At 66.0% G+C, this 114,519-nt stretch carries 103 protein-coding genes and 2 pseudogenes (2 of these 105 only partly in view); 62 read left to right on the top strand and 43 right to left on the bottom strand.

Translation table 11 applies throughout. The annotated features are described in order from the left end of the window. Positions 1-298, top strand: partial view of a nicotinate phosphoribosyltransferase gene (locus WK25_RS26715; protein ID WP_059544382.1) — the final stretch only. Its footprint begins 1,136 nt before the window's first position; the window shows 298 of its 1,434 coding nt (coding positions 1,137-1,434); its start codon lies off the left edge, out of view; the stop codon is at positions 296-298. A 43-nt stretch (positions 299-341) separates the two neighbouring features. On the opposite strand, the gene WK25_RS26710 is transcribed toward WK25_RS26715, so the two are convergent. Beyond that, on the bottom strand, positions 342-1,799 hold the full coding sequence (locus WK25_RS26710) for a PLP-dependent aminotransferase family protein (RefSeq protein WP_069243199.1): 1,458 nt from the start codon (positions 1,797-1,799) through the stop codon (positions 342-344). A 125-nt stretch (positions 1,800-1,924) separates the two neighbouring features. On the opposite strand from WK25_RS26710, the gene WK25_RS26705 reads away from it, so the two are divergent. Further along, on the top strand, positions 1,925-2,812 hold the full coding sequence (locus WK25_RS26705; protein ID WP_069243198.1) for a DMT family transporter: 888 nt from the start codon (positions 1,925-1,927) through the stop codon (positions 2,810-2,812). Positions 2,813-2,898: 86 nt separating this feature from the next. Here WK25_RS26705 and WK25_RS26700 read toward each other — a convergent pair whose 3' ends face one another. The 6 genes and pseudogenes from WK25_RS26700 to lysA form a co-directional block, all read right to left on the bottom strand. After that, positions 2,899-3,243: a DUF3088 domain-containing protein gene (locus WK25_RS26700; RefSeq protein WP_069243197.1), complete on the bottom strand. Its 345-nt coding sequence runs from the start codon at positions 3,241-3,243 to the stop codon at positions 2,899-2,901. A 77-nt stretch (positions 3,244-3,320) separates the two neighbouring features. Continuing rightward, positions 3,321-4,508 (bottom strand): annotated as a pseudogene (gene metC / locus WK25_RS26695) (cystathionine beta-lyase). 47 nt (positions 4,509-4,555) lie between these two features. Further along, positions 4,556-5,281, bottom strand: a complete 726-nt coding sequence (locus tag WK25_RS26690; protein ID WP_040141246.1) for an amino acid ABC transporter ATP-binding protein — start codon at positions 5,279-5,281, stop codon at positions 4,556-4,558. Between the two features lie 44 nt (positions 5,282-5,325). Beyond that, positions 5,326-5,985 carry an amino acid ABC transporter permease gene (locus tag WK25_RS26685; RefSeq protein WP_040140488.1) on the bottom strand — a complete coding sequence of 220 codons (660 nt, stop codon included), beginning with the start codon at positions 5,983-5,985 and terminating at the stop codon, positions 5,326-5,328. 82 nt (positions 5,986-6,067) lie between these two features. Continuing rightward, positions 6,068-6,868, bottom strand: coding sequence for a transporter substrate-binding domain-containing protein (locus WK25_RS26680; protein ID WP_040140486.1), 801 nt, complete (start codon positions 6,866-6,868; stop codon positions 6,068-6,070). A gap of 572 nt (positions 6,869-7,440) precedes the next feature. Further along, positions 7,441-8,679 carry a diaminopimelate decarboxylase gene (lysA, locus tag WK25_RS26675; protein ID WP_040140484.1) on the bottom strand — a complete coding sequence of 413 codons (1,239 nt, stop codon included), beginning with the start codon at positions 8,677-8,679 and terminating at the stop codon, positions 7,441-7,443. A 113-nt stretch (positions 8,680-8,792) separates the two neighbouring features. Here lysA and WK25_RS26670 point away from each other — a divergent pair, with 113 nt between their 5' ends. Together WK25_RS26670 and WK25_RS26665 are read left to right on the top strand one after the other, a co-directional pair. Next, positions 8,793-9,707 carry a LysR family transcriptional regulator gene (locus tag WK25_RS26670; protein WP_040140482.1) on the top strand — a complete coding sequence of 305 codons (915 nt, stop codon included), beginning with the start codon at positions 8,793-8,795 and terminating at the stop codon, positions 9,705-9,707. A 57-nt stretch (positions 9,708-9,764) separates the two neighbouring features. After that, complete coding sequence (locus tag WK25_RS26665; RefSeq protein ID WP_069243558.1) at positions 9,765-10,364, top strand: GNAT family N-acetyltransferase; 600 nt, start codon at positions 9,765-9,767, stop codon at positions 10,362-10,364. A 97-nt stretch (positions 10,365-10,461) separates the two neighbouring features. Here WK25_RS26665 and WK25_RS26660 read toward each other — a convergent pair whose 3' ends face one another. The 4 genes and pseudogenes from WK25_RS26660 to WK25_RS26650 all read right to left on the bottom strand — a co-directional run bounded on the left by WK25_RS26660 (position 10,462) and on the right by WK25_RS26650 (position 12,603). After that, entirely contained in the window at positions 10,462-11,034 is a 573-nt protein-coding gene (locus tag WK25_RS26660; protein WP_040140480.1) for a DUF4142 domain-containing protein, read from the bottom strand. 395 nt (positions 11,035-11,429) lie between these two features. After that, positions 11,430-12,053 (bottom strand): HAD hydrolase-like protein, encoded by a 624-nt coding sequence (locus WK25_RS26655; protein WP_040141242.1) that lies wholly within the window; start codon positions 12,051-12,053, stop codon positions 11,430-11,432. Positions 12,054-12,081: 28 nt separating this feature from the next. After that, positions 12,082-12,346: pseudogene (locus tag WK25_RS31880) on the bottom strand (Txe/YoeB family addiction module toxin). Continuing rightward, entirely contained in the window at positions 12,343-12,603 is a 261-nt protein-coding gene (locus WK25_RS26650; protein WP_069243557.1) for a type II toxin-antitoxin system Phd/YefM family antitoxin, read from the bottom strand. The pseudogene WK25_RS31880 and the gene WK25_RS26650 overlap by 4 nt, the downstream one beginning before the upstream one ends. 155 nt (positions 12,604-12,758) lie before the next feature. Between WK25_RS26650 and WK25_RS32225 the strand changes: the two genes are divergently transcribed. Beyond that, positions 12,759-13,202: a GNAT family N-acetyltransferase gene (locus WK25_RS32225; protein WP_040140477.1), complete on the top strand. Its 444-nt coding sequence runs from the start codon at positions 12,759-12,761 to the stop codon at positions 13,200-13,202. Between the two features lie 66 nt (positions 13,203-13,268). Next, complete coding sequence (locus tag WK25_RS32220) at positions 13,269-13,487, top strand: DUF1653 domain-containing protein (protein ID WP_006751720.1); 219 nt, start codon at positions 13,269-13,271, stop codon at positions 13,485-13,487. Between the two features lie 107 nt (positions 13,488-13,594). Here WK25_RS32220 and WK25_RS26635 read toward each other — a convergent pair whose 3' ends face one another. Then, a complete protein-coding gene (locus WK25_RS26635; RefSeq protein ID WP_069243196.1) occupies positions 13,595-14,806 on the bottom strand; it encodes a winged helix-turn-helix domain-containing protein in 1,212 nt (403 codons plus the stop codon). Between the two features lie 347 nt (positions 14,807-15,153). After that, on the bottom strand, positions 15,154-16,542 hold the full coding sequence (locus WK25_RS26630; RefSeq protein WP_052110986.1) for an MFS transporter: 1,389 nt from the start codon (positions 16,540-16,542) through the stop codon (positions 15,154-15,156). A 297-nt stretch (positions 16,543-16,839) separates the two neighbouring features. On the opposite strand from WK25_RS26630, the gene treA reads away from it, so the two are divergent. Then, positions 16,840-18,567, top strand: a complete 1,728-nt coding sequence (gene treA / locus WK25_RS26625; protein WP_069243195.1) for an alpha,alpha-trehalase TreA — start codon at positions 16,840-16,842, stop codon at positions 18,565-18,567. 135 nt (positions 18,568-18,702) lie between these two features. On the opposite strand, the gene WK25_RS26620 is transcribed toward treA, so the two are convergent. After that, the gene (locus WK25_RS26620) at positions 18,703-20,178 is read right to left on the bottom strand and encodes a carbohydrate porin (RefSeq protein WP_059544368.1); all 1,476 of its coding nucleotides are present in this window, start codon (positions 20,176-20,178) and stop codon (positions 18,703-18,705) included. A 74-nt stretch (positions 20,179-20,252) separates the two neighbouring features. After that, entirely contained in the window at positions 20,253-20,519 is a 267-nt protein-coding gene (locus tag WK25_RS26615; protein ID WP_040140465.1) for a hypothetical protein, read from the bottom strand. Between the two features lie 1,066 nt (positions 20,520-21,585). On the opposite strand from WK25_RS26615, the gene WK25_RS31875 reads away from it, so the two are divergent. Both WK25_RS31875 and WK25_RS26610 read left to right on the top strand, forming a co-directional pair. Next, a complete protein-coding gene (locus tag WK25_RS31875; protein WP_167432679.1) occupies positions 21,586-21,726 on the top strand; it encodes a hypothetical protein in 141 nt (46 codons plus the stop codon). Between the two features lie 105 nt (positions 21,727-21,831). Further along, positions 21,832-23,478, top strand: coding sequence for an NRAMP family divalent metal transporter (locus WK25_RS26610; protein WP_040140463.1), 1,647 nt, complete (start codon positions 21,832-21,834; stop codon positions 23,476-23,478). A gap of 126 nt (positions 23,479-23,604) precedes the next feature. Here WK25_RS26610 and WK25_RS26605 read toward each other — a convergent pair whose 3' ends face one another. Next, positions 23,605-24,510, bottom strand: a complete 906-nt coding sequence (locus tag WK25_RS26605) for a helix-turn-helix transcriptional regulator (protein WP_040141238.1) — start codon at positions 24,508-24,510, stop codon at positions 23,605-23,607. A 278-nt stretch (positions 24,511-24,788) separates the two neighbouring features. On the opposite strand from WK25_RS26605, the gene WK25_RS26600 reads away from it, so the two are divergent. The 15 genes from WK25_RS26600 (at position 24,789) to asnB (ending at position 41,197) form a co-directional block, all read left to right on the top strand. Continuing rightward, complete coding sequence (locus WK25_RS26600) at positions 24,789-25,622, top strand: helix-turn-helix transcriptional regulator (RefSeq protein WP_069243194.1); 834 nt, start codon at positions 24,789-24,791, stop codon at positions 25,620-25,622. Positions 25,623-25,860: 238 nt separating this feature from the next. Continuing rightward, positions 25,861-28,074 (top strand): type III secretion system export apparatus subunit SctV, encoded by a 2,214-nt coding sequence (gene sctV / locus WK25_RS26595; protein ID WP_059544565.1) that lies wholly within the window; start codon positions 25,861-25,863, stop codon positions 28,072-28,074. Then, positions 28,071-28,349, top strand: a complete 279-nt coding sequence (gene sctS, locus WK25_RS26590; RefSeq protein WP_040140459.1) for a type III secretion system export apparatus subunit SctS — start codon at positions 28,071-28,073, stop codon at positions 28,347-28,349. Before sctV ends, sctS begins: the two co-directional genes overlap by 4 nt. Next, on the top strand, positions 28,349-30,388 hold the full coding sequence (gene sctC, locus WK25_RS26585) for a type III secretion system outer membrane ring subunit SctC (RefSeq protein ID WP_069243193.1): 2,040 nt from the start codon (positions 28,349-28,351) through the stop codon (positions 30,386-30,388). Before sctS ends, sctC begins: the two co-directional genes overlap by 1 nt. Beyond that, on the top strand, positions 30,369-31,727 hold the full coding sequence (sctD, locus tag WK25_RS26580) for a type III secretion system inner membrane ring subunit SctD (RefSeq protein WP_069243192.1): 1,359 nt from the start codon (positions 30,369-30,371) through the stop codon (positions 31,725-31,727). The genes sctC and sctD overlap by 20 nt, the downstream gene beginning before the upstream one ends. A 145-nt stretch (positions 31,728-31,872) precedes the next feature. Next, positions 31,873-32,094 carry a hypothetical protein gene (locus WK25_RS26575; RefSeq protein WP_040141234.1) on the top strand — a complete coding sequence of 74 codons (222 nt, stop codon included), beginning with the start codon at positions 31,873-31,875 and terminating at the stop codon, positions 32,092-32,094. Between the two features lie 124 nt (positions 32,095-32,218). Then, positions 32,219-32,698: a hypothetical protein gene (locus WK25_RS26570; protein ID WP_040141231.1), complete on the top strand. Its 480-nt coding sequence runs from the start codon at positions 32,219-32,221 to the stop codon at positions 32,696-32,698. 53 nt (positions 32,699-32,751) lie between these two features. Beyond that, positions 32,752-33,642: a type III secretion system inner membrane ring lipoprotein SctJ gene (sctJ, locus tag WK25_RS26565; protein WP_069243191.1), complete on the top strand. Its 891-nt coding sequence runs from the start codon at positions 32,752-32,754 to the stop codon at positions 33,640-33,642. Further along, a complete protein-coding gene (locus WK25_RS26560; protein ID WP_059544362.1) occupies positions 33,639-34,379 on the top strand; it encodes a SctK family type III secretion system sorting platform protein in 741 nt (246 codons plus the stop codon). The genes sctJ and WK25_RS26560 overlap by 4 nt, the downstream gene beginning before the upstream one ends. Continuing rightward, positions 34,361-34,990, top strand: a complete 630-nt coding sequence (gene sctL / locus WK25_RS26555) for a type III secretion system stator protein SctL (protein WP_040140449.1) — start codon at positions 34,361-34,363, stop codon at positions 34,988-34,990. The genes WK25_RS26560 and sctL overlap by 19 nt, the downstream gene beginning before the upstream one ends. Next, entirely contained in the window at positions 34,987-36,372 is a 1,386-nt protein-coding gene (gene sctN, locus WK25_RS26550) for a type III secretion system ATPase SctN (protein WP_040140447.1), read from the top strand. Before sctL ends, sctN begins: the two co-directional genes overlap by 4 nt. Further along, positions 36,365-37,093: a hypothetical protein gene (locus tag WK25_RS26545; RefSeq protein WP_069243190.1), complete on the top strand. Its 729-nt coding sequence runs from the start codon at positions 36,365-36,367 to the stop codon at positions 37,091-37,093. The genes sctN and WK25_RS26545 overlap by 8 nt, the downstream gene beginning before the upstream one ends. Continuing rightward, complete coding sequence (gene sctT / locus WK25_RS26540) at positions 37,087-37,896, top strand: type III secretion system export apparatus subunit SctT (protein WP_040140443.1); 810 nt, start codon at positions 37,087-37,089, stop codon at positions 37,894-37,896. Before WK25_RS26545 ends, sctT begins: the two co-directional genes overlap by 7 nt. Before the next feature lie 27 nt (positions 37,897-37,923). Beyond that, the gene (locus WK25_RS26535; protein WP_069243189.1) at positions 37,924-38,955 is read left to right on the top strand and encodes an EscU/YscU/HrcU family type III secretion system export apparatus switch protein; all 1,032 of its coding nucleotides are present in this window, start codon (positions 37,924-37,926) and stop codon (positions 38,953-38,955) included. Positions 38,956-39,229: 274 nt separating this feature from the next. Continuing rightward, on the top strand, positions 39,230-41,197 hold the full coding sequence (gene asnB / locus WK25_RS26530) for an asparagine synthase (glutamine-hydrolyzing) (protein ID WP_069243188.1): 1,968 nt from the start codon (positions 39,230-39,232) through the stop codon (positions 41,195-41,197). A 41-nt stretch (positions 41,198-41,238) separates the two neighbouring features. On the opposite strand, the gene WK25_RS26525 is transcribed toward asnB, so the two are convergent. The 7 genes from WK25_RS26525 to WK25_RS26495 all read right to left on the bottom strand — a co-directional run bounded on the left by WK25_RS26525 (position 41,239) and on the right by WK25_RS26495 (position 47,802). Continuing rightward, complete coding sequence (locus WK25_RS26525) at positions 41,239-42,033, bottom strand: lytic transglycosylase domain-containing protein (protein WP_413464108.1); 795 nt, start codon at positions 42,031-42,033, stop codon at positions 41,239-41,241. Beyond that, the gene (gene sctR / locus WK25_RS26520) at positions 42,030-42,704 is read right to left on the bottom strand and encodes a type III secretion system export apparatus subunit SctR (protein ID WP_040140436.1); all 675 of its coding nucleotides are present in this window, start codon (positions 42,702-42,704) and stop codon (positions 42,030-42,032) included. Before sctR ends, WK25_RS26525 begins: the two co-directional genes overlap by 4 nt. Before the next feature lie 3 nt (positions 42,705-42,707). After that, on the bottom strand, positions 42,708-43,886 hold the full coding sequence (gene sctQ / locus WK25_RS26515) for a type III secretion system cytoplasmic ring protein SctQ (protein ID WP_069243187.1): 1,179 nt from the start codon (positions 43,884-43,886) through the stop codon (positions 42,708-42,710). 160 nt (positions 43,887-44,046) lie between these two features. Next, positions 44,047-44,247 (bottom strand): hypothetical protein, encoded by a 201-nt coding sequence (locus WK25_RS26510; protein WP_069243186.1) that lies wholly within the window; start codon positions 44,245-44,247, stop codon positions 44,047-44,049. Between the two features lie 52 nt (positions 44,248-44,299). Next, positions 44,300-44,698 carry a winged helix-turn-helix domain-containing protein gene (locus WK25_RS26505; RefSeq protein WP_040140431.1) on the bottom strand — a complete coding sequence of 133 codons (399 nt, stop codon included), beginning with the start codon at positions 44,696-44,698 and terminating at the stop codon, positions 44,300-44,302. Between the two features lie 429 nt (positions 44,699-45,127). Further along, on the bottom strand, positions 45,128-47,338 hold the full coding sequence (locus tag WK25_RS26500) for a xanthine dehydrogenase family protein molybdopterin-binding subunit (RefSeq protein WP_040140429.1): 2,211 nt from the start codon (positions 47,336-47,338) through the stop codon (positions 45,128-45,130). A 2-nt stretch (positions 47,339-47,340) separates the two neighbouring features. Further along, on the bottom strand, positions 47,341-47,802 hold the full coding sequence (locus tag WK25_RS26495; protein WP_009692967.1) for a (2Fe-2S)-binding protein: 462 nt from the start codon (positions 47,800-47,802) through the stop codon (positions 47,341-47,343). Positions 47,803-47,981: 179 nt separating this feature from the next. On the opposite strand from WK25_RS26495, the gene WK25_RS26490 reads away from it, so the two are divergent. The 8 genes from WK25_RS26490 to WK25_RS26465 all read left to right on the top strand — a co-directional run bounded on the left by WK25_RS26490 (position 47,982) and on the right by WK25_RS26465 (position 56,126). Further along, positions 47,982-48,908, top strand: a complete 927-nt coding sequence (locus WK25_RS26490; protein WP_069243185.1) for an AraC family transcriptional regulator — start codon at positions 47,982-47,984, stop codon at positions 48,906-48,908. Between the two features lie 828 nt (positions 48,909-49,736). Continuing rightward, positions 49,737-50,033 (top strand): hypothetical protein, encoded by a 297-nt coding sequence (locus WK25_RS31490; protein ID WP_156789113.1) that lies wholly within the window; start codon positions 49,737-49,739, stop codon positions 50,031-50,033. 831 nt (positions 50,034-50,864) lie between these two features. Continuing rightward, positions 50,865-51,197, top strand: coding sequence for a hypothetical protein (locus tag WK25_RS26485; RefSeq protein WP_040141227.1), 333 nt, complete (start codon positions 50,865-50,867; stop codon positions 51,195-51,197). A 111-nt stretch (positions 51,198-51,308) separates the two neighbouring features. After that, the gene (locus WK25_RS26480; RefSeq protein ID WP_040140424.1) at positions 51,309-51,899 is read left to right on the top strand and encodes a hypothetical protein; all 591 of its coding nucleotides are present in this window, start codon (positions 51,309-51,311) and stop codon (positions 51,897-51,899) included. Between the two features lie 76 nt (positions 51,900-51,975). After that, entirely contained in the window at positions 51,976-52,248 is a 273-nt protein-coding gene (locus WK25_RS30920) for a hypothetical protein (RefSeq protein WP_080294510.1), read from the top strand. Between the two features lie 44 nt (positions 52,249-52,292). Continuing rightward, entirely contained in the window at positions 52,293-53,855 is a 1,563-nt protein-coding gene (locus WK25_RS26475; protein ID WP_069243184.1) for a chemotaxis protein CheA, read from the top strand. Between the two features lie 152 nt (positions 53,856-54,007). Next, on the top strand, positions 54,008-54,592 hold the full coding sequence (locus tag WK25_RS26470) for a hypothetical protein (protein ID WP_040140420.1): 585 nt from the start codon (positions 54,008-54,010) through the stop codon (positions 54,590-54,592). A 112-nt stretch (positions 54,593-54,704) separates the two neighbouring features. Continuing rightward, complete coding sequence (locus WK25_RS26465) at positions 54,705-56,126, top strand: sigma-54 dependent transcriptional regulator (protein WP_069243183.1); 1,422 nt, start codon at positions 54,705-54,707, stop codon at positions 56,124-56,126. Between the two features lie 50 nt (positions 56,127-56,176). Here the strand turns inward: WK25_RS26465 and WK25_RS26460 are convergent, their stop codons facing one another. Further along, positions 56,177-56,668, bottom strand: a complete 492-nt coding sequence (locus tag WK25_RS26460) for a hypothetical protein (protein WP_040140417.1) — start codon at positions 56,666-56,668, stop codon at positions 56,177-56,179. A 391-nt stretch (positions 56,669-57,059) separates the two neighbouring features. Between WK25_RS26460 and WK25_RS26455 the strand changes: the two genes are divergently transcribed. The 3 genes from WK25_RS26455 (at position 57,060) to WK25_RS26445 (ending at position 61,536) form a co-directional block, all read left to right on the top strand. Continuing rightward, positions 57,060-57,773: a response regulator transcription factor gene (locus WK25_RS26455; RefSeq protein ID WP_052111004.1), complete on the top strand. Its 714-nt coding sequence runs from the start codon at positions 57,060-57,062 to the stop codon at positions 57,771-57,773. Between the two features lie 113 nt (positions 57,774-57,886). Next, entirely contained in the window at positions 57,887-60,058 is a 2,172-nt protein-coding gene (locus WK25_RS26450; RefSeq protein ID WP_069243555.1) for a hypothetical protein, read from the top strand. After that, a complete protein-coding gene (locus WK25_RS26445) occupies positions 60,055-61,536 on the top strand; it encodes a virulence factor (protein WP_226209469.1) in 1,482 nt (493 codons plus the stop codon). Before WK25_RS26450 ends, WK25_RS26445 begins: the two co-directional genes overlap by 4 nt. A gap of 162 nt (positions 61,537-61,698) precedes the next feature. On the opposite strand, the gene WK25_RS26440 is transcribed toward WK25_RS26445, so the two are convergent. Continuing rightward, entirely contained in the window at positions 61,699-63,252 is a 1,554-nt protein-coding gene (locus WK25_RS26440) for a methyl-accepting chemotaxis protein (RefSeq protein WP_040140413.1), read from the bottom strand. A gap of 256 nt (positions 63,253-63,508) precedes the next feature. Between WK25_RS26440 and panE the strand changes: the two genes are divergently transcribed. From panE to WK25_RS26400, 8 genes are all read left to right on the top strand, one after another. Continuing rightward, the gene (gene panE, locus WK25_RS26435; RefSeq protein ID WP_040140411.1) at positions 63,509-64,447 is read left to right on the top strand and encodes a 2-dehydropantoate 2-reductase; all 939 of its coding nucleotides are present in this window, start codon (positions 63,509-63,511) and stop codon (positions 64,445-64,447) included. A gap of 318 nt (positions 64,448-64,765) precedes the next feature. Further along, the gene (locus WK25_RS26430) at positions 64,766-65,725 is read left to right on the top strand and encodes an AraC family transcriptional regulator (protein WP_040140409.1); all 960 of its coding nucleotides are present in this window, start codon (positions 64,766-64,768) and stop codon (positions 65,723-65,725) included. Between the two features lie 120 nt (positions 65,726-65,845). After that, a complete protein-coding gene (locus tag WK25_RS26425) occupies positions 65,846-66,799 on the top strand; it encodes a substrate-binding domain-containing protein (protein WP_069243182.1) in 954 nt (317 codons plus the stop codon). 62 nt (positions 66,800-66,861) lie between these two features. Further along, positions 66,862-68,382 (top strand): sugar ABC transporter ATP-binding protein, encoded by a 1,521-nt coding sequence (locus WK25_RS26420; RefSeq protein ID WP_069243553.1) that lies wholly within the window; start codon positions 66,862-66,864, stop codon positions 68,380-68,382. Continuing rightward, the gene (locus WK25_RS26415) at positions 68,369-69,376 is read left to right on the top strand and encodes an ABC transporter permease (protein ID WP_059544340.1); all 1,008 of its coding nucleotides are present in this window, start codon (positions 68,369-68,371) and stop codon (positions 69,374-69,376) included. The genes WK25_RS26420 and WK25_RS26415 overlap by 14 nt, the downstream gene beginning before the upstream one ends. Positions 69,377-69,422: 46 nt before the next feature. Then, a complete protein-coding gene (locus WK25_RS26410) occupies positions 69,423-70,511 on the top strand; it encodes an alcohol dehydrogenase catalytic domain-containing protein (RefSeq protein ID WP_069243181.1) in 1,089 nt (362 codons plus the stop codon). A gap of 29 nt (positions 70,512-70,540) precedes the next feature. Continuing rightward, positions 70,541-72,082 (top strand): FGGY-family carbohydrate kinase, encoded by a 1,542-nt coding sequence (locus tag WK25_RS26405; protein WP_069243180.1) that lies wholly within the window; start codon positions 70,541-70,543, stop codon positions 72,080-72,082. Between the two features lie 2 nt (positions 72,083-72,084). Beyond that, the gene (locus tag WK25_RS26400) at positions 72,085-72,843 is read left to right on the top strand and encodes an SDR family oxidoreductase (protein ID WP_040141222.1); all 759 of its coding nucleotides are present in this window, start codon (positions 72,085-72,087) and stop codon (positions 72,841-72,843) included. Positions 72,844-72,950: 107 nt separating this feature from the next. Here the strand turns inward: WK25_RS26400 and WK25_RS31870 are convergent, their stop codons facing one another. The 12 genes from WK25_RS31870 to tssK all read right to left on the bottom strand — a co-directional run bounded on the left by WK25_RS31870 (position 72,951) and on the right by tssK (position 86,150). Continuing rightward, a complete protein-coding gene (locus WK25_RS31870; RefSeq protein WP_167432678.1) occupies positions 72,951-73,094 on the bottom strand; it encodes a hypothetical protein in 144 nt (47 codons plus the stop codon). 200 nt (positions 73,095-73,294) lie between these two features. Then, entirely contained in the window at positions 73,295-73,879 is a 585-nt protein-coding gene (locus WK25_RS26395; protein WP_059544336.1) for a nucleotidyltransferase family protein, read from the bottom strand. A gap of 393 nt (positions 73,880-74,272) precedes the next feature. Then, positions 74,273-74,956, bottom strand: coding sequence for a Fe2+-dependent dioxygenase (locus WK25_RS26390; RefSeq protein WP_069243179.1), 684 nt, complete (start codon positions 74,954-74,956; stop codon positions 74,273-74,275). Next, positions 74,953-75,708 (bottom strand): tetratricopeptide repeat protein, encoded by a 756-nt coding sequence (locus WK25_RS26385; protein ID WP_069243178.1) that lies wholly within the window; start codon positions 75,706-75,708, stop codon positions 74,953-74,955. Before WK25_RS26385 ends, WK25_RS26390 begins: the two co-directional genes overlap by 4 nt. 3 nt (positions 75,709-75,711) lie before the next feature. Beyond that, positions 75,712-77,955, bottom strand: a complete 2,244-nt coding sequence (locus tag WK25_RS26380) for a TonB-dependent receptor (RefSeq protein WP_069243552.1) — start codon at positions 77,953-77,955, stop codon at positions 75,712-75,714. An 86-nt stretch (positions 77,956-78,041) separates the two neighbouring features. Further along, complete coding sequence (locus WK25_RS31865; protein WP_167432677.1) at positions 78,042-78,200, bottom strand: hypothetical protein; 159 nt, start codon at positions 78,198-78,200, stop codon at positions 78,042-78,044. A 163-nt stretch (positions 78,201-78,363) separates the two neighbouring features. Beyond that, entirely contained in the window at positions 78,364-78,795 is a 432-nt protein-coding gene (tssE, locus tag WK25_RS26375; RefSeq protein WP_069243177.1) for a type VI secretion system baseplate subunit TssE, read from the bottom strand. 13 nt (positions 78,796-78,808) lie between these two features. Next, positions 78,809-81,517: a type VI secretion system ATPase TssH gene (tssH, locus tag WK25_RS26370; RefSeq protein ID WP_069243176.1), complete on the bottom strand. Its 2,709-nt coding sequence runs from the start codon at positions 81,515-81,517 to the stop codon at positions 78,809-78,811. A gap of 137 nt (positions 81,518-81,654) precedes the next feature. Beyond that, positions 81,655-82,140 carry an Hcp family type VI secretion system effector gene (locus WK25_RS26365; RefSeq protein ID WP_069243175.1) on the bottom strand — a complete coding sequence of 162 codons (486 nt, stop codon included), beginning with the start codon at positions 82,138-82,140 and terminating at the stop codon, positions 81,655-81,657. 103 nt (positions 82,141-82,243) lie between these two features. Next, the gene (locus tag WK25_RS26360) at positions 82,244-84,073 is read right to left on the bottom strand and encodes an OmpA family protein (RefSeq protein WP_069243174.1); all 1,830 of its coding nucleotides are present in this window, start codon (positions 84,071-84,073) and stop codon (positions 82,244-82,246) included. Beyond that, positions 84,070-84,801, bottom strand: a complete 732-nt coding sequence (locus tag WK25_RS26355) for a DotU/TssL family secretion system protein (RefSeq protein ID WP_069243173.1) — start codon at positions 84,799-84,801, stop codon at positions 84,070-84,072. The genes WK25_RS26360 and WK25_RS26355 overlap by 4 nt, the downstream gene beginning before the upstream one ends. Continuing rightward, positions 84,798-86,150, bottom strand: a complete 1,353-nt coding sequence (gene tssK / locus WK25_RS26350) for a type VI secretion system baseplate subunit TssK (protein WP_069243172.1) — start codon at positions 86,148-86,150, stop codon at positions 84,798-84,800. The genes WK25_RS26355 and tssK overlap by 4 nt, the downstream gene beginning before the upstream one ends. A 554-nt stretch (positions 86,151-86,704) precedes the next feature. On the opposite strand from tssK, the gene tssB reads away from it, so the two are divergent. The 14 genes from tssB to tssJ all read left to right on the top strand — a co-directional run bounded on the left by tssB (position 86,705) and on the right by tssJ (position 105,018). Next, complete coding sequence (tssB, locus tag WK25_RS26345; protein ID WP_040140381.1) at positions 86,705-87,217, top strand: type VI secretion system contractile sheath small subunit; 513 nt, start codon at positions 86,705-86,707, stop codon at positions 87,215-87,217. 73 nt (positions 87,218-87,290) lie between these two features. Beyond that, a complete protein-coding gene (locus WK25_RS26340; protein ID WP_174554701.1) occupies positions 87,291-89,309 on the top strand; it encodes a glycoside hydrolase family 19 protein in 2,019 nt (672 codons plus the stop codon). A gap of 1 nt (position 89,310) precedes the next feature. Then, a complete protein-coding gene (locus WK25_RS31485) occupies positions 89,311-89,853 on the top strand; it encodes a hypothetical protein (RefSeq protein ID WP_156789112.1) in 543 nt (180 codons plus the stop codon). Between the two features lie 84 nt (positions 89,854-89,937). Further along, positions 89,938-90,192 (top strand): PAAR domain-containing protein, encoded by a 255-nt coding sequence (locus WK25_RS26335; RefSeq protein ID WP_059547975.1) that lies wholly within the window; start codon positions 89,938-89,940, stop codon positions 90,190-90,192. A 40-nt stretch (positions 90,193-90,232) separates the two neighbouring features. Further along, complete coding sequence (locus WK25_RS31945) at positions 90,233-90,991, top strand: hypothetical protein (protein ID WP_174554700.1); 759 nt, start codon at positions 90,233-90,235, stop codon at positions 90,989-90,991. A gap of 268 nt (positions 90,992-91,259) precedes the next feature. Next, complete coding sequence (locus WK25_RS26330) at positions 91,260-93,845, top strand: hypothetical protein (protein ID WP_069243171.1); 2,586 nt, start codon at positions 91,260-91,262, stop codon at positions 93,843-93,845. After that, positions 93,839-94,867 carry a hypothetical protein gene (locus WK25_RS31475; RefSeq protein WP_156789110.1) on the top strand — a complete coding sequence of 343 codons (1,029 nt, stop codon included), beginning with the start codon at positions 93,839-93,841 and terminating at the stop codon, positions 94,865-94,867. The genes WK25_RS26330 and WK25_RS31475 overlap by 7 nt, the downstream gene beginning before the upstream one ends. Positions 94,868-94,901: 34 nt before the next feature. Continuing rightward, on the top strand, positions 94,902-95,159 hold the full coding sequence (locus WK25_RS26325; protein WP_069243170.1) for a PAAR domain-containing protein: 258 nt from the start codon (positions 94,902-94,904) through the stop codon (positions 95,157-95,159). Positions 95,160-95,162: 3 nt separating this feature from the next. Next, positions 95,163-96,401 (top strand): hypothetical protein, encoded by a 1,239-nt coding sequence (locus WK25_RS26320; protein ID WP_069243169.1) that lies wholly within the window; start codon positions 95,163-95,165, stop codon positions 96,399-96,401. Then, a complete protein-coding gene (locus tag WK25_RS26315; RefSeq protein ID WP_069243168.1) occupies positions 96,398-99,919 on the top strand; it encodes an ImcF-related family protein in 3,522 nt (1,173 codons plus the stop codon). The genes WK25_RS26320 and WK25_RS26315 overlap by 4 nt, the downstream gene beginning before the upstream one ends. Then, positions 99,916-101,505 (top strand): type VI secretion system protein TssA, encoded by a 1,590-nt coding sequence (gene tssA / locus WK25_RS26310; RefSeq protein WP_069243167.1) that lies wholly within the window; start codon positions 99,916-99,918, stop codon positions 101,503-101,505. Before WK25_RS26315 ends, tssA begins: the two co-directional genes overlap by 4 nt. A gap of 12 nt (positions 101,506-101,517) precedes the next feature. Next, the gene (gene tssF, locus WK25_RS26305; protein ID WP_069243166.1) at positions 101,518-103,332 is read left to right on the top strand and encodes a type VI secretion system baseplate subunit TssF; all 1,815 of its coding nucleotides are present in this window, start codon (positions 101,518-101,520) and stop codon (positions 103,330-103,332) included. Beyond that, positions 103,329-104,477, top strand: a complete 1,149-nt coding sequence (gene tssG, locus WK25_RS26300) for a type VI secretion system baseplate subunit TssG (RefSeq protein WP_069243165.1) — start codon at positions 103,329-103,331, stop codon at positions 104,475-104,477. The genes tssF and tssG overlap by 4 nt, the downstream gene beginning before the upstream one ends. Positions 104,478-104,490: 13 nt before the next feature. Continuing rightward, positions 104,491-105,018 (top strand): type VI secretion system lipoprotein TssJ, encoded by a 528-nt coding sequence (tssJ, locus tag WK25_RS26295; RefSeq protein ID WP_226209412.1) that lies wholly within the window; start codon positions 104,491-104,493, stop codon positions 105,016-105,018. 322 nt (positions 105,019-105,340) lie between these two features. On the opposite strand, the gene WK25_RS26290 is transcribed toward tssJ, so the two are convergent. Next, entirely contained in the window at positions 105,341-106,633 is a 1,293-nt protein-coding gene (locus WK25_RS26290) for an aspartate carbamoyltransferase (RefSeq protein ID WP_040140358.1), read from the bottom strand. Between the two features lie 238 nt (positions 106,634-106,871). On the opposite strand from WK25_RS26290, the gene WK25_RS26285 reads away from it, so the two are divergent. Further along, positions 106,872-107,006 (top strand): entericidin A/B family lipoprotein, encoded by a 135-nt coding sequence (locus WK25_RS26285; protein ID WP_006752948.1) that lies wholly within the window; start codon positions 106,872-106,874, stop codon positions 107,004-107,006. A gap of 100 nt (positions 107,007-107,106) precedes the next feature. On the opposite strand, the gene WK25_RS26280 is transcribed toward WK25_RS26285, so the two are convergent. The 3 genes from WK25_RS26280 to WK25_RS26270 all read right to left on the bottom strand — a co-directional run bounded on the left by WK25_RS26280 (position 107,107) and on the right by WK25_RS26270 (position 109,718). Then, entirely contained in the window at positions 107,107-107,655 is a 549-nt protein-coding gene (locus tag WK25_RS26280; RefSeq protein WP_069243164.1) for a permease, read from the bottom strand. Positions 107,656-107,777: 122 nt separating this feature from the next. Beyond that, positions 107,778-108,734 (bottom strand): DMT family transporter, encoded by a 957-nt coding sequence (locus tag WK25_RS26275; protein WP_069243551.1) that lies wholly within the window; start codon positions 108,732-108,734, stop codon positions 107,778-107,780. A gap of 189 nt (positions 108,735-108,923) precedes the next feature. Continuing rightward, complete coding sequence (locus WK25_RS26270; RefSeq protein WP_069243163.1) at positions 108,924-109,718, bottom strand: AraC family transcriptional regulator; 795 nt, start codon at positions 109,716-109,718, stop codon at positions 108,924-108,926. Between the two features lie 170 nt (positions 109,719-109,888). Between WK25_RS26270 and WK25_RS26265 the strand changes: the two genes are divergently transcribed. Together WK25_RS26265 and WK25_RS26260 are read left to right on the top strand one after the other, a co-directional pair. Beyond that, a complete protein-coding gene (locus WK25_RS26265) occupies positions 109,889-110,722 on the top strand; it encodes a molybdenum cofactor biosynthesis F family protein (RefSeq protein WP_069243550.1) in 834 nt (277 codons plus the stop codon). Continuing rightward, the gene (locus WK25_RS26260; RefSeq protein WP_040140351.1) at positions 110,719-111,528 is read left to right on the top strand and encodes an SDR family oxidoreductase; all 810 of its coding nucleotides are present in this window, start codon (positions 110,719-110,721) and stop codon (positions 111,526-111,528) included. Before WK25_RS26265 ends, WK25_RS26260 begins: the two co-directional genes overlap by 4 nt. Before the next feature lie 86 nt (positions 111,529-111,614). Here WK25_RS26260 and WK25_RS26255 read toward each other — a convergent pair whose 3' ends face one another. Then, positions 111,615-112,322, bottom strand: coding sequence for a dihydrodipicolinate reductase C-terminal domain-containing protein (locus tag WK25_RS26255; RefSeq protein ID WP_040140349.1), 708 nt, complete (start codon positions 112,320-112,322; stop codon positions 111,615-111,617). A gap of 335 nt (positions 112,323-112,657) precedes the next feature. On the opposite strand from WK25_RS26255, the gene WK25_RS26250 reads away from it, so the two are divergent. Together WK25_RS26250 and WK25_RS26240 are read left to right on the top strand one after the other, a co-directional pair. Continuing rightward, complete coding sequence (locus tag WK25_RS26250; protein WP_059548740.1) at positions 112,658-113,371, top strand: SDR family NAD(P)-dependent oxidoreductase; 714 nt, start codon at positions 112,658-112,660, stop codon at positions 113,369-113,371. Between the two features lie 361 nt (positions 113,372-113,732). Then, positions 113,733-113,948, top strand: coding sequence for an oxidoreductase-like domain-containing protein (locus tag WK25_RS26240; RefSeq protein WP_226209414.1), 216 nt, complete (start codon positions 113,733-113,735; stop codon positions 113,946-113,948). Positions 113,949-114,027: 79 nt separating this feature from the next. Here the strand turns inward: WK25_RS26240 and WK25_RS26235 are convergent, their stop codons facing one another. Beyond that, positions 114,028-114,519, bottom strand: partial view of an MFS transporter gene (locus tag WK25_RS26235; protein ID WP_069243161.1) — the final stretch only. It continues 969 nt past the right edge of the window; 492 of the gene's 1,461 nt are visible here — the last part of the coding sequence; its start codon lies beyond the right edge, outside the window; the stop codon is at positions 114,028-114,030.

The raw sequence follows: 114,519 nt of genomic DNA, 5'->3' as shown, positions 1-114,519 counted from the left end.
CGATACGCAACGCTTCGCGATGAAGTGTTCGGCGATCCGGCGCGGCGACGCATGGCACGACGTCAGCAAGGATCCGGTCACCGATCGGGGCAAGCGTTCGAAGAAGGGGCGGTTGACGTTGCTGCGCAATCGGCGCACCGGCGAGTATCGGACGGTGGCGCTGCCGGTCGCATGGGACGATAGGGCGCTCGAGAGCGAGTGGGACGATGCGCTCGAGACGGTATTCGACACCGGGCGCTTGCTCGTCGATGCGACGCTCGCCGACGTGCGCGCGAGAGCGCACGCGGGCGAGAAATGAGTGCCGGCGTCGGGGCGTACATGCGCCCCGACGCCTTCGGGCGTCATCGTGCGCCGGCGAGCGGGGATCCGCTGCGTTCTGCGGCCCGCGCCGCGTCCATCGCCCGCGCCAGCGCATCGAACACCGCCGGCCCCTTGCAGCGCGATACGTTGAAGCGCATGAACGACGTCGCGCTGCGCGACGCACTGAACACATCGCCGGGCGCGAGCACCACGTCGTCGGCGAGTGCATGGCGCGCGACCCGCGCCGCATCGAGCCCGTCCGGCAACGTCGCCCACACGAACAAGCCGCCGCGCGGTTCCGTCCAGATGCCGAGGCCCGCCCGCACGAGCCGGCGGATCGTTTCGCCCATCGCATCGGCCAGTTGCGCACGCAAACCGTCGAGATGACGCCGGTACGTGCCGTCGACCAGCAGCCGGTGTACGACATTCGCGCCGATCTGCGCATTGCCGAACGACGTCGCGAGCTTCAGGTCGACGAGCGCGTCGATCCACTCGGGCCGCGCGGCGACATAGCCGCAGCGAATTGCGGCCGACAGCGTCTTCGAGAAGCTGCCGATCGACACCACGCGCGACAACCCGTCGAACGCCGCCAACCGCGGCGCGGGTGTGCTCTCGAAATCCGCGAAGATGTCGTCCTCGACGATCAGCAACCCGTGCTGCGCTGCGAGCGTCAGCAGCCGATGCGCAACGGGCGGCGCGAGCGTCGCGCCGGTCGGGTTGTGCAGCGCCGCGTTGGTGATGTACAGGCGTGGCCGGTGTTCGGCGAGCACCTGTTCGAAGCGTGCGAGATCCGGGCCGGTCGGCGTGTACGGCACGCTGACGATCCGCGCGCGATGCGCGCGCAGCAGCGCCTGGAAGTTGAAGTAACACGGATCGTCGAGCACGACGGTGTCACCCGGTTCGAGCAGCAGCCGGCACACGAGATCGAGCGCATGCGTGCCGCCGTCGGTCAGCATGATTTGCGCGGGTTCCGCGTGGATGCCGTGTTGTGCGAGGCGCCATGCGAGCTGTTGGCGCAGCGCGGGCAGCCCGAGCGGCGTCGCGTAGTCGGTCAGCGCATCCGGCTCGTCGCGCGATACCGCGCGCAGCGCGCGGCGCAGGCTCTCGTCCGGCAACCACGACGGCGGCAGCCACCCGCAGCCGGGCTTGACCGAGCTGGGCGCCGCTTCGAGCGACTGGCGCGACAGCCACAGCGGATCGAGTTCGCGGTCAAGGCGCGGGCCCAGCTCCGCGAGCGCGAGCGGCGGCGCATGGCCCGACACATAGAAGCCCGAGCCGCGCCGTGCTACGAGCGCGCCTTCGCTCGCGAGTCGCTCGTACGCGTCGACGACGGTCGACTTCGACACGCGCAGCGCGTCGGCCATCATCCGGATCGACGGCACGCGCGCACCGGGCATCAGCGCGCGGCTCGCGATGCGCGCACGCAGCGTATCCATCACGGTTTCCACGCGCGTGCGCGACGCCGTGGGCGGAGCGGGGGTTTGCACGGAACGGCTCATCGCTGAAAGGAACTGTACGGCCGGTTGTCCAGTACAGTTTGTCCGGATTGTATTGGGGTGTAGCTTACGCGCTTTTCGCGCCGGGCGGATCATCGGTCATCCACTTTTTCCGACCAGGATTTCCCGTGCAAAAGACGACCGACGGATGGCTCAGCGGCTTGCTGGGCGTGATCATCTTCAGTGGCTCGTTGCCCGCGACGCGCGTCGCGGTGCAAGGGCTCGACCCGCTGTTCCTCACGTTCGCGCGTGCGACGATCGCCGGCGTGCTCGGGCTGATGCTGCTCGTCGCGTTGAAGCAGAAGCGGCCGACGCGTGCCGAGACGTCGTCGCTCGTCGTCGTCGCGCTCGGCGTCGTGGTCGGATTTCCGCTGCTGACGGCGCTTGCGCTGAAGCACGTGACGTCCGCGCATGCGATCGTGTTCGTCGGGTTGCTGCCGCTCGCGACCGCATTGTTCGGCGTGTGGCGCGGCGGCGAGCGGCCGCGCTTGCCGTTCTGGATCTTCTCGCTGGCCGGCAGCGGCGCGGTGGCCGCATTTGCACTGCGCAACGGCGGCGGCGCGTCGGGGCTCGGCGATGCGCTGATGCTCGCCGCGATCGTCGCATGCGGGCTCGGCTATGCGGAAGGCGCCCGCCTGTCGCGCAAGCTCGGCGGCTGGCAGGTCATCTCGTGGGCGCTCGTGCTGTCGCTGCCGCTGATGCTGCCGCTCACATGGTTCACGTGGCCGGCTACGTTCGACGGCATCGACGCGGCGCCGCTGTGGGGGCTCGCGTACGTGTCGCTGTTCAGCATGCTGATCGGTTTCGTGTTCTGGTATCGCGGCCTCGCGCTCGGCGGGATCGCGGGCGTCGGCCAGTTGCAACTGCTGCAACCGTTCTTCGGCTTCCTGCTCGCGGCCGGGCTGCTGCACGAGGCGGTGCCGTCGTCGATGCTCGTCGTCACGTTGATCGTGGTCGGCTGCGTGGCCGGTGCGAAGTACTTTTCGAGGATGGCGCCCGCGACGCGCACGAGCTGATGCGCGTGCGCACGCGTGCGCGGCGGACGGTGCGCGGGCCGCACGCCTCGTCCGCCGGCACAGATCGACAGCCGGCGCGCGCGGCTTTACGCGACGTGCGCGACACCGTACTGCGACGACAAATAGCGGCGGATATCGTAGGGCGAGTCGATGAAGCGGCGGCCGTTGTGTTCGCGGATCGCGATCGTGTCATCGTTCGGCGCGCGGCCGTCGCCGAGGACGAGCACCGGCGCCGACTGGTTGTCCTCGCCGATCAGCGCGACGATAGGCCGCCGCGGCCGCGGTGCGTCGACGTACTCTACCGCGACCGCGTCGCGCAACTGCGGATAAAAGCTCAGCAGCCCTTCGACGGCAACCGAGTCGCCGCAATAGTACGGACCTTCGGCGTCCTTGAAAAAGCCGGGGCGCAGAATAAACAGCGTGTCTTTCATGCTTGTCTCGCTATCAGGAGTGGTCGAACGTTGAGGAAAATCGTGGTGCGCAGCCGCGTGCGCCGCGTTGCCCGGTTTCAGGCTTCGGCGAGCGCGGCTGCGGCAGCGCGCATTCTCGCGAAGCCCGCGGCGAGATCGGCGATCATGTCGTCCGGATGCTCGAGCCCGGCATGAATGCGCAGCAGCGGGCCGGGCGCGGTCCATTGCGTCGCGCTTCGATGGCGCGACGGATTCGACGGGATGATGAGGCTTTCGAAACCGCCCTAGCTGTAGCCCATCCCGAAGCACGTCATGCCGTCGAGCAGCGCGCGCACCGCATCGTCCGGCTGTGGATGCAGCACGAGGCCGAACAGGCCGCACGCGCCAGTGAAGTCGCGCTGCCACAGCAGGTAGCCGGCATCGCCGGGCCGCGCCGGATACAGGATCTGCGCGACTTCCGGTTGCTGCGCAAGCCAGTCGGTCAGCACGTGCGCATTGCGCTGATGCCGCTCCAGCCGCACCGACAGCGTGCGCAGCCCGCGCAGCGCGAGATACGCATCGTCTGCGCTGACGGTCATGCCGAGCTGCCGATAGCAGCGCGTGACCTTCTGCGCGAGCGCTTCGGTCGTCAGGATCGCCCCCATCAGCACGTCGGAGTGGCCGGCGATGTATTTGGTCGCCGCGTGAATCGATACGTCGACGCCGTGCGAGAACGAGCGGAAATTCAGCGGCGTGCCCCACGTGTTGTCGAGCAGCACGGCCGCGTCGTGCTCGTGCGCGACGCGGCAGATCGCGGGAATGTCCTGCACTTCGAAGGTCAGCGAGCCCGGCGATTCGGTAAAGACCGCGCGCGTGTCGGGCCGCATCAGCGGCGCGATGCCGGCGCCGAGCGACGGATCGTAGTAGGTCGTCTCGATGCCGAGGCGCGCGAGCGTCTCGTCGCAGAACGAGCGGGTCGGGTCGTACACCGAGTCTGCCATCAGCAGATGGTCGCCCGGATTCAGCACCGCGAGCAGCGCGGTCGTGATCGCACTGAGGCCGCTCGGCGTCAGCAGCGCGGCGTGCGCGCCTTCGAGGCGGGCTAGCGCCTTTTCGAGCGCGCGCGTGGTCGGGCTGCCGTGGCGCCCGTATGCGAGCGGCGTGCCGCGCACCGCGTCGAGCGCGTCGGCGCCGTGAAAGAGCAGCGTCGACTGGCGATAGACGGGCGGATTCACCGGGGAGCCGGGCTGGCCGTGCGAGCGGCCTTCGTGAGCGAGCAGGGTGTCGGTCGAATGCAGGTGGTTCAAGATGGCGTCCTTTGAAAGTCGGTCGAAGCGGAGCGAAGCCGTTGCGGTCAGTGCAGGATCTTGTCGAGGAAGTCGCGAGCGCGTTCGGAGCGCGGCGCGGCGAAGAATGCGTCGCTCGCCGCATCCTCGACCACTGCGCCCTGGTCCATGAAGATCACGCGGTGCGCGACCTTCCTCGCGAAACCCATTTCGTGCGTGACGCATATCATCGTCATCCCGTCGCGCGCGAGCTCGACCATCACGTCCAGCACTTCGTTGATCATCTCGGGGTCGAGCGCGGACGTCGGCTCGTCGAACAGCATCGCGACCGGGTTCATCGACAGCGCGCGTGCAATCGCGACGCGTTGCTGCTGGCCGCCGGACAGCTGCCCCGGATACTTGTGCGCATGGGCCTTCAGGCCGACGCGATCGAGCAGCGCGATCGCATTGTCGGTTGCTTCGTCCTTGCGGCGGCCGAGCACCTTCACCTGCGCGAGCGTCAGGTTGTCGGTGATCGACAGGTGCGGGAACAGCTCGAAATGCTGGAACACCATGCCCACGCGTGCGCGCAGCTGCGCGAGTTTCGCGGCCGGATCGCCGAGCCGCATCCCGTCGACGACGATGCTGCCTTTCTGGAACGGCTCGAGGCCGTTGATCGTCTTGATCAGCGTCGACTTGCCGGAGCCCGACGGCCCGCAGACGACGACCACTTCGCCTTTCGAGACCGCCGCGCTGCATTCGGAAAGGACCTGATGCTTGCCATACCACTTGGAAACGTTGTCGAGCGTAATCATGGTGTGTCCGTGATGAAGGTTCGGGTTGACTGGCGCGAGCATGCTCAATGCGCGGACGGCAACGCGAGGCGCGTCTCGACACGGCCCTGCAGTCGCGTGAGCAGCGTGCTCAGTACCCAGTAGATCGCGGCGGCTGCGAGGTACAGCGGCAGCGGCTGGAACGTCGCGGCGATCACTTCCTGCGTCGAGCGCAGCAGCTCGGTGACCGTGATCACCGACACGAGCGACGTGTCCTTGATCAGGCTGACGAGCGTGTTGCCGAGGCTCGGCACCGCAAGGCGCAACGCCTGAGGACAGACGATGTAGCGCAGCGTCTGCACGTGCGTGAGGCCGAGGCTGTGCGCGGCCGCCCATTGCCCGCGGCCGATGCCCAGGATCGCGCCGCGCATGCTTTCGGACAGATACGCGCCGGCGTTGAGCGTCAGCGTGAAGATGCCGGCCGTTGTCGGATCGAGCGTAATGCCGAGATCGGGCAGCCCGTAGTAGACGACGAACATCTGCACGAGCAGCGGCGTGCCGCGCATCAGGCTCACGTAGCCCTGCGCGAGGCCGGATGCGAACCGGTTGCTGCCGATCCGCATGATCGCGACCACGAGCCCGACGACGAGGCCGAGCGCCATCGACGCCACCGCGAACTTCAGCGTGAACAGCGCGCCCTTCACCATGACGGGCAGCGTATGAATGACGAGATCGAATGCTTCCATCGCGTGTCTCCTGGGTATGTGTCGTGTGCCGCTCGGTGTCGGCTGGTTGCACGCCGGCCCGCGCGCGGGCGCGGCGGCTGCGTTATTGCGCGACGGGCCGCGTCGTGTCCGATCCGAACCACTGCATCGAGATCTTCTTCAGCGTGCCGTCCTGCTGCAACGACGCGACTGCGTCGTCGATGGCCTTCGCGAACTTCGGATTGCCCTTGCGGAACGGAATGCCCATCTTGTCTTCGCCGCCGGCGAGCACGGAGCCGGGGCGCAGCGGCAGATGCGAGTTTTTGATCAGGTAGGCGAGCATCAGGCGATCGTTGACCGCCGCGTCGATCCGGCCCGCCGCGAGATCGCGCAGGTTCTCCGGCGTGCCCGGATAGACCTGCAGATCGATTGCAGGCACCGTCTTCACGAGATCGACGTAGTTGCTGCCCATCGTCACGCCGACCTTCTTGCCCTTCAGCTCGTCGAGCGACTTGAACGCACGCGTGTCGTTCTGGCGTTGCAGCAGCTGCGCGGACGAATACACGTACGGCGTGCTGAAGTCGAGCGCCTGCTGGCGCGACGGTGTGATCGCGACCTGGTTGACGATCACGTCGAACTTGCCGGCCTGCAGCCCGGCAAGGATCCCGCTCCATTCGGTCGTCACGAACTGCGGCTTCACGCCGAGCTTCGCGGCAACCGCCTTCGCGACGTCGACGTCGAACCCTTCGAGCTGCCCGTCGGCATTGCGATAGTCGAACGGCGGGTATGTGCCTTCGAGCGCGATCTTGAGGACGCCGGCCTGCTTGACCGTGTCGAGCAGGTCGGCCGCGTGCGATGCGGTCGCTGCCACGCAAAGAAGGACGGCGGCGAGGCCTTGCTTGAGCGTCGGCGTGAACGGCTTCATGGTTGTCTCCTGGTTTGTTGTCGAAACGTCGTTGTCGAAAAATCGGGGTGCACGCGTCCGCGGCGACGGGCGGTCGCCGTGGGCGGGAAGCGGGCCGCGGCAGATGCGGCGCGGGATAGTGCGGCGAGAGACGGCGCGAGCCGTGTGCCGCGATGCGTTACGGCATGCGTTCGCGCGCGGTGGCGTAACGGTGCGCGGCGAAGAGTTCAAGCATCGTGTTCATGAGTGCCCGTGCGGCTTGCGAGTCAAATAGACCGGCTGCATCGTCGATGCATATCCGGTGTGCAAATGCTCAACGACTGAGGGCAATCTTAGTTTTGTCAAAAAGGAAAGTGCTTCCAAAAACACGCGGACTTTCCACGTGGCGTGGAAAGTTTTTCTCCGCGCGTCGAGCGCGATGCAAGCGATCTGCTGTGGTTGCACGGGGTGCGCAGCATCGGGTGCTACGGCGAGGTCGAGCGGTTGCCCGGAGGACAACCGCCGAAAAACGAAACGGCCACGCATGCCGGTCGAGGCAAGCGTGGCCGTCGGCGTTCGACTCGTCGAACGCTACGCGCAAGCGCGGGTGCGCGTTACTCGAACGTCTCGAGCGCGAGCAGCTCGCCGATCGTCTGCCGGCGGCGGATCAGGCGCGGCGTGCCGCGATCGACGAGCACCTCCGGCGCGAGCGGCCGGCTGTTGTAGTTCGAGGACATCGATGCACCGTACGCGCCCGCATCGTGCAGGAACAGCAGATCGCCGATCTGTGGCTGCGCGAGCTTGCGGTGCGTGACCACCCCACCGGCATCCTGCGTGAACACGTCGCCGGATTCGCACAGCGGCCCTGCGATCGCGATGTCCACGAGCGGCCGGCCGGCAGGCAGCGCGCCATCGTGCGTGTGCACGGACACTGCATGGTAGCTGCCATACATCGACGGTCGCATCAGGTCGTTGAAGCCAGCGTCGATCAGCACGAAGTCGTGCTTCGGCCGATGGTTCACGGCCTGCACTTCGGTAACGAGCGTGCCGGCTTCGGCGACGAGGAAGCGGCCCGGTTCGATCTCGATGCGCACCGCGTGCCCGAGATGCCGCTCGATTCGCTTGCGCGCGGCATCCCACTGGCTGAAGTAATGGCCGACGTCGACGCGCGGTTCGCCGTCGCGATACGGAATCGACAGGCCGCCGCCAGCGGAGATCGCTTCGATGTCGTGGCCGAGCGACGTGACGAGGCTGACCATCGCATCGCACACCTGCGACAGGTGGCCGTAGTCGACACCCGAGCCGATATGCATGTGGATGCCGACCAGCTTCAGCCCGTGCTGGCGCACGATCTCGATCGCGCGCGGCACGTCGTCGATCCAGATGCCGTGCTTGCTCTGCGGGCCGCCGGTGTTGGTCTTGTTGCTGTGGCCGTGGCCGAAGCCGGGATTCACGCGCAGCCATACGCGGTGGCCGGGCGCATGCTCGCCGACGCGCGCGAGCATGTCGAGCGAGCCTGCATTCACGGTCACGCCGTGCTTCAGCACGGCCGCCAGCGTTGGGCGATCGATCAGGTCGGCGGTGAACACGACGCCTTCCGGCTCGCCTGCGGGGCTGAACCCGGCCGCGAGGCTGCGCTCGATCTCGCCGAGCGACACGGCGTCGACGCACGCGCCTTCCTCACGCATCAGCTTCAGGATGTGCAGATTCGAATTCGCCTTCTGCGCATAGCGGATCACGTCGAACTGGCGCAGTTGGGCAATGCGGTCGCGAATGACGTCGGCGTCGTACACCCACAGCGGGGTGCCGTATTGCTGCGCGAGCGCGGCGAGCTGGCGGGAATCGAGGGACATGGCGGATGAGTCGGTCGAATGAACGGATAGCGGGAATCATGCGCCTGATTGTCTATACAGTAAAATGCCTGTTTATCGCTATTCGATTCATTTTTGATATAGACGAGGCGGCCATGCTGACACACCGGCACATCGAGGTCTTCCGCGCGCTGATGGTGACCGGCAGCACGACGCGCGCGGCCGAGATGCTCTATACGTCGCAGCCGACGATCAGCCGCGAGCTCGCGCGGATGGAGCAGGTCGTCGGCTTCGCGCTGTTCGAGCGCTCGCACGGACGGCTGCGGCCGACGATGGCCGCGCTCACGCTGTTCGACGACGTGCGGCTTGCGTATGTGGGGCTCGAGCGTGTCGCGGCCACCGCCGCGCGGCTGCGCGAGTTTCGCGACGGACAGCTGTCGGTGATCGCGCTGCCGGCGTTTTCGCATGCGATCCTGCCCGGCGCATGCCGGCGCTTTCACGACGCGCATGCGGGCGTCAGCGTGTCGGTGGCGACGCAGGAGTCGCCGGTGCTGGAAGAGTGGCTGACCGCGCAGCGCTACGACGTCGGGCTGACCGAGCACGACGTCGCGCCGGCCGGCACCGTGCTTGCGCCACTGCTGGAAGTCGACGAAGTATGCGTGCTGCCCGACGGGCATCCGCTCGTCGGCAAGCATGCGATCGATCTTGCCGATCTCGCCGATCGCCCGTTCGTAAGCCTGTCGCTGAACGACCCGTACCGGATCCTGATCGACGAGGCGTTCGCGCAGCTCGGCGTCGCGCCGCGTTCGGTGATCGAGACGCCGTCGGCCGTGTCGGTGTGCGCGTTCGTGCGGCAGGGGCTCGGCGCCGCGATCGTCAATCCGCTGACCGCGCTCGATTTCGTCGGGCGCGACCTGCACGTGCGGCCGCTCACGCGCTCGTTTCCGTATCGCGTCAGCGTGATCGTCCCCGAGCATCGGCCGAAAAACCTGCTGGTCGATGCATTCACCGATGCGTTGCGTGGCGAGGCGGACGCGATCCGCCGCAGGCTTGCCGCGTTGCCGCACTGACGCCGGCCGTATGATGGACATTTTGCTGCGTGCACTCTCTGTCCGATGGAACCCGTGATGACCGACACTTCGTCGTTGCCCGAACAACCGACACTCGCCGGCGAGCGCATCGCACTGCGGCCGCTTGCAGCCTCCGACCGGCAGGCGCTGCTCGATGCTGCGGCGGACGGCGAGTTGTGGAATCTGAAGGTCACGGTCGTGCCGGACGAGCGGACGATCGACGCGTATATCGACTCCGCGCTGCAGGGCCGCGCGGCGGGCACCGTGATGCCGTTCGTGATCGTCGACCGTGCGTCGGGGCGCGCGATCGGCAGCACGCGTTTCTGGAAGATCGACCGCAAGAATCGCAAGCTCGAGATCGGTCATACGCGGCTGAGCGAATCGGTTCAGCGCACGCGCGCGAACACCGAGGCGAAATGGCTGCTGCTCACGTACGCGTTCGACACGCTGAAGTGCGTGCGCGTGCAGTTTACGACCGACGAGCTGAACGAGAAGTCACGCGCCGCGATCCTTCGGCTCGGTGCAAAGGAGGAAGGAATCGTGCGTCACGAGCGGATCATGCCCGACGGGCGCAAGCGCAACTCGGTGCGCTTCAGCATCATCGACGACGAGTGGCCGGAAATCCGCGACCGGTTGCGCGCGAAGCTGGCGACGTGACGCCTGCCGCGTGGCCGCAGGCGATGCGACGACACGGCGAAGCGGGGAGGCGGGTATGCCGCCGCGCGCGAATCGCGACGCGCGGCGGGGCGGCGCGTTACTGCGCCGATGCGAGGTGATGACGCTGCGCGAGCTTCTGCGCGTCCGCGTAGTGCGCTTGCAGGATCGGCAGCGCCTGGCGTGCGACTTCCTTCAGCTTCGTGTCGCGGCCGGACGCGATTTCGGCCTGGAATGCCGAGATCGTCTTCTGCTGGCCGGCCAGCGCGACCTGCTCGATGTATGCCTTGTCGAATTCCGCGCCGCGCAGGTTCCTGATGCCGTCCAGCACGGCCTTGTCGGGATCGTTGGCCGGCACGTCGATGCCGCGCGGGCTCGCTGCGCGCATCGCCTGGATGATCTTTTCATCGTCGGTCGAGACGCGTTGCGCGAACGCCTTCACCTGGCTGTCCGACGTGCGCGAATCTGCGATGCGCGCGGCGTCGTGCTGGGTCGACACGGTTTTCGTGCCATCCGTGATGAAGGCCTGGTCGGCTTCGTGGATGCGCGTTTGCGTGGCGGCAGCCGGCGCGGATGCGGCCGGTTGTGCGGTTTGTGCGTGCGCCGTCACGGCGACGAGAAGCAGGCCGGCGGCAGATACTGCGACGCGCGAAAAGCGGGGAAAGCGGTTCATGGGACCTCCTTTCGATCGGGGCTCTGATTAACGGGCGGATCGCGTGATCCGCGGCTGTGCGAGAGACCGGGCATGCCCGGACCGGATTCGATCGCCGCTCTGCCGAGGCGGCGTTCGGTGTATGCCGGCCCGACTGATTCTAGGAGCGCGCCGACGTAGCAGGTGCAACCGCGCTGTGGTTTGTGTAACGGTTGGTAAGACGAATCGGGGTGTGCACGCGCAAGCAGGTAGGGCGTACCTGTCGTGCATCTCGCGGCGGCAATTTTTGCGCGCGTGACGTGCGCGCGATGAATGTGACGTGTGCGAATTTCATCGGCATTTCATCATCGGCCGGGGCGCGCGCACTTCGTCCAATGACCGCGCGTCGCATCTGACGCGCGATGCGTGCGCCGCTTTCATACGCGATCGAGCAGTGCGTCGAGCTGCGGCAGCAGCGGGGTCGCGCAATGTGCCTGCAACGCATCGGGCGCCGTGTAGCCCCATGCGACGCCCTGGAACGCGATGCGCGCGCGGCGCGCCGCTTCGGCATCGCGGATTTCATCGCCGACGTACAGCACGTCGGCGGGCTGCATGCCGGCCTCGCGCACGAGCGCGCGCAGCCGGCGCGCCTTGCCGAACAGCGGAATGCCGCACGCGAACGTATCGACGCGGCCGCTCGCTTGCGCGCCGAGGCGGTCGCGCACGACGTCCTCGTGGTTCGACGTGGCGATCGCGATACGGATGCCGCGCGCGGCAAGTGCATCGAAGGTCGCGTCGACGCCGGGGAACAGCCTTACCTGCGCGATGCGCGGCCGCATCAAGCGGCGTATGTCGAGCGTCACGCGCGGCACTTTCCACATCGGGACCTCGAGTGCGCGGATGATTTCGCGCGCGGACATGCCGCGCAGCATCGGGCGCAGCTCGGGCGTCGCGTCGCGAAAACCGTGCAGACGCGACGCTTCCGTCAGCGCCGAGAGAAAGCAGTCGAGCGAATCGGCGAGGGTGCCGTCGAAGTCGAAGGCGATGAGTCGATAGGGCATGGGGTGGTGCGACTGGATGCGGTTGGCGCTAATCGTAAAGGCAACGGCAAGACACGATGCTGAGCCGGAGGTCGTCCGCTTCATAGACAGGCGGTTGGTGTCGTCGATGCGGCGCGACCAGAACGCGGACAGATCGGCCGTCAGCGGTTCAGGCTTGCCGGTACGTTCGAACGGTGTCCGTTGCGCTTCGCGAATCAGCTGGTCGATGCGCTTGAGCGTCTTGCGGTCTTGCCCCGCCGGCAAACGTAGCCGTCCCGCGCAGCGGACGTAAAAAGCACGCGACGGACGCTCATTCTTTGTCACCCGCGAGTGTGTGTTCCCTGGTCTTGCCCTTGCGCAATTGCGCGATCGAGCGTTCCACGCGAGCGACGTTGGCCGGCGAGTGCAGCGGGTGAATGGTCTCCATCAGACTGTCATGGTGTTCCTGCGACAGGATGACCGCATTGCGCGCATCGCGACGCGTGAGAAGCGTCATGTCTGGATCGTCGACGACCTGCTCGATGACGGTTTTCAAATTGCTGCGGGCATCCGAAAAATGAATGGTGCGCACGATGTGCCCCACTCGTACTTGTGCCTGTGCAAGTATAGCGGGCGGGCCGAAGGGTTGTACCGGCTGTTGTACGTGCCGACGCGCGTATCGCTTGTCGCCCGCCTCGCACAGCGCTATCGTTTCCGCTTCGCCCCGCGCCCTCCCGGAGAACCGACGTGCCCGCAACCCCATCCGCCGCGCTGAGATTTTCTACCGACAAGCGCGAGCTCGACATCGACACCATCTTCGATTTTCTGCACCGCGACGCGTACTGGTCGCGCGGTATCCCGCGTGACGTGGTCGAGCGTGCGATCGAAGGATCGCTGTGCTTCGGCGCGTATGTCGGCGACCGCCTCGTCGGGTTCGCGCGGCTCGTGACCGACCACGCGACGTTCGCCTACCTGTGCGACGTATTCGTATTGCCGGCCGAGCGCGGCAACGGCTACGGCCGCGCGCTGATCGACCACATATTCGCGCAGCCGCTGCTGCAGGGCCTGCGCTGCATCATGCTGTCGACGTCGGACGCACACGGCCTGTACCGGCCGGTCGGGTTTGCGCCGCCGGCGAAGCCCGAGCTGCTGATGGAGATTCGCCGCTCGGACATTTACGCGAAACGCTGACGCGCGGCGTCTGCGTGCGAACGCATACAATACGCGCTTTCGTTTTTTGCCGAAGGGAAGCCCATCATGACCGAACAGGAAGCCGAACAGCTCGCCACGCATCGTCACTACAAGGGCGGGCTGTATCGCTACATCGGTGTCGCACGTCATTCCGAAACCGAGGAATCGGTAGTCGTGTACGAGCATCTGTGGCCGCATGCGCGCGGCCTGTGGGTGCGGCCGGAAGCGATGTTCAACGAAAACCTGCCGGACGGCACGCCGCGTTTCCGCAAGCTGCGCGACTAAACGGCTAAATGGCAGCAGGCCGCGGCCGGTGGTCGCCGCGCCCGCTGCCGCGCACACGCCGCGCCGGCTGCGGTCTTGCGGGCCGGGCCGAGCGGATCGCTCCGCGCTTACGCGCGCGCCAGCGCGCTCGTCAACTCGGCCGGCCCGTGCACGACCGTCACTTCCGGCGTCCCGTGCCACGCGGCGAGCCGCTTCACTGCCTTCGCGACGTCCGCCGCGAGCCCGGTGCCGAATCGCACGCCGGGCTCTACATGCACCGCCTTCAATTCGAACGTGCCGAGCGCGCGATGCGCTTTCGCGTCGACGCGCGCGATCAGCCGCCCCCGATGCAGCACCGGCAGGCAGAAATAGCCGTAACGTCGCTTGTGCGCAGGCGTATAGCATTCGATCGTGTAGTCGAACCCGAACAGCGTCGACGCGCGCCGGCGGTCCCACACCACGGGATCGAACGGCGACAGCAGTGTCGTGACCGTGGAGCGCAGCGTATCGGCCGCGGCGGCCGGCAGCAGCGGGTCGAGCGACCGATGCACGTAGGCCGGTTCCTTCCAGTCGGCGATCTGGACCGGGATCAGCTCGCCGGCGTCGGCCAGCTGCTCGAGTTCCGCACGGTACGAACGGCGCGGCAGCCGGTAGTAATCGGCGACCCAGTCCGCGCGCACGACACCGAGCGCGCGGCACGTGTAATCGAGCAGTGCGGGCAGCACCGCGTCGCGCGGCGGCAGGTCGCGCGCATCGTCCCAGTCCGGCAGCACGCGCTCGCGCACGTCGTAGATGCGCTGGAAATTGCGGCGCTCCGCCACCATCAGCTCGCCGAGCGTAAACAGTACTTCCAGATGCTTCTTCTCGGGCTTGCGGTCCCACCACCCGTTGCCCTTCGCGCCGTCCTCGCGGATGAAGTCAGCCGAGCGCACGGGGCCTTCGTCGCGGATCCGGGCCAGCAGCCGTTCGATTTCCGCTCGGTTCTGCGCGTGCCAGTCGGCCGCGTATTTCCAGCCCATGCCGGACGGATCGAGCATCTTGTAGCGCATCAGCCCGAATTGCTCGATCGGCAGGAAACACGCCTCGTGCGACCAGTATTCGAACAGGCGTGCTTCGGCGAGATGTTCGTCGAGCCACTGCGGCGCAAAGTTGCCGAGCCGGCTGAACAACACGAGATACGGGCTGCGCGCGACGACGTGAATGGTATCGATCTGCAACTGCGCCATTCGGCGGATCGTGTCGAGCACGTCGGCCTTGGTGGCCTTGCGGCGAGGCGGGGTCAGCAGGCCCTGCGCGGCGAGATGCAGCGCGCGGGCGGAAGCGGGCGAGAGCGTGAGCATCGGAACGGCGGCTGAGGGTGACGGTCGGGCACCACTTTAGCGCGAAAGCGGCACGCGTGTGCGGCGCATGCCCGCGCTGCGTCTGACAATGCTTGACAGATGCGCGGCGCGAGTTTCCCTATAGTGCACACATGGCGCGACGAAATGTGCACGCAACGATTCGGCTTCCGACGCACATATGTCAATGGCACGCAGGAAGCAGATCCGGGATTCTCAACCCCCAACGAGAGACCCGGAGCCCTGAGCGGATATCCATACGGCTGTGCACCGGCCCCGTGTGGATGTCCGCTGATTTTTTTGGAGCGTGCAATTTCTTCGTCGCGTGCCGCTTGCGCAGGCGCGTTTGTCTATTGCCGCTTGCCGCGCGCGACTTCGTCGCCGGCGCCGGGAGGCAGCCGCCGCGTAATCGGGATCGATGCGAACGAGCACAGCCCGACCACGACGAACGCCGGCCAGAAATCCGACCAGACCATCGTCTGATGCCCCTGCGCCCAGTGCGACACGTGCAGCACGAGGCCGGCGACCGTCACGCCGAGCCCGAGCGACATCTGCTGCACGACGCTGCCGAGGCTCGTCGCTCGGCCCGCATCGGCTTGCGAGATGTCCGCGTAGATCATCGAATTCAGGCTCGTGAACTGCAGCGCGGGGAAGATGCCCCCGACCAGCACGATCGTCCAGATCGCCCACGTCGGCATGCCCGGGTGGAACACGCCATACGCGGCGATCGCGAGCCCCGCGAACGCGGCGTTGTAGATCAGCACCGTGCGAAAGCCGAAGCGGCGCAACGTGTGAGTGGCCGTCGAGCGGCTCACCGCACCGCCGAGCGCGGACGCGCAGGTAATCAGCCCGGAGTGGAATGCGCTCATCCCGAGCCCTTCCTGCAGCGCCAGCGGCAGCAGGAACGGCACCGCGCCGAGACCGATGCGAAACAGCGACCCGCCGACCACGCTCGCGTGGTAGGTCGGAATCTTCAGGAAGCTGAGGTCAAGCACCGGCCGTTCCTTGCGGCGCGCGTAAGGCACGTAGAGCGCGAGCATCGCGAGGCCGACCCCGCACATCGTCAGCGCGTTGGCGCGCGACGTCAGCGAGCCGTCGATCAGCGTGAGGCCCATCAGCAACAGCGCGGCGCCGCTCGCCGACAGCAGGAAGCCGAACCAGTCGAGCGGGCCGGGATCGGGCTCGTGCGTGTTCGCGATGTGCTTGCTCGCAAGGTAGATCCCGTAGATGCCGATCGGCACGTTGATGAAGAAGATCATCCGCCAGTGCAGGTAGGTCGTGATGAAGCCGCCGACGAGCGGGCCGACCGTGGGCCCGAACAGCGCGGGAATCGCGAGGTAGTTCATCGCGCGCACGAGATCGGAGCGCGGCACCGCGCGGAAGATGATGATCCGGCCGACCGGCACCATCATCGCGCCGCCGACGCCTTGCACGAAGCGCGCGAACGTGAGCAGGCCGAGGGAGTTGGACGCCGCGCACATCAGCGAGCCGGCGACGAAGATGCCGATCGCGGTGCGGAACACGGCGCGCGCGCTGAAGCGGTCGGCGAGCCATCCGCAGATCGGGATGAATACGCCGAGACCGACCACGTAGGCCGTAATCGCGATGTTCAGGGTGACGGGGTTGTGCCCGAAGTCTCTCGCCATCGCGGGTAATGCGGTGACGATGATGTTCGCGTCGACGCTTTCCATGAACAACGCACAGGCAACGATGAGCGGTGCTAGAAAGACGGGCGACATGGGCAGGGCGCGCGGTAAAGACGCCATTATGCCCACAATGTGGTCGTCGCGTCACGCGACACAACGCTTGTTCCGCATGTTGCAACAGTCGTTCCTGCTACCGCGGTTGTAACAAGAGACGACTGCGGCGGCGCCGCATCGCGGGACGGCAACTTGCGTGCGATGCGCGTTTCGTGCGACATTCGAAACACGTCTGTGCCATACAACGACGCGCATCGATCGACGGCCATCGAGACGAGCGCACGCGCGAACGAGACCCCTGCCGATCCATTCACCATCGAAAGGAGGGGACACGCCATGACGTCACGTCGTGCCGCATCGACCGCATCGCATTCCACGCTGCATTCCGCACCGTATTCGTCGCCGCCCGCCCCGCGCATGCGCTGGGCCGCCGTCATCGCGGTCGCGTATCTGGCCGTCGCCGGCTGCGCCGCGCAGGCCGACAGCGCGAACCGCGCACCCGCGCAGGCGGGCGCCCAGGCCGCCGTGCCCGCTTCGGCCGCGTCGACGAACCAGAGCGCCGGCACGCTGCTGCCGCCGCCGAGCCAGCTGTACGGCGACCTGTTCGTTGCCGTGCAGACCGCGCAGCTGTACCCCGACCAGAAAACCTTCGTCGACGCGACGCCCGATACCGATCCGGCGACGATCGTGCAGTTGTATCAGCAACAAAAGTCGCAACCGGGCTTCTCGCTGAAGGCGTTCGTCGACCAGCACTTCACGCCGCCGCCGCAGGGCGGGGTCACGCCGCCGCCGAACCAGACGCTGCGCGAGCACATCGACTGGTTGTGGCCGCAACTGACGCGCACGACCACCACGGTGCCTCCGTACACTTCGCTGATCCCGATGCCGAAGCCGTACGTGGTGCCGGGTGGACGTTTCCGCGAAGGTTACTACTGGGACACCTACTTCACGATGCTCGGCCTGCAGGTGTCGGGACGCGAGGATCTCGTCGACGACATGCTCGACAACTTCGCGCATCTGATCGACTCGGTCGGCCATATCCCGAACGGCAATCGCACGTACTACGCGAGCCGCTCGCAGCCGCCGTTCTTCGCGTACATGGTCACGCTCGCCGCGCAGGCCGAAGGCGACAAGGTCTACCAGAAATACCTGCCGGCACTGCGCAAGGAGTATGCGTACTGGATGCAGGGCGAGGCCACGACGCCGCGCGGGCAGGCCACGCGCCACGTGGTCGCGATGCCGGACGGCGCGGTGCTGAACCGCTACTGGGATGCGAGCGCCACGCCGCGCGACGAGTCTTATCTCGAGGACGTGACGACCGCGAAGGCCGTGCCGAGCCGTCCGGCGAACGACGTGTACCGCGACCTGCGCGCGGGCGCAGAAAGCGGCTGGGATTACAGCTCGCGCTGGTTCGGCGACGGCAAGACACTCGCGACGATCCGCACGACGTCGATCGTGCCGGTCGACCTGAACAGCCTGATGTTCCATCTCGAGACGACGATCGTGAAGGGGTGCGCGGTCACGCGCGACATCGCGTGCGTGACGGACTTCTCCGGGCGCGCGGCGCGCCGTGCGGCGGCAATCAATCATTACCTGTGGAATCGTCGCGGCTATTACGGCGACTACGACTGGCAGCTGCGCAAGCCGCGCGACGCAGTGACGGCGGCCGCGCTGTATCCGCTGTTCGCGGGCGTCGCATGGCCGGAGCGCGCGAAGGCGACTGCGCGTGAGGTGCGCAAGACGCTGTTGCAGCCTGGCGGTCTCGCGACGACGACCGTGAACACGGGCCAGCAGTGGGATGCGCCGAACGGCTGGGCGCCGTTGCAGTGGATCGCGATCGAAGGGTTGCGCCGCTACGGCGAACCGGCGCTCGCGAAGGACATCGGCACGCGCTTCCTGGCCGACGTGAAGCACGTGTATGCGACCGAAGGCAAGCTTGTCGAGAAGTACGTGGTCGAAGGTGCCGGCGCGGGCGGCGGCGGGGGCGGCGAGTATCCGCTGCAGGACGGCTTCGGCTGGACGAACGGCGTCACGTTGAAGCTGCTGGGGCTGTATGGCGAGTGACGGAAGTCCTTGATGGGCCGCGTTGACGCACGCGCGCAAGACGTCTCGCGCAACGCACGCAACACGCGCGCGTGAACGCAGCGGGCCGGATCGCCGCCGCAGCGGCAGTCCGGCCCGCATTGGATCAGCGGTGCGTCAGAACGTGATCGTGGTACGCACGCCGACCACCGTTTCGTCGCCGATGCGCGCACCGGCCGCGTTCGGGTTCGGAATCCCGCCGCCCGGCCGGAAGAAGTGCTGCAGATCGGCCTGCAGTTGCCACCACGGCGTGACTTGATACTGGTAAGTCGCCTCGATCACCGTTTCGGCGCGGCGCACCGGATAACCGGGGGTGGCAAAGGTGCCGGTGTCGCCGTCGAATCCGCGCGCATGCGAGCCGATCTTCGCGTAGCCGACCGCGATGCCGGCCGCGTCGTTGTCGCGTCCGGCGAACGGCGCCTTCAACGTGACGCCCGCATTCGCCGCGAAGTCGACGACGTTGCGATCGCCGGGCGCGCCCATCACGCGCGCGAACACGCCGACCGAACGCGGACTGTCGGCCGACGGCCGCCACACCATCTGATCGGCGACTGCGTAGAAGCCGTAGTTGCCGCGATGCGTGGCGGCAATGCCGTTGCTCGCGGGATTCGCCAGCGACAGCCCATCGGTACCGAAGCGCGGATCGTTTGCATGCTGCGACTGATACCAGAAGCCGAGCTTGTACGTGCCCGGCAGGCCGGACGGTTGCGGCGCCTTCGGATCGGCGGGCGACGCGTTCAGCGCATACTGGAGCTCGCCGATCACGAATGCGCCGCTGCGCAGGTTGAAGTTGGTGCCGTGCGCGTTCAGTGCCTGCGCATCGCCGTCGCTGCGGCCGGCCGGGTTGCCGTCGTACACGCCGACCATCGCGGTCCATGCGTCGGCCGGTTTCACGCGCAGCCGCACGCCGAGCGACGACAGCGGATAAGCGGCGCCGCCGGCCGGCAGATCGGCCGCCGGCAACACGGGCCAGCCGAACGTCGCGTTCATGAACGTCGCCGCGTACTGGCTCACCATGAATTCCTGGTCGGCACTCTGCTGACCGATTCTGACATCGGCCTTGCCGCCGAGGAACGCCTGCTGATACCAAAGCTCCCACAACCGGGTGGTCGAATTCGCCTCGATGCCGGTCGCGGTCTGCAACGTCTGCAAATAGCGTTGCGTGAGGTTGGTGCCGTGGATCTGCAGCGCCGATACGTTGAACGTGCCGCCCGGCAGCCCGACCGCCTTCTCCGTATCGACGTCGAAGCCGAATTGCGTGACGCCCTGGTATGCGCCGCCGCGCGCCGTGCCGCCCGCGGCGTTGTACAGGTATTCGCTGGTTTCCTGCAGGTTCAGCGTGACGCCGTGGTCGCCGAGCACGTCGCGCAGGCCGCCCATGCTGCCGAGCAGGTTCGAGCGTTCCCAGAAGCCGGTGGGAGCGGGCGCGGCGGCATCGGCGGCCGGTTGTGCGGCGGCGGGAGAGGCTGTCGCGGCTTCAGCGGCCTGCGACGAAGATTGCGCGAATGCGGGCGTGGCCGCGAGCGACAGCAACAGCGCGGCGAGCGCATCGACGCACGCTGTGCGCGGGGCGGATTCAAAACGATGCTTCATGCGGGCTCCGGATTTCGATCGATGAGTGTCTCTGAAGAAATGGCAGGGCGGGGTGACCGCCGGGGAGGCGGCGTCTACGGCAGCCAGCCGCCGATGCGCCACACGTGCGCGAAGCCGACACGCGACGCGGCCGCGCAGAGTAGCGCGACGAGCGCGACGGCGGCCGCCATCGCTGCGATCAGCACGCAGTCGAGCGGGCGCGGCAGCAACCGCGGGTGGGCGAGCGTGGCGCCGCGCCGGGTGAAGGCCTGGGCGAGCGGCGAAAGCGCGCAGACGCGCGAGCGGGCGCGCGCCACGAGCGCAAGCCGCTTGAGTCTGAGTGCGAAAGTCGAAACGAACATCGCGTACCTCCGTTCCGTCCGGCGAATACCGGACGACGTATGCGAGCGCGGACGCGTGATGCGGCCTGCGATCAGCGGTTGGAACGTAACGGAGCGTGCGACTGACGGACCAGCGGTGGCCGGCCCGGGATGAAGCGCGCTAACCCGACGAATGCGAGCTAGCGGCGAATGACATGCGTCTGCTGCTATCTCGCGATGGCTTGGCCGGTCTGAACCGGCATCGAACTGCAACTCGAGCATGTGTCCACGGAGGGACCCCCTTGATGAATTGGGGCGGATTGTAGTCGCGAGTTTTGCTGCGGCGCAAGCAAAAATGTGTCGTACGGCGCGCACAGCGCCGCGGCGTGACGACGGCGCCGTAGCGCGCGGACGCGGCGTTCGGCGCCGGCCGGCGGCCCGCCGGCACTGTTGCTGAAACGCATCGGCGCTGCGCGCGATGCGGTGCATTGAAAGGTTGCAAAGCGCCAATTCGGGCGCGAATCTTTCAGCGTGCGGATGCGGCAAAAATATTCCGCGCACGGCCGTTCAAAGGGTTGACTTCCGTTTCGGCCGGTCCATAGAATCCGGCATCTTCACTCTTGGGGCCGCCGCCTTGGACGCCTGCAGTAGTCGATCTTCGAACGAAATTTCCGCCTGAGCGACCGACGTCCGCGCCTCATCGAAGCCGCCGTTTGTCGCCCAGGCAAACGGTGCGCGCAGCAGTATTCCGCAGCAAATTCCTACGTGCACCCTGATTCGCGCCGGTTAGCGTGATGCGTTCGCGCATGCGCGAGCCGGTTCCGCCGCCGCTCGATGCGCGGCCGCGTTCGCGCATGCGTCCCGCGTGCGCCCGAACGGCGGCCCGTGCGTCGGGCGGCGGCCAACCGTGTTCTCCGGAACACCGCACAGGAGCCGCCATGAACGACAGTGACAGTTGTCCCTTATGCCCGCTACACCAACAGACCCTTTTGAACCCGGGTCGCAGGGACATTCCGGCCGACTAGCCTGACACGTCGTTCAGGCCCCGGACTGGCCCCGCGCCCACCACGCGGCCGGCACGCCTGCCGTCGCCGCACGGAGCCAGACCATGAACTTCGGCCTTCTGCTGTCGAACCTTCCGCACGTCACGGAATCGCGTCAGCACTACGACGCGATGCTGATGCTCGACGCCCGTCCGCGGGTGTTCTCCCGTTTGTTCACGCGCTTTCTGAAACCGTTGCTCTCCTGACCCGACACGCCGAGCGCGTCTCGGCATGCGCGCGCGGCCTGGCCGCACGCGCATGCCAAGGCCACACGCTCGCCGGATAAAAGAACCAGCCGTACGGAATTCATCATGTCCACCCCATCCAACGTCTCTCCACCGATCGCCGTCGAACGCAGCGCCGTGCTCGACGAAGCCCACCTGGGCGACATCCGCGGCGCGCTCGGCACGATCGCGCACCATGACACCGCCGCGCGCGGCACGTGGCGGGCGCGCCTGCGCACGCTGCTCGCGATCGTCGGCCCCGGCCTCATCGTGATGGTCGGCGACAACGATGCCGGCGCGTTCGGCACGTATACGCAGGCCGGCCAGAACTACGGCACGACGCTGCTGTGGACGCTGCTGCTGCTCGTGCCGGTGTTGTACGTGAACCAGGAAATGGTGCTGCGCCTCGGTGCGGTGACGGGCGTCGGCCATGCGCGGCTGATTTTCGAACGCTTCGGCAAGTTCTGGGGCGCGTTCAGCGTGATCGACCTGTTCCTGCTCAACGCGTTGACGATCGTCACCGAATTCATCGGCATCACGTTCGTACTGGCTTTCTTCGGGCTCCCGAAGGTCGCGGGCGTGTGCGTCGCGGCCGCGCTGACGATGGCGGCGGTGAGTACCGGCGATTTCAGGCGCTTCGAGCGGTTTGCGATCGTGCTGTGCGTGCTGAGCCTGCTGCTCGTGCCGGTGCTCGTGTCGATCCATCCGCCGGTGTCGCAGATGTCGCGCGACTTCTTCGTGCCGAACTGGCCTGCGCACGCGAAGCTGTCCGACGTGATGCTGCTCGTGATCGGCATCGTCGGTACCACGGTTGCGCCGTGGCAGCTGTTCTTCCAGCAAAGCTACGTGATCGACAAGCGCATCACGCCGCGCTTCATGAAGTACGAGAAGGTCGACCTGTGGATCGGCATCGTGTTCGTCCTGATCGGCGCGGTCGCGATGATCGGTTTCAGCGCCGCGCTGTTCGGCGGTCATCCGGAAGCCGGCCGCTTCACCGACGCCGGCGGCGTGATCGCGGGCCTCGAGAAGTATGCGGGCCGCACGAGCGCGACGCTGTTCGCGGTCGCGCTGCTCGACGCGTGCATCATCGGCGCGGCGGCGGTGTCGCTGTCCACTGCGTACGCGATCGGCGACGTGTTCAAGATCCGTCATTCGCTGCATCGCGGCGTGTCGGACGCGAAGGGTTTCTATCTCGTCTACTTCGGAATCGTTGCGGCTGCGGCTGCGCTCGTGCTGATTCCGGGCAGCCCGCTGGGCCTGCTGACCGAAGCGGTGCAGACGCTCGCCGGCGTGCTGCTGCCGAGCGCGACGGTGTTCCTGCTCGTGCTGTGCAACGACCGTCACGTGCTTGGGCCCTGGGTCAATTCGACGAAGCTCAACGTGTTTACCGGCGCGGTGGTGTGGGTGCTGGTGCTGCTGTCGATCATCCTGACCGCGTCCGTCATGTATCCGGACATCAGCGGCGAAGCGATCGTCGACGTGCTGGTCGGCGGCACGGTGCTCGCGATCGCCGGCTATCTCGCGACGGTGCTGATCCGCCGCAACAAGCGCGTCGTCGAGCCCGGCGTCGACCGCTCGCTGCGCGACACGTGGCGCATGCCGCCGCTCGAGTCGCTCGAGCCGCAGAAGATGACGGCCGCGACGCGTGTGTGGATGGCCGTGCTGCGCGGCTATCTGGTAATCGCGGTCGGTCTCGTGATCGTCAAGGTCGTGCAGATGACGCTGCTGAAGTAACGGCGATCGTCCGCGATGAAGCGGCGCCGGACCCGGCGCCGCGCCGCAACACGCACATGCCGGCCCGCGCGGCCGGCATGTGCGTTTACGCGTTCGATGGCGCGCAACGCGGTTGCGGCGCCGTCGTCAGATCAGCTCGAGCTTCGACGTCAGGTACGTGAGCTGAATCCGGTTGGCGACGCCGAAGCGCTTGCGCAGCTTGCGCAGGTGATAGTCGACGTTGTGCGCGCTGGTGTCGAGGCGCCGCCCGATCTCCTTGTCGGATGCGCCTTCCGCGATCCCGAGCAGCAGCTCCTGCTCGAACGGCGTAAGCCCGTTGATCGCGCGCTCGCGCGAGGTCGCGATCAACTGCGGCGACGCGAACTTGTGTACCGACAGCCCGATCGACAGCGCCTGCTCGATCGTCGCCGGCGTGATCCATTCGCGCGTGCGACGCGGTGCGGTGAAGCTCATGAACGCATGCAGCCGCGTGCCGGGCACCGCCATCGAATACATGATTCCGCTGCACATGCCGTCGTCCTGCATCGTCTGCAGGAATCCGTCGAGCGCGGCCGGCGTCACGTAGGCATCGTCGCGCTCGCGGTGTTCGCGGCGCAGTTGCTGCAGGTCCCACACGATCGGCATGTTGCACACGCGCGCGCCGAGCGTGCGCGGATCGATGTCGTGATGGCTGTGGCGCACGTAGTCGCCGCGGTAGGTGGCCGGCGTGAATGCCTCGTGCAGGTACAAACTTTCGACGCGCTCGCGAGAGAATTCAAGCGCGAAGTACGCGAACGTCGAGAAGCCCGTCAGATGCAGCAGGCTCGCGACGATCCGGTTGCGCTCGGCGGTGCTCTGCGCATGCGAAAGCGTGTCGGCGACGCCGAGCTTCGGCGCGTGCGGCTGCGCGATGTCGCCGCGCTTGACGTCGTCGCACCAGACGACCTGGACCGGGCGCGCGCTCGTCGCGTCGGGGCTGCCGGCCGTCCGCTGCGACGGGCGGGACAACGCGGTTGGGGCGACCGCTTCTTCATGCAATGCAATATCGGACATGAGCCATCCCTCGGAATCGACGCGCAGCGCAACGGCGGCCGTGTCGTGCACGGCGCCCGCAACGGTGCGATCGAGCATCCTTATCATATGCGCCGATCGTCATCCTGACGAAACGCGGGGGCATTGTACAAAAATGCCTGTGTGCGCGTAATATGCCGTAATACTAATCGCGGCGAAAGGTTCATGCTCGCGATCAAATAGAACAACGCAAAAATCAATAAAGAAAAGACCAGGTCGTGACGGGGCAAGTTCACATATTGGGAAAGGGTGGGCTGCTCATGACATATGCTGACGACGCACCACGCGTCGAATGGTTCTCGCACGCGGATATCGCGGCCACTGCTGCGTACCCGAAAGAAATACACGCGACCGATCGCGATATTTTTACCGGCATTCAATTCGCGCCCGGTAAATCCGACCTCGCTTCCGTCGATTTCGCACAATGCCACGCGCGATTGCGGCAAATCGGTTTCAGCACGCTCGGTTACGGCGCCTACGAGATGATCGGCCGGCGCATTCTGTGTGCGCATGTGCTGCGCGACCTCGCGCCTGCGACTTTCATGCAGCCGTATATCGAGGGAATGCTGTACGAAAGCGACCCGCGCTTTGCGCAGGTGCGGCAAAGCGGCTTTCCGGTCGCGTGGCGACTGGACGAAATCGAGGGCGTCGCGCACGGCAGCGGCGACCGCAAGGTGCTCGCGCTGGCTGGGCATTTGCGTGCGCACGCAATGAACAGCGGCGTGATTTTCAGCCTGTCGGCGCCGCGGCTCGACTTGCGCGTCGCGGTGAATGTGACGTCGGAAGCGCACGGCACCGACTGGATCGACGATCGGGTGATCGGCGGGGCGCTGTCGGTGAGCGTCGCCGTGCATCGCGTTGCGCTGCCGTTTCTCGAGGCTCGCATCGCGCGCATGCGCGGCTTCGTGCTCGGCGACGAGCAGCAGCAGGTGCTCGAGCGGCTCGTGCACGGGCTGTCCGACCAGGAGATCGCGAGCGCGCTGCGCACGTCGCTGCACAAGGTCGGGCACCATATCCGTTCACTCGAAAAACTCTTCAACGTCCGCAACCGTGCGCAGCTCGCGTATCTGGCCGCACGTCGTCTGGAGTCCTGATTCCGGCCCCCCGCGCGGCGGCCGCCGCGCGATGGAAGCGGTTCCGGACAACGGCGCAACGACACGCCGCCGGGTTTCGTAGTCCAGTCCGATCGTCATACGAAAACCGCCGCGGCGCTACGAGGTACGCCCGTTCTTGCGCGGTTTCGCGTCGCTACACTCGTCGCATTCAACGGTCCGCGCGACGCGGGGCATGACCGCCCGTGTCCGCCGGCGGCAACGACAGGACGACGGCACGATGGCTGAACCGAAGGCGCTTCCCCGCGACTGGCAGCGGATTTTTTCCGCGGGCCGGAGCGTGTCCGGGCGGCGTCTCGGGGCGTCGCCGCGTGCGGACCTGTTCCTTGCCGCGTTCATCGTGTCCGTGGTCGCGCTGTTCATCCTGCCGCTGCCGCAGGCCGCGCTCGACGGAATGATCTCGCTGAATCTCGCCGCAAGCGTCGTGCTGCTGACGGTGTCGACGTACGTGCCGTCGGCGGTCAGCTTCTCGTCGTTTCCGGCGCTGCTGCTGTTCACCACGCTGTTCCGGCTCGCGCTGAACATCGCGTCGTGCAAGCTGATTCTGCTGCATGCGAACGCGGGCCACGTGATCGACGCATTCGGCCGGCTGGTGGTCGGCAACAACGTCGTCGTGGGCGGCGTGGTGTTCCTGGTGATCGCCGTCGTGCAGTTCATCGTGATCGCGAAGGGGTCGGAGCGGGTCGCCGAAGTCGGCGCGCGCTTCTCGCTCGACGCGATGCCTGGCAAGCAGATGAGCATCGATGCGGACTTGCGCGCGGGGATCATCAGCGCCGACGAAGCGCGCGAGCGCCGCGAGAAGCTCGAGCAGGAATCGCAGATGCACGGCGCGATGGACGGCGCGATGAAGTTCGTGAAGGGCGACGCGATCGCCGGGCTCGTGATCGCGTTCATCAACATCGTCGCAGGGATTGCGGTCGGTACGCTGATGCACGGGATGGATATCGGCGACGCGCTGCAGCGCTACGCGATCCTGACGGTCGGCGACGGCATGGCGTCGCAGATTCCGTCGCTGCTCGTCTCGATCGCCGCCGGCATCGTGACGACGCGGGTCGCGACGCGCGACACGCGGCAGCGCCAGCTCGGCGAACAGCTGGGCGAGCAGCTCGGCGCGCATCCGCGCGCGCTGCTGATTGCGGCGCTGGTGCTGGCCGGCTTCCTCGTCGTGCCGGGTTTTCCGAAATGGTCGTTCGCGCTGATCGCGCTCGGGCTCGGCGCGTTCGCGTTCACGCAGCTCAAGCGCAAGACGACCGCGCCCACCTTCAACCTGATTCATATCGCAGGCCGCGTCGGCGCGACCGACGACGCGCAGCCCGCGAAGGTGTCGCATGCGGCGGGCGTCACGTCGCTGATTGCGGTATCGCTGTCGGAAGACCTGCGCACGACGCTGAACCTCGCGCAGCTGCAGAGCGCGCTGTCGAGCGCGAAGGCGCGCGTCGACGCGGATATCGGCACGGTGTTTCCGCGCATCACGCTGACCGACGACGACGGCGCGCCGGCCGGCACGTACCGCATCTATCTGCAGGACGTGCTCGCCGCGCACGGCGCGCTGAAGCCGGGCTGGCTGCTGTGGGACGGCGTCGCGCCGCTGCCGGAGCGCGCGGAGCGCCAGCCGGCCGAAGCGTTCGGCCCGTTCGCGACCGCGCTGTGGATCAAGCCCGACGGCCCGGCGCCCGAAGGCAAGTGGCTGACGAGCGAAGGCGCGCTCGCCGCGCATGTGGAGCAAATCGTGCGCCAGCACGCCGACGAGCTGATCGGCATCCAGGAGACGCAGGCGCTCGTGCACCTGGTGCGCCGCGAGCATCCTGAACTCGTCGGCGAGCTGACGCGGCTCGTGCCGCTGCAGCGCGTGACCGAGGTGCTGCGCAGGCTGCTCGCCGAGCAGGTGCCGATCCGCAACCTGCGCGTGATCTTCGAAAGCCTGATCACGTGGGCGCCGAACGAGCCGGACGACGTGATCGCGCTGGTCGAGCTGGTGCGCGTCGACCTGCGCCGGATGATCACCGACCGCCACGCGGGCGCGGCGCGGCAGCTGCGCGTCGTGCTGTTCGAACAGAACCTGCAGGAGCGGATCGAGAACGCGGTGATGCGCACGAAGCAGGGCAATTTCCTCGCGCTGTCGAGCGCGATCAAGCAGGACATCGGCGAACAGGTGCGCGCGATCGTGCAGGCCGCGACGGCCGCGCCCGCGGCGGGCGCCGGCGGCCACGGCCATCCGCAAGGCGCGCCGCGGCTCGCGGTGATGGTCGCGCTCGGCGCGCGCCGCTACGTGAAGACGATCCTGCAGCCGGTGCTGCCCGATCTCGCGGTGCTGTCGTACCAGGAAGTCGAGGAGGACGTGCAACTGCATACGGTCGGCTGGGTGAAGAACCCGCCGGACGACGGCACGCTCGGCGCGGGCGCCGGCGTGCGCACGCCGGGAGCCGTGCAATGACGAGCTCGACGATTCTCGACCTGACCCGCCAGGCGCTGATGCTCGTGCTGCTGCTGTCGCTGCCGATCGTGCTGATTGCGACCGTCACCGGCCTCGTCGTCGCGATTCTGCAGGCCGTCACGCAGGTACAGGACGCCAACATCGGCATTGCGGTGCGGCTGATCGCCGTGATGGTCTCGCTCGTGCTGCTGTCGGGCTGGCTTGGCAGCGAGGTGCTGCGCTTCGCGCAGCAGGCGCTGGAACGCATGTTCGTTTCTTCCACAGGAGTCCTTTGATGCGTCGACGCGTCGCCCCGATCCGGTTTCAACCGCGCCGCCTGCAGCGGGTCGCGCTCGCGATGTGTGCGACCGCGCTGCTCACGGCGTCGCTGTGCATGACGGCCGCGCAGCCGGCGCGCGCGGCCGACCTGCGCTGGCGCAACAAGCCGTTTACGATCGTCGCGAACGGCAAGAAGATCGGCGACTTCATTCGCGAGCTCGCGTCGTCGCAAGGCGTGACGGCCGTGGTCGACCCGAAGGTCGACGGCGTGATCAGCGGGCGCTTCTCGGGCACGCCGCAGCAGACGCTCGACACGATCTGCTCGACCTACGGGCTCACGTGGTACTACGACGGTTCGTTCCTGTACGTCGATCCGGCCGACCAGTCGCAGACGCAGATGATCCCGATTCCGCCGAACGCGGCGGGCGAGATCGGCCGCACGCTGCAGGCGATGCAGATTCCCGACAAGCGATACACACTCGTGATCAACGATCGCGCGAACGGCGTGTACGTGGCCGGCCCGCGCCGGTACGTCGAACTCGTGCGGCAGGCGGTCGGCTCGGTCGGCGATCCGTCGGCGAACGGCGCGCATGCGGACATCCGCGCGTTCCGGCTCAAGTACGGCTGGGCTTCCGACTTCACGATCAACCGCTCGGGCAAGGAAGTGACGGTGCCGGGCGTCGCGACGATCCTGCGCCGGCTGTTCGGCAAGGGCGGCGGCGCCGGCGAATTGCCGTCGAGCACGCCGCTCGGGCAGGCCGCGCGTCAGGTGAAGCTCGGTTCGGGCCTGACGATCGCGGTGCCGCGGCTCGATTTCCCCGACATGTCGGGCGGCCCGCGGCAGGGCGGCTATGGCGGCGCGGACGGCGGGGCCGGCGGCTTCTCGCCGTTCTCGAACGCAGGCGGCGGCGACACGCTGCCGCAGATCGTCGCCGATCCGGCGATCAACGCGGTGATCGTGCGCGACCTGCCCGAGAACATGTACCGGTACCAGTCTTTGATCAATCAGCTCGACGAGCGCCCGCGCATCGTCGAGATCAACGTGACGATCATCGACATCAACGAGGATTCGCTCGACAGCCTCGGGATCGACTGGCGGCTGCACACGACGCACGGCGACGTGCAGATCGGCAACGGCCAGAACCCGCTGAACGGCAACACGCAGTACAACGGTGCCGGCAACCCGCCGCTGACGTTCGGCATCGGCACGTCGGAAACGGGCCAGACCGGCAGCTTCATGCCGACCGGCATCGCGCTGACCGCGTCGATCGGCGGCTCGCTGCGCAACTACCTGCTTACGCGCGTGAATGCGCTCGCGCAGAAAGGACAGGCGCAGCTGCGCTCGAAGCCGAAGGTGCTCGCGCTCGACAACACCGAGGCGATTCTCGAGAACCTCACGCAGTTCTACGTGCAGGTGCCCGGCTACCAGGATTCGTCGCTGTACAGTGTGACGACCGGCACGAGCATCAAGGTGACGCCGATGATCGTCGACGAAGCGATCCGCAACGCGGCGGCCGTATCCGGCAATGCGCAGAGCGTGATGATGTCGATCGACATCCAGGACGGCAACATCGTGCCCGGGCAGGCCGTGTCGAATGTGCCGGTGATCCAGCAGCGCAACATCGTCACGAAGACGATGATCGACGAAGGCAAGAGCCTCCTGATCGCCGGCTTCAACGACGACGAGGTGCGGCTGAACAAGAGCGGCGTGCCGTGGCTGTCCGACATCCCGCTGATCGGCAACCTGTTCAAGTACACCGACAAATCGGGCAACCACATGGAGCGGTTCTATCTGCTGACGCCCCGCGTGGTGACGACGGCGTCGATGTACGCGCCGGACGGCTCGCCCGTGAATCCGGGCGTCGACGCGCCGGCCGATCCGAACGCGATGTCGATGTATCGTCCGCCGGACAACGACATCGCGGTGCCGCTGACGCCGAAGCCGTTGCCCGGCACGAAGTTCGGGCCGCCCGCGCTGCCGCCGCCGAACGACGCGGCGTCGCAGCCGGCGGCGACGACCGCAGGAGCGCCAACCCATGTCGACGACCATCATTGATCCGCACGGCGACGGCGCACTCACCGGCGGCGCGGCGAGCGCGGGCGGCGGGTCGGCCGCGCTCGCGTCGCCGTGGAATCTGTGCTTTCTCAGCGGTCCGATGTACGGCCGCACGATGTCGCTCGCGCGCGGCGCGAACTGGGTCGGCACTGCGGCCGATTGCGAAGTGATCCTGCCCGATCGCGAGATCGGCGCAAAGCAGGTATGCCTGCAGGTCGGCGCGCTCGCGGTGACGGTGCAGAACCACGGCGGCGACGGCAGTGCGCCGGTGCTGTTCAACGACGAACCGCTCGGCCTGGGCCGCCGCTCGATGACGCCGCAGGATGTCGTGACGGTCGGCTCGATCAAGCTCGGCATCGCGCGGCACGCGCAGGCGAGCGTCGCGGTGCCCGACGAAGCCGACGCGCCGGACGCCGCGCGCGAGGCTGCATGGCTCGGCTGGCTCACGGGCGGGCTGCGCAAGCTCGGCAGCCGGCGGCTGGTGATCGCGGTCGTCGCGCTGTGGATGGGCGTGCTGCTCGGCGCACTTGGGTACGGCTTCGTCGCGTGGTCGGGGCGGCTGCCGTGGCAGCACGAATCGGTGCTCGCGCGCACGCACCGGCTGCAGCAACTGCTGCATGCGTATCCGGAGCTCGCGGCCGCGCCGCGCGACGACGGCGTGATCGTGTCGGGCTACGTGAGCGACCCGGCCGCGCGCGAGCGCGTCGCGCAGATCGTCGCGGGCGTCGACAACGCGGCGCTCGGCAACGTGTACGTGGTCAGCGATCTGGTCGCGACCGCGCAGACCTATTTCAGCGACACGGCGCTGACGGTGACGTATCTCGGCCGCGGCCGGATCGAGCTGACGGGCGCTGCCGATCGCGCGCAGATCGAGCCGCGGATCCGCAACTACATGAAGGACGCGCGTCCCGCGCTCGAAGTGGTCGATCACGTGCGCGACGCCGATGCGGCTTCGCCGCGCACGGCCACGACGCTCGGCGGTGTCGCCGGAATTCCGGAGATCACGACCGTCTTCGCCGGCGACGGCGATCAGCGCTACATCGAGACGGTCGACGGCAGCCGCTACTTCGAAGGCGCGCGGCTGAAGGAAGGGCCGACCGTCGTGTCGATCGGCCCGGACGAGGTCGTGTTCGAGCGCAACGGCCAGCGCATCACGATGCCGCTCGGCGGCGCGTCCGCGCACGCACCGGAACAGGCGCCGGCGCCGCCCGTGGCGCCGCTCGCGAGCGGTGCTGCGGCAGGCGTCGCGCAGCCGGTGCCGGGGCCGACGCTGCTGCCCGCTGCGCCGGCGGCGTCGGCCGCCGTGGCGGCTCGCGCATCGAAGGAGGCCGCGCACTAGCGCGGCGACAGGATTTGCGCATCGCGCGTCGCGCGGTGCGCGCATTACGCGACACGCCGCATGCATGCGACGCGTCACGTCGCCGGCGGGGCATGGGGCCGCCGCCGGAAAGTGGATGACGTTCTTCACGCAAAAGGAGCGAAACATGGGTGCCTCAGCAGCCGGTAGCACGGGTGGTCCAAACGACACGACCCAGGTCCAGCAACAGGCGGACGACCTGACCAAGACGCAGCTCGAACTGACGAAGATCAACTTCCAGGTCCAGCAGTCGACCGCGACGTTCGAAACCAGCAACGCAGTGACCGCGCAGGAGGGGACGGCGAATGCCCAGGTTGCGCAACACCTGAGTTCCGCCGGCCGCGCATGACGCCGGTCGCCGGCCGCGCCGCGCGCCGCCGCAGGCCCGGGCCGCCCGTAACGGGCGCCCGGCCGGGCGCGGGCGCGTGTCGGCCGGCTCGTTTCCGGCTCTGCCGGTCAAGGAGGACACGATCATGTCGGTAACAGGCGTAGGCGCGGCGCCGCCGGGCGCGGCCGCGCTCGCGGGCGCCGCGCAGCAGGCGGGCACGGCGTCCGATCCGGCGCAGGTGCGCCAGTTCGATGCGCTGATGCAGCCGGGCGCGTCGCCGGCGGCGACGTCGCCGTCGGCGTCCGGTGTTGCGATGTCGCGTGCGGCGGCCGATGCGGCGCCGGCGGTGCAGATGACGCCCGCGCAGGCCAACCAGTCGTCGCTCGTCGAGCGGTTGCGCACGTACGGCAACGATCTCGACACGCGATACGCGAACATCGACAAGCATCGCACCGAGATGCTGACGTCGATGGCGGACAACCGCAGCGATCCGCTGATGACGATGGTGCAGGCGATGGACTTCCAGTGGACGGCGACCACCACGATTTCCGAATACCAGTTGAGCCTGTCGGTCGCGCAGGCGGCGAACGGCTTCACGCACACCGTGCTGAAGACGCAGGAGTGACGAAAGCCGGTGCGTGTGCCGCTATCGGCCGCGCACCCTGAAGCGGACAAACGATGACGACGATCGATTCGACGCCGCGCATGCATGCGTGGCGCAGCCGGGCCGCGCGTGCGCTGCTCGCGGGGCTGCTCGCGCTGCTGGCCGGCTGCCAGAAGGAGCTTTACTCCGGCCTGTCCGAGCGCGACGCGAACCAGATGATCGCCGTGCTCGGCGATGCGGGCATCAGCGCGTCGAAGGACAACGACGCGCGCGACACGTCGGATCGCAACGCGTGGCAAGTGAGCGTCGCGGACGGCGACATGCAGTCGGCGCTGACCGTGCTGCACGCGAACGGGCTGCCGAAGCCGAGCTATGCGAGCCTCGGCGAGCTGTTCCAGAAGCAGGGGCTCGTGTCGACGCCGGCCGAGGAGCGCGTGCGCTACCTGTACGGCGTATCGCAGGACCTGTCGCGCACGCTGCAGGACATCGAGGGCGTGGTGGTCGCGCGCGTGCAGGTCGTGATTCCGGAGAACGATCCGCTCGCGGACAAGATCAAGCCGTCGTCGGCGGCCGTGTACATCCGCTACCGGCCGGGTGTGGACCTGCGGGCGATGGCGCCGATGGTCAAGGATCTCGTCGCGCACAGCATCGAAGGGCTGCAGTACGACAACGTGTCGCTGTTCCTGCAGCCGGCCGCCGCGAGCACGACGCGCGTCGACGGGATCGGCAGCGCGGTGTCGGACATGGTGCGGCTGCGCTCGCCGCTCGGCTGGCTGGTGTTTGCGCTGATCCTGCTCACCTGCGCGGTAATCGCGCTGTCGGCCGCGCGGCGCGGCATGTTCGGCGCGCGGCTGGCCGGCCTGGTCAGGGCCGCGCCGCGCGGCGGCAACGGCGCCGGCGGCCCCGCCGCGCAGTCGGGCGGCAGCAGCCTGCGCACGCCGGACGGCGCGCGCGACGGCGCATGAACGATGCCTCCACGCCGCCGCCGGGCGCCGCACCCGACGCGGCGCCGCTGCCGTGGCTGCAACCGGTCGCAGCGCCGCCTGCCGCGCGGCGCGCAGCGTTTCACGCGCTCGTGTGCGAATTCAACTTGCGGCCCGACCGCTATCTGCACGTGACACGCGTGCCCGCCGAATGGCCCGCGCGTTACCGCTCGCCCGACGCGTTCGGCCCGGCCGGACGCAAGCTGCTCGCGCGCCATCTGCTCGACGTGAACGGTGTGGCCGACCATCACGACTTCGACGTCGCGAATCCGTGCGCGCGGCTCGCGTTGTTGCCGGGCGCGGCGCTCGAGCAGCTCGCGTCGTATGCCGGGCTGCTGCTGCATCGCGGCTGGCTGCGCGATGCGCTCGGCGCGCGGCGCATTCGCGCAGAAGTCGCGGCGAAGCTCGGCGGCGACGCGCTGGAGCTTGCGCTCGAGCGCGCGCCCGAATTCGGCGCGCTTGCCGACACGCTCGAACCGTGGCGAGCCGACCCGGCCGCGCTGCCGGTCGTGATCCGCGCGCGCGGCGGACGGCTGCTGGCGGATTTCATCGGCGTGGCGGGCGACGCGGTCGCGCGGCGCGTGCGCCTGAAATTCAACCGCGCGATCGACGACGAAGCGCCGTACTGGCTGAATCGCGCGCAGCGCGACCAGTTCGGCGAATTGCTGTTCCTGTTTCTGATTCCCGAGAGGCTCGCATCATGGGACTGGCTTTTCTGATCACGAGCGACAACCTGCAGCTGCTGTCGGAGCGCAAGGTGCTCAAGGAGCGCGAATACGCGGCGCTGCTCGATGCGTCGGCGGTGATCGCAACCGCGCGCGACGAGGCCGCGCGCATCGTCGCCGACGCGCAACGCGAATTCGACAAGCGGCAGGCGGCCGGCTATGACGAAGGGATGCGCCGCGCGCAGCGCGAGCATGCTGCGCAGGCCTATACACAGGCGCTCGCCGCCGCGCGCACGATGGAGTCGATGAAGGACGCGATGGCCGACATCGTCGTGAAGGCCGTGCGTGCGATCGTCGGCGACATGAGCGCGCAGAAGCTGTACGAGGCCGCGCTTGCGCGGATCGCGCCGCTCGTGCGCGACGAAGCGTTTCTGATCGTGCGCGTCGCACCCGGCCGCGAGGACGAAATGCGCGACGCGCTCGAACGCGCGTTCGCCGGGCAGTCGAACCGGCAACGCATCCGCATCGTCGAAGATGCGCAGCTCGAGCATCACGCGTGCACGGTCGAGACGCCGTCCGGGCGCATCGACGCGAGCCTCGACCTGCAGATCGACGCGCTGCGCCACGCGATTCGCCGCGACGCGCTGAAGGGCACGACGCGATGAACGCGCCGCTCGACGATCCGCAGCCGATCGGCGGCGAACGCGACGACGATGCCGCGCAGTTCGATCGCGGCCGGCTCGTCGGCGATCTCGATGCGGGGCTTGCGTTCTTTTCGCCGGTGTCGGTGCAGGGCCGCGTCAATCACGCGGTCGGCCAGATATTGAACGCGACCGGCATTCGCGCGCGGCTCGGCGAGATCTGCGAGCTGCGTACGCCGAACCAGCCGACGCTGCTTGCCGAAGTGGTCGGCTTCTCGCGGCAGACCACGTTGCTGACGCCGCTCGGCGACGTTGCGGGCCTGTCGCCGGAGACGAGCGTCGTGCCGTCCGGACGCGAGCATGTGTTTCCGGTCGGCGATGCGCTGTTCGGCCGGGTGCTCGACGGCCTCGGCCGGCCGCTCGACGATCGCGGGCCCGTGACCGGCGCCGCGTGGGTGTCGACGCAGCAGGACCCACCGAATCCGCTCGCGCGCAAGATGATCGACACGCCGTTCCCGACCGGTGTGCGCGTGATCGACGGCCTGATGACGCTGGGCGTCGGACAGCGCGTGGGCATCTTCGCGCCGTCCGGCGTCGGCAAGAGCACGCTGCTCGGGATGATCGCGCGCGGCGCGCAGGCCGACGTGAACGTGATCGCGCTGGTCGGCGAGCGCGGCCGCGAAGTGCGCGAGTTCATCGAGCACAGCCTGTCGCCCGACGTGCGCGCGCGGTCGATCGTCGTCGTGTCGACGTCCGACCGCCCGGCGATGGAGCGCGTGAAGTCCGCGCTCGTGGCCACCGCGATCGCCGAGCATTTCCGCGATGCAGGCAAGCGCGTGCTGCTGCTGGTCGACTCGCTGACGCGCTTTGCGCGCGCGCAGCGCGAAGTCGGTCTGGCGAGCGGCGAGCCGCCGACGCGACGCAGCTTTCCGCCGTCGACGTTCGCGGTGCTGCCGCGTCTGCTCGAACGCGCGGGGCAGGGCGCGACCGGTTCGATCACCGCGCTGTACACGGTTCTCGTCGAAGGCGATGAGGAATCCGATCCGATCGCCGAGGAGGTGCGCTCGATACTCGACGGACATATCGTGCTGTCGCGCAAGATCGCGCTCGCGAACCGTTATCCGGCGATCGACGTGCTCGCGAGCCTGTCGCGCGTGATGCCGCTTGTCGCGAGCCGCGCGCACCAGCAGTCGGCCGCGCGCGTGCGCGAGCTGATCGCGAAATACCAGGAGATCGAGCTGCTCGTGCAGATCGGCGAGTATCGCGAAGGCAGCGACCGGCTCGGCGATCTCGCGCTGCGCGCGCGCGATGCGATCGGCGCGTTCTGCGCGCAGGGGGCTCGCGAGGACGTGCGCTTCGACGCGCTGCTCGCGAAACTGACGAAACTCGCGAACGATCATGTCTGAAGCCGACGACCGCCTGGTGCTCGCGACCCTCGCACGCCTGAAGCGCGTGCGCGAGATGCGCAGCCAGATCGCGCGCGTCGCCGCCGCGCGCCAGCAGGGCATCGCCGCGCAGAGCCGCCGCGCGCTCGACGCCGCGCACGCGCAGCTCGCGCAGCAGGTTGCCGCGAAGGCCGCCATCCAGACGCGGCTCGCCGGCGACGTGCGCGAGGCGCGCGCGCTGCAGAACGCGGCGGCCGATACGCGTACGTTCGATCGCCATATCGGTGTCGCGAACGCGTCGGTCAGCGAGGCCGCGCACGTGCATCGCGATCACGAAGCGACGCTGGCCGGCTTGCAGCGCGCCGCGCGCAAGGCGAAGGCCGCCGAGGACAAGCTCGACAAGGCGGGCGAGAAAGCGTTGCACGCGCGTGCCGCGCGGGTCGAGCGCGACGCCGATGAAGTCGCGGACGCGCATGCGGTGCGGCGTTTCGCGACGGCCGGTGTGTGGGCGGGCGATGCGGACGGCGCGTCGTCGTCCGCCGGCCTGGCCGCCGCATTCGATGCGGAGATGTCGGGAAATGCGGTAGAGGCGGGCGCGCCACATGAGGCGTCAGCGACGGACTCGAACGCGCAGGCCGCAGCAACCGCGCCTACGGCCGAGGCCGCTGCGATCTCGGCAAGCGCGCCTGCGGACGATACAGCTGCCGCTGCCGCACCCGCTGCCGCGGAGCGCCGATGCTAGACCACGCGGCGAACTTCAACGACATCGCCGGCACGCTGCGACCGTTGCTCTACGTGATGCCGCGCCTGCTGCCGATCATGTTCGTGGTGCCGGTGTTCAACGAGCAGATCATCACCGGCCTCGTGCGCAACGGCATCGCGGTCGTCATCGCCGCGTTCGTCGCGCCGGTAATCGACCCCGCCCAGGTCGCCGCGCTGCCGTTCCTGATGTGGTGCCTGCTGGTCGCGAAGGAGGCGGTGGTCGGCATGCTGCTCGCCGGCGCGTTCAGCGCGGTGCTGTTCGCGATCCAGGGCGTCGGCTATCTGATCGATTTCCAGACCGGCAGCGGCAGCGCCGCGTTCTTCGATCCGATGGGCGGGCACGAGGGCGGACCGACGTCGGGCTTCCTCAATTTCGTCGCGATCGCACTGTTCGTCACTGCGGGCGGCCTGCAGGCGCTCGTGCAACTGTTCGCGCAGTCGTATGCGTGGTGGCCGATCGGCTCGCTCGGGCCGGATTTCTCGTCGATGCTGCAAACCTTCGTCGTGCGACAGACCGACACGATCTTCGACTGGATGGTGAAGCTCGCCGCGCCCGTGGTCATCGTGCTGGTGCTGGTCGAACTCGGCATCGGCCTGGTCGGGCGCGCGGTGCCGCAACTGAACATCTTCGTGTTCTCGCAGCCGCTGAAGAGCGCGCTCGCGGTGCTGATGATGGTGCTGTTTCTGCCGGTCGTCTATGCGTCGCTGCATGCGTTGCTGAGTCCCGACAGCGGGCTGATGGCGCTGCTGCGTGCGCTGTTCGCCGCGCATGGCGGCCCCTGACCGCACGCGTGATCCGGACGAGCATCCATGGCCGAAAAGGACCAGAAACCCACCGCGAAGCGCCTGCGCGAGGCGCGCGAGAAAGGCGATGTACCGAAGAGTGCGGAGACGATCTCGTCCGCGTTCTTCGTCGGTGTGTGCGTCGCGCTCGCGGTCGGGCTCGGCGCGCTGTTCGCGCGGCTGCAGGCGCTGTTCCGGCTCGTGTTCGACACGGCGGGGGCCGCGGATCCTTCCGCGCGGCTCGCGGTGCTGATCGATGGCGCCGCGCGCGACTGGACGATGCTGTCCGCGCAGATCATCGCGGCGGGGCTGCTGGCCGGGGTGCTCGCGGGCTTCGTGCAGGTGGGCGGCGTGATGGCGTGGAGCCGCCTCGTGCCGCAACTGTCGCGGCTCAACCCCGCCGAGGGGCTGAAGAACATGTGGTCGATGCGCAACCTCGTGAATCTCGCGAAGATGCTGCTGAAGACCGTTCTGCTGGCCGCGACGCTCGGCTGGCTGATCGTCGCGTCGCTCGACCCGGCGGTGCAGTCGGGCTTCACGCGGCCGATGTCGATCCTCGCGCTCATCGTGAAGCTGCTGATGCTGCTGTTCGGCTGGGCCGCGCTGGTCTATATCGTGATGGCGCTGATCGACATCGTGCATCAGCGCCACGAGTTCAACCAGAAGATGAAGATGTCGATCGACGAAGTGCGGCGCGAGCACAAGGAAGACGAGGGCGATCCGCATATCCAGGCGAAGCGCCGGCAGCTCGCGCGCGAAGCGCAATTCTCGTCGCTGCCGGACCGGATCGGTTTCGCGTCGGTGGTCGTCTATTCGTCGAGCGTCGCGGTGGCGCTTTATTACGGCGGGATCGGCACGCTGCCGTGGGTGCTCGCGCGCGGCGAGGGCGAGGCGGCCGAGCGGATCGTGAAACTGGCGCGCGACGCGCTGCGCCCGACGCTCGCGAACCCGGGCCTCGCGCAGGCGCTGTACGACAGCACGCCGGAAAAGGGCACGATTCAGCAGCAGCATTTCCGCGAGGTCGCGCAGTTGCTGAAGTGGGCGACCGGCGGCCGGTAGCCGCATGCCGTCGATCGCCGCGCCATCGGTTGCCGCGACCGCGATCACCGAAGCGAACGGGGTCGGATCGGCGCGTGTCGAAGCGCGCCCGTGCTGCTTTCGTCGTACGGTACGCCAGCCGCTTGACGCGGTTTTTTTTCCGGTCCTCGGCGTCGTTCACCCGTGAATTATTGCTGATTTATTTCTTCGTAATATGGCTCGACCGTCAGCCTGACGGCCGGCCGCGAGGTTGCGCCGCACCTGACGGAACAGGTCAACAGGGCGGGACATATCAATGTGCGGAATCGACGGCTTTCTGAATAGCGTCGCCTTCGATGAGGAGACAGCGCGCGCCACGCTCGCGCGAATGACGGCGAGCCTCGCGCATCGCGGGCCGGATGCGCAGGGCCTTTGGGTCGACCCCGAAGCCGGCATCGCGCTCGGGCACCGGCGGCTCGCGATCGTCGACCTGTCGGTGCACGGCCGGCAGCCGATGGCGTCCGCGTGCGGCCGTTACGTCATGGTCTTCAACGGCGAAATCTATAACCACCGCGAATTGCGTGCGGAGCTGGAGCGCGCGGGTCGCGCACCGGCGTGGCGCGGCCATTCCGACACCGAGGTGCTGATCGCGGCGATCGCCGCGTGGGGCATCGACGCGGCGTTGCGGCGCGCAACCGGCATGTTCGCGTTCGCGCTGTGGAACCGGTCGTCGCGGGTGTTGACGCTCGCGCGCGACCGGATCGGCGAAAAGCCGCTCTACTACGGGCGGATCGGCGACGCACTCGTGTTCGCGTCGGAGCTGAAGGCGCTGCGCGGCTATCCGGGCTTCGACGGCGCGATCGATCGCGACGCGCTGTGCCTGTACCTGCGGCAGTCGAGCGTGCCCGCGCCGCACACGATCTATCGCGGGATCAGCAAGCTGCCGCCAGGCACTTTCATCCAGTTCGAACACGCGCGCGACACGCCGCGCGTGCGCGCGTACTGGACGCTCGCGGAGACGATCGAAGCGGGGCGCGAACGGCCGTTCGACGGCAGCGCCGACGACGCCGTCGGGCAGCTCGACGCGATCCTGCGCCAGGCGGTCGCGCGGCAAATGCAAGCCGACGTGCCGCTCGGCGCGTTCCTGTCGGGCGGCATCGATTCGTCGGCGATCGTCGCGCTGATGCAGGCGCAGTCGGCCACTCCGGTGGATACGTTCACGATCGGCTTTCACGAGGCCGGCTACGACGAGGCCGGCTACGCGAAGGCGGTCGCGCGCCATCTCGGCACGCGGCATACCGAGCTGTACGTGACGGCGGGCCACGCACTCGACGTCGTGCCGAAACTGCCGGCCATCTACGACGAACCGTTTGCCGATGCGTCGCAGATTCCGACCTTCCTCGTGTCGGAGCTGACGCGCCGGCACGTGAAGGTGAGCCTGTCCGGCGACGGCGGCGACGAGCTGTTCGGCGGCTACACGCGCTACTTCCTGACGCCGCGCCTGTGGCGCAAGCTGCATCGCGTGCCGGCAGCCGTGCGTGCGCGGATCGCCGCCGCGCTGCACGCGCTGCGGCCCGATCATGCGGATCAGCTCGCGGCGGTCGCACAGGGCGCGTGGAGCGGCGTGGAAGCGCGCGATTCGGCCTCCCGCATCGGCGACCGGCTGCACAAGCTCGGCCACGTGATGACGGCCGAGAGCCGGATCGGCTTGTACCGGCTGCTGATGTCGTCGGTGCATCATCCGGAGCGCATCGCGCTCGCCGGCAAGGAACCGCCGACGCCGCTCGATACGGCGTCCGCATGGCCCGCGAACCTGAGCTTCGCCGAGCAGGCGATGGCGATCGACACGCTCACGTACCTGCCGACCGACATCCTCGCGAAAGTCGACCGCGCGGCAATGGCAGTGAGCCTCGAGACGCGCATGCCGTTCCTCGACCATCACGTCGTCGAATTCGCGTGGCGCGTGCCTGCGTCGGTGCGTTTGCCGGAAGGGCAATCGAAGGCGCTGCTGCGCCGGCTGCTGGACCGGTACGTGCCGTCGTCGCTGATCGACCGGCCGAAGCAGGGCTTCTGCGCACCGGTCGATCACTGGTTGCGCGGCGCGTTGCGCGACTGGGCCGACGCGCTGCTGCAGCCGTCGCGGCTGCGCGACGAGGGCTTCTTCGACGCGGCCGCGGTCGAGCGGCTGTGGCGCCAGCACCAGACGGGCCGGATGAACTGGCAGCACCAGCTGTGGACGGTGCTGATGTTCCAGGCGTGGCTGGACGGGCAGCGTGCGGCGTGAAGCGGAATGACGCGTACGTCAGGAGGGCGCCGCGTCGGCGCTCACTGATCGAGACACCGCACGCACAGCCGCTTCGCCTGGCTTGCCGACAAGCCGCGGCACATCATCACGACCGGACGCGCGTGGCATGACGGTGCGTCGGCGGAGGCCGACGGCGACGGCAGCCTGCGCACGCGCTCGGGCGGGGTGGTCGCGGCTGCGTCCATGCGCCGCTGCCGCGCGGGCGGCGGCACGTCGCGCACCACCGGTATCGGCTCGACGCCGCCTTCGCGCGCGTTGCGCTGCGCGCTCGCGACGACGCGGCTCACATAGCCGCTCGAGAAACCCGTCGTGAAGTTGCCGCTGTAGTAGCACGACAGCGCCGCGCGCAATGCGGCCTGCGCGGGGCGGCCTGTAGTCGACGACCGTGCGAAGCATTCGGTCAGGATCGCTCCGCCGGCGTTGAGGTTGCGGCACGGTTCGAACATCGTCGTTTCATCGAGGCCGTACTTCGCGAAATTGCGTTCGTTTACCTGCGCGAGCCCGACGCTGTAGCTGAAGCCGTGCGCCGCGAGTTCGCGCGCGGTCGCGCGCGCCTCGTCGAGCGACGCCGGCTGGCGCGTCAGGTGGCCGCCGACCACGCCGATCGCATACGGATTGAAACCGGATTCGGTGCGCACGAGCGCGGCGAGCGTATCGGCATCGACATTCGGCGCGCACGCGCGCGCAAGCTGCACGAAACCCGCGGCGCTGCCGGCCGCATGAGCGAGCCCGTGCTGCGCGAATGCGAGCGTGAGCGCGGCCAGCGCGCACGCGCACGAGGCGGCGGTTCGCAGCAGAACGCTTGCGCGCATCATCCGGCTCCTGCGACCCGATACGACAGCACGAGCCCGTGCACGAGCAGCGACCAGCCGTCGAGCGCGACGAACAGCAGCAGCTTGAACGGCACCGAGATCGTCGTGGGCGAGATCATCTGCATCCCTAATGCAAGCAGAATGTTGGCGACCAGCAGGTCGACGACGATGAACACGATGTAGATCACGAAACCGATCTGGAACGCCTTGGTCAGCTCGGCGAGCGTGAAGCTCGGCACCAGCACGAGCAGATCGTCGTCCTTGATGCCGTCGGCGCGGTTCTTCGGCCACACCGACGTCGCCGTGCGGACGAAGAATTCGCGATCGCGCTGCCGCGTATGCGACACGAGGAAATCCTTGATAGGCGGCAGCGCGGCATCGGCGAGCGCGCCGATATCGGCGGTCGACAGTTGTCCCGACGCGTCGAAGTGGCGCGCCTGCAGCGCGTCGCGGATCGACATTCCGACCGGCGCCATGATGAACAGCGACAGGATCAGCGCGATGCCGTTCAGCACGAGATTCGGCGGCACCTGCTGGATCCCGAGCGCCGAGCGCAACAGGCCGAGCACGACGACGAGCTTCGTATAGCTCGTCACCATCAGTGCCGCGAACGGCGCGATGCCGAGCGCGGCGATCACCGCGATCAGCGCGACCGGATTCGGCAGGTTGCCCATCGTTCAGCGCTCGCGCGGCGCGGGTTGCGTCAGCGTGACGACGCGCACGCCGAGCTTCTGGCCGACCGCGATCAGATGGCCGGTGCCGATCAGCATCCCGTTCGCGACGAGATGGATCGCGCTCTGGTTGATTCCTTGCTGCAGCTCGATCACGGCGCCCGGCTGCAACGTGCCGAGTTCGCCGAGCGGGATCGACGTGGGCGGCAACTCGAAACGCAGGTCGACTGCGAGGCCGTCGAGCGAGCGCGGCGCATCGTCCGCCGGCGCGTCGTGCGCGTTCGCGGTCGCGGTCGTGGGCGGGGTGTCGTTGCGGGTCGGTTCCAAAGGCATCTCCCTGATTCGTTCGACGGTCAGTCGGGCGCCCGACGGCCGTCCGGTGATTTCCCAGGCCGGCGCGGCGGGCAGTCGCGCGATGCACAGCAGGTTCTGCTCGTGCGCACGCCAGCGCTCGATCGCGATGATGTCGCCGCCGACGACGTCGGCGAGCTCGGCCATCGTCAGCTCGGTCCGGCCGATCTCGAACACGAGCGGCACCGGCAGGCTCGCGTACGCGGTGTGCGTGTCGGGGCGCGCGGCCGGCGGCGTCGCGAAAAACACCGCGAGCGCATCCGGCGCGTCGAACAGCAACGCGCCGTGGCAGCGCCATGCGCCGTCGGTGCGGCGCAGCTCGAAGCGCAGCGCGGCGGGCGCGGTGGGCGACGCGGGTGCGCTCGCCGGCGGCGGCAGCAGTTCCACGCGCTGCCGCGTCGCCGCCTGGAGCACGGCCGCGAGCGGCGCGGCGAGATCGGCGAGCAGCGCCGCGCGGATGACGGCCGGCACGGCCGGATCGGCGGCGTCGCCGAGCCACTCGCTTTCCGCGACCGGATCGATCCACAGCGTGCCCGCGGCCGGGCCGACCACGAAACGGTATGCGCGCGCGTCGGCGGCCGGCTCTGCGTCGACGCGCCAGCGTACTTCGTACGCGTGTTCGCCCAGCGTGACCGGCACGGCGGCCGTCGCGCCGTACGCATGCGACAGCCCGCGCGCGGCGGCGGCGGACAGACGCGGCAGATACGGCGACGCGTCGAGCGCGACCGCTGCCGTCGCCGGTGCGGGCGAGACGGCGGCCGGGGCGGCAGCGGCGGGCGGCGCGCGGTTCGCGGCGTCGCCGGCGTCGGCATTCGTCAGGGGCAGCGCAGGCACGGCGGGATCAGGGCGGATTCGGCGTTGGTTCGACGGATTGTTGTGGCCGGCGGCGCGGGTTGCGCGCGGCTGCTGCGTCGATTGTAGGGACGGCGCCGCTCGCGTGCCGCGCCGGAATCCGTAGTCGTGCGGTTTGCGCGGCAGCGCGGGTGCCGGCCAGCTACGAAGGCAGTTGCGGGGTGGTAAGGCGGGGCGACGGCAGCGCAGAGCGCGCAGCGGCGTCGGGCCGCATCGCCGCCAGCGGCCGCGTGCGTGCGCATTCGGCCGCCACCAAGGCAAACGCCGCCTGGCGGCGGCGTTCGTGGTCGAGCGGCGCGGCGCCCGCACGCAGGGCCGCGCCGCGCTCGCGCAGCGCGGCCACGACGGCTAACCGGCGTGCTGCGCGCTGGCGGCGGCGGGCAAGCCGCTATGCGTCACGCGTAGTCGGCGGTCAACGTCGGCTGCGGCGCGGTGCGCAGCAGCGGCGCCGCATCGTGGCGCTCGACGTGCGTCATCGCCGCGCCGAACAGCACGAGCCGGTAGCCGACTGCATAGATCGGGATGATCCGCATGTTCTTGTCGAAATCGAGTTGCAGCTTCGAGCGGATGCGCGAGATATGGGTGTCGAGCGTGCGCGACGACACGCCGAGCTCGCGGCCCCACACCGCTTCCTGGATCGCTTGCCGCGGCACGATCTTGTTCATGTTGTCGAGCAGGAATTCGACGACGTCGAATTCGCGCGGCGTGACGTCGACGACCTTGTTGTCGATTTCGATCGTGCGGCGCACGAAGTTGATTTTTATGTTGTCGATGTACAGGTATTTGCAATCCATGTTGGCCCTCGCATGTCCGTAAAGGAGTGTTTGCGGGTCATGTACTGCAACTTCCGGGCCAGGATGCGGGGGCGGGCGGGCGGGAGTGGGAGCCGGCTGGGCGGATGGCGCGCCAGCGTTGAATCTAAAAGAATTTTTAACGCGGGGCAGGGGCGCCGCAGGTCGCGGCGGCCGGCCCAAGTTTTAAGGATTGTTACGTAGCATCGATGCGAACGTTACGGCCGGCGTAACGCCCGGCAATCCGGGCCGTGGAGACGCTGCGGCAAACTGTCGTCCGCGTTTCCTGTTCCCGGGCCTGGGGCCGGAAGTCGGGCACGGACGAGCGACCGTCCGCAACATGGCACGCGGGGAACGCGCCGCAGCGGAATAAAAGGCCGGCCGCGCAACGTTCCCGTTACGCGGCCGGCCCGGCGTATCGCGTTGCGCCCGTCACGCCTTCGCGCTGTCGCCCGAATCGAACGGCAGCACGTAATGCCGCTTGCCGGTCGCGGCGAAGATCGCGTTCGCCACCGCCGGCCCGATCGGCGCGACGCCCGGCTCGCCGACACCGGTCGGCGCTTCCGCCGACGGCACGATATGGACCTCGACCTTCGGCATTTCGGCCATCCGCAACACGTGGTAGCCGTCGAAGTTGCGCTGCTCGACCTGGCCGTCCTTCAGCGTGATCGCGCTGTGCAGCGCCGCGCCGAGCCCGAAGCCGATGCCGCCTTCCATCTGCGCGGCGACGATGTCCGGGTTGATCGCGATCCCGCAGTCGACCGCGCACACCACGCGCTCGACCTTCACCTTGCCGTCCGCGTCCACCGACACTTCCGCGACCTGCGCGACGTAGCTCTTGAACGCCTCGGCTACTGCGATTCCGCGCCCGCGTCCCTTCGGCAGCGGCTTGGCCGGATCCCAGCCGGCCTTCTGCGCGGCGAGCTCGAGCACCGCGCGCATGCGCGGCTCCTTCGCGAGCAGGTCGCGGCGGAACAGGTACGGATCCTTGCCCGCTGCATGCGCGGCTTCGTCGATGAACGCCTCGACCGCATACGCGGTGTGCGAGCTGCCGACTACACGCCACCACAGCACCGGCAGACCGACCTTGGTGGTCGTCAGTTCGACCGACACGTTCGGCACTGCATACGGCAGGTTCGCCGCGCCTTCGACCGACGTCGCGTCGATCCCGTTCTTCACCATGAACGCCTCGAACGGCGTGCCGGCGAGGATCGACTGGCCGACGATCCGGTGACGCCAGCCGACCAGCCGGCCGTCCGCGGTAAGCCCTGCGTCGAGTTTGTGGAAGTACATCGGGCGATAGAAACCGCCCTGGATGTCGTCCTCGCGCGTCCACTGCAGCTTCACCGGCGTGCCGTCCGCGCCGAGCGCCTTCGCGATCGACACGGCCTCGACCACGTAGTCGGACCATGCGTTCGCGCGCCGCCCGAAGCTGCCGCCCGCGTAAAGCGTGTGGATCTGCACCTGCTCGGGCTTCAGGCCCGCGACCTTCGCCGCGTTGCCCTGGTCGACCGTCTGGAACTGGTCGCCGGCCCAGATCTCGCAACCGTTCGCGGTGAGCTTCACCACCGCGTCGAGCGGCTCCATCGGTGCGTGCGCCAGATACGGGAATTCGTACGTCGCGCTGATCTTGCGGGCAGCACCCGCGATCGCCGCGTCGGCATCGCCGTCCTTGCGAGCCGACGCGCCGGGCTTCGCGGCGAGCGCCCGGTATTCGCGCATGAGCTCGTCCGAGCTGCGCCGTTCGGCGTGCGTTTCGTCCCAGTCGACCTTCAGCGCATCGCGGCCCTGTTTCGCGGCCCAGAAGCCGGTCGCGACGACGGCGACGCCTTGCGGCACCTGCACGACCGCCACCACGCCCGGCACCGCCTTCGCGGCGGTCGCGTCGAACGACTTGACCGTCGCGCCGAAGCGCGGCGGGCGCTGCAGCAGCGCGACGCGCATCCCGGGGAACGTGGTGTCGAGCGTGAAATGCGCGGTGCCGTTCGACTTCGCCGACGCGTCGACGCGCGCAATGCGATGGCCGATCAGCTTGAAGTCCGCCGGCTGCTTCAGCGTGACCTTGTCGGGCACCGGCAGCTTCGACGCATCGGCGACGAGCGTGCCGTAGGCCGCGGTCTTGCCGGTCTTCGCGTGCGTGACGACGCCTTTGTCGGTGGTCAACTCGCCGGCCGGCACCTTCCAGCGTGCGGCCGCAGCCGACACGAGCATCGCGCGCGCCTTGCCGCCGGCTTCCCGCAATTGCTGCCACGAGTTCGACATCGCCGAGCTGCCGCCCGTGCCCTGCATCGTGCCGAACGCGAGATTCGCGTATCGTTTCGCGTCGGCCGGTGCGCTTTCGACGCGCACGCTCGACCAGTCGGCGTCGAGTTCTTCGGCGACGATCGTCGCGATGCCGGTGTACGCCCCCTGGCCCATCTCGACGTGCTTCGCGATGACCGTGACTGCGCCGTCGGGCGTGATGCGCAGGAATGCGTTCGGTGCGAAGTCCGTAGCCGGAGCAGTCGCGGCGAGCGCGCGGCGGCCGAGGCCCGCCCATTCGAAGCCGATCGTCAGGCTGACGGCGGCCGCGGCACCCGCGGCCTTCAGGAACGTGCGGCGCGACGTACGCACCGAACCGGCATTGTCGAGTTCGATCGTCATGGTCAGGCTCCCAGCGTTGCGGCCGCGTCGTGGATCGCGGCCCGGATGCGGGCGTAGGTCGCACAGCGGCACAGGTTGCCGTTCATCGCGGCGTCGATGTCCGCGTCGGTCGGTTTCGGGTTTTGCTCGAGCAGCGCGGTGGCCGACATGATCTGGCCGGACTGGCAATAGCCGCATTGCGGCACCTGCAGCTTTACCCACGCGGCCTGGACGGCCTGCGCCGGCTTGCTCTGCAGCCCTTCGATGGTCGTGACGTGCTTGCCCGCGATTCCCGCGAGCGGCAGCACGCACGAGCGGACGGCCTGGCCCTCGAGGTGAACGGTGCACGCGCCGCACTGCGCCATGCCGCAGCCGAATTTCGTGCCGGTCAGCCCCGCGTGTTCGCGGATCGCCCAGAGAACGGGCATCGACGGATCGGCGTCGAGCGTGACGCTCTTGCCGTTCAGGACAAACGTGGTGGGCATTGTTGTCTCCGTGGGGAAAACCCGGCATGCGCCAGGATAGCCGCGAGTGTGCGCGACACGTCCGCTTTTGCGTCTACCCAATCCTGCAAATTTATTGAACAATCCTGCAAATCCCCGGCACGGCGCCGGGCGTTTCGCTATGCTCCGGCGATTCACGGAAACGAAGCGAGGAACCCGCCATGGACATGACCGATATCGCGGCATCGCGCGAATCCGGGCGGCGCGAACTGGCGTCGCTGATCTCCCGTTTCGCGCCCGCGGACGGCTCCCACGCGACCGCGGTACCCGCGCTGATGCTGCACCGCCATACGCATCCGGTCGATCTCGGCTGCGGCGTGTCGCGCGCGGCGCTCGTCATCGCCGCGCAGGGCGCAAAGCGCGTGATCGTCGCCGGCCATGCGTACGAATACGATGCGCAGCATTGCCTGATTACGTCGATCGACTTGCCGATCCTCTCGCGCGTCACGCAGGCATCGCCGGCCGAGCCGTACCTGTGCCTGACGCTGACGCTCGACCTCCAACGCATCGTCGAGCTCGCGGCGGAAATGCGGCTGCCGGAGCCCGATGCCGGCCCCGAAGGCGAGGGGATCGCGGTTGGCGAGCTCACGCCGCCGCTGCTCGATGCCGCGCTGCGGCTGGTGCGTCTGCTCGATACGCCGGCGGATATTCCGGTCGTCGCGCCGCTGATCGAAAAGGAGCTGCTGTACCGGCTGATGACGAGCGGGCAGGGCACACGGCTGCGCCACATGGCCGTCGCCGGCAGCCAGACGCACCGGATTGCGCGCGCGATCGAATGGATCCGCGATCACTACGCGGAGCCGATGCGGGTCGAGACGCTCGCGCAGGCGGTCAACATGAGCGTGTCGTCGCTGCACCATCACTTCAAGCACGTGACGACGCTGAGCCCGCTGCAATACCAGAAGCAACTGCGGCTGCACGAGGCGCGGCGTCTGTTGCTGCGGCAAGGCGGCGACGTCGGCTCGGTGGCCGCGACCGTCGGCTACGAGAGCGCGTCGCAATTCAGCCGCGAATACAGCCGGCTGTTCGGCGCGCCGCCGATGCGCGATGTCGTGCATCTGCGCAAGAAGGAGCTGCTCGGCACGTGAGCGCGGTGCCGCGCATGCCGGGATGAACGTCGTCGGTGGCACGCGCGGCGTGATTCGGCCGGGCCGGTGTATCGATGCGATCGCGCGTTTTTTCGGGCGCGCCGCGCCGGCGGCCGGAATCGCGACACCCACAATTCGCGTGCCATCCCCGTTCTTGCGGGCGCAAACCGCACAGCGGCGCGCGCAGCGTCGAGGCGGCCGCACTTCGGTTTCATGCACGTATCCCGAAGGCGGCCGGCGGATCCGTCGATTGGCTTCATCGATGCGAATCGACGGGGCGAAGCGCGCATAAAAAATCGCCACGCGCCGTATTGCCGGCACGGATTGCGCGTTCACCCTCGTGTTTCAACGATGAGATTCGCGGCCGATATCGTGTCGGAAATGTTTCCGGCGAGTGTCGCATCGGGCCGGACGGTAGCCATTCAGGCATTCAAGCGAAGTGGTTGCTCGTGCGAAATGTCGGCCAATTGAATGAAGGCGGTGATCCTCGACAGAGCGTATTGAAAGGGCGTGCGTCGAGCGTGGCGCCGTCTTTTTGACCGCGGGACTGCAAGAAAGCTTCGGCCGCATGGTCGCATTTACCGATTCTCGCCGTGCGTTTGCATTGGCATTGGATGCGTGATCCCCTCGGTATTTTCACGGATGAATCAAATGCGTTTCGCCGGGAGCCGGCACGCACATTCGGGGATTGCCGTGGGGCCTGCCGTATCGGGCGCGCCGCGCCCGCCGGTTTGCGCGCGGCAGTCGCTACAAACAGGCCGTTACGGGCGATCGCCGCATGCATGCCACAGCCCCGGGCCGCGCGGCGCGACGGTGCACTTCTCAATCATGAAACACCTGTTTGCCATCCCGCTCCGTGCTCCGCCGAATTACGCATTCGTCGGGCTTTTCGCGGGACTGCTGCGCGGTATTTGGGGATCGCCGCATGTCGGCCGCCGTTGTCGCGATACATTCCTGAAACAAAAAATTACGTTTCCGGCAATTCGAGCGGTATTGCGGGCGCGAGGGTACGGGCAACCGTTGGTGGAATCGACCATGGCATGCCGCTTGCGTTATTGGACGCACCGGCGAACGGTCGACCTGATGCAACGAAAGATGGGGGGCGGCCATTTCGTCAATAAGTAGTCGGGGATACGGCGATGAAGACCACAAGCAGTCAGCTGATCCGCGCATGCTGCGCGCCCCGTTGGGGGAGTTGGACAACTGGGGGCATGACTCGCGATGCAGTGCCAGCATCGCGGGCTCGTTATCGCGGGGTTCCGCGCATTCGCGCATTGCACACGCTGAAGCGATTGTCGTTTCGTGCGACAACCGACCGACAGCGGTGCTCGCCTTCTTTCAATACATCCGGATGGGCTCTGCTGCTTGTGCCGAGCAGTTCGACGCGAATCGGTCTTTTGCCGTGCAAGCGTGTTTCCATCGCGCCGGGTATTGCACGGCGCCGGGCGAATTAGATCGAACGCCCGTGGGCCGGACGTTCCGGAGTGTCTTTCATCGGTAGCTTGGGGAGAGGCGATGCCGCCAGACCGGAGTGCGGAGCCGTTATCGGTGCGATAGCGACACTGTTTCAAGCAGCCTGCATTTTCGGTGCGTAATCACTTTTCGCATTTTCAGCTCGCTGAAGCTGATGCGGCGCGTCCGTATGTCGTGACGCTACATATCGGGGAAAAATAAACTGGAATGGCGATTGCCTGGATCCGGTTGTGGCCGGTATTTGGTTTTTGATTATCGAGCGGATTTCTTCGAGACGTGGAAAAGCGTCTTGAAAGTTCATAAAGATAATTGAGTGAAAATGGAATTGATCCGGTAAGAAAAATTCCGGGGATCATGATTTGTCGTGAGGCGGTTTTTTTAAATTAGATAGTGATCCTCATTTGACGGGATTGCTCAGGGCAGGAAAGTTGAAGGCGTGCAGCTTTCCTCGCTTGTTCCGTCCACGCCGTTATGGAGTCGACCATGAAGAAGCTTCTGATTGCAGCAGCAGTGATGGCGGTCTCGGGTGCAGCGTTCGCAGCGAGCGGCACGGTTTCGACCAGCAACTCGTCGAGCGGCGGCCAGACCATGGCCGGGGTCGTCGGGTTCGGTCACTTCACCGCGACCGATTCGGGTTCGGGACTCGGCGCGGCAGGCGCGACGGCCGGCGGCGGCAGCAGCGGTTCGATGTCGTACACGAACCATACGCAGACGTCGACTGTCAGCGGCTTCGGCTTCGGTGGCGCGCAAGCCGGCGGGTCCAGCGGCGCGAATGCCGGCTCGACCGGCTGGACGATGTACAACTACCACTACTAAGCCGCGGCGCATAGCGTTCGTCATGGACGGGTGGCGCGGATGCAGGGTTCCGTCCCGCGAGGGCGGGCCCTGCGGTCCGGCCACCGAGCTTCCTCACAGAAAGGAATTGCTATGAAAGCCAACGTTTTTGTAGCGGCGGCGCTCACCGTCTTGTCGTCAGCCGTACTGGCTTCCGGTCCGTCGACATTCAACCAGACGCAGTCCGTTGCGGCAGGCGTCTCCGGTTCGGTGTTGGTCGGTACCGGCAGCTATACGAGCAACTCGACTTCGGTAGCGGGCGCCAACGCTGGAAGTACCGTGACGCCCGCCGGTTCCGCCGGCACGGCATCCGCGTATCACGACTCGACTTCGACGGCCAGCGGCTTCGGCACGAACGGAGGCGCGTTCGCGGCAGGCGGCGGTATCGGCGCCGCAGGCTCGTTCGGTGGAACCGGCAACACGAGCGAGAACGCGAACGCGCTGTCGGGAGGGGTGACCGCCACGATCGTACTGGGCGCGAACCACTACACGGCAACGGGTGCGAACGATAACGGCATCGCGAACGCGGGCGCCGCGGGCATGACGGGCATCGGCGGGTCGAGCGCGATTGCGGGTTCGAACCACTACAACTCGTCGACTGTGTGGGGCACCGGCCCGTTCGGCTCGCCCTCCGCATCGGGCGGCAGCCAGGGAAGTTCCGGTGCAACCGCAGGCAGTCCTTGAGCGCGCGTTCGGGGGGACCAGTTTCCCAGCGATGCTGGTCTCTTTCCGAGCGCCGTGATTTCCGTAAGGAGTTGGCATGAAGCAGAAATTGATTGCCGCCGCTCTGATGCTCGCGTCTTTGACGGCACATGGCGCCGATCGTGTTGCCGACGACGTGCAATCGAATTTGCAGACGTCAAACCCTACAACCAACCCGTCGCAACAAACAGTGCTTTCGTCGGGCAGTGTGATCGGCGCATCGGATGTCCGGCCATGGCCGGGGATGTCGGGTGAATCGTGGTCCCAGCTTGGTAGCGGCTGGAAGCAGTTCGGGGAAGCAGGCAAATCTGAAGGAATTCAGGGGAATTAGTACGGTTGCCTGGGTGGGAGGTCAAACCTCGTCCGGAGAGTGAAATGAACAGCAACAAGATCAGGGTGGCATGTGCGGCGATGTTCGCGATGGCCACGATCGGCGCCCACGCGCAGACCGCCGACTCGACTTCAAGCGCGCAGTCCTCGACGTCGTCGACGGCGATCAGCCAGGGCGGCGGCTCCAGCATGAACACGAACGTCACGAGCTCGCGCGGCGGCAATGCCAGCAGCGCCAGCACGAGCGGTGTACGCGGCAGCGGCAATTCGAGCGTGCAGGTCAACGTGACGATGCCGTCCTCCGCGAGCGGCGGTACGAACGTCACGCCGCAGAGCACGAGCTCGCTCGCGGCGGGCGCTCCGGGCACGAGCCCGTACAACACCCAGACGTCGGAAAACGTCAACTATTCGGGCACGCAGACGATCAAGACGAACCCGGCAATCCAGGCGCCCGGCCTCACGACCACGCTGTCCGATACCTGCATGGGTTCGGTGAGCGTCGGCGTGTCGTTTCCGGGGTTCGGCGCGACCGGCGGCACGACCCTGGTCGACCAGGCGTGCGTGCGCCGTCTCGATGCGCGCGAATTCCGCGCGATGGGGTTGACCGACGTCGCGCTGGCGCTGCTGTGCCAGAGCGATGCGAACCGGCGCGCGGTGGAAGCGACCGGGCATCTGTGCCCGGGTACGACTGCGCCGCTTGCGCGTTCGAATGTTGCGCCGTCCGCCGAAGCGACCGTCGCCGACGACGTGAAGTATCGCGATCCGATCGTGCGCAGTCGCATGGGCCTGCCGCCGCTCGACGGCGCTGCGCCAGCACCCGCGCAGGCGCGGCCGGTCGCGACGGCCGCGGTTCAGGCGGCGCCGATGCCAGTGCCCGTGCCGATGGCCGCGCCGCCGATCGCTGCTCCTGCGGTCGGTGCCGTGCCGGCCGCTACGCAAGCGGCGGCGGTGAAGGCGTCGCAGGCCGCTGCGGTAGTGCCGGCGGCGGTTGCCGCACCGGTTGCCGCGGCAGCGCCGGCGGCGGTTGCCGCGCCGGCCGTTGCACCGGCCGCGATCGTCGCTGCGCCGGCGGTTGCCGACAAGGCACCGGAGCCTGCGCCGGTCGTTGCCGACAAGGCAGCGGAGCCTGCGCCTGCGGTTGCCGACAAGGCGCCGGAGCCTGCTGCGCCGGTCGTCGCGGAGAAGGCAGCGGAGCCTGCGCCTGCGGCTGCCGACAAGGCGCCAGAGCCTGCTGCGCCGGTCGTTGCCGAGAAGGCATCGGAACCCGCGCCTGCGGTTGCCGACAAGGCACCGGAGCCTGCTGCGCCGGTCGTCGCCGAGAAGGCATCGGAGCCCGCGGCAGCGGTTGCCGACAAGGCACCGGAGCCTGCTGCGCCGGTCGTTGCCGAGAAGGCAGCGGAGCCTGCGCGTGCGGTTGCCGACAACGCACCGGAACCCATGCCGGCCGTCGCGGCCAAGGTCGCTGAACCGGCTCCGGCAACCGACAGCGCAGCGCAACCCGCGCCGGCCGCGGACGCACCGACCGTCGCCGCCCCCGCCACGGGCGACCAGCACGCCGAACCCGCGATGCCGGCTCCGGCCGTCATTTCGACGAGCACGTCGTCGTAGGCGGGGAGGCGTCTTGCGCGCGGCTGGCGTCCGGCCGTGCGCGAGGCGCAGCGATCCGCGGCGCGGCGCGCGTCGCAAGTTTGACGGGTGTTGGTCCCTCCCCGAGGTCAGCACCTCTTTTTGCCTGACGAGGGTACGAGGAGGCCTCCATCATGAGGATCTTTTTGGTCGCGCTGCTGCTGTACGGCACCCAAGCCTTCGCGCAGTCGCTGTTTCAGAATCCGGCGGTCTTCGTGATCCTGAGCGAGCAGACGCTCGCGAATGCCGCGAGCGTGCAGCAGGCGCTGACGACGCTCGGCCGGCCCGACAACACGGCTTGCGTGCCGATGATGATGGTCAGCGATCCGCAGATGATCTACATGATGCCGGAGCAAGGGCACGCGCCGTCGTGGCAGTCGCCGCTGTACGGCCGCGGCGCGCCGTTCGTCGCGCAGAGCGGGCCGGCTTCCACCGGCAAGACGATCGGCGCGATGCAGCACGCCGAGGACATGCAAACGCAGCCGTGGAGCGACAGCAGCACGATCACGCAGAAGATCGCCGGCGAATCGAGCATGACCGCGTCGGCACGGGTCGACGACTGGCAACGCAGCGGGCTCGCCGCGATCGAGACGGCGCGCGCGACGGAAGTGACAGTGGGCGGCAAGACCTATCGCAGCTACCGCAACGATCTGAACCAGGCAGCGCCACCGGTGGTCGAGCCTCAGATCTATACGCAGCGCGTCGTGTTCTGCCGATAACCGGACTTTTTCTGCGCGGACGCGCCGGCAGCGTGGCGCGCGGGCTTCGAGGCCCGCGACACGCCAGCCGCGCCGGCAGCGCCGCCGGACAACCCTAGAGGGCGAGGCCATCGTGAACTATTGCTGCCCGACCGCACTATCAGGCCCGCGGCTGCGCGAGCGCGGCACATGCGCGCCGCCGTTCGTCGCCGTCCGCCATCCCCGACCCGCGCCTTCGCGGCCGCTCGTCTATCTGTCGCAGCATCCGGATGCGGGGTTGACCGATGCACTCGCGGCGCGCGGCTGGGACGTATGGCGCGCTAAATCCGTTGCGGACGCACTCAATCTCGTGAAGGCAAACCGGCTGCACGCAGGTATCGTCGATTTCAGCGACTTCGACGTGCTCGACGTCGCGTCGTTCGAAGCGCTGCTGCGCGACCCGCGCATCGGCTGGGTCGCGCTCGTCGGCGACGAGCGGCTGGGCGAAACCGCGATCGCCCGCCTGATCCGCCAGTGCTGCTTCGACTATGTGTGCAACGCGGCGGCCTACACGACGATCGGTTATCTCGTCGGCCATGCATATGGAATGCTGAAGCTGGCGGAGTGCGACCCGGCGTCGGACGCGCCACCGCCCGGCGGTGCGATGATCGGCGCGTGCGACGCGATGCGCCGTCTCTTCTCGACGATCCGCAAGGTCGCGAACACCGACGCAACCGTGTTCATCGCCGGCGAATCAGGCACTGGCAAGGAGCTCACCGCAGCGGCGATCCATCGGCATTCGTCGCGTGCCGATGCGCCGTTCGTCGCGGTCAATTGCGCGGCGATCCCGCCGACGCTGCTGCAGGCCGAGCTGTTCGGCCATGAGCGCGGTGCGTTTACCGGCGCGCACCAGCGCAAGATCGGCCGCATCGAGGCCGCGCACGGCGGCACGTTGTTTCTCGACGAGATCGGCGACATGCCGTTCGACAGCCAGGCGAGCCTGCTGCGGTTCCTTCAGGAGGGGAAGATCGAGCGGCTCGGCGGGCACGCGTCGATTCCGGTGGACGTGAGGATCGTGTCCGCGACTCACGTCGACCTCGAAGCCGCGATGCAGGCGGGGCGGTTTCGCGCCGATCTGTACTACCGCCTGTGCGTGCTGCGTATCGACGAGCCGCCGCTGCGCGCGCGCGGCCGCGACATCATGCTGCTTGCCGATCACATGCTGAGCCGTTACCGCGACGACGCTTCGCATCGGATTCGCGGCTTCATGCCGTGTGCGATCGAAGCAATCCACAACTATGCGTGGCCCGGCAACGTGCGCGAGCTGATCAACCGGATCCGCTTCGCGATCGTGATGACGAACGGCCCGATGATCTCGGCCGCCGATCTCGAACTGCATCAGTACACGTCGCACCGGCCGCCGACGCTCGCGCAAGCGCGCCGGCAAGCCGAGCGGTGCGCGATCGAGGAAACGCTGTTGCGGCATCGGAACCGGTATGCCGACGCCGCGGAGGAACTCGGGATATCGCGCGCGACGTTGTATCGCCTGATGATCGCGCACGGGCTGCACGGCTGACGCCGCGCGCGTATGCCGCGCGCGAGCGGGCGCCGTAGCGCCGCGCGGCGTCAGGCCGGCCGCTCGAAACCCGATTCGACCCAGCGTGCGGCGCTCGCCTTGTTGAGCTTGAACCCGGCGGACACCTTCGCGTCGGCCAGCAGCTCGCCGTACGCGTCGAACGCCTTCAGTTCCGCATACGGTTCGAACTCGTCCGGCACGATGTCGAGCGTGACCGATACATCCTGACCGTCGTCGCGCTGGACCGTCACTTCCTTGTGCAGCATCGCGCGGCGCTGCTGCTCATGGCGCATCAGCACTTCGGTCGCGGTTTTTACCAGCGTGCGGAACGCGTTCGCGTCCATCGGCTTCGGATTTTTCTTGTCGCGGCCCATCGTCCACGGGCCGACGAGCGCAGGCTCGGCCTCGCCGTCCTTGATCATCTCGACGGCCCAGCCGTCGTCGTCTTCGTTCTTGATGATGCGGGCGGTCCAGCCGTTGTCGCGCCAGAGGCCGTCTTCATGGATGGTGGTGTCGTCGGAGTGCAGGTCGGATTCGGTCATGGAGGAAGCGAAAGTACGGGCAGCCGGCGTGCGGACAACCGGCAAATGGACAACCGGCGAAGCGCCGGCGCGCGTGGCTGCCAGCGGCGCTGCGCCGTGCCGGTCGCCCGGAATGGCTTGCAAAGGCCGCAATTTTACCGCGCCGTCCCGCGCCGTCCCGCAACGTCGGCCGACCGGCCGATGCCGGCTGCCGCCGAACGAGCGAATCGGCGCAAATATCAAACTCGTATTACGTTCCCGCAGGCCGATCTATACGTCGTCCGATAGTCCGACCGCGCGCGGCTTTCTAGAATATGGGTCGAGATAAAAATATCTCGATCATCGATTCAATGCCGATCCGGTTGCGCGCGCATCCCGCGCCGTGCGGCCCGGCGAACTTCTGGAACTGCGCATGGGGAAATTCAGTATTCGCACAGTCTTCGCGTACGACTGGCCGTTGGCGGTCGCGGGCATGGAACGCATCGCCGGCGATGCGTGCGCGATCGATCTCGTCGGTGTCTATCGGACGCCGGGTGAACTTGTCGCGGCGCTCGACAGCGTCGACTGCGACATCGCGCTGGTCGACTATGCGATCCGCGGCGACACGCAGATGGACGGCCTCGCGCTGTTCGAATGGCTGCGGCGGATGCGCCCGAGCGTCGGGATTGTCGCGCTGGTCGGCAACGAGGCGCCGGTGATTCTGCGCTCGATCCTCGCGCAAGGCGGCGCGAGCCTCGTTAGCAAGTTCGACGAGGTCGGCCATATCGTCACCGCGATCCATTCGAGCTATAGCGGCGGTCGCTATCTGTCGCCGCTCGTCCGGCGTGCGCTCGATGAGCTTGCCGATCGCGACCAGCCGCAAGCGAAGCTGTCCACGCGCGAGATCGAGGTGATTCGCCTCTATCTCGACGGCGTACCGATCAAGACGATCGCGCAGCGGCTGAACAAGGGCAAGCAGACGGTCAGTGCCCAGAAGATCAGCGCGATGAGAAAGCTCGGCGTCACGAACGACATCGAGCTGGTTCAGCGGGCGGCCGGGCTGGGGTTCGGCGGCGCAAAGGCAGTGTCGCGCGGCGTGGATATCGGCCCGGCAATTGAAGTGGCGGGGCGGGAGCGATGCCGATAGCAACAGGCGTCCGCGATCTCTCTTTCAGTCTCGCTGCCCCGAACGATATCGACGCGCCCGTTTCGCGGCCTTCGCCGCCGCCGATCGTCGTCGGCCGCGGCGAAGGCGTGACGATGTTCGCGAAGAACACGCCGCTCGTCTGCATCAAGCAATTGCCGTTGCCCGGCATCGTGATCTTCGTGCATGGCGTGAATTCCGAAGGCGAGTGGTTCGACGCGTCGGAAGAAGGGCTGTGCCGCGGGCTGAATCGGCGGCTCGGGCGGCTGGACGATCAGATGATGTATCGCGGCGTCGATGCCGGACAGCTGATGCCGGCGAAGTACACGGAGAGCGTGACGCCGGACGGGTTCTTGAACCCCGATTTGCTTGCAGACAATTACATCAAATCTGATCCATCGTTCTCCCCCGTCATCCACTTCCGATGGGGATATCGCGCCACCGCCGCGGAGCTGAAGGAATACGGCAACAAGATCTTCCTGAACGAAAAGGACTATTGGGGCGGCGGTCCGTTCACGAATGGCTGTTCAAGCCTGCCTGATCTCTGGCACGGCGGCCTGGATGACCGGACGATGGGCTGGCTGACCGTGCAAGGGATCAACCCGACCAACCGTCCGCTGTATCGTGCGCCGCCGCGCGCGTATGGCGCGCTCGCCGCATTGCGTCTCGCCAGACTGATCGAGTCGATTCGCAGCATGCAGGCCGACGTACCAATTACCGTCGTGTGCCACAGCCAGGGCAACATCGTCGGCCTTACGGCGGCGTTCTTTGGCGACGCCTTTCCCGATGTCGAGGATCCGTGGGGACGCAAAGGCCATTGCGTGGCGGACGCCTACGTGCTCGCAAACGCGCCTTATAGCCTCGCCAACGCGGACGGTCCGTATAAATCCGACACGTTCATGGACACATGGTCGCAACGCGCGACGAAAGACCGATCGGGCCAGCGGGGACGGCAAACCTACGCATCGCGCACGAAGACGTTCGGAAAATTCCTGTCGATCGTCGGCGCGCGAAAGGAACACGAACAGCCCGCCGACAAAGTCGATGAAGACATGGCCAACGAACGCGTATCGCCGACGAGCAACCGCTCTTACGCCGCGCAAGCAGATTGCATGCGGCACGGCCTGAACGGGTCGACGTATGGCCGCGTCACTGCGTATTGCTGTCCGCACGATCAGGTGATTTCTGCGGTAACGGTTCAAGGCATCGGCTGGCGCGGGTTCAGCAAGCATGAACTCGACGATATCGGTGCGGCGGGCATCCTGACGCAGCGCGTGTTTGCGTCCGGCTTCCCGGTTGGCGTACGGAAATCCTACCGCTATTGGGAAGACGACTGGCGGCACGGCAAGCAACGAACGACATCCGGCTTCTGGTATCCGCCGTCGCCGCCGGCGAAGTTCAATCTGATCGGTGCGATCAAGGGAAACGAGTCGGTTCTGGGCGTCGCGGCGACGCTCGTGACCGCGCCGCTCATGTTCGTCGTGACGGGCATCAGTTCGGCGTTGAACATGCTGCGTGTGAACGCCGATCCGCCGAAAGGCTGGACGGTGATGGCCGATGCGCCGGCACTCGACGAACCGTTCACGCCGAAGGCGTTGCGATTCGGCAAGCCGATCGAAACCACCGACGGCGACGCCGTGAGCGACTTCAACGAAGGCAACGATCCGCCAGCCGCGTGGCGCGACGCGAACAAGGCCGACTCCGACAAGCGCGCCGACGATCCATACGACCAGTACCAGCCGAAGAACGAGGACGGCGTCGCTCGAGGCACGGCTGCAACCGAGGCCGGGCAGCGTTACGAGGATCGTGCATTGATGCGCATGGAAGCGCGCCGCACGCTCAATACCGAATGGCTCGACAGCGAGGGGCACGTGATCGGCGAGGACGGCAAAAGCGCGATGCCCGACGGCTACAAGGAATGGCGCGACAAGCAGATCGTCGACTGGCTCGATCGCAGTGCGACCAACAGTCCGACGAATCATTCGACGACGATGACCAATCCCGAGCACGCGGAGAAGGCGCTTGCGTATGACGTTGCCGTAGGGCGGTGCTATTTGACTGAAAAGCAACTCAAATTGCTGCGCATCGAGGCGGACTGGAGGATGGGGGAGGGGATTCCGGACTGTCATCCCAACAAGCAATATGCAAAGTACTTTGCCAGTGGCGCGATGGACGGCATGCCGATACTGGAGTTGGTGCATGCCGAGACAAGCGCGGGAAAGATGCCGGCCGCGATCGTGGATGAGCGTGAAGGTCAAGTCTACCTGAAGGCCGGAGGCGCGATATGAAGGCGCTGATCTCTACACGGCCTCGACGCGCTGCTGTTGCCCTTTCGGTATGGCTGATCGCCACCGTACTAATGGCCACGATCTCGATGCAAATGGAACAACCCGGTCTGGCACATTTGGAAACAGGAGAGTTGATGAAGCGACTTGTTGTAGAACCGGGCCTGGCTGCGCTGGTGGTGTTTCTATTTTCTACGGCCGCGATGCATTCCGCACAAGCCGCGCTTGTCCAAGAGCCGGCCGGGATGGCGGCGCGAACGGCCGAAGACCAGAACAAGCCATTCGTTGCACAGGTCGTCGGCATGATCTGGTTGAATCCGTTGCAGCGCATGGACTACCCGACCGAATGGCAATTGCTGTGGACACAAGGGTTTGTCAAGCCGAACAAGAACGACGATATGGTGCGCACGAAGCCGGAAAAATATTCGTCGCTTCGCTCCATTGGAGCACTGGTTTACGGTAACGACGGAGAAGAAACGTTCAAGGGCTTTTATCACAAGTATGTGGATAAATTCCCCCGCCTCATGAGCCGTCGCTACGCGATGAACGCAAAGTATTTCTATTCGGTAGGAGCGGACGATCGGCATGATTGGCGCGAACTGGCCGGGATTCGAATCGAGGGTGCCGTTCCTGAGCGCCTCGATCCAGTAATCGCCCATGACTATCTGAAAAACTCGATCGAGGAAACGTTCTTTATCGGTAACCGGTATTTCCCGACGATGTGGAGCCGCGACACGCCCCCCGACGTCCACATCACTCAAGGCGGCGCCAATGCCGGTTTCACGTCGCTGAACAACGCACTGGACTACTTGCAGCAGAACCCTGACAAGTCCGTCTGGGCGATGAACTGGGACGCACCGAATTTCCCGCCGACCGACGCGCAGATCAACGAGAACCTCGTCGTGCTGTTTCTCGCCGGTCCGAACTTCAACACCGAGCGCGAACCCCTTGCGTGGATCGGCAAGGCAGCCGTCGGCAATACACAGGCGTTTTCGCGGAAAGTGGGCACGACGCGCGCGGTGCAGGCATGGAAAGCCACGATCGACGAAGCGGCACGCAACGGAGGAGTCGCAGTCACGGACCTCGATTACATCGTTCACGACGCGGGTGCACCCAGCGACGCATCGTCGTCACGGCTCGTCTCGCTCGCGCAGACCCTGACTGAATCGATTCCCGAATACGACCACCGCAAACAGACGTTCAACACGGCTGCGCTGCTCGGCGACATGGGCACCGGCAGCGCATTGACCAACGTCGCTCTCGCCATCGGCCGGATCAATCACTTCGGCGGCAACGCGCTGGTTGCCGGCACCACCGATCCTGATCACCCCGTCGCGATTGTCGTCAGGCCGCCGTCGAAGCTGACGGCGATCGATCCGGACAAGGACTGGTTCCGCGCGCGCGGCGGCAACAACGCGTACCTGCCGTGGTGGGGCCGCCGATACGATGTCGATTACGGGATGCAGGGCTATTCGTGGTGACGCAAACCGGAGCTGCGGCACGTCGCGACCGGAAAGCCGGGCAGTACGCCGTATCGCAGTTGCAACTACAGCACAGCGACGCGGCCCCGAGCCGACTCGCCTCCCGCCTGCTAACCCGTGCGCACCCGCGACCTCGACCGGAAGCGGGCGTCGCTGAAACCGTCAAGCCGGCAGCGCGAATCGCGTGACCGCGTCGCGCAGCGCTTCGGCCTGGTCGCGCAGCGAGTGCGCGGCGGCCGCGGCTTGCTCGACGAGCGCTGCGTTCTGCTGCGTGACCTGATCCATCTCGCCAACCGCGCGGTTGACCTGCTCGATCCCCGCGCTCTGCTCGCGTGACGCGTGGCTGATCTCGTCGAGGATCTCGTTCACGCGCCGCACCGACTGCACGATCTCGGCCATTGTTTCGCCGGCGTTGGTGACGAGCGCCGCGCCGTGCTCGACGGTTTCGTTCGACGACACGATCAGCGACTTGATCTCCTTCGCGGCCGTCGCCGAGCGTTGCGCGAGAGAGCGCACTTCCGCCGCGACCACCGCGAAGCCGCGGCCCTGTTCGCCCGCGCGCGCCGCTTCCACGGCCGCATTCAGCGCGAGGATGTTCGTCTGGAACGCGATTCCGTCGATCACGCCGATGATGTCGCCGATCTTGTGCGAGCGGTCGGTGATCTCGTTCATCGTGCGCACGACGTCGTCGACCACTTCGCTGCCGCGCGTCGCGACCTGCGCTGCCTGGCCGGCAAGCGTCGCGGCCTGGGCTGCGCTTTCAGCGTTCTGCTTCACGTTCGCGGTCATTTGGTCCATGCTCGAGGCGGTCTGCACGAGCGCGGCCGCCTGTTCCTCGGTCCGCTGCGACAGATCGGTGTTCCCGGACGCAATCTCGCTCGCGCCGACGTTGATGTTCTCCGTGCCCGCCCGCACGCGCGACACCATGTCGATCAGTCCGCCCTGCATCGTATGCAGCGCATGCAGCAGGCTGCCGCGATCGTCGGGCTTCACGCTCACGCGCGCGGTCAGGTCGCCCTGCGCGATGCGCTGCGCGGCGTCGAGCGCCACTTCGAGTTCGCCGCCGAGGTTCGCGCGCACGCTTTTCAGCACGAGCACCATCACGACGGTGGCGATCGCGCCGAGCACGGTCGTCATCGCGAGCCAGCGGCCGACGCTCGCGAGCACCGCCGAGCGCACGTCGTCCATGTACATGCCCGTCACCAGATACCAGTCCCACGGCGCGAAGCGCTGCACGGCGCTGGTCTTGTCCTGCGGCTTGTCGGCGCCCGGCTTCGGCCACAGATATTCGACGAAGCCCTTGCCGCCTTCCGCGTTGCCGGCCTTCACGATCTCGACGAACAGGTGCTTGCCGTTCGGATCGGCGAAGCCCGACACGTCCTTGCCGTTGAGCTCGGTCTTGATCGGATGCATCACGATTACCGGCTTCGAGTCGTTGATCGAGATGTAGCCGTCGGTGCCGTGGCGCATCGCCGCGATCGCGTCGAGCGCGCGTTGTTTCGCTTCGGCTTCCGGCATCGCGTTCTGCTGCGACAGCTTGTAGTAGTGCTCGGTCACGCTGGCCGCCTGCGCGACCAGCGCCGCAAGCTGGTCGCGGCGGTCCGTGATCATCGATGCGCGCGTCTGCCATGCGCCGATGCCGGCAATCACGAGCAGGCCGAGCCACAGAATGACGATCATCGAGGCGAGTTTCTGGTTCAGGGAAAGGGTGCGCATGGTTAGTGAGGTCGGTCGGTCGAACAGGCGCGCCGGGACGGCGTGACGGGATAAGTCATTGACGGCACGCAACGAACGTTGCAGTAGGCGGGAAATCCCTTAGAAACCGCGCGGCCGCGCAATGCCGCCGGGCGCGGCGCGGTCGTCTATGCATATACATAGTCGGCGTCGCTATACTGTCGTCCGATGGCGATGGCGCGCCGGGTCCGGACAGTCGCGGCCGGGCTGCGCCCAACGAATCTCAACGGAGGCAACGATGCGAATTCTGGTGGTGGGGGCCGGCGCGGTCGGCGGATATTTCGGCGGCCGGCTCGCGGCGGCGGGGCGCGACGTGACGTTCCTGGTGCGCGAAGGCCGCGCGGCCGCGCTCGCGCGCGACGGGCTGATGATCCGCAGCCCGCGCGGCGACCTGACGCTCGCGAACGTGCAGACGGTGCGGGCAGGCGACGCCGCCGCGCCGTTCGACCTGGTGCTGCTGAGCTGCAAGGCGTACAGCCTCGACGATGCGATCGCGTCGTTCGCACCGTTCGTCGGGCCGTCGACGCTGATCCTGCCGATGCTGAACGGGATGCGCCATCTCGACGTGCTGCGCGAGCGGTTCGGCGCCGCGCAGGTGCTGGGCGGGCTGTGCGTGATTGCCGCGACGCTCGATCGCGAGCAGCGGATCGTGCATCTGAACGACACGCACGGGTTGTCGTTCGGCGAACTCGCCGGCGGAGAATCGGCGCGCGTGCGTGCGGTGGCCGACGTGCTCGGCGGCGCGGGCTTCGACGCGACGCTCAGCGACGACATCGCCGCGCGGATGTGGGACAAATGGGTGTTCCTCGCGACGCTCGCCGCGAGCACGTCGCTGTTTCGCGGGTCGGTCGGCGACATCCTCGCGGCGCCGGACGGCCGCCGCCTGCTGCAGACGATGCTCGACGAATGCAGCGCGATTGCCGCGTACAACGGTCACCGGCCCGATTCGGCGGCAGTCGAGCGGATGCAGCGAATGGTGCTGACGCCGTCGCCGCTGACCGCATCGATGTTGCGCGACGTCGAGAACCGCGCGCGTGTCGAAGCCGATCACGTGATCGGCGACCTGCTCGCGCGCCGCGATCCGCAGGAGGCGGATGCGCTGTCGCTGCTGCGGATCGCCTACAACCATCTGAAGACGTATGAGGTGCGCGCCGCGCGCGAGCGCGCGGCGGCGTAGCGGCGTTGGCGGCCGCCGGCGGCCCGCAACGCGCGGCGGGCCATGCGTCGCGCGGTTCGCGCACTCCTGGATTCGCGAACCGCCGGCCGCGGCCCGTTCCGCACTGCACAATTTTGCCGCAACGGGCCGTTTCGGTCTCGATGCGGCAAAAAAGTATCGAAAATCAGGCGTAAAGTTGGTGGAGCCGCACACGCGATCGACCTACATTGCTTCCCATGCGACCGGTCCGCGGTACTGCGCGCTACACGCGATACACGCGGCGAACGAGCGAACGCGCCGAGCAGCCGACCAGCGAGACATGGGAATGGAGACGCCAACATGATGCACCCCGATCTGGAAGTGGTCGAAGTGCGACGCGACGAGTCGTTCAAGGTCTGGTCGCACGGCTATCCGTATCGCACGATCCGCTGGCATTTCCATCCCGAATTCGAACTGCATCTGATCGTCGCGACGCGCGGCAAGTATTTCGTCGGCGACCATATCGGGTCGTTCGGTCCCGGCCATCTCGTGCTGCTCGGCCCGAACCTGCCGCACAACTGGGTCAGCGACATGGCCGAAGGCGAAACCGTCGAGCGCCGCAACCTGGTGATCCAGTTCGATCCGTCGTTCGTGCAGCGCTGCATGGACGCGTTTCCCGAATGCCGCGATGCGCAGGCGCTGCTCGACGACGCACGCCGCGGCGTCGGCTTCGACGCCGCGACCAGCGCCGCGATCGCGCCGCTGTTCGACGAACTGCTGGGCGCGCGCGGCATGCGCCGCATCGCGCTGTTCATGACGATCCTCGAACGCCTGTGCGGCGCGGCCGAACGCACGTTGCTCGCGAGCCCCGCATACGACCAGGCGCACGTGACGCCGACGCGGCTCAGCCATGCGCTGTCGTACATCGGCAAGAATCTCGCGTCCGAGCTGCGCGAATCCGATCTCGCGCAATTGACGGGGCAGAGCGTCAGTGCGTTCTCGCGGGCGTTCCACCGTCATACCGGCATGCCGTTCGTTCAGTACGTGAACCGGTTGCGGATCGAATCGGCGTGCCAGATGCTGCTCGCCGACGACGCGAACATCACCGACATCTGCTTCCAGTCCGGCTTCAACAACGTGTCGAACTTCAACCGCCAATTCCGCGCGGTGAAGGGGATGTCGCCGTCCGAATTTCGCGCGCTGCAGCGTTTGAACGCGCGCAGCCGCGAGCTTGCACTGCACGCCGCGCCGACCGGCAATCCGATGCCGCCGCGCGTGGTCACGCTCGGCGTGCCGCAGCCCGCACCGCAGCCCGGATGATCGAAGGGCCGTCGCCCGCCTGAGCTTGCCTCGCCGTTTCACCCAGCCGCATCGCGCCGCATCACGTCGCGAGGGGCTCGCTTACTCACGAAAAAGCCGCACATAACCGGAGACACCGTCATGACGCATGCATCGCCCGCCTTGTTGCCCGCTTCATTTCCTCGTCGCGCCGTGCGCGTCGCGTCCGTCGCCGCGCTTGCCGTCGCGGCCGTGCTGCCGGCGGCCGCGCACGCCGCGCCGCTGCGGATCGGCATGACCTTTCAGGAGCTGAACAACCCGTATTTCGTGACGATGCAAAAGGCACTGAACGAAGCCGCCGCGTCGATCGGCGCGCAGGTTGTCGTCACCGATGCGCATCACGACGTCAGCAAGCAGGTCAGCGACGTCGAGGACATGCTGCAGAAGAAGATCGACATCCTGCTCGTGAATCCGACCGACTCCACCGGCATCCAGTCGGCGATCACGCAGGCGAAGAAGGCCGGCGCGGTGGTCGTGGCCGTCGACGCGAACGCGAACGGCCCGGTCGATTCGTTCGTCGGCTCGAAGAACTACGACGCGGGCGTGATGTCATGCGAATACCTCGCGAAGGCGATCGGCGGCAGCGGCGAGGTCGCGATCCTCGACGGCATCCCGGTCGTGCCGATTCTCGAGCGCGTGCGCGGCTGCAAGGCCGGGCTCGCGAAGTTTCCGAACGTGAAGCTCGTCGATACGCAGAACGGCAAGCAGGAGCGCGCGAGCGCGCTGTCGGTGACGGAGAACATGATCTCCGCGCATCCGAACCTGAAAGGCGTCTTCAGCGTGAACGACGGCGGCTCGATGGGCGCGCTCGCGGCGATCGAGGGCTCTGGCAAGGACATCAAGCTGACGAGCGTCGACGGCGCGCCCGAGGCGATCGCCGCGATCCAGAAGCCGAACTCGAAGTTCGTCGAGACGACTGCGCAGTTTCCGGCCGACCAGGTGCGCATCGCGCTCGGCATCGCGATCGCCCGCAAGTGGGGTGCGACGGTGCCGAAGGCGATTCCCGTCGACGTGAAGGTCGTCGACCGCGGCAATGCAAAGGGCTTCAGCTGGTGAACGGCCTGCAACGCGACGCGACGGGCGGCGGCGGCGCCGCTGCCCGTCGCGCGGAGAAGCCGATGGACACGATACTCAGACTCAGCCACATCACGAAGAGCTTTCCGGGCGTCAAGGCGCTGTCGGACATTCATCTCGAGGTCGCGCGCGGCGAGGTGCATGCGCTGCTGGGCGAGAACGGCGCCGGCAAGTCGACGCTGATGAAGATCCTTTGCGGCATCTATCGGCCGGATGCCGGCACGATCGAGATCGACGGCGCCGCGCGGCATTTCGCGAGCTATCACGATGCGGTCGCGGCCGGCGTCGGCATCGTGTTCCAGGAATTCAGCCTGATACCGCACCTCGATGCCGTCGACAACCTGTTTCTCGGCCGCGAACTGCGCACGCGCTGGGGCGGGCGCGATCGCGCGCGGATGCGGCGCGCCGCGGCGGGCATCTTCGCGCGGCTCCGCGTGTCGATCGATCTCGATGCGCCGCTTCGCACGCTGTCGGTCGCGCAGCAGCAATTCGTCGAGATCGGCAAGGCGCTGTCGCTCGACGCGCGGATCCTGATCCTCGACGAACCGACCGCCACGCTGACGCCGGCCGAAGCCGAACACCTGTTCGCGATCATGCGTGAGCTGAAGCGGCAGGGCGTCGCGATGGTCTTCATCTCGCATCACCTCGACGAAATTTTCGCGGTGTGCGACCGGATCACGGTGCTGCGCGACGGCCAGTATGTCGCGACCACCGACGTCGCGCGCACGGACGTCGAGCAACTGGTGCGGATGATGGTTGGCCGCCGGCTGGAGAGCAGCTTTCCGCCGAAGCCGGCGCGGCGCGCCGACGCGCGCGCCGTGCTCGAAGTCGACGCGCTGCAGGTCGAGCGCGACGGTCCGGTCAACCGTTTCGTGCTGCACGAGGGCGAGATCCTCGGGTTCGCCGGCCTCGTCGGCTCCGGTCGCACCGAGACCGCGCTCGCGGTCATCGGCGCGACGCGCGCGTACCGCAAGGACGTGCGTGTGCGCGGCGCGGCGGCAAAGCTCGCCGATCCGGCCGATGCGCTGCGCGCGGGCATCGGCCTGCTGCCGGAAAGCCGCAAGACGGAAGGGCTCGTGACGTCGTTCTCGATCCGCGACAACATCTCGCTGAACAACCTCGGCAAATACCGGTCGCTGCGCTGGCTGATCGACCGGCGCGGCGAGGCGCGCACGACGCACGACGTGATGCGGCGCGTCGGCGTGAAAGCGCCGTCGATCCATACCGAGGTCGCGACGCTGTCCGGCGGCAACCAGCAGAAGGTCGTGATCGCGCGCTGGCTCAATCATCACGCGACCGTGCTGATCTTCGACGAGCCGACACGCGGGATCGACGTCGGCGCGAAAGCCGAAATCTACGGGCTGATGCGCGAACTGACCGCGCGCGGCTACGCCATCATCATGATCTCGTCCGAACTGCCGGAGATCGTCGGCATGTGCGATCGCGTCGCCGTGTTTCGGCAGGGCCGCATCGAGGCGACGCTCGAAGGCGACGAGATCGATCCCGATACGGTCATGGTCCATGCCACGGCCGGCACGCGAGGAGCGACCCATGAACCTGCCTGATTCTTCTTCCACGCCGTCCACGACGCTCGCGGCCGCCGCCGCCGATGCGCGGCCGCCGCGCGCGATGTGGACGCAACTGCGGCGCTCGACGCTGTTCTATCCGCTCGTCGGGCTGATCGTCGTGTGCGTCGCGATGATGATCGCGAGCCCGAGCTTCCTGTCCGCCGCGAACCTCGAGAACGTGCTGCGGCAGGTGTCGATCAACGCGATCATCGCGGTCGGCATGACCTGCGTGATCCTGACCGGCGGAATCGACCTGTCCGTCGGCTCCGTGATGGCGCTGTCCGGCACGCTCGCGGCCGGGCTGATGGTCGCGGGCGTCAATGCCGTGGCTGCGCTCGCGATCGGCATCGCGGTCGGGTTCGGGTTCGGGTTCGCGAACGGCGTGTTCGTCGCGTTCGCGGGGATGCCGCCGATCATCGTCACGCTCGCGACGATGGGCATCGCACGCGGCCTCGCGCTGATCTACACCGGCGGCTATCCGATCGACGGGCTGCCCGACTGGGTCGCATTCTTCGGCAGCGGCAAGGTGTTTGGCATCCAGGCGCCGGTGCTGATCATGCTCGTCGTCTATGCGATCGCGTGGCTGCTGCTCGACCGGATGCCGTTCGGCCGCTACGTGTATGCGATCGGCGGCAACGAGCAGGCGACGCGGCTCACCGGCGTGCGCGTCGCGCGCGTGAAGCTGATCGTGTACACGCTCGCCGGGCTCACGTCGGCGATCGCGGCGGTCGTGTTGACCGGGCGGCTCATGAGCGGGCAGCCGAACGCGGGCGTCGGCTTCGAGCTCGATGCGATCGCGGCCGTCGTGATGGGCGGCACGTCGATCTCGGGCGGCCGCGGCGCGATTCTCGGCACGCTGGTCGGCGCACTGCTGCTCGGCGTGCTCAACAACGGGCTCAACATGGTCGGCGTGAACCCGTACGTGCAGAACGTGATCAAGGGCGGCATCATCCTGCTCGCGATCTACATCAGCAGGGAACGGTCGCGATAGCGCGCCGTTCGTCAGGCATCCATATTACCAACGAACGAGAACACTCATGACGACACCCGAAGCCCAGCCGCGCATGACCGCGGTGGTTTGCCACGGCCCCGAGGATTACCGCGTCGAACAGGTCGCGAAGCCGCAAGCGGGCCGGAACGAACTCGTGATTCGCATTGCCGCGTGCGGGATATGTGCGAGCGACTGCAAGTGCTATACGGGCGCGAAGATGTTCTGGGGCGGCCCGAACCCCTGGGTCAAGGCGCCCGTGATTCCCGGTCATGAATTCTTCGGCTTCGTGGAAGCGCTCGGCGACGGCGCGGCCGACCATTTCGGCGTCGCGCCGGGCGATCGCGTGATCGCCGAGCAGATCGTGCCGTGCGGCAAGTGCCGCTACTGCAAGTCGGGACAGTACTGGATGTGCGAGGTGCACAACATCTTCGGCTTCCAGCGCGAAGTCGCCGACGGCGGGATGGCCGAATACATGCGCATTCCGCCGACCGCGATCGTGCACCGCATTCCGCTTGGCGTATCACTCGAGGATGCGGCGATCATCGAGCCGCTGTCGTGCGCGATCCACACCGTGAACCGCGGCGACGTCCAGCTCGACGATGTCGTCGTGATCGCGGGCGCGGGGCCGCTCGGGTTGATGATGACGCAGGTCGCGCACCTGAAGACGCCGAAGAAGCTCGTCGTGATCGATCTGATCGACGAGCGGCTCGACCTTGCTCGGCAATACGGCGCCGACGTGACGATCAACCCGAAGCGCGACGACGCGCGCGAGATCGTCCGCGCGCTGACCGACGGCTATGGCTGCGACGTGTACATCGAGACGACCGGTGTACCGGTCGGCGTGAACCAGGGACTCGAGCTGATCCGCAAGCTCGGGCGCTTCGTCGAATTCAGCGTGTTCGGCGACGATACGACTGCCGACTGGTCGATCATCGGCGACCGTAAGGAGCTCGACGTGCGCGGCGCGCACCTGGGGCCATACTGCTATCCGATTGCGATCGATCTGCTCGCACGCGGCCTCGTCACGTCGAAGGGCATCGTCACGCACGGTTTCGCGCTGGAGGACTGGGACGAAGCGATCCGCGTTGCGAAATCGTCCGAATCGATCAAGGTTCTGCTGAAACCGGCGCGCTGACGGCCGACGCGTGCGTCAATGGAGAGATCATGGAATACGTCATAGGCGTCGACATCGGCACGCAGAGCACGAAGGCGCTGCTCGTCGACCGGCGGGGCACGATCGTCGCGCGCCGCGCGGCCGGCTATCGGCCCGACACGCCGCGCCCGCTATGGGCCGAGCAATGGCCGCAGGTATGGGTCGACGCGGTGCTCGAATGCATCGGCGGCTGCGTGCGGGACGCGCGCGAGCGCGGCGTGCCCGCCGATGCGATTCGCGCGGTGTGCGTGAGCAGCCTGTACGGCGGCTCCGGCATTCCCGTCGACAGCGACATGCGGCCGCTCCATCCGTGCCTGATCTGGATGGACCGGCGCGCGACCGACGAAGTCGACTGGGTGAACGGGAACGTGGACGTCGAGCGCCTGCGCGCGATCACCGGCAACGGCGTCGACAGCTATTACGGCTTCACGAAGATGCTGTGGCTGCGCGAGCAGCGGCCGGACGTATGGGCGAACGTCCGCTATTTCCTGCCGCCGAACGCATACGTGATCTACCTGATGACCGGTGAAGTTGCCGTCGATCACAGTTCGGCCGGCAACATCGGCGGCGTATACGACGTCGCGCGCCGCGAGTGGTCCGACGACGCACTCGACATGCTCGGCATTCCGGCGACGATGATGCCCGAGCGGCTCGTCGAATCGACCGGCGTCGTCGGCGGGCTGCTGTCGCAATGGACTGGACAACTGGGTCTGGCCGCCGGCACGCCGATCGTCGCCGGCGGTGTCGATGCGGCTGTCGCAACTTTCGCGGCCGGCGCGACGCGCACGGGCCAGCACGTCGCGATGATTGGCACCAGCATGTGCTGGGGCTATGTGACCCAGCACGTCCATGCGCGGCACGGGCTCGTCAGCATGCCGCACGTGTGCAACGGGCAGCGCGACCTGTACGTGTTCGGCGGCGCGATTACCGCGGGCGCGTCGGTTGCATGGTTTCGCGACCAGTTCTGTCATGCGGAAACGGACGCGGCGCGATTGCTGCCGCACGGCGATCCGCACGTGCTGCTCGATGAAGCGGCCGAGAGCGTGCCGCCCGGCGCCGACGGTGTGCTGTTCCTGCCGTATCTGATGGGAGAACGCAGCCCCGTATGGGATGCGAAGGCGAGCGGCGCGTTCGTCGGGTTGAGTCTCGCGCATACGAGAGCGCATCTTTATCGCGCAGTGCTCGAAGGCGTCGCGTTCGCGCTCCGGCACAACATCGAGGCCGGGCGGCGCGGCGCGGCGGTGCTGGACGACCGGCTGATCGTCGTCGGCGGCGCCGCACATTCGGCGCTGTGGATGCAGATCGTCGCTGACGTGACCGGTTTCCCGGTATGGACGATCGAGCAGGACGTTGAAGCCGCGATGGGCGCCGCGCTGCTCGCGGGCGTCGGCGTGGGGCTCGTGTCGCACGACGATGCGCAGGGAGGCTGGGTCACGCTCGCCGAACGCGCGCGGCCCGATGCCGATCGCGCGCACGCGTACGACGCGCGTTTCTCGCTCTATACGACGCTGTATCCGGCGCTCATGCCGGTCATGCACGCGTTGCGCCCGTGATCATGAAGACACGATTCGATTTCAGCGGTTCACGGGTGCTCGTCACCGGCGCATCGAGCGGAATCGGGCGCGCATGCGCGGTTGCGCTGGCCGCTGCGGGCGCGCACGTCGTCGCGGCCGCGCGCGATGCGGCCGCGCTCGACGGGCTTGCGCGCGAGATTGCATGCGATGTCGTGCGCATCGACGTCGGCGGCGACGAACCGGCGATCGATGCGGCGCTCGCCGCGCACGACGCGTTCGACGCGCTCGTCAATTGTGCGGGTATCGCATCGCTCGAACCGGCGCTGGAAATCAGCGCCGAGCAGTTCGATCGCGTGATGGCAGTCAATGCGCGTGGCGCCGCGCTTGTCGCACGCGCCGTCGCGCGGAAGATGATCGGGCGCGACGCACGCGGCGCCGCGCACGCGCGCGGCAGCATCGTCAACGTCTCGAGCCAGGCCGCGCTGGTCGGCTTGCCCGCGCATCTGAGCTATTGCGCATCGAAGGCCGCGCTCGATGCGATTACGCGGGTGCTGTGCATCGAACTCGGCGCGCACGGGATTCGCGTAAACAGCGTGAACCCGACCGTCACGCTGACGCCGATGGCGCAATTCGCGTGGAGCGAGCCGGAGAAGCGCGCGCCGATGCTCGCGGCGATTCCGCTCGGGCGTTTCGCGGAGCCGGCCGAGGTCGTCGAGCCAATCCTGTTCCTGCTCAGCGACGCGGCGTCGATGATCAGCGGCGTATCGCTGGCGATCGACGGCGGGTATACGGCGCGCTAGCCCACGCTCGCGCGGTGACGCACGCGCGACCGGCGGCGGCCACGCATCGGCCGTTCGTGCCGGGCCAGTCCGGAAAGCGTGGCTGCGCTGCGGCGCCTTGCGCGCGGCTATACCGGATCCTTGCTCGGCGGCCCGTCGGGCTGCTGCGGGTTGTCGTGAGGGTGGCCCGGCGCGGGTGGCGACAGCGGGTCGTCTTCCGGATCCCGGTTCGGGTCGGCCGGGGGTTCGGGCATCGGGGTCGTGTGGTCCATGGAGAACTCGCGCTTGCGTGACGACGGTGGCGCGGCGGGCGCGCCTCGTCTCCGTTATAGGCAATCGGGCGAGCGTTTGCAGCGCGATTCTCGCGGTGGAACCGGCGTAGCCGCCGATATTCGGGCGTCGGCATGCATTGCGCGGGATCCGGGCTCAAACCGGTGTGCGCAATGCGCGGTTTGACTGCCGTGCGCCGATATCAGCGCAGGTCCGCCGGCGTATCGACGTCGCGCAGGATGCCGGGATCGTCGACGTCGATCAGGTTCACCGGCGCACTCGCAAACAGCGCGCGGGCCCCCATGTCGCCGTCGAGCGCGGCGAGTGCTTCGTAATGGTGCGCGGCAAAGCCGACCGGATGGCCGCGCACGCCGCGATGGACGGGCGCGACGATCGATGCGTCTGCTGCATCCAGCGCGCGCGTGACTGCTTCGTACGTGGACGCCGCGATCCACGGCATGTCGCCGAGTGCGACCAGCCAGCCGGTCGCTTCCGGCGTCGCGCGCACGCCCGCCGCCAGGCTCGCGCCCATCCCGCGCATCGCGTCGGGCGCGTAGACGACCTGGCAGCCGGCTTCGTTGAGCAACATCGCGAGTTTTTCGGCGCCGGGACGCACGACGGCAATCACATCGGCTGTCGCCGCGGCGAGATGGCGTGCGGCCGCGACCGCAACCGGCGTGCCGTCGGGAAGCAACGCGAGCAGCTTGCTGTGCAGACCGCTTGGGTCGAAGCGTTGACCGAGACCGCCGGCGAGCAGGACGCCGGTGGCGAGTGACGCATAGGACATCGGCGCGGGGGGAGGAGGGACGCAGGTGGCCCGATTGTGCGGGAGCAGGCTCGGATCGGCAAGTGCAGATGTTGCCGAGTCACGCTTGCCGGATCGGGAAAACCGTCGTCGTGCGTCGTCGAGCAGGCAACTTGAGCGGCGCTCGCAGTGAAAATACCGGCGCCCATTTCGCGCAGGTGCACCGCAGCGCCGTTGCATATGCGCCCCCTTCCCGCGAGTGGCGATCGCTTTGGTCTGACGAAACGCCTATATGCCAGACTCCGGCACGGCGTGCAGCGGCGCTTGCCCAACGCGCGCGGAATGCAGCGGATATATTGCTACCCGGACAAGCCGGAGACACCAAAGAAATGACGCGAAACGGTTTGCGTTTCGGGCCTTGGGGGCTGCGGCCCGTCACGCATCCGCCCACTTCCGCAACAAGTTGTGATAGATCCCCGTCAATGAGATGACCATCGGATCCTTCGCGCCTTTCTCCGCAGAAAGCGCCTGAATCTGCGTATCGAGCTGAAACAGCAGCGTGCGATCGCCGTCGTCGCGGACCATGCTTTGAATCCAGAAGAACGATGCCACGCGTTCGCCGCGGGTCACGGGCGTCACCCGATGCAGGCTCGACGCCGGATACAGCACGAGGTCGCCGGCCGGCAGTTTCGCGCGATGCACGCCGTACGTATCCTCCACGCACAGCTCGCCGCCGTCGTACGAATCGGGTTCCGCGAGAAACAGCGTCGCCGACAGATCGCTGCGCACGCGAAAATCCGTGCCGCGCAGCAACCTGATCGCGTTGTCGACATGCGTGCCGAACGTCTCGCCGCCTGCATAGCGATTGAACAGCGGCGGAAAGACCCTCAGTGGCAGCGCCGCCGAAAAGAACAGCGGATGCTGCGCAAGCGCATCCTGGATCGCGTCGCCGACGGCACGCGCGACCGGCGATCCTTCCGGCAACTGGCGATTGCGCTTCGCCAGCGCGGACTGCGCGCCGGAAGTCACGTTCCCGTCGATCCACTCGGCGTCGTCGAGCAGCGCGCGGCATTGCGCGACCTGTGCCTTCGTCAGCACACCGGGGACATGAAGCATCATGATTCGAATTCCATTTCTTGAGACGGCAATTGCGCCGCCGCCGCGCGCAACGTGTCGAGCGGCGATGACGCGAGATACGCGTGCATTTTCGCGACGAACGCGGGCGTCGCGGTGGCCGGCACGCGCGCGAGCCAGACGAGCGCTTCGTCGATGCGGCCGCGCTCGACGAGCAGCCGCGCATAGTTGAACTGGCCGCGGAAGTCGCCGCCCTCGGCAGCGCGGCGATAGTGATCGAACGCGGCGTCGGCATCGGCCGCCACGACCCAGCCGTCCTCGTAGAAGCCGCCGACCAGATTGATCGACTTCGCGTGGCCGAGCGCGGCCGCACGGCGAAGCCAGTCGAGCGCGTCGGCGCGGTTCTCGTCGATACCGTTGCCGAGCGCGAGCGCCGTTGCGTAGTTGTACATGCCCCAATCGAGCCCGGCCTGCGCGGCGAGCCGATACCAGTACACGGCCACCGGCGCGCACGCGGCCGTGCCCCAACCGAGCTCGTAGCACCGCCCGAGCATGTTCATCGCCATTGGATGACCGGCGCGCGCCGCGTGCCGGAACCAGCCGAATGCGGCGGCCGGATCGCGCGCGACGCCATGCCCGTCGAGCAGGCATTGTCCGTAGACGGCCTGTGCTTCGACGATGCCGTTTTCTGCGGCCGCCGCGATCCATGCGGCGGCGCGCTGGGGCGGCCCGGCCAGGATGTCGGCGAACTCGCGCGGCGACACCGATGCGAGCGCCTTCAGCGATACGGCCTCCATCGATCAGTACCGCGCGTTCAGCGTGACGAATGCCGAGCGCCCGGGCGCGATCGACGCGTAGTGCGCCGGATACGCCTGATCGAAATACGTGCGGTTGAACAGGTTGTTCACGTTCAGCTGCAGATCGAGCTTCTTGTTGATCCGGTACTGCGCCATCGCATCGAAGCGCCAGTACGATGGCACCGCACGCAGGTTCGCGGGATCGCCGAACACTTCGGACATGTAGAACGCACCGCCGCCGACGGTGAACTTCGGCGTCACGTCGTAGTTCGACCACATCGTCAGGCTGTGCTTCGGCGTGTTCGGGAACCGGTGGCCGTCGTTGGCGGCGTCCTTGCCGTTGTCGCGCAACTCGCTCTTCATGTACGTGTAGCCGCCGAACACTTGCCACTGCTTCGTGATTTGCCCCGCGAGGCCGAGTTCGAGGCCCTGCACGCGCTTGTTGCCGACCATTGCGTACTGGTTGTTCGGCAGCGTCACGCGTGCATTCGTCGTATCGATCTGGAACAGCGCGGCCGTCAGCGACAGCTTGTCGTTCAGCACGTTCCACTTCGTGCCGAGCTCGATGCTGCGGTTTTTCTCGGGCGCCATCTGGTCGGCGTTAGGACCGACGCCGCCGCGGCCCGGGGTCAGCGACTGCGTTTCGCTGCCTTCGCCGAGCAGCATGCCGGCCGGCGTCGACGACGTCGCATACGACGCGTAGATGCTGCCGTTCTGCGCGGGCTTGAACACGAGGCCGGCCTGCCAGTTCACGAGCGTGTCGTCGCGCGTATAGGTCTTGCCGCCGTTCGCCCTGGTATCGGTGAAGCGGGTCGAGTAGTCGTCGACGCGCACGCCGGCGTTCACCTGCCAGCGCGGCGTGAGCTCGATCGTGTCGAAGCCGTAGAGCGACTTGGTCGTGGTGCGCGCATGCGCGTAGTCGTTGTTGCGGGTGATCGAGCCGGCCCACGGATCGCTCGGGTTCGGCGACCAGAGGCTCGTGCAGTTGTAGCCGGACGCCGCGCCGATGCCGTTCTGGCAGATCTTGCCGGTATCCGTTGCGACCGTGTATGAATCGCGCTTGCCCCATTCGCGCGACAGTTCGATGCCGGTCGTGAAGCTGTGCTTGAACGGCCCGGTGCGGAATTCGCCGAACAGCTCGGTCAGGTTCGCGACGCTGTTGATCGAGCTGTTGCGGTTGTTGTTGCGGCGCCAGACCTTGCCGTTTACGACGTTGCCCTGGCTGTCGTCCGGCTGCGTCCAGATGTAGTCCTGCGTCGATTCCGTGTAGCGCGTCGTGTTGCGCACCGTCAGATTCGGCGTGAGGTCGTGCTCGATCTTGATCGTGCTGATGTCCGACGTGGTCTTGCGGAAGTCGCGGTCGATCAGGCCGTAGAAGTTGTGGCGATCGACGGGCGCCGGATAGATCGTGCCGACGTTCGCGGGCTTGTTCGACGTCGTATAGAAGTACGGGATGCCGCCGTCGGGCAGGTCGTCGGTCGACAGGTGGTAGTAGCTCGCCGTCACGCGCGTCGGCGTGCCGAGGCCGAACGCGATCGACGGCGCGACGCCCCAGCGCTCGTTGTTGACCGCGTCGCGGCCGGCGACGTCGTTGTTGTGGCTCATCAGGTTCAGGCGGAACGCCGCGTGATCGGCGAACTGCCAGTTGCCGTCGGCGGTGAAGCGGCGATAGCGGTCGGTGCCGAGGCCTGCGCTTGCCGCGGCCGTCGTGCCGAGGTGCGGCGCCTTCGTGATCAGGTTGATGCTGCCGCCGGCGCCGCCGCGGCCGCCATAGGCGCCGTCGGAGCCCTTCGTGACCTCGACGCGCTCGGTGTTGAAGATCTCGCGCGTGGTCGCGCCCGTGTCGCGCATCCCGTCGACGAATATGCTTCCCTGCGTGTCGTAGCCGCGAATGAACGGGCGATCGCCGAGCGGGTTGCCGCCTTCGCCGGCGCCGAACGTGATGCCGGGCACCGTGCGCAGCGCTTCGGTCAGCGTCGCCGCGCCGCTGTTCTGGATCAGTTCCTGCGGGATCACGGTGACCGACTTCGGGGTGTCGACGAGCGGCGCAGTGAATTTGGCGGACGCGGAAAAGTCGGCCTTGTAGCTATGCTCGGTCTTTCCCTGGATCTCGATCGGCGCCAGATGGCCGTCGGTGCCGACGGGGGCGGGCGGCGGCGTGCCGTCTGCGAACGCGGGGCTCGCGGCCAGCACGCTGCACAGGGTGGTGAATTTTCCGAGCTTCAGCTCGTCAGGACGGGACTTCATGATGCGCATCGACCTCGCGGTGTGGTCCCCAGGCAACGACGCGGTACGAAAACGTGCATGCCGCCGGGGATTATTACGATTTGTTTTCAGATGCGCATTCCATGTAATTTTTTATTAAATGAGAAGCGTTCTTGTTTGCGTTTGTAAGGAAAGTGTTGACGATTGTGGCGGCGGCTGTTCGCGGGATTGCACCGCGCGGGGATGCGCGAATGGCCGTCATATTCCTGAAGCGGCAACTCGAACATGCGTCGATGTCGTGGACGCAGCTCTACGCCGCGAGCCCGTACGACGATCACGCCCTATATTGCGAGTTCGAGGAAGAAATGGCCGAGGCGCGGTTGGGGCTGCCGGAAGGCCGGGCGCATTCCGATGTTCTGCTCAGAGGCGGGACATCTCCGCGAGCACATGCTAGCGGCCGGCATTTGCGTGCGGCCTATGTTCTACTCGCATGCGGCCCGGTGGCGCGAAGTACGTTCCGAATCGGACGAGCCCGGCCCTCTTCAGATGACAGGTCATCTCGAAACTTGCCAGCACGCCGGGATCGTCGTTCGCGAGGATCTCGACATCGATCGCCCGGATGCGCGGCTCGTACTTCAGCAGCGTCGCCTCCATCTGGCTCTTCAGCAAGTGGGCGGACGCCGGCAGCGCCTTGTAGATGTTGGTCAGATCCGGCAGGCCGTAGTCGGGCAGGTGCTTCAGCGCACCGGCACGCGTGTTCAGGATGCGGCGCACGTTCTGCTGCACGCTCAGGCATTCCAGCGTCCGCTCGTCGTGGGCATCGAGTGGTTCACCACCGATTTGTCCGAGCAGCATGTCATGGAGAGACGGTCCGGCCGGCATGGCGTCGCTCCCGTTATGCGACGACCGGCGCGACCGCCGCGGCGTCCACCGACGTGTCGCGGTCGACGAAATCGATCGTCAGATTGCCCTCGGTCGAGCTCGACAGCACGATCTTCGCCGGCGCGGCGCCGTTGGCCATGCGCGCGAGCAACTCGCGCGACACCGTCGGCAGGATGCGCTGGTTGAGGAACGCATCGACGTTGCGCGCGCCGGATTCGCGAGCGAGACACTGCTCGGCCATTGCACCGATCAGGGACTCGTCGCACGTCAGCTCGACGTCGTGCTGACGGCGCAGGCGGTCTGCAACCTTCGCGAGCTTCAGGCGCACGATGGAGGCGAGCGCGGTTGCGTCCAGCGGACGGTAGACGAGCGTCTGGAAGCGCGCAAGCAGGGCCGGCTGGAAGTGTGCGACGAGCTGCGGGTGAATGGCGTCCAGCAGCGCGGCCTGCGCAATCCTGGGATCGTCGGTGGTCGCCTCGTCGATCTGCGCGCTGCCGAGATTGGACGTCATCAGGATCACGCAGTTGCGGAAATCGATCTCGCGCCCCTCGCCGTCGCGCATCATGCCGCGATCGAACACCTGGTAAAAGATGTCCAGCACGTCGCGATGTGCCTTCTCGATCTCGTCGAGCAGTACGACGCTATAGGGACGCTGGCGCACGGCTTCGGTCAGAATCCCGCCACGGCCATATCCGACGTAACCCGGGGGCGAGCCCTTCAGCTGGGACACCGTATGCGATTCCTGGTACTCCGACATGTTGATCGTCGTGAGCGCCGTTTCGCCACCAAAGAGCAGGTCGGCGAGCGCGAGCGCGGTCTCGGTCTTCCCGACGCCGGACGGTCCTGCGAGCAGGAACACACCGAGCGGCGCGTGCTCGTTCTTGAGCCCCGCTTTCGCGGTGCGCAGGCTCTCGGCGAGCGCAGCCAGCGCGTCGTCCTGTGCGACCACGCGTGTGGCGAGCTGCGCTTCGAACGTGAGCAGGCTCTGCAATTCATCGTCGACGAGGTTGCCGACCGGCACGCCGGTCCACTCGGCGACGACGCGTGCGATCGCCTGCGCGTCGACATCGGCAAAGACCAACGGAGCTTTACCCTGGGCGCCGTCAAGCGCCTGCCGCGCGCGGACCAAAGAAGCGCCGTCGCGCTCGAACGGCTCGACCTCTCGTTGCTCATGCAGCGCCTGAACGAGCTTGAGCTCTCTGTCATAACGGCTCTGCAGATCCGCCAGTTCCGATTTCGCGTTCACGAGCGCGACCTCGAGCGACGCACGACGCGCCTGCGCGTGCTCAATGCCTGCGCGCGCGTCGTCTTCCAGCGTCGCGTACTCGAGCTCGAGCGCCGACACCGCGGCCCGCGCGCGCTGGAGTTCCGCGGGCGGAGACTCGAGACTCATGCGCACGCGCGCGGCCGCCGTATCGATCAGATCGACCGCCTTGTCGGGCAACTGCCGTGCCGGAATATAGCGGCGCGACAGTTTCACCGCGGCGACGAGCGCCTCGTCGCGGATGTGGACGTGGTGAAATTGTGCATAGCGGCTCTTGAGACCCCGCAGCATCAGGCACGCCGCGTCATCGTCGGGTTCGTCGACCTTGATGATCTGGAAGCGGCGTTCGAGCGCGGCGTCACGCTCGAAGAATTCCTTGTATTCGGACCACGTGGTGGCCGCGATCGTGCGCAACTCACCGCGCGCGAGCGCCGGCTTGAGCAGGTTCGCGGCGTCGGCGCCGCCGGTGGCATTACCCGCGCCGATCAACGTGTGCGCTTCGTCGATGAAGAGCAGGATCGGCACGGCAGAGGCTTGTACTTCTTCGATGACGTTCTTCAGGCGCTGCTCGAACTCTCCCTTCACGCCGGCGCCTGCCTGTAGCAGACCGAGGTCGAGTGTGAGAATCCGCACGTCGCGTATGACGGTGGGCACGCTGCCTTCAGCGACGCGCAACGCGAGGCCTTCGACGAGCGCCGTCTTGCCCACGCCCGGTTCGCCGACGAGAATCGGATTGTTCTTGCGCCGGCGCGCCAGCACGTCGACCATCTGCCGGATCTCGCGATCGCGGCCGAAGACGGGATCGATGTCACCGCGACGGGCCTTGTCGGTCAGATCGATCGCGAAGCGGCCAAGCGCGTCTCCTTCCACGGTGCGCTGAGGCGCGGGCATTCGAGTGTCATTGCCCGTGGCCACTGTGGGCCGGACTTCGCCGGCCGGGGCGAGCGCCTCGTCATCCGTTCCAGCGTCCACGTCATCCAGCTTGTTTTCGCACGACCGATGACCGAGACGCGGTAGCAGCCGCTGGATCTGCGCGCTGCTGATCGACAGCAGCGGCCAGGCATTCTGCGCACGCAGCACGTGCGGCACGTCGACGATGGCCTGCAGCAGGTGGCCAGAGCGGATGGCCTGGTCGTGGGTTTCCGACGTGGCGTGAAGCCATGCATCCTGAAGCACGGTCGCCAATTGCGGGGACAGCGCCGGTTTGCCGCGCAGGTTGCGAGGCTGGTGCTCGAGCGCGGCAATCAATGCGTCCCAGACCGCATCGATGTCGATCCGGTAATGCCGCAGAATCGCGGGAATGTCGCCGTCGCCGGCCTCGATCAGCTTCAACAGCCAGTGTTCGACCGTAACCTCGCCCGAGAGCCGTCCTTGGCAAAGACTTGCAGCCGCCCCGAGCGCCTTCGCGCAGTACGGGTTGAGTCGACGAAACAGATGGGTCGTATCGCGCAGGGTCATGACGGAAGCCGGGTCGCAGAAGAGAGCGGGCGACAGCCTGTGGCCCGCTCCGAAGTAGAAAAAGGTCAGCCCGGATCGCGAGCTGGTAAAACGGACCGGCCGCAGCAGCGCGCCAGTCCCACTACAAGGTGCGGTTATCAGGAACGCTCGTTCCAGGTGTCCTTGTGGATAATGTTGCCGTCCTTGTACGACCAGGTGATCGTCTCGTAGCGCAGTTCGACGTTCTCGAGGTGGTTGTGTTTCTCGTAGTCCGGGTTCTTGATGTCGTACATCACCGGGTTGACGGCCACGATCTTGACGTTGTCCAGCTTCGTGTTGAAGTACTCCTTCTCCTTGCCCGCGTCGTCGATCTTGTACCACTTGATTTCGACCGACTTCAATGTCTGGCCGCTCGTCACGGCCTTGTACAGGTACGGCGTCGACGCGTCCGTTTCCTTCGTCAGCGTAATGGGCTTGTGCACACGTGTACCCGTGAGCTTGCCCGTGTTGCCGTCGGTCGGGATGTGCACGCCGTGATCGAACGCGACGAGCTCGACGCTGCCTTCGCGGTCCTGAACCGTCACCGAGCCCTTGATGTCGGCGCCACCATCGTCCTTGAGCCACATATAGGCCGGAATTGCCATTGCTTCACTCCTGTTTACGTACTGCGACAACCGCCCGGAGCCAGCCCCCGAGCTTCAGAATCCCGAAGCGGGCGCTCCGGGGGCTTAAAGCCTGTGCTTCATTTCACGGCGTCGTCCTTCGGACCTCCGGCACCAGCGTGATTTCCACGCGCCGGTTCGTGGCGCGTCCGTCCGGTGTGTCATTGCTTGCGATCGGTCGTGTATCGCCGTAGCCCTGGATGGCAAACTGCGTGGCGGGGATGCCTGATGCGTCGATCAGCCAGTCGCGCACCGCCTGCGCACGCGCTGTCGACAGCTTCAGGTTGCTGTCCGGATTGCCCACGTTGTCGGTGTAGCCGGCCACGAGAATTCGCTTGTCCGGCGCCCCGAAGGAAGTCCCGTTGGAGGAATGCGTCTTGATCATCTCGAGCGCACCGACCATCGCGCGTGTCGACCCCGGTTTCAGCTGTGCGCGCCCACTGTCGAAGAGCGACATGCTGTCGAGCGTGACGACCGCGGGCGGCGGAGGCGGCGGCGCGTAGGAGGCGATCGCGTCGTCGAGCGCCGGCATCAGACGGTTGCCCCGGTACATGCCGAACGACAGGCGAAGCGGAATGCCGGTGCGTGCATACCGGTCCAGTTGATCGCGATCGGCGACCAGCGCCTGCAACGCGTCGCGCTTCGCAGCGTCGTGTGCGGACGGGACCATCGAATAGCGGCCGAGATCGGCGCCGATGCGGTTCAGCAACGCCGAGTTGCTCTTTGCTGACGCCCAAGACGCCACTGCGGCCGCGCACGCGAGCAGCGCGAGCGCATGGGCGCAGGCCGCCATGCGCGGCGACAACCAGTGCCGGCGCGGCATCGCCTCGATCAACGGCTGCGGGAACGGCCACGGCAGCGAAGAAGCTGCCGCGCCAGCGGGCACGACGCCGGTCTGCATCCCGACATCGCGTTGCCAAGGGTTGCCCGAATCGTGCCCCAAGGAAATGCCCCCGCGGTCCGCGGGGCCGCAGTCGGTCCAGCCGGCACCGAACAGCGCCCACGGTGTGGCCGGCTGCTGCCGGTCCGTAAGCGCACCGATCACGACACGCTGCGTCCATCCAACGATTGACGCAAGGGCGGCTGCGCGCGTGGCAACCATCCGGTCGCCCGCGGCGCGCTGGACCTCATCCTCGGCTGCCCGGATCACCGGCTCGAAGCGTTCGGTGTCAACCAGACGTGTTGCCGAGGAAACGCCATACCATTGCGATGTCGCGAGGTGCGCGCTGGCAGCGGCTCCCAAACCCGGGATCGCGTGCGGGACATTGGAATTTTCTTCGACCGTCAGCCGTTGATAGACGGCGACGTAACCGGGTAGGCGAGCGCCGAGCATGCGCGCCGCGTCGGCGACCGCCTGACGCACCAGTCGCAGCTTCTGCGTCAGGACGTCCGGCCCCGAGTGCAAGGCAGGCGCAACGCAAAGTACGACACCATCGGGCGCACGACCGTCGCGCCATTGCCGGACCGCGACGGCGAGCCGCGGCAGCTCCTGCGGATGATCGACACGCAGCCAGATCGCGCCATCGCCGACATGCGCGAAGCGCTCCTCTTCGCTCCGATTGAACAACGAGGGCAGGCCATCGCCCGTGACCAATACGAGCCGCATACGCGTGCGCAGCCTGACGGGAATATCCTCAGTCGCCGCGCCTAGTGCAGCCAGGACGTGTGCGCTTTGTTCGCGCGCGCGGGACAGCCGGCGGGTGAACCACGCCATCAGCGCGAGCACGACGGCTCCACTGAGCGCCGTGAGCGCCCAGGTCACGCCACGGCCGAGTGGCAGCACGAGCCAGATCACCGCGAGCGCCAGCGCAGCCGCGAACACGATCACTATCCGAAGCGGGTACCCGAGCCCTTCGTGCCCGTCATCGGGCGTGCGCGCCGGCCTGGCGGACAGGACCCGCAGGTCGGACTTCACGGCTGACCGACCCGTGCCGACAGCAGATGCGCGAGCTGAGCATCCAGCGCCGCTGCCCAGATCATCCACACGGTCGCCGCGGCGACGCAGGCCAGTCCGGCTATCGCCCACGGCGACAGCCGGTAGAACCAGTCCGAAAGCCGTCGTCCCGCGCGATCGGCAACGAAGGGCCGCGCCGACGAAGGCCGAAGCTTCTCCAGTTGGGCGTTCAGCGATGCGATCAACGCGGTGCGCTTCGCTTCGCCTTCGCGGGCGTAGCGTCCCACGAATCCCATGCCAAGGATCGCCGCGTAACACTCGAGCACGTCGACGCGCGGCGAAGCCTCCCGCATGCGCGCCTCCAGCCGATCGATCACGCTCTCGCCGGCGTCGTGCAGATTGAACTGCTCGACCTGCAGCGGTGTCAGTTCCCAGTCGGCGCGCAATTCGGTCGGGAGCGCGCGTAGTGCCGTTTCGTCCAGCAGGCCACACTGGGCGATCAAGACCTCCCGGCGCACGTCATCCGGATAGCCACGTCGCGCCAGTGCTTCCGACAAATTCTCGATCAACTGCCTGCATCGATAGCGCAGTCCGTCCGCATCGTGCGCCATCCCACCCGAGCCAAGGGTCGTCACGAGCAATGCCGTATCGCGCAGCAGATCGCGCATGCCGTTATGCGGTGTGCCGCAAGCGTTGGTCACCGAGTCGAGCAGCGCAAGTTCGGGGCGGCGGGAAGTCAGCGTGTTCATGAGCGCAGCACCGCGTAGAGTTCAAGCGCGGCATCGGGTACCGACGCCGGAAGATAGATCTGGCAGGCGCGCGCGGCGAGCATCTTCACGTGCGCCGCACTCGCCGCATCGAGTACGAAATACTGATTGTCCAGGCGTATCGGGATCGCCGCCGGCACGCGCTGCACGGCTTTCAACGGTATGCCCGACAACGCTGAATTGATGATGTGCTCCACGTCGTCCGGCGCGCCGACCTTGCACAGCCGCGGGAATTGCTCAACGAGCTCGAACGCGGGAATCGGCGCATTCACGGACAGATACCAGTCGGCGGCATCCCCGACGATGCGATCGTCGAGGAACTGGCCGGTCCACGTGGTGGGCGTCTTGCGCGTGAGCCCGATTGATATGACACGTGACGGAATGATGGCATCGAGCAGATCGCGGATCGTCGATTCGAGCTGTGCGAATACGTCGTCAGCGCGCGCATGGTCGTACGCCGGGATGTCCGAGAGCTGCGCGCCGGTCGAGAACGTCATGAGCGCACTCGCCAACTGCGCGAGCGTTGCGTACAGGTGCTCGGGCGAGCGATTCGGGTGCGTTGCAAAGAGCCGCAACTGCGGCCACGCTGCATGGATGCAGTGGAGCAGCCAAAAAAGCTGAACGTCGGCCACACCATATTCCGCCACCTGCTCGATGCGCTCGCTGCGGCGTGCGCCAAGTGCAAGACTTTTCGCCTGCAGGATGTCGGCAAGGCGATTGATCCGCTCGACGTGCAGCGGATGACCGCCAAGCGTCAGGCATGGCGGCACGAACCGGTGATCGACCTGGAACTGGCCGCTTGCGCTTCGGGTGAGCCGCGCGATCGCGCAGACCGTGTCGTCGGCATGGGACTCGAAGTCGAACAGCAGTCGTACCGCATGACGTTCGGCCGCGATTTCCGATTCACCGGAGCCGTTCAGGTCCGTGACCTTGACGAATTCGCGGTACGAGCGACGCGGGCGCGCAAGCGTGGTTTCATCGAAGCGGCAGTTGTTGCCGTTCGCATCCGGTAGCGCGAGCGCGGCGAGCACCACGATGCTTTGACGATCCGCCGGCACGCCCTGTGTCAGGTCACGCGCGGGCGGAACGTCATCGGCCATCGTCGTATCGACCGGCGTACCGTCGGGAAAACGCATCTTCAGCCGCGTGAGCTTCAGACGCCCCGCTGCCAGCGCCTCCTGGTCGACCTCGACGCCAAGGGAGCCCCAGGGATGCGCGAGCGCGGCGGCTGCGAACTGCTGCATCGCAAACCCCGTCCATCGGTCCTGCTGCTGAAAATGCTGCTGCGAGAGGATCAAGCCCTCGTACCAGAGCGGTTTGTCGATCCGCATAAGTATGGTCTGAATGTGCGTTATAAGAAAGAGGGCATAACATATACACAATCTTTCTCGCGCGGTGAAATATCAAAGTATTTCGATTTGCTAATCGCTCTCACGAAAATGTCAAATACATTAAATCAACTATTGAATAATTGATTATTTGGATAAAGATTGTCGAGGCAATTTTGAGATGGTGGCGAAACACGTGCCACCCTCGTCCTATATTGAAACCGCCATGGTGATGGGGCGAAAGGACGTCGCGCCTCAGCGGCAGGTAGCGTAGCGCCAGGGTGGCCCGATTAATGTCGATAAATGTTAAATCTCAAAATAAAACCGGATATTTTTGAATTGGTTTGCATTTGAGCGCGTGGCAGACGTGCAACATGCTTTGACGCATGTCGTGTTTACCGAGTATAAGTGCCAAGCGATTTCGTCGTGCTAACCGAAACCACACGATGAAACTCCGATCGGAGCATGCTCCGCGTGATGTGCATGACGAACTCAGTATCGTGTCGAACGCGTCGCGCACCTGCTCGGGCTTTACCATCACTAAATAAGGATTGCAAATGGATAGCTTTCAGAGAGAAATTCCGAAAAGCCGTGTGTCCATTACATTGGATTTGCATACGGGCGGAGCCCAGAAGAAGGTCGAGCTGCCGCTCAAGCTGCTCGTTGCGGGCGACTTCAGCGCGGGCCGTGAGCAAGCGCCGCTTGCCGAGCGCAAGAAGGTCAATATCGACAAGAACAACTTCGATGCTGTCCTGGCCGACTATGCGCCGGATCTGAAGATGTCCGCGGAGAACATGCTGGCCGGCGACGGATCGGAGCTTCCGGTGAACCTCTCGTTCCGCTCGATGAAGGATTTCGAACCGGAGCAGGTTGCTCGCCAGATCCCGGAGTTGCAAGCCATGCTGGCGATGCGCAATCTGTTGCGCGACCTCAAATCGAATTTGCTCGACAACGGCACGTTCCGTCGCGAGTTCGAAAAGATTCTGAAGGACAAGCGCCTCACCGAAAAGCTTCGTGGCGAACTGTCACAGATCGTGACGGCCGCTACACAACAGGAAGGTCATGCCTGAACGCAGTCGGCCGAAGAGGGCCTCCACCGCCTCACGCAACCACACAGCCATACGAAACGGGACTGAGAGAACCATGAAGCAGAATGAAGCGGGTCAGGGCGCAACGGAAGGCGTGAGCGTGAGCATCGGCAAAAAGATGAAGGTGCACGGACAGGAGTTCGGCCAACTGACGGACCTGAATGGGACATCGCTGTATCCGAGTGAAGCAGGCGGATACGTCGAGCCATCCCGTGCCGTCGGTGGCTGGATTTATCTGGGCCAGGAAAATGGCGGACCGCTTGTCGAGGAGATCTACCCGGATTCGATGTTCGACCGCGTGATCGTGACGGCGAATCAGGTGTGTACAAAGGGCAATCCGCAAGGCGATGGAGGCATTCCGGTCAAAGCGGGTGACCTGATAGGTCACCTTGGCCGCTACGACTCGCTGGACGAGCGCACGTCCGGAACCCGGATGGCGCACATCGAGGTGTTCTGCGACGACGGCATCCAGTCGTTCCTGGAGCAGGGGCGTGCATGGGTCAACGAGCACGGTCCGCACAAGGAGGACTGGACGAAATTGGGGCTGCCATCCGAGCCGACGATCCTGCGGATCGAGCCGGGCACGGTGCTGTATCAACGCACCCGTGACAATAAATTCATCCAAGGCGCTGAGTCGCAGTCAAGAAAGACGGACGCCGTTCAGGTGTACTCGCTTGCCGAACTGGCGCGTGACCCGAAGCGGCGTATCCCCGAGCCGCATCCAAACCCCAATCCCGGTTACCCGGTGAACTGGTGGCACGTGGACGGCGTGAACGCACAAGGCCAACCGATCGAGGGCTGGGTGTGCGACTTCAATCACGCGGGCGGGCGGGTGACACGGGAATTCGCGCAGAAGTGGGTCGATTTCGAGCCGGTGGCGGATACCTACAATCCGGCGCATACGATCTTTGAGACGGCTCGGCAGTGGGTCGATTATGCGAGCCGCGCCGATGTTGCCGACCTTGCTTCGCGTTCGAAGCTCAACCCTTTGATGCTCAAGGTGTACGACGCCCTGTTCATGAAAGGCGATGGCAAGCAGGCGGTAGATGAGCTGTGCACGCTGGCGCAGACAGAGCGTGGCGGGTATCCGTGGCTCATGCAGGTTGCATCCCGGTTGATTGTCAAGCACGAAAGTGAATGGGCGAACCCGTCGAAGTGGAAGCAGTTGATCGCCGAACTGGAGCAGCAGACGGGGGCCAAGCCGCAGCACGAGGAAGAGCTGAAGCGGATCGAGGCGCTCGCGTGGTGGGATGAGGTAAAGGCCGGTGTGCCGGATTTCCCGGGGCCGGAGGTTTTTCATATTCATCCGGTTGCGTTGGTGGCGAATTTTTCACAAGAACTCGGAATTATCACACTTGAAATGCTCGCTGCCGTTGATCCGAATGGTAGCGAATCTTATCACCGGCAGATTCTCCCATCGCTCAATAAGTACGCGAAAGGTTATGAAGTCACCACTCCGAGAAGGATCGCCCATTTTCTCTCACAGATTGCTGTCGAAAGCGGCTTTAAAAATGTCGAAGAGGGGCTTTCATATTCGGCGAGACGAATGAAGCAGATTTTTGGGTGCAATGCTCCGCCAAAAGGGAAAAAGGCCTATAACGAAGTGTCGGGTGAGATTGTCTGTAATTTTGGACGGAGGCGGGAAAAATTATGGACCGAAACAAGCAAGTACGAGCATAATCCAAAAAATCTCGCAAGCTATGTTTATGCGGATCGGTACAAAAATGGAAACGAGGAGTCTGGCGATGGCTATAAATATCGCGGCAGGGGATTGATACAAACAACATTCAAAAGCAACTACATGGTGCTCACAGATGAGCATAATCGACGATTCCCGGATGATCAGCGCGATTTCGTAGAAAATCCAGATCTTGTTCTTAGTGATTTGGAATATGGTGTCGAGTCGGCCTTTGTTTTTTGGGCCGTCACGAGAGATGTAAACGGAGTTGCGGATTCTGGGGATGTTCGTGCGGTTTCGAAGGCAGTAAACGGTGGCGGAATTGGATATCCCGAACGCTTGACTGCATATAACAACGTAGCCCCAATTCTTGGGCTCCCCAAAGAGGTGGCGTAAAATGTCTATTCCCAAGTTCTTGGTGGTGAGCGCGATGTTGTTCATTTTCCCGCTCAGCGGGTACGGTGCTGAACGTGCCACCGATTGCCCGATGGTAGACGTAAAGAACAATGTTTTAGATGCATCTGCACTGGCAACAAACTCAAGAATTTCTATCCGGAGTGGCACCACCGAATATCCTCTGGTTCTCGATCTTTATCAGCCAAAAAAGCGCGGATGTGTAAAAACAGAATTTGCGCGATACTCGATTGAGGGGGGAATGCCGACGGTCGAGTCGATATTTTATATGCGTCTGCGTGGTCGCATCAATGTGTTTTCCATTGTTGCATGGGATATAAATAATCGTGGCGATGGCACCTATGGACGACTTTATCAGGTATATGCCTATCATTTTGATGAAAATGGGGTGTTGGTGGAAAATAAGCGTGTTTCGCGAGATGATTTAATGTCTGGGGTCGATGGCTATGTCGAAGGAAGGGGGGCTCAATTTCGATATAAGACGGCCGCAGATGTCAAAAGGTACTGGAGAGATAAGGCGAAGTAAATATCGACGATTAATCTGATCGATTGCTCAAGGGTTAAGCGTCGGTTCCCGCGTTAAATCGTCATTCCCGAGGGGAAATGCCAAATGAAAAATCTCGCATACGAAGGCGATGCAACGAGCCACGGCGGCAAGATCCTGACCGGCTCGGATCGCATCAAGGTGAAGGGCCGCCGGGCGGCCCGAATTGGCGATAGGGTTTCGTGCCCGATCCACGGTGACAACGAAATCATCGAAGGCAGCGGCAGGATGAAGGATGGCACCACACCGCTGTCGCGCGATGGCGATCACACGCCGTGTGGAGCGGTCCTCCTTGCCTCGTCAGCCGGGACACAGATGTGAAGAACGCAACGAACTTCGGATTTTCTGAGTTAGTTCAATCATGACAAGCCGACCAGCACCGAAGAAGCCGCCCACGCCGGCACCAACTCCGACGCCAGCCAAGCTGAAGCCGTTGCCGTTCGCGTTTCCGTTCCCGCGCAAGGGACGGGGCCAATCGGAGGCTTCCGCACAGTTCACCGACGAGCATGAGGTCTACCGTCTGTTGGCCGAAGGTGAGCAATCAGGCGCGTATCTCGTGAGCCGCAAGGTGGAATATGCCGTCGAGTCTGCTTTCGTTTTTTGGGCGAGAAATAATTTAAATTCGGCCTCTGATAATGGTGCTGTCGCCGACGTAACGAAGATCGTAAATGGCGGTCAAAATGGATATGCCGATCGGCGTGGTCGTTACAATAAGGTTGCACCTCCATTAGGCATTTCTGGGGATCAATTTATGAATGCTTGCCCGGCTAGCTTGGTTTCGATTATTGCCGCTGTTTCGGCGATCGCACACGCCGAAGGATTGTGCACCGAAAAAGAAGCGACGATCTTCAACTGCGAACTTGAAAAATCCGTGTCATCGCTTTGTCAATCAGCAGAAAGTGGGGCTCTGGCCTATCGAAACGGGATGGGTGGAAAGATAAATTTTCAGATTGCTGATAACAAAGAAAACAAGAGAGACGTATTTTATTTTTCCAATGCTTCGTACGCGGGGGGGGCGGGGAGGCGCACATTAGATTTTCACGGCTGGATTACACGTACTATTTGTACGACAGAACCGTTAAGACGGATGATGGCCCAACGTTTTCTGCGGGAATCGTAATATATAAAATGAAGAGGAAGATTTCGCATCACACATGCAACAATGATGCATCAATACGCGCAGACGCGTATCAATCAATTAAAAAGGAAGTCTATCGATCACTTGGCGCTCAATAAGCACCAAGTACGGCTAAAAAGATCGAACTCATGGGCCGCCTGAAGATCGACAACCCTGACGGTGGCGACTTCAAGTTCCCGACATGGTCCAACGCGCCGCTCAACGATGTGAAGAACGCAACGAACTTCGGATTTTCTGAATAAGTTCAGTCATGACAAACCAACCTGCACCGAAGAAACCGCCCGTGCCGGCGCCGACTCCAACGCCAGTCAAGCTGAAGCCGTTGCCGTTCGCTTTTCCGTTCCTGCGCAAGGGACGGGGTCAATCGGAGGCTTCCGCGCAGTTCACGGACGAGCACGAGATTTACCGGCTGTTGGCCAAACGCGAGCAATCGGGCGCGTATCTCGTGAGCCGCAAGGGCATGTGGCATGGTGGCATCCACATCACGGAGGCTGGTGCCGGGCAGTCGCTGGATCTTGATGCGGGACTGCGCTGCATCGCCGATGGCGTGCTGATCGCGTTTCGTGCGAACAAGACGTACCCGGTCAGCGAGATTGCAGCGACCGGAGGCGGATTGCCGGTTCAGGCGCCGTATAGCACGGGCTTCGCGCTGGTGCGGCACACGATGGAATTTCCGCAGGGCACGAAGCTGACGTTCTTCAGTCTGTACATGCATTTGATGTCCAAGGAGGACTACGCGAGCTTCCCGAAGCGGGCCAAGCCTGCGTACTGGTTGCGGCAATGGAAGGTGACGCAGCATGCCCAAGATAAGCCCTCGCCGGGGCGCAACGGGCAGGTTGCCGATCCAGTTCAGCAGGGGCTGCGGGTTCGTGCGACGCCCAATAGCACACCGATTGGCATCGTGCCGCAAGGCGTGAGCGTGAGCATCGGCAAAAAGATGAAGGTGCACGGACAGGAGTTCGGCCAACTGACGGACCTGAATGGGACATCGCTGTATCCGAGTGAAGCAGGCGGATACGTCGAGCCATCCCGTGCCGTCGGTGGCTGGATTTATCTGGGCCAGGAAAATGGCGGACCGCTTGTCGAGGAGATCTACCCGGATTCGATGTTCGACCGCGTGATCGTGACGGCGAATCAGGTGTGTACAAAGGGCAATCCGCAAGGCGATGGAGGCATTCCGGTCAAAGCGGGTGACCTGATAGGTCACCTTGGCCGCTACGACTCGCTGGACGAGCGCACGTCCGGAACCCGGATGGCGCACATCGAGGTGTTCTGCGACGACGGCATCCAGTCGTTCCTGGAGCAGGGGCGTGCATGGGTCAACGAGCACGGTCCGCACAAGGAGGACTGGACGAAATTGGGGCTGCCATCCGAGCCGACGATCCTGCGGATCGAGCCGGGCACGGTGCTGTATCAACGCACCCGTGACAATAAATTCATCCAAGGCGCTGACGCGCAATCAAGAAAGACGGACGCCGTTCACGTGTATTCGCTTGCCGAACTGGCGCGCGACCCGGAGCGGCGTATCCCCGAGCCGCATCCAAACCCCAATCCCGGTCACCCGGTGAACTGGTGGCACGTGGACGGCGTGAACGCACAAGGGCAAGCGATCGCAGGCTGGGTGTGCGACTTCAATCACGCGGGCGGGCGGGTGACACGGGAATTCGCGCAGAAGTGGGTCGATTTTAGGTGCGTGGCCGATGCCCATGATCCGGCGCATACGATCTTTGCGACGACCCGGCAGTGGGTTGATTATGCGAGCCGCGCCGATGTTGCCGACCTTGCTTCGCGTTCGAAGCTCAACCCTTTGATGCTCAAGGTGTACGACGCCCTGTTCATGAAAGGCGATGGCAAGCAGGCGGTAGATGAGCTGTGCACGCTGGCGCAGACAGAGCGTGGCGGGTATCCGTGGCTCATGCAGGCGGCATCCCGGCTGATCGTGCGGCACGACAGCGAGTGGGCGAATCCTTCGAAGTGGAAGCAGTTGATCGCCGAACTGGAGAAGCAGACGGGGGCCAAGCCGCAGCACGAGGAAGAGCTGAAGCGGATCGAGGCGCTCACGTGGTGGGATGAGGTGAAGGCCGGTGTGCCGGGTTTCCCGGGGCCGGAGGTTTTTCATATTCATCCGGTTGCTTTGGTGGGTAATTTCAAATGTAACTGCAATTGCATCAATGTAGATGAATTTTTGCAAAGATATGAAGCGCAACACGTTTCTTTTGAGGATGGGACTCAATCGCTTGATGTCGAATCAAAAGAAAACTTAAAAATCCTTATCCAAGGAATCCTCGACTATTACGAGAAATATAAAAAGAAAGAATGCAATATTCCGTATGTTGCTTATATGCTGGCAACGGCTAGGCTCGAGACTAAAAAATATCGCAAGGATTTAAAAAAATTTATATATTTCGAGCCTACTACCGAGGGAGGGGGAGAAGGTTACTTTAATAAATATGATCCTGTTTTGGCTGATACGGAGAAGCGTCGACAGCGTGCAAAGGATAATGGGAATACAGAGCAAGGCGATGGTTACACTTACCGCGGAAGAGGTTATGTTCAGGTAACGTGGAAAAATAACTATCGAGCGATCGGGGCGGAGATTGGAGTCGATCTTGTTCGCGAACCTGATCGGATGCTTGAGCCTGAAATCGCTGCATGGGCGACCGTATACGGAATGGAAAGGGGTATATTCACTGGTAAGAGATTGTCGGATTATGTCAATGGTGAGGGGCAGGATTACGTTAATGCAAGAAGGATTATTAACGGTCTTGATCAAGCTGACACAATTGCTTCCTTTGCAATTCGATTCAAGTCGATTCTCGAGGCCGCGAAATGCTGAAATTTATGGTATATCTGTTTGTCGTTGTTGCTTTACCGATGGATGCTTGTGCTGAACTTTTGAAGTTCGTTTCTGCGCAGGATGGTCACGCATATGAGGCCCAGATAACTTCGAATAAACATGTCAATTCCGTTTCGTTCTACAGGGATGGCGAGCCGCTTGGTGCGTACGACAACCTTATCGTAAATGACGCATCGCTATCATCCAGTTTGGTACATCTTGTCGGAGTTGGAATTGCGCTAAAAATAGAGTCGAATGGGTCGCGAAACAAATACGAAGTTCTCGTGCCGATAGATGTGGTAGGCAGAAATTTGTATGTTGAATGTTTGTACAAAAATGTTTACGACTCCGCAGAGGAAGCGCGATCGGTTGGCGCAGTTTGTCAAAGACAAGATTTGCATCAATTGGACATCTCAGCCTCGATTAATGCTGTCAATCTAAATCTTTATGCCGCAGATCACAATTGGCTTAAGAGCTTGCCCTACAGATCCTGCGAAAGTGCAGTAGGTATTGAGGTCGGCTCGTACAGAATTGCTAGGTGTGCCTCCGAAGGGGTGTCGGAGACAAGCAGGCAGAAAATTATCGTACTTGATCGACAGAATAAACTGCTCTTCTCGACTACTGGATATGAACTTATTCCGTTGAATAATGGCGATGAATTCTTTTTGGTGGCAAATCTGAAAAATGACGCGGTGTTGTTTAAGGGGGATTTCTCGTGCTATGCAATGGGATCAAATGAATCCGAGGCCGCTGGTGGTACCGCCAAGATCGGCAGCAGCCTTGACATTAACTATTCCATTGGGGCGACTGGAAAATGTCTAAACGGAAATTACCATTATGTCGAAAAAAATCATAAAATTTCCTTAAAAGGAAATATAAAGGGCGAGATGTACTACCTCTTGGAAATGGGAGTCGACCGCGTGTCTAGCGGAGCCTTCATGTTGCATCAAATAAAAAATGGAATCCAAGGGATTTGGATTGGGATTCCACCAAAAGGACCATTCCTAGTTTACGGAAGGTGATGACATTTCTGACCCTCACGCGGGAAAGCGCCTAATGAACAAACTCGCATACGAAGGCGATGCAACGAGCCACGGCGGCAAGATCCTGACCGGCTCGGATCGCATCAAAGTGAAGGGCCGCCGGGCGGCCCGAATTGGCGACAGGGTTTCGTGCCCGATCCACGGTGACAACGAAATCATCGAAGGCAGCGGCAGGATGAAGGATGGCACCACACCGTTGTCGCGCGACGGCGATCACACGCGGTGTGGGGCGGTCCTCATTGCGTCCTTCGGTGGGGCGCAGGTTCGGTAGACGATGCCCGTCGATTTCAATCGCGTGCCACCTCGCGTCGAGGTGCCGCCCGCGCCACAGCCGTCGATGATCGTCTGGACGATCCTGCTGGTGCTCGTGTTGGGCGCGGGAGCAACGCCGACGATCATGCTCTGGCCCGCGGGCGAGCCCACGAACACATTGAGGTTCGTGTTCTATGTCGCGGGCGGACCGCTCATGGTATGGGCATTCCTGCTGTGCTCCTGGCTCGGGTATGGTTATGTCCGTCGCAATCAGGCAATCGCGACTAACCGCGTCAGTGATGAGGCCGAGCAAAGGTGTCACGACGTCGCGGGCAGACCGCTGGCGATACTGGGCCATGCCTGGTGCTTCGCCGCGAACGATCCGGAAAACTCACTCGAAGGAATACTGACGGGCGCCGAACTGGCGAAAGTCAGGCCAAGCGGCGCAGTCGCGGATACCGAAGTCAATGCACGTTGGCTGGACATCCCCGAAATGCGTTTTCAGCCGGGTAACGAACTCGCCGAACATGCCCGCCATGACGCCGTGTGTACATGGCTGCTGGAACGCCTGATCGACCGTCTCCTGCCGCAGCTCAACGCACTGCCACCGCGAACGAACCTCCACGTCGAGCTGCATCATTGGTCCAGACTGAAATCGCACGCTGTCAAGGCACGGCTACGGGAAGTGTTCGCTGAACGGGCCCCGGCGTTGAAGGTACACATCGTGCCGGGTAATCACACGATTCCGCTCTTCCGCACGGACGCGTGGCTTGACATCCGAGACGTTCAAACGGCGCGCCTGTTGGTGGCTATTGAGCTTCGCGATGCAATCAGTGCAGTACTGTCCGATGGTGTCGCAGAGGCGGGCGTCGCTTTGCTTGTTGGGCACCCGCGCCCCGCGTCACCCGACAAGCCCGTCAGGCTAAGGCTGCATCGGCCTGCCAAAGGCGCGCTTGATATAGCCACCTCGACGCTTGAGCTTGCGGTCCGTTGGGGGCAATCCTCGCGCGACCGGATTCGCGCGGTGTGGGCGCATGGCCTGACCAGTGACACGATGAGTGCGGTTCGGCAAGCCGCTTCCTTCCCGGATGAGACACGATGGATCGCGCTCGAGACCTCGGTGGGCGACTGTTCGGGCGCAGGACCGTGGTTGGCCGTGGCCCTTGCCGCCGAAAGCGCGCGGGCAACAGGCGATCCGCAATTGGTGCTTGGTGGTGAAGGTGAAGAACTGATCGCCCTCATATGCAGAACGCAGACATGAACGAAAACAAGAATGAACACAAGACTCGACCGGCCGGCCTCTTTATCGGCGCTGCGGCGGTTATCGTCTTCTTTGTGCTCGGTATTGCAGTATGGATGGAGGGGCCTCGTCAGGGATGGTCTCGCGATACCCGAATCATCATCGAGCTTTCGCTTCTTTCCACCCTGCTGGTGGTGATCTTGCTCGTCAAGTACTTCGAGGTGGTGCTGTTGTGGATCGCATCACTGCGAGCTGCCCGCTGGTTTGCCCGTTACGACGCCGGCAGACGCGCAGCATCCGTTGATCGCGACGATCAGGGCCAACCGCCGGGACAAGCCGACCGGGTTGCTGCGCTTGGCAATGCCTTGCATGACCGCCACGGCTGGCGCTGGCGCTACCGGGATCGCTGGGTGCTGATCGCCGGTGACCTGCCGCTGGTGAAACGCCTGGCGCCGGGCCTTGCCGACACCGGCTACGCGATCACCGGTGACACCGTCCTGCTCTACGCGCAACAAACGAGCAACACGCTCGAAACCGACTGGCTCGACCAGATCCGCCGATTGCGCCGTCGGCGCCCTATCGATGCGATCGTTGTCGTGACGCGTAACCGCAGCTCGGCCAATACTCCGTTCGACGCCGATAACCTCTCTCAGCGGCTCGCGCGCCATGCCCGTGCACTGCGCTGGGCCGCACCCGCGTATCTGCTTAACGTCACCGATTTCGGCAGCGAAACGTCGAGCCGCGACGAGGCGATCGGTTTCACGTGGTCGAATGCGCGCGTCAGCGCAATTGAGATCGACACATCTCTGCAAGAGCTGACCTACAACCTGGCGGATACCGGTGTCGTGCGGCTGACGAAGGATGCAGACGATCGCTACCCCGCCGAGCTGTCGCAGCATATTTCGAACCTTCGTAGCGGACTGTTGGGTCTGGTGCTGCAAACGGCTCAGTCGCGTGTCTGGCGGCACGCGGTACACGGGTTGCTTTTCGCACCGCTGTTCAGGGAACGGGAACTGGCGCCGCCGTCGCCCACCGACGCGAACGACGACGAGCCGGCGGTTGGACCTCAACATCGCACAATCTGGCAAACCGTCGCCGAACATAGCCGCAGAATCCACGGCCGCCGCGTCGGCTTCTCGCTGTCGACGACAGCCGCATGGATCACCACCGCCCTGATTGGCTGCTGGATCGCCGGAACGATGCTGTCGGGATTCGCCAACCGTTCAGCGATCAGGAACGCGACTGATACGATCGCGCAGCTGTCCGCTGCGCAGGATCGCACGCAGGCGTTGCAAACCCTCAATGGCCTCGACCGGCAGATCGATACGCTCGAAGTTCATCAGCGCGACGGCGCGCTGCTCGATGCGCTGTGGCCGGGCTACGCGAATGCGGCAAGCCATATCCTCGTTGCGCCGATCCGCCAGAAGCTCGAGGAGCGCCTGCACCACCTTGCCTCCCTGTCTGATGCCGAGATCGCCAGCGGCGGCCATGCGCAGGTGCAGGCGGCCTACGACACGCTGAAGGCTTACCTGATGCTCGCGCGGCCCGAACGTGCGCTCGCCGCATTCCTGACGCCGCAACTTGTCGCGACGGCGGCGCCCACGCGCCCTGCGAACTCGCCGCTAACGTCGGGCGCCTGGGAAGACCTGCGCCAGCACACGATCGCATTCTTCGCGGGCCATCTGAGCCGCGGAAGGTTGCCGGCGATGACGCCGGATCCCGGGCTCGTGGCTTCGACGCGCCAGACGGTAATCGGCGTACGCGGCATCCAGAACTCGACCGATACGGTCTATCAACAGATCGTCGATGACGCGAAGGCGAAGTATCCGCCTGTCTCGCTCGCGACGCTGCTGGGCGACACGACCAGCCGGGGCCTCTTCAATACGACGGCGACCGTGCCGGGCGTATTCACGCGCGCCGCATGGGACGAGCGGATCTCGAAAGCGATCGACGAAGCGGGCGAGCAGCAAAATGTCGCCGGCGACTGGGTGCTCTCCGACGTCAAGGCGACGCAGGCGGCATCCTCAACGCTGAAGGCTCAGCTGCGCCAGCGCTACTTCGACGATTACGGTCGGGCTTGGGCGCTGTTCCTCAACAGCCTGCGCTGGCAACCGGCGCCGACGCTGTCCGCCACCGCCGACCAGCTCACGCTGCTGGGCGACCCGCAACGTTCGCCGCTCGTCGCGCTGATGAACGCAGTCGTCTATCAGGCCGGCACGGGCGCGCATACGCAGTCGCTGGCCGACAACCTGATCAACAAGGCGCAGCAACTTGTCGGCGGCAGCGAGAAGGATCCGTCGAAGCAGGCTCAGCCGCAGCTTGCGCCGCTTGCCACGGCTTTCGGGCCGATCCTGCGCCTGACGGGCAGCGATCTGGTCTCCGGCGCGCCAGCAAACAGCAAGGCCGCCGCGCAGCTCGCCGCAACCGGTGATCTGAGCCTTGCGCGATACCTGGAACGGGTCACCGCCATGCGCCTGAAGGCCTCGCAGATCGTTTCCGGTGCAGATCCGGACGCGATGGCGCGTCAGGCAGCGCAATCGGTCCTGCAAGGCAAGACGTCCGACATGGCCGAGAGCCGCGACTACGCCAGCCGTCTGGCCGCGAGCCTGGGCGAGCACTGGTCCGGGTTTGGCGATCTGTTCCGCGCACCGTTCGACCAGACCTGGCAGGTTGTCGTGCAGCCGGCGGCATCGAGCCTGAACGAGATGTGGCGCACCACGATCCTGGCGGACTGGAGCAGGACGTTCGGCGGCCGCTATCCGTTTGCCGACTCCGACAATGACGCGTCGCTGCCCGAGATGGCTCGCTTCATGCGGCCGGATAACGGCGTGATCGCGCAGTTCGTCACCACGCAGCTCGCCGGCGTCGTCGAGCGGCAGGGTGACCGGTGGGTGGCCGCGCAGGGCGGCGACCAAGGCGCGCTGACGATCGATCCGGGTTTCCTCGCCAGCCTGAACCAGCTGACTCGTGTCTCGACCGTGCTGTTCCCGTCCGGGGACGCGCACGTGCGATACGAGTTGCAGGCGGTGCCGACCCCGGGCGTCACGGACATGAAGTTCGTACTATCGGGGCGCGAGTTGCATTATTTCAACCAGAAGCAGGAGTGGACACCGTTCGAGTGGCCCGGGCAGTCGCTGGAGAACCTGTCGCACATCGAATGGCAGACCGAGCAGGGCGGACTGCGCACGGCGCTCGATTCGCAGGGCCGGTTTGGCCTGATCCGCCTGCTGGAACGCGCGAAGGTTTCGCAGCAGGACAGCGCGCGGTATCTGGTGACCTGGACGCCGGATACGAGTGTGGGGCTGCCGCTGCGCGTGCAATTGCGCAGCGAGGCGGGTGCTGGGCCGCTGGACGTGCTCCAGCTGCGCCACTTCAAGCTGCCTGCCCGGATCTTCGTCACAGGTGCGGCGAAGGCGCGGCCGAAGTTGTCGGCCACGAATCTGCCTTCCCAGCCGCCGCCGTTGCCGGCTTCCGCAATCGCGGCAGCAAAACAGGCCGCGATGTCATTGCCGCGCGGTACGTTGCCGGAGGTCGAATGATGCTGGGCGGACTGTTCAAAAGCCTCTTTCCGGCCCGTGACGACGCCGAGCAGCTCGCACGCTCGCGACTCGACGCGTGGAACACGTGGTTGCTGCCGCTTGCGGGCGATACCGGCGTGGGGCGCGACCCGGGCTACGAGGACGCGTTCTTCGAGCTTCGGGAGGAGACGCAAAAGCTCTCCGGCATCGACGACGGCCTCATTGTTCGTTCCTGTGAGCAGTTGCTCAAGGAGACCGGCAAGGATCTGCGTCTGGCCGGATACTACGCGTTCGCCCGGCTGCGGCAGGACGGACCTTCCGGCTTCGCCGACGGGCTCGAACTCGCCGCGGCGCTCGTCGACCGCTACGGCGAGACCGTGTTGCCCGCACGTGCCGAGGCGAGGAAGGGCGCACTCGAGATGCTGGCGACCACCCGCATGATCGAGCTGCTGGACAGCCGCGGCGCGTTCGCGCCGACGGATCTCGAACGCGCACTTGCCGCGCTCGACGTACTCGTCGCACGCACGGGGACGTGGCCCGATGCTGCGCGCCCGAACCTGCAACCGCTCGTCTCGCGCTTCGAGCGAAACGATGAACCAGCTCTGAGTGCAGCGCAGAGCGCGGCAATGTCTTCGTCGCCTTCAGCGGCGACTGCTGCGTCCAGCACGATCACGTCGACGCGGGAGCTGCTGGATCAGGCGCGCACGATGGCGGTGTGGCTGCGTGACCAGGAGGAAAACGGCTATCTGCCGTCGGTGCGGCTTGTGCGCAGCGTCCGCTGGGATACGCTGCACGAAGTGCCGCCGGCAGACGCTGCTTTCCGCACGCGCCTCGCGCCGCCCCGAGGCGAACTGCGCCAGCAGATGAAACGGCTCGTGTTGCAGAAGCAATGGCACGAACTGCTCGAGCGCGTCGAAGGCGCGTTCATGGAGGGCGTCAACCATCTGTGGTTCGACCTGCAGTACTTCCAGCACGTCGCCCTCGATCACGTCGGCGCGCCCTATAACACCTGGCGCGAACTGCTACGTGCGGACTTCGCGCTGTTCCTCGAACGGTTGCCTGGCATCGAACGGCTGGCATACAACGACGGTACGCCGTTCGCGGATGACGCAACGCTCGATTGGATCGCGCGGCACGCAGTCGTGCGCGATCTGGAGGCAGGCGAGTCTGTCGCACCGCTGCCGGTCTCGGCCGAGAGTGTTGGCGATGCCGGCGGCGATTGGCCGGAAATCGAAGCGCAGGCGCGTGAAGTGGCCGGGCGCCAAGGCGTGGAAGCCGCATTCGGATGGCTTGAGGCGTTGTCGGGCATGCGGACCGATCGCCATCGCTACCTGCAACGGCTGGTGATGGCGCGCTTGGCCGACCATGCCGGCCGGCCGGACACGGCCCTCGCACTGCTGGCCGAACTCGACGCATCGTCCCGGTCACTGCCGCTGATGCGCTGGGAGCCGGCGCTCGTCTTCGAGGTCAAGCAGCAGCTGGTCCGGGCACTGAAGGCCGAGAGCCGCCGCAAGGATGCCGACAAGGCGGCGCTCGCCCGTCGCATCGGTGAACTGCAGGCTGAATTGACCGTGCTCGATCCGGCGCGCGCGCTGACCCTCTCATAAGAACCAAGATCAATGAAAAACGACGATCCGATCCTGCGCTACTACGAAGCGGAAATGCGCTATCTGCGCGAATCCGGCAAGGAATTCGCGAAAGCGCATCCCGATCGCGCGCGCCTGCTGAACCTCGATCGCGTGGGCGATCGCGATCCGTATGTCGAGCGGCTGTTCGAAGGTTTTGCGTTCCTGACTGGCCGGCTTCGGCAGAAACTCGACGACGAGCTGCCGGAACTCACCGAGGGGCTCGTGAGCCTCTTGTGGCCGCACTACCTGCGGATGATTCCGTCGCTGTCGGTGGTCGAGCTGATCCCGCTCGCGGAAAAGCTCCAGAAAACCGAAATCGTGCCGGCGGGCGTACCGGTCCGCTCCGCGCCGATCGCGGTACCGCCGCCCGCCGGCGCCGAAGGCTCGACACCGAAGACAGTCCGGTGTCTGTACCGGACCACGCAGCCCGTGACGCTGCAACCGCTTACGATCACGCACGCGGGCCCGGCTGTCCGCCATGATGGCCGTTCGGTGATTCGGCTCGGGTTCGCACTCGATGGGTCGGCGCGCCGCAAGGAAACGGACCTGTCGCGACTGCGTCTGCATCTGAATGCGGATCTGCCGACCGCGTTTGCGATGCATCTCGCGCTTACTCGGCAGGTCGATGCAATCAACTGGCGCATTCCCGAAATCCGCGACGGCGAAGCGGTTGCGCTCGCCGGCGTCACGATCGAACCGGCCGGCTTTTCGACCGAAGAGCGGTTATGGCCGAAGGCCGAAGCGGCCTTCTCGGGCTACCAGCTGCTGCTCGAATACTTCGCGTTCCGCGAGAAATTCCTGTTCGTCGACCTGTGCGGAGTCGACATCGCGAAGCTGCCCGAAAGCTCGACCCGGTTCGAGCTGGAAATCGTGCTCGAGCAGGCGTATCCGTCGGACCAGCGCTTCGGCGCCGAGAACGTGCGCCTCTTCTGCAGCCCGGTGATCAACCTGTTCGAACTGGATGCCGAACCGATCGTGATCGACCATCACGAAACCGAATATCGCGTGGTGCCGGCAGGGCATCAGGGCGAGCACGTCGAAACCTATTCGGTCGACGCCATTGCGACATTCGACCACGACACGGCCGAGCGATATGAATACGTGCCGTTCGCCACCTTCCGGCACCGCGGTGGCATGTTGCGGCACGAGGCGCCGGAGCGCTATTTCCATACGCGCGTGCGACCGGGCGTGTCGGGCTTGCATGAGACGTGGGTAATCCTCGGCGGCCATGCCTGGGAGACCATGGACACGCTGCCCGAAGAGAGCCTGTCGCTGCGCGTGACGGGTACGAACGGGTTGTTGCCACGCAAGGGGCTGCGTGAAGCGAGTCTCGACGAGCTGGCCGCCAGCACGCCGAATGTCAGTGGCGTACGCAATCTCGTCTCGCCGACCTTGCCGCTGTATCCGCCGACGGAAGACCGGTTTCAGTGGCGCGTGCTGTCGCATTTGGCACCGAACTTCCTGTCGCTCATGAATGCAGAAGTGCTGCGCGGTGCTCTCGCACTGTACGACTGGACCGACGACGAGCTGAACCGCCGGCGGCTCGCAGGCATCCTGTGGGTCTCGCAGGAGTTGCTCGAGGAGGTGACGGGCGGCTCGGTCGAGCGCGGCGTGCTGATCGAGGTGACGCTCGATTCGCATGCGTTTGCGGGCGAGGGTGACGTGATGCTGTTCGGCGAACTGCTGCACCGGTTCTTCGCGCAGTATGCGGAGATCAACCTGTTCACCAGGCTGTCGATCGTGAGCCTGCCGTCGCAGACCCGCACGAACTGGCCACGCAGCAAAGCACAACGGGCCCCGCTATGAGTGCGCGCGCCTCGAAGGATGTCGCCTTGCGCCCCGCAGGAAGTGCCCTTGGGGCAGGAGGCGAGCTTCCGAATCTCGAGCCGCTCGTCGCATCGCTGCTCGCCCGCGCGCCCCGCATGAACTTCATGCAGCTGTGCCGGCTACTCGAGGAGGCGCAGCTGCCGGGAACCCCCGGTTTCGGCACGCGCGACTCGCTCGAGCATGAACGGGTGCGTTTCCGGCCACGGCCTCGCATAGGCTTTCCGGCGGGCGAAATTGCGTCGGTCGAGTTCGACGAAGAACGGCCGGATGCGCCGCCCACCATACGCACGACGTTCATGGGTTTGTACGGCGTCGACGCGGCGGTGCCGTCGCACATGATCGACGAGATCGCGCTGCGCGAGGAGGGGCATGAGGCGGTCGAAGCGTTTCTCGACCAGTTCAATCACCGGTACGTCACGCTGCTGTATCGCGCGTGGAAGAAGTACCGCTATCCCGAAAGCTTCCGCGCAGGCGGTGCCGACGCGCATTCGCGCAATCTGTTATGCCTGGCCGGGTTCGGCTGGGGCGACAAGCCGCAGCGCGCCGGACTGCCGGATTCGCGGATGCTCGCGCTGCTCGGGCTGCTGATCCAGCGTACGCGCACGCCCGAGGGCCTCGCGGGTGTCATCGCGCTGGCCGTGCCCGGTGTCGAAGTGCGCGTCGACGAGTTCTTTCCGGCAACCACGCGCGCCGGCCGGCCGCGGCCGCTGACAACCGTGAGCCATGCTGCTTCGGAAGACGGCGCGCGCCGGGGCCTCGGGGGCGGCTACGTACTCGGCCGGCGGCTCGCCTATCGCAGCCGCGCGGTGCGGGTCACGCTGCGTCCGGCCGATGGTGGCCAGGCCCACGATCTCCTGCCCGGCGCATGGCTGCATCGCGAATTGATCGCGTTTTTGCGGTCGTATGTGGGCGCGAAAGCCGATGTGCAGTTGCGCATGGAAATCTCGTCGCGACTTGCGCCCGAACCCGCCATCGGCGCGGCGTCAACGGCCCCGGCGCCGCGCCTTGGCTGGACAACCGTACTGCCCGCCGACGAGGAACGCATCATCAACATCGCACTCGGCGTCTATGAGGCGTTTCCCACGCCCGAGCCCAATCCATATTTGACTCCACGACATGCCTGACCGGGGAATATCGATGTCCATCCGTTTCGCCATCTCAACCGTTGCATCCGCCTTGCTGCTGTCAGCGTGCGGCGCGTGGCAGGCCGTGTCGGACGCCTCGTCAAGCACGTATCACGCGGTGTTCTTCAAGCAGGTGAAGGTGCTCAACGTCGATCTTTCCGCCCGCGAAGCACTGAATCCGGACGACGCCGGACGGCCGACGTCGGTCGCCGTGCGCGTATACCAGCTCAAGGACCGGAAGATGTTTGACGGCGCATCGTACGACGATCTCCTGAAGAACGACCGGGCCGTACTCGCGCAGGATCTGCAAACGAGCATGGCCTCCGTGTTGAACCCGGGCGCGTCCGCAAGTCTCACACAGCCGATGCAGGCCGATACGAAGTACGTGGCGATCGTCGCGTTCTACAGAAACCCGGGCAACGGCGACGGCTGGAAATACGTGATCGAGAAAAACAAGCTCGACGCTGACAAGCCGTTAAAGCTCGAACTGATCGACCAGTTGCTGATCGTCCCGAATGGCATGCGCTCTACCTCCCGGTGAGGCCCCCTCGACCAAGGTTCGCATTCGATACCGACGCGGAATGGTTTCCCGCGCGACCTGAACCCGACCTTTCTTTATTCGCAACGCAGCGGTGCGGGCGCTGCCGCTGATCGTGGCCACGCGCGATGTCGCGCGGTTCGACGCAGCGGGCCTGCGTGTGATTGCTCCTTGGGCCGGCTGACGCCGGACTAGCCGCCAGCAACGTTGCCGGCGCAGAAAATGACAACGCGCCGTTCAAGCCGGCGCGTTGACTGCGTGACGTATGCGGGTGCGCGTTGCGCCGAAGCAATCGCGCGTTCAGGCGCGCGACACCGGACGCAGCTCAGTCGATGCCGTGAAACACCGCGTCCTCGGGGCCGAGGTACGCCGGTGGGCGCCACGTTGCATCGCGCATCGAATGCTGGACGAGATTCTCCACGCCGAGCAGCACCGCGAAGATTGCCATCCGCACCGGAATGCCGTTGTCGGTCTGCCGGAAGATCGCCAGGCGCGGATCGCGGTTCAGATCGACCGACAGGTCGTTCGCGCCGGGCCGGCTGTCGCGCGGCAGCGGGTGCATGATCAGCGTGTCGGGCTTGCATACGGAATCGACGAGCGCCTGGTTGATCTGGAAATCCGGCGTATAGCCTTCGAACGACTCGTCGGTGAAGCGCTCCTTCTGGATCCGCGTCGCGTAGACCACATCCGCGCCGAGCAGCCCGGTCGCGAGGTCGTTCGTCTGCTCGATCACATGGCCGTTCGTCGCGATCTGGTCGATGATGTATGCCGGCATTTCGAGCGTGGGCGGCGACACGAGCGTGAACTTCAGCCCGCGGTACAGCGCGAGCAGCTTCACGAGCGAGTGCACGGTCCGGCCGTATTTCAGGTCGCCGACGAGCGCGATGTGCGCACCGTCGACGATCTTGCCGAGCCGCGAGAATTCGCGCTGGATCGTGTAGAGATCGAGCAGCGCCTGGCTCGGGTGTTCGCCCGGGCCGTCGCCGCCGTTGATCACCGGCAGGTTGGTTGCGCGCGCGAATTCGGCTACCGAGCCTTTCTCCGGATGACGGATCACCAGCGCGTCGACGTAGCCCGCCATCACGCGACTCGTGTCGTAGATCGATTCGCCCTTGGCCATCGACGAGAACGTGAAGCCGGTCGTGTCGCACACCGAGCCGCCGAGCCGGCAGAAGGCCGCGCCGAATGACACGCGAGTACGCGTGCTGGCCTCGAAAAACAGATTGCCGAGCACCGCGCCTTCCAGCACGCGCGAAATCTTGTGGCGGCGCGCGATCGGCTGCATCACGTCGGCGACGCGGAACAGCGCCTCGACCGACTCCCGCGAGAACTGGTCGACCGAAATCAGCTGCGGCTTGCCTTCGAACAGGAATTGCTTTGCGAGCCCCTGCTTGTCTACGCTTTGCGTATAGTCCGCGCCGTCCGGCGAACGTTCGACGATTTCCGACACGAAACGCTCGACGATCTCCGGCATTCCGCGCGATTCCTGCGAATCGTCGGGGAGCAGCCACGTGTCCAGCGCGCGACGGCTGACACCAATGCGGCTCGCGAACGCCTCGCGAGTCATGTTGAGGCGGCGCATCGCGTCGCGCAGGAAGGCTTGCTGGGGAACGGTCATCGGCGGCACCCTGATAGAAAATATACGCGATGCGTATATTAGTTCGCGGCCCGTCGAAGTCAAGGGAAATCTGCGCCACCCGGCGCGCGGGCGCGCGTGCAATGCCGCGTTCGCCACTACTGGCGCGCGGCAGCCGTCTCCGTATAATCAGGTCAGGCCCCGTGTCCTGCGCGATGCAGGGCGCCACGCCGCACACGATTCGCCCGGTCGGGCTGGTTGATTCGAAAGGAGAATGAGAATGACGCGTACGATTGCTGCAGTGCTGCTGGTGGTGACCGCTGCGCTCGCCGGTTGCAATACCGTTGCCGGCGTGGGGCAGGACATTTCGAAGGGCGGCCAGGCGATCAGCGACACGGCTGAAAAGGCCAAGTAAGCCGCCGGGGTTCCAACATGCAGAAGGCGCCGGCCCGTTCCGCGATTGCGGGGCGGGCAGGCGCCTTTTTTTGTCGCTGGCGCCGCGAGCGCTGACGCCGTCAGGCGGTTTCGACGAATGCGTAACGGCCGGCGACCTTGCGCGGCGTGAACCAGCCGAAATCCGGAAACATCCGGTTGCGCACGAACCAGACGTAGCCGACGAGGACGACGGTCACCGCGAGGCTCGGCACCGCGGAAGAGGGCTCGTGCGCGAGCGCGGCAATCGTCTTCGGCAATTGCAGCAGCGACAGGATGATGAACGCGTGATACGCGCCGACGCGATGGGTCGAGAAGCCCCAGATGAACAGCAGCGACAGCGGCACCGTGACGGCGACGAACAGCAGCGCCGCGCCATTGCTGCGGGTGTCGGCCCACAGCAGGTACGCCAGTCCGACGCTGATCAGCAGTTGCGCGATGCCGAGGCCCACGAGGATGCGGGTGTGCAGCTGGTTTTTCCTGCACAACTCCGGGTCCGCATGAGAGGCGATCAGGTGTGCGAGCACGCGATCCTTGAGGCCCTGTCCGCCCAGCTCGGCCAGCACGTCGGCTTTCCTCGCGCCCGCGGACAGCAGCGCCGCAATTTTTGTTTTGGCTTCCTTCTTGTTCATGGCGATGCGAATTATTGTTCGGTGGTGGTCAAATGGCCCGGCCACGCGAATATTGCATCTTGCACGACGGTGCGCAACGGTTTTGGCGCGCGCGGACACATTCCTACAGTCGCTCGTCCACATCAGTCGGTAGCGGCCGGCGTTATCGCTGAGCGGGTCTGGGCGATCGATCGTGCGTTCGTCCCGCGCGCCGGTGGCACCCGCCGTTGCGCCGCGCCCAGCAACATGCCCGCGACGACGAGCGCGATGCCGAGCAGCCGCGCGCCGCCCAGCGTCTCGCCGAACAGTGCAACCGCGAACAGCACGGCCGAAACCGGCGCAACCGCCGTGAACAGTGCGGCTTCCGTGCCGCTCGTACGAGCCGATCCCGCATACCAGCACACATAGCCGAGCACGGTGGGGACCAGCGCGTAGTACGCGATCGCGGATACGGCTCCGATCGTCCAGCCATTTGCCACCGCGCGCCATTCGAATACGGCGGGCACCAGCGCGAGCACGAAGCCGAGGCCCGACATTGCGGTCGACAGCGCGAGCGGCGGCAACGGCGCCGACAGCCGCCGGTTCAGCAGGATGAACACGGCTTCGCATGCGACGGCGCCCAGTACGAGCGCGTCGCCGGCGAGCGTGCGGAGCGACGGCGTCGCGTGGCCGGGCGCGAAGGTGACGAACAGCACGCCGGCGGTTGCGAGCGCGGCCGCGCTCCAGTCGCGCGCCGTCTGGCGCTCCCGCAGCACGACCGCCGCGATCAGCGTCGACATCGCGGGCAACGTGCCGAGCATCACGCCCGCCTCGACTGGCGACGACAGCTTCGTGCCGCTGATCAGCAGCACCGTATAGCCGACGCCGCCGGCCGTGGCCTGGACGATCAGCAGCACTGCATCGCGCGCGGAGATGCGCGGCCATCGCATGCGCTGCGCGCGCATCAGCGCAAGCAGCAATGGCGTCGCGATCAGGAAGCGCAGCGCCGTGGCCGCGAACGGCGGCAGGCCGCCGGCCGCGACGCGGCTTGCGATGACGGTGCTGCCGACGCCCGCCATCGCGGCGGCGAGATAGAGATAGCCGATCAGTCGTGTCTTCATGCGCCGCATCATCACGTGCGGCGCTGTTGGGCGTCTTGAACGAAATTGCAGCGGCGTGGTCGGTCACGCGGTTGCGGCGTCCGGCGTCCGTCGTCCGTCCGGCGCGTCGGCCGCAGTGTTCATTGCGACCGGTCCGGAATGTTCGTTACGGTCGCGCGGACCGCCGCCGTACCGCGATGAAGAAGCCCGTCAGCCGGCCCGCGTGAATTGGCCCGGCGTGATTCCGAACTGGCGTGCGAACGCACGCGTCAGGTGGCTCTGGTCGGCAAAGCCCGCCTCGGCCGCGGCATCCGCGATCGTCAGGCCGCTCGCAAGCAGTGCGCGAGCCAGCCGCGTGCGCGACTGCACCAGATACGCATGCGGCGTGATGCCCAACTCGCGCGCGAACCCGCGCAGCAGCTGGAACCGGCTCACGCCGCCCAGGCTCGCGAGTTCGGCCAGCGAAACGGGCGCGGCAGGCGCCGCATCGAGCCGCTCGCGGGCCACGCGGATGGCCGGTGCACCACGCGCGGCCGGCAGCGTACGGTTCGCATGCCGCGCGAGCAGCCCGGCAACCAGCATCACGAGCGCCTCGTCGCATGCGAGCGGCGGCGTGTACCCCGCGACGATCCGCGCATGCAGCCGGTCGAAAGCGGCGGCAAGCCGGGCGTCGCGCACGGCCGGGTGCGCGAGCTCGATATCGCCGAGACCTTCTTCCGCAGCCACGCCCGCGACCAGCGCGGGGGCGAGATAAAGCATCCGCCAGCGCCGCCCCGTGTCCCCGTCGATCGGCATGCCGTCGTGCATTTCGCCGGGATTGACCATGATTGCGTCGCCGGCTTGCGCGTCGACTTGCCCGCGGCCGCTCCAGGACCGTTGCGCGCCGCTGACGATCACGCCGATCCCGAATTCATCGTGCGCGTGCCGCGGAAACGTGCGATCGGACTCGAGGCTGATCGCCTCGATTCCTTCGCCGGTGCGTTGGTAATGGGTGACACGATGCATGGGCGCTCCTCGCGCCGGCAGCGGCGCGGATCACGTGCACTTTAGCGCGTTCCGGCGCGGCGCGCCCTTCATCCGTTTGGCGGATACCGCGCCGCGTGCGCAGCCCGCACCATGTGCACATGAGCAGCGTATACGGCCCGCCGGGCCTGAAGCTGCGCGGGAGACGGCAGGTGGAACGACAGGATCCGGTATTCATTCAGGTGGGCGCGCTCGCGGACGGCTTCGCGCCGGAGGCCCACACCCTCGCGCCGGTGAACGCGCTCGCAGGGCGCTCGCTCGCCCTCGACGATGCATCGGGCGCGTGGCGTGTGTACACGTTCGACACGGGCGCGCTGCAATGGCGCGACGCGGCGACCGGCACGAACGGCCATGCGCCGTGCCGCGTGACGCGGCTGCGCGACGAGCTGTATTTCGTCGACTACATCGATCCGGGCGCTCGTGCGACGTCGGTCAGCCTCGTGATCGACATCGGCAACGGCGTGTGGACGTCGGTGACGGGCACGTTGCCGACCGAAGCCGGCACGCATATCGACGCGTTCACGCGCGTCGCACAAGGGTTGCCGCTCACGGGCGTCGACGCGGCGTTCCGGCACGGCACGCTCGGCGGCCATGCGCAGCCCGGCGCACCGCACGGGCTCACGCGCGAGCTGATCGGCAAGCGCACGATGTACCGCTACAGCCCGACCGAATGCTACGAGCACATCTACCTGAACGAGAACTTCTACGCGTGGCAGTGCTTGCAGGGCGTCGAACGCGGGCTGGCCGACGTGGATCGCTGCCATTACTTCCGGATCGCCGAGCAACTGTATCTGTTCGTGTGGCGCGAGAAGGTGGTGCCGACGCTCGGGGTCGTGCTGATCGATCTCGCGCAGCGCAAGACCGACGGCAAGATTTTCGGCTATCACGGCCGCGATTTCGGCACGCTGTCCAACTTCCCGATTGGCGCGCACGCGCAGGTGCTGAACGAAACCGTGCATCCGCTTGGCGCCGAGGTGCACCGGTGAGCGCCGCGCTGGGCAGCGGCCGGCTGCGCGCTGATTTCAGCGGACGTGTGGTGCTGGTCACCGGTGCCGCGCAGGGAATCGGCGCGGCAATCGCGCGCCGTTTCGCGCAATCCGATGCGTTCGTCGCGATCGCCGACCTGAACGGCGATGCCGCCGCCGCGCAAGCGGATGCGCTTGCGCGCACGGGTGCCGAAACGCGCGCCTATCGCGTGGATGCCGGCAGCCGCGACGAGCTTGTCGCGCTCGTCGCGGCCGTCGAGCGCGATGGCGGCCGCCTCGACATCGTCGTCCACAACGCAGCCTATTTCCCGCTTACCCCGTTTGCGCGGATCGACGAGCCGACGCTCGGACGCACGTTGTCCGTGAACCTGTCCGCGCTGTTCTGGCTCGCGCAGGCGGCGCTGCCGGCTTTCGAGCGCGCGGGGGCGGGGCGGTTGCTCGTCACGTCGTCGGTGACGGGGCCGCGCGTCGCGTATCCGGGGCTTGCGCACTACGCGGCGTCGAAGGCCGGCGTGAACGGCTTCATCCGCGCGGCGGCGCTCGAACTCGCGCGCCGCAATGTGACGGTAAACGGTGTCGAGCCTGGAATGATCCGCACGCCGGCAGCCGGCAATCTCGGCGATCCGTCCGTGGCGGAGCGGATCGCGCGCGATATTCCGCTCGCGCGGCTCGGCGAGCCCGACGACATTGCGAACGCGATGCTGTTTCTCGCATCGGCCGATGCCGCTTACATTACCGGGCAGACGATCGTCGTCGACGGCGGAGCGACACTGCCGGAGAGCGGAGCGCTGCTGGGCGGCGCGTGACGGGACGCGGGCGTTGGCATCAACGCAGGCCGCGGGCAGGCCGGCGTGCGCGCGAGTGCGGCAGGGCTGTCGGCCCAGCGCCGCGTCTACAGCCAGCCGTTGTGAATGAACTCCACGATCGAGTAAAGGCGCGGCTCGAGTTCGTGCTGCCGCACGGCGTCGACGATGCGCGACACGCCGTCCGCGTAAGGCGCCGCGCCGTACACGCGCGACTCGAACTGCAGGCTGCATGCGCCATCCTCGATGCGGATGCGATGGAATGCATGGCGGCCGAGCTGATCGTCGGGAATCTGTAGTGTGTCCCGTTGCTCCGCCGGGTCGCGTACCGAGCGAATGTCGTGCGCCGGTACGCCAAGCGAATGGCCGATGCCGACCGCGGTGCCGGGCACGGACGTCTTGCTCGCCTGGTGCGACTCCGTCACGCTGATGCGGCAATCGCGAAACAGATGACCGCTGGTTTCCAGCATGGTCATGAACTTGAGCATCAGGATGTTCGTGTTCGGACACAGCACGACGGGGAAGCCGTGTGGTCCGGCTTCGAGCGCCGAGCCGGTGGACAGCTCGACGAGCGGCGAACCCGTCGCGCGGCAGAATTCGATCGCGGCAGGCAGCTCGCGGCCCGAGCCGGCGTGCACGACGATCGCTCGCGCATCGCCGGAATCGGCGCCGCGATGTGCGGCCTCTTCGGTCACGGTGCCGGGCCAGCGTGTCACGCGAAAGGTTGCCGGGTCGAGCCGGTGGGAGCCGAGCAGTTCGGTTGCGAGCTTGCCGGTGCCTACGATGAATACTTGCATGGAATGGACGGGTTGAGGTTCGTGGTCCGATGTGCCGCGTGCGCAGCGCGTGCGACAGACCGTCGACATCGCGGTGGCCATTGCGCCGCGCAGCGGAGCGGGCTCGTGCATTATGCCCGCGCGGCCGCCCGCGTGCGGGCGGGCACGGGTTCGCCGGCGGTATCGGCGCATCGGCTGTGCGGATTCGTCGTTGCCCGCTCGGGCGCCGCGGTTCGCACGGATGCATGAACGGCGCTACGCATGTCGACATGCCCGCCGGGTCTGCCCGTGTCGCGGCCGCACCGCGTCCGAACCCAGTATCATCCGGTGCCCACTCGACCCAGGAGAGCATATCGATGGAACATGACCTGAAAGGCAAGACCGTTGCGATCACCGGCGGATTCGGCCATCTCGGCATCGCGACGGCCGCGTGGCTCGGCGCGCGCGGCGCCCGCGTCGCGCTGATCGGCCGCGGCGCGGCACCGGACGCGCACGCACTACCCGGCGTGCCGGCCGATGCGCTGCGCATCGGCGGCATCGATCTGGTCGATCCGCAGGCGGCCGTGCGCGCGCTCGACGCGGTGAATCGCGAATTCGGCGGGGTCGATGCGCTGCTGAACATCGCCGGCGCTTTCGTGTGGCAGACGGTTGCCGACGGCGACGCGGCGACGTGGGACCGCATGTACGAGCTGAACGTGAAGACGGCACTGAACGCGTCGAAGGCCGCGCTGCCGTATCTGGTCGCGAGCCCGGCCGGCCGGATCGTCAACATCGGCGCGGGCGCGGCATTCAAGGCCGGGGCGGGGATGGGCGCGTATGCGGCCGCGAAGGCCGGTGTCGCGCGGCTCACCGAGTCGCTTGCGGCGGAATTGCTCGACCGGGGCGTGACCGTGAACGCGCTGCTGCCGAGCATCATCGACACACCGCCCAACCGCAAGGACATGCCCGATGCGGACTTCTCGCGCTGGGTGCGGCCCGAACAGCTCGCGGCGACGATCGGCTTCCTGCTGTCGGCCGACGCACAGGCGATCACCGGTGCGTCGATTCCGGTGAGCGGGCGCGTCGGGTAACGAAGGGCTTGCTGTCCGGCCATGTTCGTCGCGCAGCCTTCCGCAACCGCGCCGATGGAATTTCCACGATCGCCGCGAAGTCGTTCGGCAGATCGGGACGGTACGGCTGTTCGATGTGCACCTCCGTCGTCACGGGACACGACTCGGCGAAGAACGCGGTGCGAATGTCGCCGGCTGCATGAACGTGTCGATGTCGGTCCGATATTGAAAGAGCGACCTCACGTCCTGCACGTGTGCGCCGAGCGCAGCGCGTACGTTCTGAATGTCGGCTAGCGTCTGCCGCGCCTGCGCCTGGATGTCGCCGTGACCGACGACGTGTCGGTCGCGCTCGAGCCACCGTATACTTGGCATTCGACATTCTGTGACCGAAGCCGTGACCAAGCCTGCCCCCGCGGACGCTCCTCCGCTCGCCGACGATCCGCGTCCGACCCCGCCCGTACAACCCGAACTGGAAGACTGCTGCAACAGCGGCTGCTCGCCTTGCGTGTTCGACTTGTACGATGAAGCGCTGGCGCGCTATCGCGTCGAGCTGGCCGAGTGGGAAGCGCGGCACGCGCAGCGCAAGGATCACCGTTGAAATGAACCGGATTCCGGCGAGCGGCTCGCATGTGCCGCTTCGGTTTGGCGGCCGTGCGTGCGCGCCCGGCCGTGCGGCGTCACGCGCCGGCCCGCATCCGCCCGTGCAACGGCCCTAACGCGGCCGACAACGCGACGCATGCGAGCAACACCACCGTCAGCGCGCCCATCGTCGTCCTGAACCCGTGCACGTAATCCAGCGCACCGGGCTGCGCGCCGAGCCGCGCAAAAAACAATCCACCGAGCGTCGCCGCGCCGACTGCCGCGCCGATCTGCAGCATCGCGGTAACCATGCCGGACGCGACGCCGGCGCGCGCCGCATCGACTTCGGCGAGCACGATCCGTACGACCGACGGCAGCACGAGACCCTGTCCGACGCCGATCGCCGCGATGCCCGCATAAAAGCCCACGCCGGGCGCGTGTGCGCCTGCGAGCGCGGCGGCGGTCGCGACGCCGGCCGCGAGCAGCGCGAAGCCGAGCGTGAGCACGCGATGGCCGCCGAAGCGGCCGACGAGGCGCGGCATCAGCAGCGGGCTCGCGAGGAAGCCGACGCCGAGCGGCAGAATCGCGAG

Source organism: Burkholderia latens (assembly GCF_001718795.1).
Taxonomy (GTDB): Bacteria; Pseudomonadota; Gammaproteobacteria; order Burkholderiales; family Burkholderiaceae; genus Burkholderia; species Burkholderia latens_A.
The sequence above is the reverse complement of the archived record's forward strand: the minus strand, read 5'-3'. Positions and strand labels throughout refer to the sequence as shown.

What these genes read in the sequence shown, in the direction of transcription:
- WK25_RS26395 (WP_059544336.1), bottom strand. Translation starts at nt 73,879, where the DNA reads ATGTCCTATGCGTCACTCGCCACCGGCGTCCTGCTCGCCGGCGGTCTC.
- tssB (WP_040140381.1), top strand. Translation starts at nt 86,705, where the DNA reads ATGGATAGCTTTCAGAGAGAAATTCCGAAAAGCCGTGTGTCCATTACA.
- WK25_RS26415 (WP_059544340.1), top strand. Translation starts at nt 68,369, where the DNA reads ATGAACCTGCCTGATTCTTCTTCCACGCCGTCCACGACGCTCGCGGCC.
- tssH (WP_069243176.1), bottom strand. Translation starts at nt 81,517, where the DNA reads ATGACCCTGCGCGATACGACCCATCTGTTTCGTCGACTCAACCCGTAC.
- WK25_RS26365 (WP_069243175.1), bottom strand. Translation starts at nt 82,140, where the DNA reads ATGGCAATTCCGGCCTATATGTGGCTCAAGGACGATGGTGGCGCCGAC.
- WK25_RS26630 (WP_052110986.1), bottom strand. Translation starts at nt 16,542, where the DNA reads ATGTCGCCCGTCTTTCTAGCACCGCTCATCGTTGCCTGTGCGTTGTTC.
- WK25_RS26545 (WP_069243190.1), top strand. Translation starts at nt 36,365, where the DNA reads ATGTCTGAAGCCGACGACCGCCTGGTGCTCGCGACCCTCGCACGCCTG.
- sctN (WP_040140447.1), top strand. Translation starts at nt 34,987, where the DNA reads ATGAACGCGCCGCTCGACGATCCGCAGCCGATCGGCGGCGAACGCGAC.
- WK25_RS31475 (WP_156789110.1), top strand. Translation starts at nt 93,839, where the DNA reads ATGCTGAAATTTATGGTATATCTGTTTGTCGTTGTTGCTTTACCGATG.
- WK25_RS26470 (WP_040140420.1), top strand. Translation starts at nt 54,008, where the DNA reads ATGAGGATCTTTTTGGTCGCGCTGCTGCTGTACGGCACCCAAGCCTTC.
- WK25_RS31870 (WP_167432678.1), bottom strand. Translation starts at nt 73,094, where the DNA reads ATGGACCACACGACCCCGATGCCCGAACCCCCGGCCGACCCGAACCGG.
- WK25_RS31865 (WP_167432677.1), bottom strand. Translation starts at nt 78,200, where the DNA reads ATGTTCGAGTTGCCGCTTCAGGAATATGACGGCCATTCGCGCATCCCC.
- WK25_RS26280 (WP_069243164.1), bottom strand. Translation starts at nt 107,655, where the DNA reads ATGAACAAGAAGGAAGCCAAAACAAAAATTGCGGCGCTGCTGTCCGCG.
- WK25_RS26610 (WP_040140463.1), top strand. Translation starts at nt 21,832, where the DNA reads ATGTCCACCCCATCCAACGTCTCTCCACCGATCGCCGTCGAACGCAGC.
- tssJ (WP_226209412.1), top strand. Translation starts at nt 104,491, where the DNA reads ATGTCCATCCGTTTCGCCATCTCAACCGTTGCATCCGCCTTGCTGCTG.
- WK25_RS26440 (WP_040140413.1), bottom strand. Translation starts at nt 63,252, where the DNA reads ATGCGCACCCTTTCCCTGAACCAGAAACTCGCCTCGATGATCGTCATT.
- WK25_RS26710 (WP_069243199.1), bottom strand. Translation starts at nt 1,799, where the DNA reads ATGAGCCGTTCCGTGCAAACCCCCGCTCCGCCCACGGCGTCGCGCACG.
- WK25_RS30920 (WP_080294510.1), top strand. Translation starts at nt 51,976, where the DNA reads ATGAAGCAGAAATTGATTGCCGCCGCTCTGATGCTCGCGTCTTTGACG.
- sctC (WP_069243193.1), top strand. Translation starts at nt 28,349, where the DNA reads ATGCGTCGACGCGTCGCCCCGATCCGGTTTCAACCGCGCCGCCTGCAG.
- WK25_RS26275 (WP_069243551.1), bottom strand. Translation starts at nt 108,734, where the DNA reads ATGAAGACACGACTGATCGGCTATCTCTATCTCGCCGCCGCGATGGCG.
- WK25_RS26495 (WP_009692967.1), bottom strand. Translation starts at nt 47,802, where the DNA reads ATGCCCACCACGTTTGTCCTGAACGGCAAGAGCGTCACGCTCGACGCC.
- WK25_RS26560 (WP_059544362.1), top strand. Translation starts at nt 33,639, where the DNA reads ATGAACGATGCCTCCACGCCGCCGCCGGGCGCCGCACCCGACGCGGCG.
- treA (WP_069243195.1), top strand. Translation starts at nt 16,840, where the DNA reads ATGACGTCACGTCGTGCCGCATCGACCGCATCGCATTCCACGCTGCAT.
- WK25_RS26505 (WP_040140431.1), bottom strand. Translation starts at nt 44,698, where the DNA reads ATGGATTGCAAATACCTGTACATCGACAACATAAAAATCAACTTCGTG.
- WK25_RS26500 (WP_040140429.1), bottom strand. Translation starts at nt 47,338, where the DNA reads ATGACGATCGAACTCGACAATGCCGGTTCGGTGCGTACGTCGCGCCGC.
- WK25_RS26285 (WP_006752948.1), top strand. Translation starts at nt 106,872, where the DNA reads ATGACGCGTACGATTGCTGCAGTGCTGCTGGTGGTGACCGCTGCGCTC.
- WK25_RS26400 (WP_040141222.1), top strand. Translation starts at nt 72,085, where the DNA reads ATGAAGACACGATTCGATTTCAGCGGTTCACGGGTGCTCGTCACCGGC.
- WK25_RS26600 (WP_069243194.1), top strand. Translation starts at nt 24,789, where the DNA reads ATGACATATGCTGACGACGCACCACGCGTCGAATGGTTCTCGCACGCG.
- WK25_RS26475 (WP_069243184.1), top strand. Translation starts at nt 52,293, where the DNA reads ATGAACAGCAACAAGATCAGGGTGGCATGTGCGGCGATGTTCGCGATG.
- WK25_RS26620 (WP_059544368.1), bottom strand. Translation starts at nt 20,178, where the DNA reads ATGAAGCATCGTTTTGAATCCGCCCCGCGCACAGCGTGCGTCGATGCG.
- tssG (WP_069243165.1), top strand. Translation starts at nt 103,329, where the DNA reads ATGAGTGCGCGCGCCTCGAAGGATGTCGCCTTGCGCCCCGCAGGAAGT.
- WK25_RS26700 (WP_069243197.1), bottom strand. Translation starts at nt 3,243, where the DNA reads ATGAAAGACACGCTGTTTATTCTGCGCCCCGGCTTTTTCAAGGACGCC.
- asnB (WP_069243188.1), top strand. Translation starts at nt 39,230, where the DNA reads ATGTGCGGAATCGACGGCTTTCTGAATAGCGTCGCCTTCGATGAGGAG.
- WK25_RS26325 (WP_069243170.1), top strand. Translation starts at nt 94,902, where the DNA reads ATGAACAAACTCGCATACGAAGGCGATGCAACGAGCCACGGCGGCAAG.
- WK25_RS26450 (WP_069243555.1), top strand. Translation starts at nt 57,887, where the DNA reads ATGTTCGCGAAGAACACGCCGCTCGTCTGCATCAAGCAATTGCCGTTG.
- WK25_RS26655 (WP_040141242.1), bottom strand. Translation starts at nt 12,053, where the DNA reads ATGCCCTATCGACTCATCGCCTTCGACTTCGACGGCACCCTCGCCGAT.
- WK25_RS26290 (WP_040140358.1), bottom strand. Translation starts at nt 106,633, where the DNA reads ATGACCGTTCCCCAGCAAGCCTTCCTGCGCGACGCGATGCGCCGCCTC.
- WK25_RS26670 (WP_040140482.1), top strand. Translation starts at nt 8,793, where the DNA reads ATGCTGACACACCGGCACATCGAGGTCTTCCGCGCGCTGATGGTGACC.
- tssE (WP_069243177.1), bottom strand. Translation starts at nt 78,795, where the DNA reads ATGCCGGCCGGACCGTCTCTCCATGACATGCTGCTCGGACAAATCGGT.
- WK25_RS26490 (WP_069243185.1), top strand. Translation starts at nt 47,982, where the DNA reads ATGGACATGACCGATATCGCGGCATCGCGCGAATCCGGGCGGCGCGAA.
- WK25_RS31485 (WP_156789112.1), top strand. Translation starts at nt 89,311, where the DNA reads ATGTCTATTCCCAAGTTCTTGGTGGTGAGCGCGATGTTGTTCATTTTC.
- WK25_RS26340 (WP_174554701.1), top strand. Translation starts at nt 87,291, where the DNA reads ATGAAGCAGAATGAAGCGGGTCAGGGCGCAACGGAAGGCGTGAGCGTG.
- WK25_RS26690 (WP_040141246.1), bottom strand. Translation starts at nt 5,281, where the DNA reads ATGATTACGCTCGACAACGTTTCCAAGTGGTATGGCAAGCATCAGGTC.
- WK25_RS26605 (WP_040141238.1), bottom strand. Translation starts at nt 24,510, where the DNA reads ATGTCCGATATTGCATTGCATGAAGAAGCGGTCGCCCCAACCGCGTTG.
- WK25_RS32220 (WP_006751720.1), top strand. Translation starts at nt 13,269, where the DNA reads ATGACCGAACAGGAAGCCGAACAGCTCGCCACGCATCGTCACTACAAG.
- WK25_RS26315 (WP_069243168.1), top strand. Translation starts at nt 96,398, where the DNA reads ATGAACGAAAACAAGAATGAACACAAGACTCGACCGGCCGGCCTCTTT.
- WK25_RS26570 (WP_040141231.1), top strand. Translation starts at nt 32,219, where the DNA reads ATGTCGGTAACAGGCGTAGGCGCGGCGCCGCCGGGCGCGGCCGCGCTC.
- WK25_RS31945 (WP_174554700.1), top strand. Translation starts at nt 90,233, where the DNA reads ATGACAAGCCGACCAGCACCGAAGAAGCCGCCCACGCCGGCACCAACT.
- WK25_RS26615 (WP_040140465.1), bottom strand. Translation starts at nt 20,519, where the DNA reads ATGTTCGTTTCGACTTTCGCACTCAGACTCAAGCGGCTTGCGCTCGTG.
- WK25_RS26665 (WP_069243558.1), top strand. Translation starts at nt 9,765, where the DNA reads ATGACCGACACTTCGTCGTTGCCCGAACAACCGACACTCGCCGGCGAG.
- WK25_RS31490 (WP_156789113.1), top strand. Translation starts at nt 49,737, where the DNA reads ATGAAACACCTGTTTGCCATCCCGCTCCGTGCTCCGCCGAATTACGCA.
- WK25_RS26485 (WP_040141227.1), top strand. Translation starts at nt 50,865, where the DNA reads ATGAAGAAGCTTCTGATTGCAGCAGCAGTGATGGCGGTCTCGGGTGCA.
- WK25_RS26575 (WP_040141234.1), top strand. Translation starts at nt 31,873, where the DNA reads ATGGGTGCCTCAGCAGCCGGTAGCACGGGTGGTCCAAACGACACGACC.
- sctD (WP_069243192.1), top strand. Translation starts at nt 30,369, where the DNA reads ATGTCGACGACCATCATTGATCCGCACGGCGACGGCGCACTCACCGGC.
- lysA (WP_040140484.1), bottom strand. Translation starts at nt 8,679, where the DNA reads ATGTCCCTCGATTCCCGCCAGCTCGCCGCGCTCGCGCAGCAATACGGC.
- WK25_RS26330 (WP_069243171.1), top strand. Translation starts at nt 91,260, where the DNA reads ATGACAAACCAACCTGCACCGAAGAAACCGCCCGTGCCGGCGCCGACT.
- WK25_RS26390 (WP_069243179.1), bottom strand. Translation starts at nt 74,956, where the DNA reads ATGATGCTTCATGTCCCCGGTGTGCTGACGAAGGCACAGGTCGCGCAA.
- WK25_RS26320 (WP_069243169.1), top strand. Translation starts at nt 95,163, where the DNA reads ATGCCCGTCGATTTCAATCGCGTGCCACCTCGCGTCGAGGTGCCGCCC.
- WK25_RS26355 (WP_069243173.1), bottom strand. Translation starts at nt 84,801, where the DNA reads ATGAACACGCTGACTTCCCGCCGCCCCGAACTTGCGCTGCTCGACTCG.
- sctS (WP_040140459.1), top strand. Translation starts at nt 28,071, where the DNA reads ATGACGAGCTCGACGATTCTCGACCTGACCCGCCAGGCGCTGATGCTC.
- sctT (WP_040140443.1), top strand. Translation starts at nt 37,087, where the DNA reads ATGCTAGACCACGCGGCGAACTTCAACGACATCGCCGGCACGCTGCGA.
- WK25_RS26445 (WP_226209469.1), top strand. Translation starts at nt 60,055, where the DNA reads ATGAAGGCGCTGATCTCTACACGGCCTCGACGCGCTGCTGTTGCCCTT.
- WK25_RS26525 (WP_413464108.1), bottom strand. Translation starts at nt 42,033, where the DNA reads ATGATGCGCGCAAGCGTTCTGCTGCGAACCGCCGCCTCGTGCGCGTGC.
- WK25_RS26380 (WP_069243552.1), bottom strand. Translation starts at nt 77,955, where the DNA reads ATGAAGTCCCGTCCTGACGAGCTGAAGCTCGGAAAATTCACCACCCTG.
- WK25_RS26685 (WP_040140488.1), bottom strand. Translation starts at nt 5,985, where the DNA reads ATGGAAGCATTCGATCTCGTCATTCATACGCTGCCCGTCATGGTGAAG.
- panE (WP_040140411.1), top strand. Translation starts at nt 63,509, where the DNA reads ATGCGAATTCTGGTGGTGGGGGCCGGCGCGGTCGGCGGATATTTCGGC.
- WK25_RS26680 (WP_040140486.1), bottom strand. Translation starts at nt 6,868, where the DNA reads ATGAAGCCGTTCACGCCGACGCTCAAGCAAGGCCTCGCCGCCGTCCTT.
- WK25_RS26385 (WP_069243178.1), bottom strand. Translation starts at nt 75,708, where the DNA reads ATGGAGGCCGTATCGCTGAAGGCGCTCGCATCGGTGTCGCCGCGCGAG.
- WK25_RS26410 (WP_069243181.1), top strand. Translation starts at nt 69,423, where the DNA reads ATGACGACACCCGAAGCCCAGCCGCGCATGACCGCGGTGGTTTGCCAC.
- WK25_RS26335 (WP_059547975.1), top strand. Translation starts at nt 89,938, where the DNA reads ATGAAAAATCTCGCATACGAAGGCGATGCAACGAGCCACGGCGGCAAG.
- WK25_RS26430 (WP_040140409.1), top strand. Translation starts at nt 64,766, where the DNA reads ATGATGCACCCCGATCTGGAAGTGGTCGAAGTGCGACGCGACGAGTCG.
- WK25_RS26405 (WP_069243180.1), top strand. Translation starts at nt 70,541, where the DNA reads ATGGAATACGTCATAGGCGTCGACATCGGCACGCAGAGCACGAAGGCG.
- sctL (WP_040140449.1), top strand. Translation starts at nt 34,361, where the DNA reads ATGGGACTGGCTTTTCTGATCACGAGCGACAACCTGCAGCTGCTGTCG.
- WK25_RS26270 (WP_069243163.1), bottom strand. Translation starts at nt 109,718, where the DNA reads ATGCATCGTGTCACCCATTACCAACGCACCGGCGAAGGAATCGAGGCG.
- WK25_RS26535 (WP_069243189.1), top strand. Translation starts at nt 37,924, where the DNA reads ATGGCCGAAAAGGACCAGAAACCCACCGCGAAGCGCCTGCGCGAGGCG.
- tssA (WP_069243167.1), top strand. Translation starts at nt 99,916, where the DNA reads ATGATGCTGGGCGGACTGTTCAAAAGCCTCTTTCCGGCCCGTGACGAC.
- sctR (WP_040140436.1), bottom strand. Translation starts at nt 42,704, where the DNA reads ATGGGCAACCTGCCGAATCCGGTCGCGCTGATCGCGGTGATCGCCGCG.
- WK25_RS26660 (WP_040140480.1), bottom strand. Translation starts at nt 11,034, where the DNA reads ATGAACCGCTTTCCCCGCTTTTCGCGCGTCGCAGTATCTGCCGCCGGC.
- WK25_RS26420 (WP_069243553.1), top strand. Translation starts at nt 66,862, where the DNA reads ATGGACACGATACTCAGACTCAGCCACATCACGAAGAGCTTTCCGGGC.
- tssF (WP_069243166.1), top strand. Translation starts at nt 101,518, where the DNA reads ATGAAAAACGACGATCCGATCCTGCGCTACTACGAAGCGGAAATGCGC.
- WK25_RS26425 (WP_069243182.1), top strand. Translation starts at nt 65,846, where the DNA reads ATGACGCATGCATCGCCCGCCTTGTTGCCCGCTTCATTTCCTCGTCGC.
- WK25_RS26250 (WP_059548740.1), top strand. Translation starts at nt 112,658, where the DNA reads ATGGAACATGACCTGAAAGGCAAGACCGTTGCGATCACCGGCGGATTC.
- WK25_RS26635 (WP_069243196.1), bottom strand. Translation starts at nt 14,806, where the DNA reads ATGCTCACGCTCTCGCCCGCTTCCGCCCGCGCGCTGCATCTCGCCGCG.
- sctJ (WP_069243191.1), top strand. Translation starts at nt 32,752, where the DNA reads ATGACGACGATCGATTCGACGCCGCGCATGCATGCGTGGCGCAGCCGG.
- WK25_RS26460 (WP_040140417.1), bottom strand. Translation starts at nt 56,668, where the DNA reads ATGACCGAATCCGACCTGCACTCCGACGACACCACCATCCATGAAGAC.
- WK25_RS26455 (WP_052111004.1), top strand. Translation starts at nt 57,060, where the DNA reads ATGGGGAAATTCAGTATTCGCACAGTCTTCGCGTACGACTGGCCGTTG.
- WK25_RS31875 (WP_167432679.1), top strand. Translation starts at nt 21,586, where the DNA reads ATGAACTTCGGCCTTCTGCTGTCGAACCTTCCGCACGTCACGGAATCG.
- WK25_RS26255 (WP_040140349.1), bottom strand. Translation starts at nt 112,322, where the DNA reads ATGCAAGTATTCATCGTAGGCACCGGCAAGCTCGCAACCGAACTGCTC.
- WK25_RS26480 (WP_040140424.1), top strand. Translation starts at nt 51,309, where the DNA reads ATGAAAGCCAACGTTTTTGTAGCGGCGGCGCTCACCGTCTTGTCGTCA.
- tssK (WP_069243172.1), bottom strand. Translation starts at nt 86,150, where the DNA reads ATGCGGATCGACAAACCGCTCTGGTACGAGGGCTTGATCCTCTCGCAG.
- sctV (WP_059544565.1), top strand. Translation starts at nt 25,861, where the DNA reads ATGGCTGAACCGAAGGCGCTTCCCCGCGACTGGCAGCGGATTTTTTCC.